The 115,343-nt window shown below is 73.0% G+C and carries 86 protein-coding genes and 2 pseudogenes (2 of these 88 running past the window's edge); 32 read left to right on the top strand and 56 right to left on the bottom strand.

The genetic code is table 11. The features are described 5' to 3' along the window. The 4 genes from ctaD to E6P78_RS05985 all read right to left on the bottom strand — a co-directional run. Positions 1-998: the 5' portion of a cytochrome c oxidase subunit I gene (ctaD, locus tag E6P78_RS06000; RefSeq protein WP_136202443.1), read on the bottom strand. Its footprint begins 733 nt before the window's first position; 998 of the gene's 1,731 nt are visible here — the first part of the coding sequence; the start codon lies at positions 996-998; the stop codon falls past the left edge of the window. A 228-nt stretch (positions 999-1,226) separates the two neighbouring features. After that, on the bottom strand, positions 1,227-3,446 hold the full coding sequence (locus E6P78_RS05995; protein WP_136202442.1) for an NADP-dependent isocitrate dehydrogenase: 2,220 nt from the start codon (positions 3,444-3,446) through the stop codon (positions 1,227-1,229). A 101-nt stretch (positions 3,447-3,547) separates the two neighbouring features. Next, positions 3,548-4,579: a glutathione S-transferase C-terminal domain-containing protein gene (locus E6P78_RS05990; RefSeq protein ID WP_136202441.1), complete on the bottom strand. Its 1,032-nt coding sequence runs from the start codon at positions 4,577-4,579 to the stop codon at positions 3,548-3,550. 20 nt (positions 4,580-4,599) lie between these two features. Continuing rightward, positions 4,600-6,105 carry an MFS transporter gene (locus E6P78_RS05985; protein ID WP_136202440.1) on the bottom strand — a complete coding sequence of 502 codons (1,506 nt, stop codon included), beginning with the start codon at positions 6,103-6,105 and terminating at the stop codon, positions 4,600-4,602. Positions 6,106-6,203: 98 nt separating this feature from the next. Here E6P78_RS05985 and E6P78_RS05980 point away from each other — a divergent pair, with 98 nt between their 5' ends. Continuing rightward, positions 6,204-6,599, top strand: coding sequence for a helix-turn-helix transcriptional regulator (locus E6P78_RS05980; protein ID WP_136202439.1), 396 nt, complete (start codon positions 6,204-6,206; stop codon positions 6,597-6,599). A gap of 54 nt (positions 6,600-6,653) precedes the next feature. Here E6P78_RS05980 and E6P78_RS05975 read toward each other — a convergent pair whose 3' ends face one another. Then, entirely contained in the window at positions 6,654-7,217 is a 564-nt protein-coding gene (locus E6P78_RS05975; protein WP_136202438.1) for a DUF1697 domain-containing protein, read from the bottom strand. 152 nt (positions 7,218-7,369) lie between these two features. On the opposite strand from E6P78_RS05975, the gene dhaK reads away from it, so the two are divergent. From dhaK to E6P78_RS05955, 4 genes are read left to right on the top strand one after another with little or no spacing between them, the layout of a single operon-like run. Then, complete coding sequence (gene dhaK / locus E6P78_RS05970; protein WP_136202579.1) at positions 7,370-8,362, top strand: dihydroxyacetone kinase subunit DhaK; 993 nt, start codon at positions 7,370-7,372, stop codon at positions 8,360-8,362. 30 nt (positions 8,363-8,392) lie between these two features. Continuing rightward, positions 8,393-9,007, top strand: coding sequence for a dihydroxyacetone kinase subunit DhaL (gene dhaL / locus E6P78_RS05965; protein ID WP_136202437.1), 615 nt, complete (start codon positions 8,393-8,395; stop codon positions 9,005-9,007). Next, on the top strand, positions 9,004-9,414 hold the full coding sequence (locus E6P78_RS05960; protein WP_136202436.1) for a PTS fructose transporter subunit IIA: 411 nt from the start codon (positions 9,004-9,006) through the stop codon (positions 9,412-9,414). The genes dhaL and E6P78_RS05960 overlap by 4 nt, the downstream gene beginning before the upstream one ends. A gap of 47 nt (positions 9,415-9,461) precedes the next feature. Beyond that, complete coding sequence (locus E6P78_RS05955) at positions 9,462-9,953, top strand: NUDIX domain-containing protein (protein WP_136202435.1); 492 nt, start codon at positions 9,462-9,464, stop codon at positions 9,951-9,953. A gap of 85 nt (positions 9,954-10,038) precedes the next feature. On the opposite strand, the gene E6P78_RS05950 is transcribed toward E6P78_RS05955, so the two are convergent. The 8 genes from E6P78_RS05950 to E6P78_RS05915 all read right to left on the bottom strand — a co-directional run bounded on the left by E6P78_RS05950 (position 10,039) and on the right by E6P78_RS05915 (position 17,702). Next, positions 10,039-11,088, bottom strand: a complete 1,050-nt coding sequence (locus E6P78_RS05950; RefSeq protein ID WP_136202434.1) for an NAD(P)-dependent alcohol dehydrogenase — start codon at positions 11,086-11,088, stop codon at positions 10,039-10,041. Between the two features lie 107 nt (positions 11,089-11,195). Next, positions 11,196-11,972, bottom strand: coding sequence for an SDR family NAD(P)-dependent oxidoreductase (locus E6P78_RS05945; protein ID WP_136202433.1), 777 nt, complete (start codon positions 11,970-11,972; stop codon positions 11,196-11,198). Beyond that, positions 11,969-12,637: a TetR family transcriptional regulator gene (locus tag E6P78_RS05940; RefSeq protein ID WP_136202432.1), complete on the bottom strand. Its 669-nt coding sequence runs from the start codon at positions 12,635-12,637 to the stop codon at positions 11,969-11,971. Before E6P78_RS05940 ends, E6P78_RS05945 begins: the two co-directional genes overlap by 4 nt. A 97-nt stretch (positions 12,638-12,734) precedes the next feature. Then, complete coding sequence (locus E6P78_RS05935; RefSeq protein ID WP_136202431.1) at positions 12,735-13,949, bottom strand: PP2C family protein-serine/threonine phosphatase; 1,215 nt, start codon at positions 13,947-13,949, stop codon at positions 12,735-12,737. Between the two features lie 169 nt (positions 13,950-14,118). Next, on the bottom strand, positions 14,119-14,874 hold the full coding sequence (locus E6P78_RS05930; protein ID WP_136202430.1) for a GNAT family N-acetyltransferase: 756 nt from the start codon (positions 14,872-14,874) through the stop codon (positions 14,119-14,121). Next, positions 14,871-15,788 (bottom strand): NADP-dependent oxidoreductase, encoded by a 918-nt coding sequence (locus tag E6P78_RS05925; RefSeq protein WP_136202429.1) that lies wholly within the window; start codon positions 15,786-15,788, stop codon positions 14,871-14,873. The genes E6P78_RS05930 and E6P78_RS05925 overlap by 4 nt, the downstream gene beginning before the upstream one ends. A gap of 240 nt (positions 15,789-16,028) precedes the next feature. Beyond that, positions 16,029-16,934 carry an NAD(P)-dependent oxidoreductase gene (locus E6P78_RS05920; RefSeq protein WP_136202428.1) on the bottom strand — a complete coding sequence of 302 codons (906 nt, stop codon included), beginning with the start codon at positions 16,932-16,934 and terminating at the stop codon, positions 16,029-16,031. Between the two features lie 54 nt (positions 16,935-16,988). After that, on the bottom strand, positions 16,989-17,702 hold the full coding sequence (locus E6P78_RS05915; protein ID WP_240799080.1) for an adenosylcobinamide amidohydrolase: 714 nt from the start codon (positions 17,700-17,702) through the stop codon (positions 16,989-16,991). Between the two features lie 284 nt (positions 17,703-17,986). On the opposite strand from E6P78_RS05915, the gene E6P78_RS05910 reads away from it, so the two are divergent. Then, positions 17,987-19,000 (top strand): PRC and DUF2382 domain-containing protein, encoded by a 1,014-nt coding sequence (locus E6P78_RS05910; protein WP_136202427.1) that lies wholly within the window; start codon positions 17,987-17,989, stop codon positions 18,998-19,000. Between the two features lie 106 nt (positions 19,001-19,106). On the opposite strand, the pseudogene E6P78_RS33260 reads toward E6P78_RS05910, so the two are convergent. The 16 genes and pseudogenes from E6P78_RS33260 to E6P78_RS05835 form a co-directional block, all read right to left on the bottom strand. Continuing rightward, a pseudogene (locus E6P78_RS33260) lies at positions 19,107-19,260 on the bottom strand (ABC transporter ATP-binding protein); the annotation flags it as partial. 178 nt (positions 19,261-19,438) lie between these two features. Continuing rightward, on the bottom strand, positions 19,439-20,662 hold the full coding sequence (locus E6P78_RS05900; RefSeq protein ID WP_136202426.1) for a beta-ketoacyl-[acyl-carrier-protein] synthase family protein: 1,224 nt from the start codon (positions 20,660-20,662) through the stop codon (positions 19,439-19,441). Further along, positions 20,659-20,919 (bottom strand): acyl carrier protein, encoded by a 261-nt coding sequence (locus tag E6P78_RS05895; protein ID WP_136202425.1) that lies wholly within the window; start codon positions 20,917-20,919, stop codon positions 20,659-20,661. Before E6P78_RS05895 ends, E6P78_RS05900 begins: the two co-directional genes overlap by 4 nt. Positions 20,920-21,010: 91 nt before the next feature. Beyond that, entirely contained in the window at positions 21,011-21,166 is a 156-nt protein-coding gene (locus tag E6P78_RS32685) for a hypothetical protein (RefSeq protein ID WP_168712569.1), read from the bottom strand. Further along, entirely contained in the window at positions 21,163-23,064 is a 1,902-nt protein-coding gene (locus E6P78_RS05890) for an acyl-CoA dehydrogenase (protein WP_136202424.1), read from the bottom strand. The genes E6P78_RS32685 and E6P78_RS05890 overlap by 4 nt, the downstream gene beginning before the upstream one ends. Before the next feature lie 51 nt (positions 23,065-23,115). Continuing rightward, positions 23,116-24,360 carry a beta-ketoacyl-[acyl-carrier-protein] synthase family protein gene (locus E6P78_RS05885; protein ID WP_136202423.1) on the bottom strand — a complete coding sequence of 415 codons (1,245 nt, stop codon included), beginning with the start codon at positions 24,358-24,360 and terminating at the stop codon, positions 23,116-23,118. Between the two features lie 127 nt (positions 24,361-24,487). Continuing rightward, a complete protein-coding gene (locus tag E6P78_RS05880) occupies positions 24,488-25,420 on the bottom strand; it encodes a carbohydrate kinase (RefSeq protein WP_136202422.1) in 933 nt (310 codons plus the stop codon). 140 nt (positions 25,421-25,560) lie between these two features. Then, entirely contained in the window at positions 25,561-26,433 is an 873-nt protein-coding gene (locus E6P78_RS05875; RefSeq protein ID WP_136202421.1) for an ABC transporter substrate-binding protein, read from the bottom strand. A 99-nt stretch (positions 26,434-26,532) separates the two neighbouring features. After that, positions 26,533-27,159 carry a GNAT family N-acetyltransferase gene (locus E6P78_RS05870; protein WP_136202420.1) on the bottom strand — a complete coding sequence of 209 codons (627 nt, stop codon included), beginning with the start codon at positions 27,157-27,159 and terminating at the stop codon, positions 26,533-26,535. A 117-nt stretch (positions 27,160-27,276) separates the two neighbouring features. Beyond that, positions 27,277-27,603 carry a cupin gene (locus E6P78_RS05865; RefSeq protein WP_136202419.1) on the bottom strand — a complete coding sequence of 109 codons (327 nt, stop codon included), beginning with the start codon at positions 27,601-27,603 and terminating at the stop codon, positions 27,277-27,279. Positions 27,604-27,708: 105 nt separating this feature from the next. Continuing rightward, positions 27,709-29,334, bottom strand: a complete 1,626-nt coding sequence (locus E6P78_RS05860; protein ID WP_136202418.1) for a glycoside hydrolase family 13 protein — start codon at positions 29,332-29,334, stop codon at positions 27,709-27,711. Positions 29,335-29,455: 121 nt separating this feature from the next. Beyond that, the gene (locus E6P78_RS05855; protein WP_206307733.1) at positions 29,456-30,415 is read right to left on the bottom strand and encodes a carbohydrate ABC transporter permease; all 960 of its coding nucleotides are present in this window, start codon (positions 30,413-30,415) and stop codon (positions 29,456-29,458) included. A 15-nt stretch (positions 30,416-30,430) separates the two neighbouring features. Further along, the gene (locus E6P78_RS05850; protein WP_136202417.1) at positions 30,431-31,390 is read right to left on the bottom strand and encodes a sugar ABC transporter permease; all 960 of its coding nucleotides are present in this window, start codon (positions 31,388-31,390) and stop codon (positions 30,431-30,433) included. A 93-nt stretch (positions 31,391-31,483) separates the two neighbouring features. Further along, entirely contained in the window at positions 31,484-32,908 is a 1,425-nt protein-coding gene (locus E6P78_RS05845; RefSeq protein ID WP_136202416.1) for an extracellular solute-binding protein, read from the bottom strand. A gap of 214 nt (positions 32,909-33,122) precedes the next feature. Beyond that, complete coding sequence (locus tag E6P78_RS05840) at positions 33,123-37,403, bottom strand: discoidin domain-containing protein (RefSeq protein ID WP_206307732.1); 4,281 nt, start codon at positions 37,401-37,403, stop codon at positions 33,123-33,125. Positions 37,404-37,830: 427 nt separating this feature from the next. Further along, on the bottom strand, positions 37,831-38,313 hold the full coding sequence (locus E6P78_RS05835) for a GNAT family N-acetyltransferase (protein ID WP_136202415.1): 483 nt from the start codon (positions 38,311-38,313) through the stop codon (positions 37,831-37,833). A 161-nt stretch (positions 38,314-38,474) separates the two neighbouring features. Here E6P78_RS05835 and E6P78_RS05830 point away from each other — a divergent pair, with 161 nt between their 5' ends. The 3 genes from E6P78_RS05830 (at position 38,475) to E6P78_RS05820 (ending at position 43,384) form a co-directional block, all read left to right on the top strand. Further along, entirely contained in the window at positions 38,475-39,209 is a 735-nt protein-coding gene (locus tag E6P78_RS05830; RefSeq protein ID WP_136202414.1) for a 4'-phosphopantetheinyl transferase superfamily protein, read from the top strand. A 46-nt stretch (positions 39,210-39,255) separates the two neighbouring features. Next, positions 39,256-40,896 carry a phosphoglucomutase (alpha-D-glucose-1,6-bisphosphate-dependent) gene (gene pgm / locus E6P78_RS05825; RefSeq protein WP_136202413.1) on the top strand — a complete coding sequence of 547 codons (1,641 nt, stop codon included), beginning with the start codon at positions 39,256-39,258 and terminating at the stop codon, positions 40,894-40,896. A gap of 412 nt (positions 40,897-41,308) precedes the next feature. Beyond that, complete coding sequence (locus E6P78_RS05820; protein ID WP_136202412.1) at positions 41,309-43,384, top strand: SpoIIE family protein phosphatase; 2,076 nt, start codon at positions 41,309-41,311, stop codon at positions 43,382-43,384. Positions 43,385-43,578: 194 nt separating this feature from the next. On the opposite strand, the pseudogene E6P78_RS05815 reads toward E6P78_RS05820, so the two are convergent. From E6P78_RS05815 to E6P78_RS05805, 3 genes and pseudogenes are all read right to left on the bottom strand, one after another. Further along, a pseudogene (locus tag E6P78_RS05815) lies at positions 43,579-44,044 on the bottom strand (lamin tail domain-containing protein). 399 nt (positions 44,045-44,443) lie between these two features. Beyond that, complete coding sequence (locus E6P78_RS05810; RefSeq protein ID WP_136202411.1) at positions 44,444-45,079, bottom strand: DUF6629 family protein; 636 nt, start codon at positions 45,077-45,079, stop codon at positions 44,444-44,446. 96 nt (positions 45,080-45,175) lie between these two features. After that, positions 45,176-45,475, bottom strand: a complete 300-nt coding sequence (locus E6P78_RS05805) for a DUF1876 domain-containing protein (protein ID WP_136202410.1) — start codon at positions 45,473-45,475, stop codon at positions 45,176-45,178. A 268-nt stretch (positions 45,476-45,743) separates the two neighbouring features. On the opposite strand from E6P78_RS05805, the gene E6P78_RS05800 reads away from it, so the two are divergent. After that, the gene (locus tag E6P78_RS05800; protein ID WP_136202409.1) at positions 45,744-46,574 is read left to right on the top strand and encodes a PP2C family protein-serine/threonine phosphatase; all 831 of its coding nucleotides are present in this window, start codon (positions 45,744-45,746) and stop codon (positions 46,572-46,574) included. Positions 46,575-46,641: 67 nt separating this feature from the next. Beyond that, positions 46,642-47,637, top strand: a complete 996-nt coding sequence (locus tag E6P78_RS05795) for an MASE1 domain-containing protein (RefSeq protein ID WP_136202408.1) — start codon at positions 46,642-46,644, stop codon at positions 47,635-47,637. 9 nt (positions 47,638-47,646) lie between these two features. Here the strand turns inward: E6P78_RS05795 and E6P78_RS05790 are convergent, their stop codons facing one another. Further along, the gene (locus tag E6P78_RS05790) at positions 47,647-48,906 is read right to left on the bottom strand and encodes a D-arabinono-1,4-lactone oxidase (RefSeq protein WP_136202407.1); all 1,260 of its coding nucleotides are present in this window, start codon (positions 48,904-48,906) and stop codon (positions 47,647-47,649) included. 425 nt (positions 48,907-49,331) lie between these two features. Here E6P78_RS05790 and E6P78_RS05785 point away from each other — a divergent pair, with 425 nt between their 5' ends. After that, positions 49,332-50,828, top strand: coding sequence for an exopolysaccharide biosynthesis polyprenyl glycosylphosphotransferase (locus E6P78_RS05785; protein WP_136202406.1), 1,497 nt, complete (start codon positions 49,332-49,334; stop codon positions 50,826-50,828). Positions 50,829-50,916: 88 nt separating this feature from the next. Here E6P78_RS05785 and E6P78_RS05780 read toward each other — a convergent pair whose 3' ends face one another. Then, entirely contained in the window at positions 50,917-51,894 is a 978-nt protein-coding gene (locus E6P78_RS05780; protein WP_136202405.1) for a GDP-L-fucose synthase, read from the bottom strand. A 112-nt stretch (positions 51,895-52,006) separates the two neighbouring features. Between E6P78_RS05780 and gmd the strand changes: the two genes are divergently transcribed. The 4 genes from gmd to E6P78_RS05760 all read left to right on the top strand — a co-directional run bounded on the left by gmd (position 52,007) and on the right by E6P78_RS05760 (position 57,078). Next, the gene (gmd, locus tag E6P78_RS05775; protein ID WP_136202404.1) at positions 52,007-53,020 is read left to right on the top strand and encodes a GDP-mannose 4,6-dehydratase; all 1,014 of its coding nucleotides are present in this window, start codon (positions 52,007-52,009) and stop codon (positions 53,018-53,020) included. Positions 53,021-53,288: 268 nt separating this feature from the next. Continuing rightward, complete coding sequence (locus E6P78_RS05770; protein ID WP_136202403.1) at positions 53,289-55,538, top strand: LamG domain-containing protein; 2,250 nt, start codon at positions 53,289-53,291, stop codon at positions 55,536-55,538. Continuing rightward, positions 55,535-56,254 (top strand): hypothetical protein, encoded by a 720-nt coding sequence (locus E6P78_RS05765; RefSeq protein ID WP_136202402.1) that lies wholly within the window; start codon positions 55,535-55,537, stop codon positions 56,252-56,254. The genes E6P78_RS05770 and E6P78_RS05765 overlap by 4 nt, the downstream gene beginning before the upstream one ends. Next, complete coding sequence (locus tag E6P78_RS05760) at positions 56,251-57,078, top strand: glycosyltransferase family 2 protein (RefSeq protein WP_136202401.1); 828 nt, start codon at positions 56,251-56,253, stop codon at positions 57,076-57,078. Before E6P78_RS05765 ends, E6P78_RS05760 begins: the two co-directional genes overlap by 4 nt. Here E6P78_RS05760 and E6P78_RS05755 read toward each other — a convergent pair. After that, on the bottom strand, positions 57,050-58,243 hold the full coding sequence (locus tag E6P78_RS05755; RefSeq protein ID WP_136202400.1) for a glycosyltransferase: 1,194 nt from the start codon (positions 58,241-58,243) through the stop codon (positions 57,050-57,052). The two genes, E6P78_RS05760 and E6P78_RS05755, sit on opposite strands and share 29 nt — an antisense overlap. A 110-nt stretch (positions 58,244-58,353) precedes the next feature. Here E6P78_RS05755 and E6P78_RS05750 point away from each other — a divergent pair, with 110 nt between their 5' ends. Next, positions 58,354-59,865 carry a hypothetical protein gene (locus tag E6P78_RS05750; protein ID WP_136202399.1) on the top strand — a complete coding sequence of 504 codons (1,512 nt, stop codon included), beginning with the start codon at positions 58,354-58,356 and terminating at the stop codon, positions 59,863-59,865. Here E6P78_RS05750 and E6P78_RS05745 read toward each other — a convergent pair. From E6P78_RS05745 to E6P78_RS05735, 3 genes are read right to left on the bottom strand one after another with little or no spacing between them, the layout of a single operon-like run. Continuing rightward, complete coding sequence (locus E6P78_RS05745; RefSeq protein ID WP_136202398.1) at positions 59,840-61,078, bottom strand: hypothetical protein; 1,239 nt, start codon at positions 61,076-61,078, stop codon at positions 59,840-59,842. The two genes, E6P78_RS05750 and E6P78_RS05745, sit on opposite strands and share 26 nt — an antisense overlap. Then, positions 61,075-62,808: a CpsD/CapB family tyrosine-protein kinase gene (locus E6P78_RS05740; protein WP_136202397.1), complete on the bottom strand. Its 1,734-nt coding sequence runs from the start codon at positions 62,806-62,808 to the stop codon at positions 61,075-61,077. The genes E6P78_RS05745 and E6P78_RS05740 overlap by 4 nt, the downstream gene beginning before the upstream one ends. Then, complete coding sequence (locus E6P78_RS05735; RefSeq protein WP_136202396.1) at positions 62,805-64,067, bottom strand: glycosyltransferase; 1,263 nt, start codon at positions 64,065-64,067, stop codon at positions 62,805-62,807. The genes E6P78_RS05740 and E6P78_RS05735 overlap by 4 nt, the downstream gene beginning before the upstream one ends. Positions 64,068-64,280: 213 nt before the next feature. Here E6P78_RS05735 and E6P78_RS05730 point away from each other — a divergent pair, with 213 nt between their 5' ends. Beyond that, positions 64,281-64,727: an adenylyltransferase/cytidyltransferase family protein gene (locus tag E6P78_RS05730; protein ID WP_136202395.1), complete on the top strand. Its 447-nt coding sequence runs from the start codon at positions 64,281-64,283 to the stop codon at positions 64,725-64,727. Here E6P78_RS05730 and E6P78_RS05725 read toward each other — a convergent pair. Next, complete coding sequence (locus tag E6P78_RS05725) at positions 64,696-65,430, bottom strand: CDP-alcohol phosphatidyltransferase family protein (protein ID WP_136202394.1); 735 nt, start codon at positions 65,428-65,430, stop codon at positions 64,696-64,698. The genes E6P78_RS05730 and E6P78_RS05725 overlap by 32 nt on opposite strands. A 183-nt stretch (positions 65,431-65,613) precedes the next feature. Next, positions 65,614-66,318, bottom strand: coding sequence for a ribonuclease H (locus tag E6P78_RS05720; RefSeq protein WP_136202393.1), 705 nt, complete (start codon positions 66,316-66,318; stop codon positions 65,614-65,616). 149 nt (positions 66,319-66,467) lie between these two features. On the opposite strand from E6P78_RS05720, the gene E6P78_RS05715 reads away from it, so the two are divergent. From E6P78_RS05715 to E6P78_RS05705, 3 genes are all read left to right on the top strand, one after another. Beyond that, complete coding sequence (locus tag E6P78_RS05715; protein ID WP_168712568.1) at positions 66,468-66,650, top strand: DUF6381 family protein; 183 nt, start codon at positions 66,468-66,470, stop codon at positions 66,648-66,650. A gap of 188 nt (positions 66,651-66,838) precedes the next feature. Beyond that, a complete protein-coding gene (locus E6P78_RS05710; protein ID WP_136202392.1) occupies positions 66,839-67,573 on the top strand; it encodes an SDR family oxidoreductase in 735 nt (244 codons plus the stop codon). Between the two features lie 29 nt (positions 67,574-67,602). Then, on the top strand, positions 67,603-68,121 hold the full coding sequence (locus E6P78_RS05705) for an HAD domain-containing protein (protein WP_136202391.1): 519 nt from the start codon (positions 67,603-67,605) through the stop codon (positions 68,119-68,121). An 8-nt stretch (positions 68,122-68,129) separates the two neighbouring features. Here E6P78_RS05705 and E6P78_RS05700 read toward each other — a convergent pair whose 3' ends face one another. After that, complete coding sequence (locus E6P78_RS05700) at positions 68,130-68,999, bottom strand: UbiA family prenyltransferase (protein ID WP_136202390.1); 870 nt, start codon at positions 68,997-68,999, stop codon at positions 68,130-68,132. Between the two features lie 118 nt (positions 69,000-69,117). On the opposite strand from E6P78_RS05700, the gene E6P78_RS05695 reads away from it, so the two are divergent. The 6 genes from E6P78_RS05695 (at position 69,118) to ligD (ending at position 73,869) form a co-directional block, all read left to right on the top strand. Then, positions 69,118-70,173 carry a 3-oxoacyl-[acyl-carrier-protein] synthase III C-terminal domain-containing protein gene (locus E6P78_RS05695; protein WP_136202389.1) on the top strand — a complete coding sequence of 352 codons (1,056 nt, stop codon included), beginning with the start codon at positions 69,118-69,120 and terminating at the stop codon, positions 70,171-70,173. 12 nt (positions 70,174-70,185) lie between these two features. After that, positions 70,186-70,713 carry an isoprenylcysteine carboxyl methyltransferase family protein gene (locus tag E6P78_RS05690; RefSeq protein ID WP_136202388.1) on the top strand — a complete coding sequence of 176 codons (528 nt, stop codon included), beginning with the start codon at positions 70,186-70,188 and terminating at the stop codon, positions 70,711-70,713. After that, entirely contained in the window at positions 70,710-71,723 is a 1,014-nt protein-coding gene (locus E6P78_RS05685; RefSeq protein ID WP_136202387.1) for an NAD(P)/FAD-dependent oxidoreductase, read from the top strand. The genes E6P78_RS05690 and E6P78_RS05685 overlap by 4 nt, the downstream gene beginning before the upstream one ends. Before the next feature lie 46 nt (positions 71,724-71,769). After that, a complete protein-coding gene (locus E6P78_RS05680; RefSeq protein ID WP_206307731.1) occupies positions 71,770-72,405 on the top strand; it encodes a class I SAM-dependent methyltransferase in 636 nt (211 codons plus the stop codon). Between the two features lie 164 nt (positions 72,406-72,569). Then, positions 72,570-72,827, top strand: a complete 258-nt coding sequence (locus E6P78_RS05675; RefSeq protein WP_168712567.1) for a hypothetical protein — start codon at positions 72,570-72,572, stop codon at positions 72,825-72,827. Between the two features lie 73 nt (positions 72,828-72,900). Continuing rightward, on the top strand, positions 72,901-73,869 hold the full coding sequence (gene ligD, locus E6P78_RS05670) for a non-homologous end-joining DNA ligase (RefSeq protein ID WP_136202386.1): 969 nt from the start codon (positions 72,901-72,903) through the stop codon (positions 73,867-73,869). An 11-nt stretch (positions 73,870-73,880) separates the two neighbouring features. Here the strand turns inward: ligD and E6P78_RS05665 are convergent, their stop codons facing one another. Then, complete coding sequence (locus tag E6P78_RS05665) at positions 73,881-74,636, bottom strand: IclR family transcriptional regulator C-terminal domain-containing protein (RefSeq protein ID WP_206307730.1); 756 nt, start codon at positions 74,634-74,636, stop codon at positions 73,881-73,883. Between the two features lie 251 nt (positions 74,637-74,887). On the opposite strand from E6P78_RS05665, the gene E6P78_RS05660 reads away from it, so the two are divergent. Both E6P78_RS05660 and argB read left to right on the top strand, forming a co-directional pair. Then, the gene (locus tag E6P78_RS05660) at positions 74,888-78,262 is read left to right on the top strand and encodes a pyruvate carboxylase (protein WP_136202384.1); all 3,375 of its coding nucleotides are present in this window, start codon (positions 74,888-74,890) and stop codon (positions 78,260-78,262) included. Between the two features lie 107 nt (positions 78,263-78,369). Further along, the gene (argB, locus tag E6P78_RS05655; protein WP_136202383.1) at positions 78,370-79,218 is read left to right on the top strand and encodes an acetylglutamate kinase; all 849 of its coding nucleotides are present in this window, start codon (positions 78,370-78,372) and stop codon (positions 79,216-79,218) included. Positions 79,219-79,272: 54 nt separating this feature from the next. Here the strand turns inward: argB and E6P78_RS05650 are convergent, their stop codons facing one another. Together E6P78_RS05650 and E6P78_RS05645 are read right to left on the bottom strand one after the other, a co-directional pair. Then, a complete protein-coding gene (locus E6P78_RS05650; RefSeq protein WP_136202382.1) occupies positions 79,273-79,800 on the bottom strand; it encodes a GNAT family N-acetyltransferase in 528 nt (175 codons plus the stop codon). A 75-nt stretch (positions 79,801-79,875) separates the two neighbouring features. Continuing rightward, positions 79,876-80,088, bottom strand: coding sequence for an MbtH family protein (locus tag E6P78_RS05645; RefSeq protein WP_136202381.1), 213 nt, complete (start codon positions 80,086-80,088; stop codon positions 79,876-79,878). Positions 80,089-80,266: 178 nt separating this feature from the next. On the opposite strand from E6P78_RS05645, the gene E6P78_RS05640 reads away from it, so the two are divergent. Beyond that, positions 80,267-81,379 carry an alpha/beta hydrolase-fold protein gene (locus E6P78_RS05640; protein WP_136202380.1) on the top strand — a complete coding sequence of 371 codons (1,113 nt, stop codon included), beginning with the start codon at positions 80,267-80,269 and terminating at the stop codon, positions 81,377-81,379. A 41-nt stretch (positions 81,380-81,420) separates the two neighbouring features. Here E6P78_RS05640 and E6P78_RS05635 read toward each other — a convergent pair whose 3' ends face one another. The 8 genes from E6P78_RS05635 to E6P78_RS05600 form a co-directional block, all read right to left on the bottom strand. Next, positions 81,421-83,121, bottom strand: a complete 1,701-nt coding sequence (locus E6P78_RS05635) for an ABC transporter ATP-binding protein (protein ID WP_136202379.1) — start codon at positions 83,119-83,121, stop codon at positions 81,421-81,423. Beyond that, complete coding sequence (locus tag E6P78_RS05630; protein WP_136202378.1) at positions 83,108-94,018, bottom strand: non-ribosomal peptide synthetase; 10,911 nt, start codon at positions 94,016-94,018, stop codon at positions 83,108-83,110. The genes E6P78_RS05635 and E6P78_RS05630 overlap by 14 nt, the downstream gene beginning before the upstream one ends. 58 nt (positions 94,019-94,076) lie before the next feature. After that, a complete protein-coding gene (locus tag E6P78_RS05625) occupies positions 94,077-95,867 on the bottom strand; it encodes an ABC transporter ATP-binding protein (RefSeq protein ID WP_136202377.1) in 1,791 nt (596 codons plus the stop codon). Between the two features lie 43 nt (positions 95,868-95,910). Further along, positions 95,911-96,969 carry an iron-siderophore ABC transporter substrate-binding protein gene (locus E6P78_RS05620; protein ID WP_136202376.1) on the bottom strand — a complete coding sequence of 353 codons (1,059 nt, stop codon included), beginning with the start codon at positions 96,967-96,969 and terminating at the stop codon, positions 95,911-95,913. Between the two features lie 114 nt (positions 96,970-97,083). After that, on the bottom strand, positions 97,084-97,926 hold the full coding sequence (locus tag E6P78_RS05615) for an ABC transporter ATP-binding protein (RefSeq protein WP_136202375.1): 843 nt from the start codon (positions 97,924-97,926) through the stop codon (positions 97,084-97,086). A gap of 39 nt (positions 97,927-97,965) precedes the next feature. Beyond that, positions 97,966-99,027, bottom strand: coding sequence for an iron ABC transporter permease (locus E6P78_RS05610; RefSeq protein WP_136202374.1), 1,062 nt, complete (start codon positions 99,025-99,027; stop codon positions 97,966-97,968). Beyond that, positions 99,024-100,082, bottom strand: a complete 1,059-nt coding sequence (locus tag E6P78_RS05605) for an iron ABC transporter permease (RefSeq protein WP_206307729.1) — start codon at positions 100,080-100,082, stop codon at positions 99,024-99,026. Before E6P78_RS05605 ends, E6P78_RS05610 begins: the two co-directional genes overlap by 4 nt. 83 nt (positions 100,083-100,165) lie before the next feature. Beyond that, a complete protein-coding gene (locus E6P78_RS05600; protein WP_136202373.1) occupies positions 100,166-101,515 on the bottom strand; it encodes a lysine N(6)-hydroxylase/L-ornithine N(5)-oxygenase family protein in 1,350 nt (449 codons plus the stop codon). Between the two features lie 249 nt (positions 101,516-101,764). Between E6P78_RS05600 and E6P78_RS05595 the strand changes: the two genes are divergently transcribed. Further along, the gene (locus tag E6P78_RS05595) at positions 101,765-102,712 is read left to right on the top strand and encodes a methionyl-tRNA formyltransferase (protein ID WP_136202372.1); all 948 of its coding nucleotides are present in this window, start codon (positions 101,765-101,767) and stop codon (positions 102,710-102,712) included. A gap of 37 nt (positions 102,713-102,749) precedes the next feature. Then, the gene (locus E6P78_RS05590; RefSeq protein WP_206307728.1) at positions 102,750-102,917 is read left to right on the top strand and encodes a hypothetical protein; all 168 of its coding nucleotides are present in this window, start codon (positions 102,750-102,752) and stop codon (positions 102,915-102,917) included. A gap of 52 nt (positions 102,918-102,969) precedes the next feature. Here E6P78_RS05590 and E6P78_RS05585 read toward each other — a convergent pair whose 3' ends face one another. The 4 genes in view from E6P78_RS05585 to E6P78_RS05570 are tightly spaced (at most 1 nt apart) and all read right to left on the bottom strand, a layout consistent with a single transcriptional unit that may run on beyond the window. Then, positions 102,970-104,370 carry an MDR family MFS transporter gene (locus E6P78_RS05585; protein WP_136202371.1) on the bottom strand — a complete coding sequence of 467 codons (1,401 nt, stop codon included), beginning with the start codon at positions 104,368-104,370 and terminating at the stop codon, positions 102,970-102,972. Next, entirely contained in the window at positions 104,367-114,335 is a 9,969-nt protein-coding gene (locus tag E6P78_RS05580) for a non-ribosomal peptide synthetase (protein WP_136202370.1), read from the bottom strand. Before E6P78_RS05580 ends, E6P78_RS05585 begins: the two co-directional genes overlap by 4 nt. Before the next feature lies 1 nt (position 114,336). Further along, positions 114,337-115,122, bottom strand: coding sequence for an ABC transporter ATP-binding protein (locus E6P78_RS05575; protein WP_136202369.1), 786 nt, complete (start codon positions 115,120-115,122; stop codon positions 114,337-114,339). Continuing rightward, positions 115,119-115,343 carry the 3' end of an iron chelate uptake ABC transporter family permease subunit gene (locus tag E6P78_RS05570; protein WP_136202368.1) on the bottom strand. Its footprint extends 771 nt past the window's final position, so 225 of the gene's 996 nt are visible here — the last part of the coding sequence; the start codon falls outside the window, past its right edge; the stop codon is at positions 115,119-115,121. Before E6P78_RS05570 ends, E6P78_RS05575 begins: the two co-directional genes overlap by 4 nt.

Here is a 115,343-nt window from a genome sequence, read left to right as displayed (position 1 = left end):
GTCATGAACGAGAAGAACGGCAGCAGCACCCCGCCGGTGACGTACATGTGGTGCGCCCACACCGTGATCGAGAGGCCGGCGATGGCGATCGTCGCGCCGATCAGGCCGATGTAGCCGAAGATCGGTTTGCGGCTGAAGACCGGGATGATCTCGGAGACGATACCGAAGAACGGCAGGGCGATGATGTACACCTCGGGATGGCCGAAGAACCAGAAGAGGTGTTGCCACAGCAGCGCTCCGCCATTGGTGGCGTCGAAGACGTGCGCGCCGAACTTGCGGTCCGCCTCCAGCGCCAGGAGCGCGGCGGCGAGCACCGGGAAGGCCAGCAGGACCAGCACACCGGTCAGCAGGACGTTCCAGACGAAGATCGGCATGCGGAACATCGTCATGCCGGGAGCGCGCATGCAGATGATCGTGGTGATGAAGTTGACCGAACCGAGGATCGTGCCGAAGCCGGAGAAGGCCAGACCCATGATCCACATGTCGGCGCCGACACCCGGCGAACGGACCGCGTCCGAGAGCGGGGAGTAGGCGAACCACCCGAAGTCGGCCGCACCCTGCGGGGTGAGGAAGCCGGCCACCGCGATGATCGAGCCGAAGAGGTACAGCCAGTACGCGAACATGTTCAGCCGCGGGAACGCCACGTCGGGCGCGCCGATCTGCAGCGGCATGATCCAGTTCGCGAATCCGGCGAACAGCGGCGTCGCGAACATCAGCAGCATGATCGTGCCGTGCATCGTGAACGCCTGGTTGAACTGCTCGCTCGACATGATCTGCATGCCGGGACGGGCCAGTTCCGCCCGCATGAAGAGCGCGAGCAGCCCGCCGCCGAGGAAGAACGCGAACGAGGTGACCAGGTACATCGTGCCGATCGTCTTGTGGTCAGTGGTGGTCAGCCACTTGATGACGACGTTGCCGGGCGTCCTGCCGTGCACCGGTAGCTCATTGGCGTACGATTCCTCGTCCTCCGCCGTACCTGCTGTGCCCGTCGTCGCCACAGGGCCACTCCTTCGGTCTGGTCATCCGCGCGTTACCGGATGCAGCAAACCAGTGAAGCGGCCCCCGCGCGCGGCCCGGCACCCGCCGGGGCGCGACTTTCACCCGTCAGGGTGGTCGCACGGGAACGACACTGCCCCGGCTCGGCGGAGGCCCGGCCGGGGCAGCGCGGTGCGCGGGCGCTCGGGGCGGGACCGGGTCACGGCCCCGCCGCAGGCACCTGCGTCAGGTCAGGCGAGGCTCGCGATCGCCTGGTTGAACGTCGCCGAGGGGCGCATGACGGCCGCGGCCTTGGCCGGGTCGGGCTGGTAGTAGCCGCCGATGTCGACCGGCTTGCCCTGGACCGCGATCAGCTCGTCGACGATCGTCCGCTCCTGCTCGGCCAGGGACTTGGCGAGCGGGGCGAACGCGGCGGCGAGGTCGGCGTCGGCGGTCTGCTGCGCCAGCTCCTGGGCCCAGTACAGGGACAGGTAGAAGTGGCTGCCGCGGTTGTCGATGCCGCCGAGGCGGCGGCTGGGCGACTTGTCCTCGTTGAGGAACGTGGCCGTGGCGCGGTCCAGCGTGTCGGCGAGGACCTGGGCGCGGGCGTTGCCCGTGGTCTGCGCGAGGTGCTCGAAGCTGACGGCGAGGGCGAGGAACTCGCCCAGGCTGTCCCAGCGCAGGTAGTCCTCCTTGACGAGCTGCTGCACGTGCTTGGGCGCGGAGCCGCCGGCGCCCGTCTCGAAGAGGCCGCCGCCGTTCATCAGCGGGACGACGGAGAGCATCTTCGCGCTGGTGCCGAGCTCCAGGATCGGGAAGAGGTCCGTCAGGTAGTCACGGAGCACGTTGCCGGTGACGGAGATGGTGTCCTCGCCGCGGCGGATGCGCTCCAGGGAGAAGGCGGTGGCCTCCTGCGGGGTCATGATCTCGATCTGCAGACCCTCGGTGTCGTGCTCGGCGAGGTAGGTCCTGACCTTCTCGATGAGCTTCGCGTCGTGCGCGCGGTCCTTGTCGAGCCAGAAGACGGCCGGGCTGCCGGTCGCGCGGGCGCGGGTGACGGCGAGCTTGACCCAGTCCTGGATCGGCAGGTCCTTGGTCTGGCACATCCGGAAGATGTCACCGGCGCCGACGGCCTGCTCCAGCACGGCGTCGCCGGCGGCGTCGACGACGCGGACCGTGCCGGTGGCGGGGATCTCGAAGGTCTTGTCGTGGCTGCCGTACTCCTCGGCCTTCTGCGCCATGAGGCCGACGTTGGGCACCGAGCCCATCGTGGACGGGTCGAAGGCGCCGTTGGCGCGGCAGTCGTCGATCACGACCTGGTAGACACCGGCGTAGCTGCTGTCCGGCAGGACGGCGACGGTGTCGGCCTCCTGGCCGTCCGGGCCCCACATGTGGCCGGAGGTGCGGATCATGGCCGGCATGGAGGCGTCCACGATGACGTCGCTGGGGACGTGCAGGTTGGTGATGCCCTTGTCGGAGTCGACCATCGCGAGGGCGGGGCCCTCGGCGAGCTCGGCCTCGAAGGACTCCTTGATCTTCGCGCCCTCGGGCAGCGCGTCCAGGCCCTTGAGGATGCCGCCGAGGCCGTCGTTCGGGGTCAGTCCCGCCGCGGCGAGCGCGTCACCGTGCTCGGCGAAGGTCTTCGGGAAGAAGGCGCGCACGACGTGACCGAAGATGATCGGGTCGGAGACCTTCATCATCGTGGCCTTGAGGTGCACGGAGAAGAGCACGCCCTCGGCCTTGGCGCGGGCGATCTGGGCGGTGATGAACTCGCGCAGCGCGGCGACCCGCATGACGGAGGCGTCCACGACCTCGCCCGCCAGGACGGGTACGGACTCGCGCAGGACGGTGGTGGTGCCGTCGTCGCCGGCGAGCTCGATGCGCAGGCTGCCCGGCTCGGCGATGACGGCGGACTTCTCGGTGGACCGGAAGTCGTCGACGCCCATGGTGGCGACGTTCGTCTTGGAGTCGGCGGTCCAGGCGCCCATGCGGTGCGGGTGGGTCTTGGCGTAGTTCTTGACCGACGCGGGGGCGCGGCGGTCGGAGTTGCCCTCGCGCAGGACCGGGTTGACGGCGCTGCCCTTGACCTTGTCGTAGCGGGCGCGGACGTCCTTGTCCTCGTCGGTCTTCGGGTCGTCCGGGTAGTCCGGGAGTGCGTAGCCCTGGCCCTGGAGCTCGGCGATCGCGGCCTTCAGCTGCGGGATCGAGGCCGAGATGTTGGGCAGCTTGATGATGTTGGCCCCGGGGGTGGTGGCCAGCTCGCCGAGCTCGGCGAGAGCGTCGTCGATGCGCTGGTTCTCCGGGAGGCGGTCGGGGAAGCTGGCGATGATCCGGCCCGCCAGGGAGATGTCACGGCTCTCCACGGTGATCCCGGCCTTGGCGGCGTAGGCCTCGATCACGGGCAGGAACGAATACGTCGCCAGGGCCGGGGCCTCGTCGGTGTGTGTATAGATGATGGTCGAGTCAGTCACCCTGTGCTCCGCTCCACGTCTGCAACATTGCTTGACATCAAGATATCTCGTGAGCGGCGGCGACTCGACAGGGCCCTGCCCCGCACCGGCCGGAAGACGTCCTACGGACGGCCGCCGGGGGGAACCGCCTCACCGTCCGGCACCGGGCCGGGCGGGGTTCCGTCGCCGAAGGGGCGGCCGCCGAGCTGTTCGCGGTGGTGCGGGATCAGCCAGCCGGACAGGTCCGGGCCGGCGGGGACGATGCCGGTGGGGTTGATGCCGCTGTGGACGCGGTAGTAGTGCTGCTTGATGTGGTGGAAGTCGACCGTGTCCCCGAACCCGGGGGTCTGGTAGAGGTCCCTGACGTACGCCCACAGCACCGGGTCCTCGGTCAGCTTCCGGCGGTTGCACTTGAAGTGGCCGTGGTAGACGGCGTCGAAGCGGACCAGGGTGGTGAAGAACCGGATGTCGGCCTCGGTGATGGTGTCTCCGACGAGGTAGCGCCGGTCCGCGAGCCGCTGCGACATCTGCTCCAGTCGGCGGAACAGGGCCTCGTACGCGGCCTCGTAGGTGCTCTGGCCGTCCGCGAATCCGGCCCGGTACACGCCGTTGTTGATGTCCTGGTAGATGCCTTCCATGACCTCGTCGATCTCCGCGCGCAGCGGCTCGGGGTAGAGGTCGGGCGCGCCGGGCCGGTGCAGGGCGGTCCACTCGGTGGCGAGGTCCAGGGTGATCTGCTGGTAGTCGTTGGTGACCAGCTTGCCGCTGGGTACGTCGACGATCGCCGGGACGCTGACGCCGCCCGGGTAGCCGCGTTCCCTGGCGTCGTAGGCCTCGCTCAGGTAGCGGATGCCGAGGACCGGGTCGCGGCCGCCGGCGTCCAGCGTGAAGCGCCAGCTGCGGTCGTCCTGCAGCGGGTCGGCCACGGCGAGCGAGAGGGCGCTCTCCAGGCCCAGGAGCCTGCGGGAGACCAGGGCGCGGCTCGCCCAGGGGCAGGCGCGGCTGACGACGAGCCGGTAGCGGCCCGCCTCGACGGGCCAGCCGTCGCGGCCGTCGGCGGTGACGCGGTCGGCGAAGTGGCTGCGGGAGCGTTTGAAGGGTTTGTGCCCGTACGCGCTGTTGCCGTCGGAACCGGTGCCGGCGGAGTCGTTCATCGCGTTCTCCTTCACGAGGCTTATGAGGCGGCTGCGGGAGGTCCGGAGTGCCGTCTACGGCTTCTGCCCCGCCGGGCGCCGCCCACGTCGGCCAGTGCGACGAGCAGTCCGGCGACGACGAAGGCGACCGAGACGACGAGGCCGTGGTCGTACGCGGTGGGCCAGCCGTCGGAACCGACCCGGGCGAAGAACACCGAGCCGACGGCGGCGATCCCGATCGCGGAGCCGACGCGCTGGCCGGTCTGCAGGGTGCCGCCGGCGCTGCCCGCGGTGGCCACCGGCACTTCGGAGAGGGTCAGGGTCTGGTTGGGTGCGATGACCAGGCCGCTGCCGAGTCCGGCGAACAGCAACGGGCCGGCCATCGCCCAGCCGGCGCCCCGGCCGGGCACCAGGTGCACGGCGAGGACGGTGGCCGCGAGCCCCACGGCCACGGCGGCCAGTCCGACGACGACGAGGGGGCGGCCGAACCTCCCGACGAGTCTGCCGCCGGGGCTCGCCGCGACGGCGGAGCCCAGGGCGAACGGGGTGATGGCCAGACCGGCCTGGAGGGCGGTGTAGTGCAGACCGCTCTGCAGATAGAGGGTCGTGATGAAGAAGATCGAGGTGAATCCCGCGAAGTACAGCAGGATCAGCAGGCAGCCCAGCCAGTAGGAGCGCACCCGGAAGAGTCTGAGGTCGACGACCGGTTGGGTGCCGCGGCGGCCGCACCGGGACTCCCAGGCGACGAAGGCGGCGAGCAGCGCCACGGCGAGGATCAGGATCAGCCATTTGCCGTCGCCGGGCCACTGGCGGGCCTGGACGAACGGCAGCAGCAGCGCCAGCACCCCCGCGCCCAGCAGCAGGACCCCCACCGGGTCGAGGTCCCGCAGCCGGACGGGGCCGGCCGATGGGGTGTCGGGCAGCAGACGGCGGGCCAGCAGGAGGCAGACCAGGCCGAGCGGCAGGTTGACGTAGAACACCCACCGCCAGCCCTCGTCGGCCCCGGCCGCCTGGATGAGCAGACCGCCCAGGAGCGGGCCGACGGCGGTGGAGATGCCGACCACCGTGCCGAACATGCCGAAGGCCCGGCCGCGTTCCCGTCCCTGGAACATCTGCTGGATGAGGGCGGAGATCTGCGGCGAGACCATGCCCCCCGCCAGCCCCTGGACCAGTCGGGCGATCACCAGCCAGAGGCTGGACTGGGCGGCGCCGCAGGCCGCGGACGCCACGGTGAAGAGCGTCAGCCCGGCCATGAACACCGCGCGCCGGCCGCGCGCGTCGCCGAGCCGCCCGGCCGGGATCAGGAAGAGGCCGAAGGCCAGGGCGTATCCGGACAGGACCCATTGCAGGTCGGACTCCGGGGTGTGCAGCCCTTCCTTGATGGACGGCAGCGCGACGTTGACGATCGACACGTCCAGGAGGGTCATGAAACCCGCGACCAGGCAGACGGCGAGCGCCTGCCATCGCCGGGGGTCGGGCGTGTCATGGTGGGAGGCGGAGTCCGCCCCCTGCCCCGCAGAACCCCGGTCCGCCGCGCTCTCTGCCATGGTTCGCACCCTAGGGCGCTTGCCGCGATTCCTCATCCCGGCAGGCCCACCCGGCCGTGCCGGGATGGCCCGGGCGCGGGCCGGTTAAGGTACGGCGCATGCAGTCCTACACGATCGGGCAGGCGGCCCGTCTCCTCGGAGTCAGCCCCGACACCGCACGGCGCTGGGCCGACGCCGGGCGCGTCGCGACCCACCGGGAGGAAGGCGGCCGGCGTCTCATCGACGGCCGCGACCTGGCGGCGTTCTCCGTGGAGGTCGCACAGAGCGGCGCGGGCGAGGGGGAGGTCTCGTACACCTCCGCCCGCAACGCCTTCCCGGGCATCGTCACCGCCGTCAAGCTCGGCGATGTGGCCGCGCAGGTCGAGATCCAGGCCGGCCCGCACCGGCTGGTGTCCCTGCTGACCCGGGAAGCCGTCGAGGAACTGGGCCTGGAGGTCGGCGTGCAGGCCACCGCCCGGGTGAAGTCGACCAGCGTGCACATCGACCGCGCCTGACACGGGAGGGCGCGCCTGACACGGGAGGGCGCGCCTGACACGGGAGGGCGCGCCTCAGGCCGCGCCCTTCTCGGCCGCGGCGAGGATCTTCACCACGGTGTGGAAGAAGCGGGTCGTGGCGTCCCGCCCCAGGACCGCTTCCTGGAAGCCCTTCGCGGCCGGCGCCTTGCCGTTGATGAGGTACCAGACGACGAAGGCGTCGTGTTCCGTGCTACCGATGATCTCCATGTCCTTCTTCGGGGAGAGCAGCGGCAGCGCCAGGTCCGGATCGATCCGCTCGGTCGTGAACACCACGCAGCAGCGCATGTCGGCGGTGACGGTGACGTCCTTGAACGGGTCGAGCGCGATCAGCGCCTCCAGCTCCGGGACCGTACGCAGGCACACCGCGACGTGGTAGCCGAGGGCGTCGGCGAGGTGGTCACCGATGCGGGTGGCGAGCGCGGCCCTGCCGGTCTCGTCGGTCTCGTCGGTCTCGTCGGTCTCGAAGAAGACGTTGCCGCTCTGGATGTAGCTGCGCACCGACGCGAGGCCCATCTCCGTGAACAGTCCGCGCAGGCGCTCCATCTTCACGGAACGGCCCGGTACGTTCACTCCTCGCAGGAACGCGATGTACAGCAAGTCCGATCACCTCTTCGTAGGAGGACGGGGCAGGGAGAGAGGGTGCGGCAGACGCCCGACAGCGTAGCCCGGCAACTCTTCGCACAGGACCGATGACGGCCTACGGTGGTGTCCACGCCGTCCGGGTCCGACAGCCCTCCTGGGAGATTCCGTTGCGCATGCTGATCAACGTCCCCGAAACCGTGGTCGCCGACGCGCTGCGCGGCATCGCGGCCGCCCATCCCGATCTGACCGTGGACGTGGACAACCGTGTCGTCGTACGCCGCGACGCACCCGTGGCGGGCAAGGTGGCCCTGGTCTCCGGCGGCGGGTCCGGGCACGAACCGCTGCACGCCGGGTTCGTCGGCCCCGGGATGCTGTCGGCGGCGTGTCCCGGTGAGGTGTTCACGTCGCCGGTGCCGGACCAGATGGTGCGGGCCGCGGCGGCCGTCGACAGCGGTGAGGGCGTGCTGTTCGTCGTCAAGAACTACACCGGTGACGTCCTCAACTTCGAGATGGCCGCCGAACTCGCCGACGAGGAGGGGGTGCGGGTCGCCCAGGTGCTCGTGGACGACGACATCGCGGTGACCGACAGCCTCTACACCGCCGGACGGCGGGGCACGGGGGCGACCCTGTTCGTGGAGAAGATCGCCGGTGCGGCGGCCGACGAGGGCGCCCCGCTCGACCGGGTGGCCGCGATCGCCCGCCGGGTGAACGAGTCCTCGCGCAGCTTCGGGGTGGCCCTGAGTTCCGTCACCACCCCCGCGAAGGGCTCCCCCACCTTCGACCTGCCCGCCGGCGAACTCGAACTGGGCGTGGGCATCCACGGCGAGCCCGGCCGGGAGCGGCGGGCGATGATGACCTCGCGGGAGATCGCCGACTTCGCGGTGAACGCCGTACTGGACGATCTGCGGCCGCGGGGTCCGGTGCTCGCCCTCGTCAACGGCATGGGGTCGACGCCCCTGCTGGAGCTGTACGGCTTCAACGCCGAGGTGCAGCGGGTGCTGCGTGAGCGGGGTGTGGTGGCGGCTCGTACGCTCGTGGGCAACTATGTGACCTCGCTCGACATGGCGGGCTGCTCGGTGACGCTCTGCCAGGTGGACGAGGAGCTGGTACGGCTGTGGGACGCGCCGGTCCAGACGCCGGCGCTGCGCTGGGGCCGCTGATCCGCACGTTCCACGGACCAAGGAGATGATGTGCTCGACGCCTATTTCTTCCACCGCTGGATGACCACGGCCGCCGCTCTCGTGGACCGCGAGGCGGAGCGTCTGACCGAGCTGGACTCCGCGATCGGGGACGCCGACCACGGCAGCAACCTCCGGCGCGGGTTCGCCGCGGTCTCGGCGGCCCTGGAGAAGGAACCGCAGCAGACCCCGGGAGCCGTGCTGACACTGGCCGGACGGCAGTTGATCTCGACCGTCGGCGGTGCCTCGGGACCGCTGTACGGGACACTGCTGCGGCGTACGGGCAAAGCGCTCGGCGATGCCCCCGCCGTGTCGGCCGACGACTTGGCGCGGGCCCTCGGGACGGGCGTCGCCGCGGTGGCCCAGCTGGGCGGGGCGCAGGCCGGTGACAAGACGATGCTCGACGCGCTGCTGCCGGCCGTCGACGCACTCGGGACCTCGTTCGCCGCGGGGCGGGAGGCGGCCCGGGCGGGCGCGGAGGCGACCGTTCCACTCCAGGCGCGCAAGGGCCGGGCCAGCTATCTGGGCGAGCGGAGCATCGGGCACCAGGACCCGGGGGCGACCTCCGCCGCGCTCCTGATCGCCGCGCTCGCGGACACCGGGGAAACGGCCGGGGGCGAGGCATGAGTACGGACGCGCAGGTGGGCATCGTGCTGGTCTCGCACAGCGGGCCGGTGGCCGAGGCCGTCGCGGAGCTGGCCAGGGGGCTCGCGGCAGGCGGTGCGACCGCGCCGGTGGCCGCGGCCGGAGGTACGCAGGCGGGCGGACTCGGGACGAGCGCGGAGCTCATCGCCGAGGCCGCCCGGTCGGTGGACGCCGGGGCGGGGGTCGCCGTGCTCGTGGACCTCGGGAGCGCGGTGCTGACGGTGAAGGCGATGCTCGCCGAGGGAGACGAACTCCCGGACGGGGCAAGGCTGGTGGACGCCCCGTTCGTCGAGGGCGCGGTGGCGGCCGTGGTCACGGCCTCGGTGGGCGCGGACCTCGACGCCGTCGCGGCCGCCGCGTCGGAGGCGTACGACTACCGCAAGGGGTAGGCCCTGTCACCGGCCCCCGGGGGCGGCCGGCGCGCACACTCGGCGGTATGACGGCCAAGAAGAACACCCGCCGCAGCGCCGGCCTGCTCCTGTTCCGTACCGGCGCCGAGCACGGCCTGGAAGTCCTCATCGGGCACATGGGCGGTCCGTTCTGGGAGGGCCGCGAGCAGGCCGCGTGGTCGGTGCCCAAGGGCGAGTACGCCCCCGATGAGGAGCCCCGGGCGGCGGCCCGGCGGGAGTTCGAGGAAGAGTTCGGCCACCCAGCTCCGGACGGTGAGTGGCTGCCCTTGGGCGAGGCCCGGCAGCCCAGCGGGAAGACGGTGACGGTGTGGGCGCTTCGGGCCGACATCGATCCGGCGTCCGCCGTGCCCGGCACGTTCACCATGGAGTGGCCGCGCGGGTCCGGGGTGGTGCGGGAGTTCCCGGAGATGGACCGGTTCGCCTGGTGCACCCCGCAGGTCGCGGCCGATCGGCTGGTGAAGGGGCAACGGGTCTTCGTTGAACGGCTGCGCGCGCGTCTGACGGGTGGCGGGGGCTGAACCGGGCGCACGGCGGCAAGAGGCGGGCCGTCGTCCTGTGCGGCGGCCCGCCTCTGTACTGCTGTGCCGGGCTTTCCTCGCGGGGTCAGCCCTGCGGGAGGATGACGGCCCGGCCGTTGACCTTGCCGGCGTGCAGCCGCTCGTAGGCGAGCGGCGCCTCGTCCAGTGTGTACGTCTCGACGTGCACGTCGACCGCACCGGCGTGGGCCAGGTCGAGCACCTCGGCCAGTTCGGAGCGCGATCCCCAGTACGGGGCGGTGACCGTCGTGTTGAACGGCAGTACGCCGAAGCCGACCGGCAGCACTCCGCCGCCGATGCCGACGATGGTGACGTCGGAGTCGATGGCGGCCGCCGCGCCGGCCGTGGCGACGGTGGGCGGGGCGCCGACGAAGTCCAGGACGACCTGGGCGCCGACGCCGCCCGTCAGCTCACGGATGCGGTCCGCCGCGTGCTCGTCCGACAGCACGGTCTCGTGCGCCCCGACCGTACGGGCGAGGGCGAGCTTGTCCTCGGTGACGTCGAGGGCGATGACCCGGGCGGCCGTCAGGGCGCGCAGCAGCTGGATGGCCACGTGGCCGAGTCCGCCGGTGCCGATGACGACGGCGGTGGCGCCGGGCACCAGCTTCGGCAGGGAACGCTTGATGGCGTGGTACGGGGTGAGGCCGGCGTCGGTGAGCGGCACCGTCCGTACCGGGTCGAGGTCGCCGATGGGGACGAGGTGGCGCGGGTCGTCGACGATCATGTACTCGGCCATGGCGCCGGGCGAACCCAGTCCGGGAGGGTTGATGCCCAGTTCCTGGGCGCGCAGGCAGTAGTTCTCCTTACCCTCGGCGCACTTGACGCATGTGCCGCAGCCCCAGGGGCCGTAGACGGCGACGGACTGGCCGGTCGACAGACCGCTGACGCCGCTGACGCCGTCACCGAGCGCGGCGATCGTGCCGACGCCCTCGTGGCCGAGGGTGAGCGGCAGCGGGTAGGGGAACTGGTCGGCGGGCCAGCTCATCACGGCGATGTCGGAGTGGCAGACGCCTGCCGCGGTCACCTTCAGCAGCACCTGTCCGGGGCCCGGTTCCGGGTCGGGCACGGTGACGACCTCGGGTGCGGCGCCGATTTCGCGGTACTGGACGGCTTTCATGGGGTCCTCCTTGACCTCTGTCGACCTCTGTCGACCTCTGTCGCTCTTTCGCTGGCCCCCGAGCCCCCGTTTTCCCCTGTTGTCCCCCGCTGTCCCCCGTCCGCCGCTCAGGAGGCGGAGTAGCCGCCGTCCACCAGGTGGTAGCTGCCGTGGATGAACGAGGCGCGGTCGGAGAGCAGGAAGGCGGCGAGTTCCGCCACTTCCTCCGACGTGCCGAGGCGTCCGGCCGGGTGCAGCGAGATCAGGTGGTCGCGGGCCGGTCCCTCGGTGTCGCGCAGCAGCGGGGTGTCGATGAAGCCGGGGCCCACCGCGTTGATCCGGACGTTCTGCGCGGCGTATTCGAGGGCGGCGGACTTGGTGAGGCCGACGACGCCGTGCTTGGCCGCGACGTAGGCCGGCGAGCCGGCGAAGCCGTTGGTGCCGAGGATCGAGGACATGTTGACGATCGCGCCGCCGCCCGCGGCGAGGATGGCGGGCAGTTCGTAGCGCATCGAGTAGAAGACGCCGCTGAGGTTGGTGGCGACGACCCGGTCCCAGTCCTCGACGGCGTACTCGCCGGTCGGGTTGCTCGGGCCGCCGATGCCGGCGTTGTTCACCGCGAGGTGCAGCGCGCCGAAGGTGTCGACGGCGAACCGCACGCCCGCCTCGACGGACGCGGGGTCGGTGACGTCCATGGTCACGGCGGCGGCCCGGCCGCCGGCGCTCTCCAGTTCGGCGACCGCCTCGCGGGCGCTCTCCTCGTTGTAGTCGGCCACGACGACCGAGGCGCCCGCGCCGGCGAGCCGGCGGGAGAGGGCCAGGCCGATGCCGGAGGCCCCTCCGGTGACGAGGGCGGTGCGGCCGGCGAATTCCTGGTCGGCGGGGGTGGGGGTGGTGGTGCTCATGAGGTCCCGTTTCCTTCCGTGGTGCTGGTGGTGCTCTGTGACGCGGGCGAGGCGAGCAGTTCTCCTGCCAGGGCGTCGAAGGCCCGCTCGACGAGCCGGGGCAGCTCGTCGGGGCGGTTCCCGCGCACCCAGGCGGCCTGGGCGGCGAGGAGTGCGCCGGCTCCCGCGGCGACCGTGACGGCGGGCCGCAGGTCGCTGCGGGGGTCGACCCCGAGCCGGTCGGCGACGATGGTGACCGAGTCCTCCTGGGCGTCCACCCGGATGTGGTGGAACGCGGCGTAGAGGGTCGGCTCCCGCTCGGCGAGGACCAGCAGTTCGAAGATCCTGGGGCGGCGGTGCCAGGCCGGCACGGCGGGGTCCGCCAGCCAGTCCAGAACGGCCCGGCGGTAGGCGGTGAGCGCGGGCTCCTCGGCCGGGCGGGCCCGCAGGGCGTCGTTGATCCGGTCGCCGTCGCCCCGGACCGAGTCCAGGACGGCGGCCTCCTTGCTCGCGAAGTACCGGCTGAAGGTGCGGCGGTCGACGTCCGCGCGTTCCGCGATCTCCTCGACCGTCACGTCCCTGAGGCCCCGGTCGAGCACGAGCTCGAACGCGGCCCGGGCCAGTGCGTCCCGGGTCCGGCGGGCCTTGCGGCTCCGCCTTTCCGGAACCTTCTGTTCCGCTTGCATGTCCTTCACCGTACACCCGGAAATGTCCCGACGCGACATGAGTCTCGCCGGGACATGAAAAGCCTTCTTCGCCTGTTCCAAGGCCTGTTCGCCTGCTCTACAGCGTGCTGAACGCCTCGGCGGCCCGCGTCGCATCGGGGCCCGACGGCTCGGCCGGGCGGGGGGCGGTGGCGGGGGCCCGGCGCAGTGCCAGTACGGCGACGTCGTCGCGCCGCACCCCGTCGGAGAACTCCTCCAGGTCGTGTTCCAGCGCGTCGAGCAGTTCCCGGGGCTCCAGGCGCGCCCAGCGGCCCAGCCGGGTGTCCAGCGGGTAGAAGTGGCCGTCGGCGTCACGGGCCTCGGTCACCCCGTCGGTGAACATCAGGAGCGTCGCGCCGGGCGGGAGGTCCAGCCGTTCCGCCGTACGGTCCTCGTTACTGAGCTCCGCCATGCCCAGGGGAACCGACGTGCGGCGCAGCGGGACGGCGACGGCCACGCCGTCGTGCACCAGGCGGGGCGGCAGGTGGCCGCAGTTCACGGCCTGGACCCGGCCGTCGCTGTCGAAGTCGAGCACCAGGGCGGTCACGAAGCGTTCGGTCTCTCCGGTCTGGGCGGAGAAGGCGTTGTGCCGTACGACCGCGTCCTCCAGGGCGTCCACGACGCCGGTCAGGGAAGGCTCGCGGATGGCCGCCTCTCGGAACGCGCCGAGGACGGCGAAGCCGGCCCCGATGGCGGGGACGCCCTTGCCCTGGACGTCTCCGATGATCACGCGGGTGCCGTAGGCCGACTGGACGACCTCGTAGATGTCACCGCCGACCAGGCGGTCCTCCTCGATCGGCGTGTAGGTGCCGTGGGCGGTGATCTGGTCGGTGGGGATGGGCAGGGGACGCAGGATCTGGCGCTGGAGCGCGACGGCGGCGGACCGGAGTCTGGCGATCTCGGTGGCGTGCCGGATGCGCAGGGCGCAGGCGCCGATCCCGAGGAGGCACGCCAGGACGGTGAAGACGATGCTGCTGACGACGTCCCAGAAGGTCCCGCCGGCCACCAGCCGCGAGACGACGGCCACCACCATGACCCAGGAGGCGACGCCCACGGTCTGCGCGATCGTCCCGAAGACGGAGACGAGGGCGGGCACGACCACCAGCAGCGGCACCAGGCGCAGGTCGTCCCCGGAGAGGATGTCGAGGCCGCCGATCACGGCGGTCAGCAGGGCCAGGCCACCGAACAGGGCCCCGTTCCCGACACGCGGGGCGCGCACGGCAGCCTCCACCGCGTCGGTGCCGGGGAGCGACACTCGCCGTGTCGCAGGCCGGCGCAGGAGTCCGATCGTCAAGGCCCTCTCCTTCCGGGATCTGCCGGCCGGGCGCCGGCGTTCCCTTCCATTCGACCTGGCGGACGGGTGCGGCACACGAGGCTTACGGCCTCACGGCCCCCGCCGAAGGTCCCGGAAAGCGCCGCAGCCGTGCCTTCGGGCCCGGATCTCCGGGCCCGAAGGCTCCGGTTCAGCGGCCGACCGCCGCCGTGTCGGCCGGGTGGCCGGGCGCCGGCACCGCCGGGTGGCCGGGGACGAGTGCGGCGAGGAACGCGGTCCGGCGGCGGAGCACGAACCCGAGCGATTCGTAGAGCCGGACAGCTCCGGTGTTGGATGCGGCGGCGTGGAGGAACGGTGTGTCGCCGCGCTGTTTGATCTCGTGGGCGACGGCGCGCACGAGTCCGCCGCCGAGCCCCTGGCCGCGCACCGCCTCGTCCGTACAGACCCCGCTGATCTCGCTCCAGCCCGGTGGCCGCATGCGTTCGCCGGCCATGGCGACGAGCGCTCCGCCCCGCCGGACGCCGAGGTAGGTCCCGAGTTCCACGGTACGGGGTTCGAACGGTCCCGGCCTGGTGCGGGCGACCAGGTCGAGCATCTCCGGCACGTCGGCGGGGCCGAGCCGTACGGCCTCCGGGTGCGGGGCCGCCGCCACGCCCGCGTCCACGAGCTGGACGCCCTCGGCGTGGAAGACGACCTCCCAGTCGGCGGGCGGGGGCTCCTGGAAGGCGGTGAGGGTGACGGCTCCGCCGGGACCGGCGAGGGCCGCCGCGGCGGCCCAGTCGGCGGGCTGCGGGTCCGGCGGAAGCGCGACCCAGGAGGTGACGTCCGGCGGGTAGCGCAGGACGCGGCCGCGGCGCTCGGCGAAGTGGGCGTGCGGGCCCGTCAGCGCGGCGCCCACCGGGTCGTCCAGCGGGTGGCCGCCGGCGGGGATCAGGGGCTCGCTCACGCGGTCACCTCGATCACGGTCTTGCCGAGCGCGTGGCCGTCCTCGACCGCGCGCAGCGCCTCCCCCGCCCGGTCGAGGGGGAAGGTCCGGCTGACATGGGTCCGCAGGGCGCCCTCCACGACGAGACGCGCCACCTCGTCCAGGACTTCCGAGGTGCGGGCCCGCCGGACGGCCGCCCCGCCCAGCTCCTCCACGAGCGGCTTCCCGCCGGCGCTGATCAGTGCGGAGGGGGCGACGAGCGTGGCCGCCTCGCGCAGCGTGTCACCGCCGACGAGGTCGAAGACGGCGTCGACCCCGTCGGGCGCGGCGGCCCGTACCCGGTCGGCGAATCCCGGACCGGAGGGGATGTGCACCGCGCCGAGCGACTCCACGAAGTCCTTCTTGGCCTCGCTCGCGGCGCCGAGGACCCGGATGCCGGCGTGGCGCGCGAGCTGGACGGCCGCGCTGCCCACCCCACCGCCCGCCCCGGTGACCAGGAGCGTGGCTCCCGGGCCGAGCCCGAGCTGGCTCACCCCGTCGTAGGCGGTGGCGGCGGCGACGGGCAGGACCGCCGCGTCGGCGAACGAGAGACCGGCCGGCTTGTGGGCGGTCACCGCGACGGGCATCAGCGTGTACTCGGCGTAGCCGCCGGTCGCCGGATTGCCGAACACCTCGTCGCCGGGCTCGAACCCCGCGACGCCCGGGCCGGCCGCGCGGACCACTCCGGCGGCCTCGCTGCCGAAGACGGTGGGGAAGGGCAGCGGCTCGCTGCCGGGCCTGGCGTATCCCGTGCGCAGTTTCCAGTCCACCGGGTTGACGCCGGCCGCGCGGACCGCGACGAGCAGTTCGCCGGGGCCCGGGACCGGTGTCTCCACATCGATGAGGGCCTCCACCTCCGGTCCGCCGCTGCGGGTGAACACGTACGCCTTCGGCATGAGTTCCTTCTCCCCTATTCCGTGCTCCGGCGCCCTGGTGAGACGCCACAGCTGCGGCAAGGAAGCGTGGCGCGCGGCTATTCCCGGACCGTCGATTTCGACTCAACTACAGCCGGATATGAGCCGGACGGCTCCTGCGGCGCCCCGGCCTGTGGCAGTCTGGTGGCGGCCGTCCCACCGGGCTCCCCCGTACCGGTGGGGCGGTCCTCGTCTCCTGCGACCGGGCGGCGCGAGGCCGTGTCAGCCGCCGTCCCGCTCCGGGGCCCGGCCCGCGTAGTAGGTGGCGACCATGTCCTCGCCGCCGTGTCCGTCCGCCTCGGCGCGCTCGAAGCGGGCGGCCGACGCTGCGGTCAGGTCCAGCCGGACACCGGCCTGTCCGGCCGCTTCGAGAATGAGCCGGGTGTCCTTGAGGGCCGTGGACAGGGCGAAGCTCGGCGTCAGATCACCGTCCAGAACGGCGGCGGACTTGCTCCGCAGGTAACCGGAGTCGAGCGGCCCGCCCTTGACGACGTCGAGGAACGTACGCGGATCGACGCCCAGCCCCTCGGCGAGGTTCAGGCACTCCGCGACGCCGCCCACCATGTTGATCACCCAGGTGTTGATCACGAGCTTGAGCCGGGAGGCCGCTCCCGGTTCCTCCGCGACCCAGACCGTGCGCTGACCGATCGCCTCCAGCACGGGTTCGGCCACCGCGCGGGCGGCGGAGGGTCCGGAGACGAGGACGGTCAGCGCGCCCTGCTCGGCGGGCTGCCGGGTTCCTGAGACCGGGGCGTCGAGGTGGATGAGCCCGAGGTCGGCGGCGCGCTGGGCCAGTTCGACGGCGCCGTCCGGCCCGACCGTGGAGGTCTGCAGCAGCACCTGGCCCCGGTGCAGCCCCTCCGATGCGGCGGTGAGCGCGGCGGCGACGGCCGTCGTGTCGCTGAGCGCGGTGAGCACGAGGTGAGCGCCGCGCACGGCCTCGGCGGCGGTCTCGGTGACGGTGGCGCCGTCGGAGGCGAGCGGTGCGGCCTTGGCCTGCGTACGGTTCCAGGCCCGGACCTCCAGACCGGCGCGGAGCAGGCTGCGGGCCATGGCCGCGCCCATGATCCCGGTGCCGAGTACGGCGACGACCGGCTGCTGCGGTGCTGCGGGGACTGCTGAGGTCATGGGGTTCCCTTCGTCGGCCGCGCGCCGGGCCCGGTGCGCGGCGGCTTCGGCTTCTCAGGGTTGCCGGGACGCGCCCTCCAGCACGGCAACGTGCACGGCCCTGGCGAGTCGCGCGCCCCAGCGGGAACGCGGACCCGCGAATGGTTCGCCCGCGCCGGTGGCCGGGGTGGGGGCGGGCGCGGCGATGCAGACGGCGTCGGTGGGGGTGCCGGAGCAGTCGAGCCCGGCGTCCAGGAGCGCCTGCACCTTGGCTTCCGTGGCGGTGGCGACCGCGTTGACGAGGGCCGCGTCGGACAGCGGCACGGGGAGCGTGACGACGATGTTGACGGTGCCTGGGGGCGGCGGACCGTCGATGCCTTCGGCGGGGACGGCGGCCCAGCCGCGTACGCCGAGGCCGCAGGTGGCGGTCGCGCTCACGCCCTCGTCGGCGGCGACCGTGTACGCGGTGACGTCGGCGGCGGTCATCAGTCCAGCGCCGGGGCCGGTGAGGTGCGCGGCGGCGGCGATCTCGGCCAGGTGGCGGTCGGGGTCCACGCGCGGGTAACCGCCGGGCACCTGGGCGTTGAGAATCCAGTCGCGCGGGCCGATGCCTCCGCCCAGCACCGCGCTGCTGCACACCCGCCACCCCGGCCCCAGCCGCCACACGAGGTGGTGCAGGTCCAAGCCGTTCTCGCGCCGGGCCAGCAGCTCTCCGCGCTGTTCGGGGAGCCGGATGCGTACGGAACGGATGGGGCACCCCCGGTGGCGCGGCAGGACGTCGGTCGGCATGGTCCCGCCGATCATATGTGCCGGGCAGGGGGTCCACGGGTGCCGCCCCGCTCCCCGTTTCCCGGCGCTCCCCGACCCGGCCCGTTCACTCGTTTGGCGTAGTGGGCGCGGAAGGCCCGCAACCGCGTGATGCGGGGCCTGCGCCCGTCCGAGGCGGATGTGGCGCGCCGACTCCGGTGGCCGGGCGGTTGCAGCGCCCATCCGGGTGAGGCGCGATGGAATCCGGACGCGCCTTCTCTGCTGGACCCACCCACAGGACGCGCCCGGGCGAGGAGGAATCGGACATGGGAGCCGCTGACGGTTTCACGGATTCCGGAGAGCTCGACGGCCTGACGGTGTACGACACCGAGGGCGAGAAGATCGGCAATGTGGGCCGGGTGTATGTCGACGACAACACCGGCCGCCCGGACTGGATCACGGTGAAGACCGGCCTGTTCGGCATGAAGGAGAGTTTCGTGCCTCTCGCCGGAGCCCGTCGAGTGGGCTCCGACCTGCACATCTCCCACCCGAAGGACCAGGTCAAGGAAGCTCCCCGGGTCGACGCGGACGCGCATCTGTCCGTGTCGGAGGAGGAGGAGCTGTACCGGCACTACGGCTTGACCCGGAACACCAAGGGCAACCTCGGTGACCGCGCCGGGACCGGCACCGGAGCCGGCGCACCGACCACCACGGGCACCGGCACCATGGGCGCGGCGGGCACCGGCGCGGCTGCGGGAGCCGGGGCCGGGGCCATGGGTGCGGCCGGCAGGTCCGGCAACGACCGGACGCAGGCGGCCGGCACCGGGAAGCACCGGGACACCGACCCGGCGGGCACGTCCCGTCCGCTGGCCGGAGCCGGTGCGGGCACCGCACGGTCCGCCGCCGACCCGGGTGGCAAGGAGGAACTGGTCCGCTCCGAGGAACAGCTGCACATCGGCACCGAGGAGTACGAGAGCGGCAAGGCCCGTCTGCACAAGTACGTCGTCACCGAGAACGTCACGCGCAGCGTGCCCGTCTCGCACGAAGAGGTGCGGGTGGTCCGTGAGCCTCTGCAGCCGGGCGACAGGACGACCGGCCGCGAGGACCTCGCGGAGCAGGACGTGGAGGTCACACTGCACGCCGAGCGCGCCACCATGCGCAAGGAGGCCGTCCCGGTCGAACGCGTGCGGATGGAGACCGAGAAGGTGACGGAGCAGAAGGAGGTCTCCGCCGAACTGCGCAAGGAGCAGATCGACTACGCGGACGGCACCACCAAGGGCGGAAAGGACATGGGCGGAAAGGACACGGGCGGCGAGTTCGGCCGGGGACGCCACCGCTGACCCCCGCCGCCGTACCGGCCGTACCGCGTGAATGAAGAGCGAGGGGCGGACCCGCAGCCGGGTCCGCCCTCTCGTGTGTCCCCCCGGGCCGGGTCCGGCTCAGGGGCGGGATGCGGCCCAGGCGTACGACGTCCCGACGCTCAGCTCGTCCTGTGTGACTGCGCGATGGCCGACGACCGCGCCCCGGGGGCAACCGCGCGCCGACCGACGGCGGCCAGTGGGTCGCCGTCGGGGGTGACCACGCCCGTGTGCGGGATCAGTGGCCGTGGCCCGCCCGTCCTCCTCAGCGCTGTGCGTCAGTTCCGGTTTCGCACCGGATTCCCTGACCCATACGTGGAGTGCGACTGGCTGCGGGCACGCCACCACGAGCGTCGGCGCAGCTCAGCCCCGGTACGGCCGGTGGCGGACGGCCCCGTCCGCCACCGGCCGGCGGGCCGGTCACGGGCGCCGGAGCGCCACCACGGCGTTGTGCCCGCCGAAGCCGAAGGAGTGGCTGACGGCCCGGCCGACGGGGCGCACCAGCGGCTGCTTGGTGACGCAGTCGATGTCGAACCCGGGCGCGGGGGCGTCCAGGTTCGCGACGGGCGGGATCACCCCGCGCTGGAGCGTGAGGATCGTCAGCCCGGCCTCGATCGCCCCGGCCGCTCCCATGCAGTGGCCCAGCACGCCCTTGGGTGCGGTGACGGGGGGCCGGTGCGGGTACATACGGCTGATGAGCGCGGCTTCGGCGGCGTCGTTGCGCTGGGTCGCGGTGCCGTGCGCGTTGATGTGCTCGACCTCCTCGGCCCGCCAGCCCGCGTCGCGCAGCGCGGCCTCGACGGCGGCCCGGGCGATCCGGCCGTCGGGGTGCGGACTGGTGGGGTGGTGGGCGTCCGTGGTGGCGCCGGTGCCGGCGATGAGGGCGCGGGGTTCGGCGCCCCGGGCCTCGGCGTCGTCCGCGCGTTCCAGCACCATGACGGCGGCGCCCTCGCCCATGACGAGCCCGGCCCGGTCGGCGGCGAAGGGCCGGCTGAGCCGGGAGAGGTCGCCGTCCGCGCGGGCGGCCGCCCCGGACCTGGCGAATCCGGTCATGGCGATCGGGAAGACCGTCGATTCGGTGGCTCCGGCGATGGCCAGGTCGCACTGCCCGGTGGCGAGCAGGTCCCGGGCGACGGACAGCGCGGTGACGCCGGACGAACAGGCCGTGCAGGGGGCCATGCTGGGGCCGGTGGCCCGCATCTCGATGGCGATCTCGGCGGCGGGCATGTTGGGGATGGTCAGCAGGACTCCGGCCGGCGAGGTCGCGTCCGGCCCCCGCCGTTCCAGCACCAGCGCCTGGTCGGTGAGGTGCGCGGAGCCCCCGCTGCTGGTGCCGACGACGACGGCGACCCGGCTGCCGTCCCAGCCGGCCGGGTCGAGCCCCGCGTCGGCGACCGCCTCGCGTGCGGCGAGTACGGCGAACTTGACGTATCTGCCCATGCGGAAGGCCGTACGGCGGCCGACCGCCGCGTCCAGGTCGATGCCGTCGACCATGCAGGCGAAGTCGATCTCGCACCCTTCGAGGGCGGCGACGGTGCGGGCGGGGCTGACCGCGGCGCACACGCCGTCCCAGGTGGACTCGGTGTCGTTGCCGACCGGGGTGATCATGCCCAGCCCCGTGACGGCGATGGCCGGTGTCTTCATCGGGTGGTGCTCACCGGGGCCCCGCCGTCGGCCGACGCGTGGAGGAACTCCGTGAGACCGGCGAGGGTGGTCTGCCGGTGCAGGGTGGCGGTGTCCAGCTCGACCCCGGTGGTCTCCCTGAGGACGACGGCGAACTCGGCGACCGCGAGGGAGTCCATGTCCAGGCTGTCCATGGTGGATTCCGGGAGGATCTCGGCCACGGGCACCTTGAAGGTACGGCTGAGTACGTCGGTGATCCGGGGGTGAATCGTGCTCATGGTCTTCCTTTCCTCATGCCCATCCGGTGGGGGTGTGCGGGCGGCGGCGCGCACCGCCCGACGCCGGAGTAACTGGGCGGCGCCGCTCCGGTTACGCCTTGCGGCGAACCGATTCGCCACCGCCCCCTCGCGGCGCCCCGCACCAGCGCGCGAACAGGGCGACGGTGGTCCAGTAGGCGAGGAGTACGGCGCCTGCCGCGAGGGCCTGGACGGCGTCCGCCACGCGGCTCGGCCGTGCGCCCCTCATCGCCCCTCCCCCGCTTCCCGCCGGGCGGCGTCCGTGTGCCAGTGGGCGTCCGGGTCGTCGTACGCGTCGGCGTAACGGGCCCCCGTGATCGGCCAGTCGGCGAGCACCTCCTCGGGGAAGGCGAAGGACTCGGCGAGTTCCGGCAGCCGGGGCGCCACCGCGGCGACGAGCTGTTCGGTGCACTCGGTGAGGCCATCGACCTGGCCGGCGCTCAGGTGGCCGGCCGCGAGCAGGTCCCCGCTGTTGCGCGCGACCCAGCCCAGGGCGAACAGCCGGGCCAGTTCGTCCAGCCGGTCGCGCTCCGCCCCGGCGGGCAGGGCGTCGACCGCGTCCGCGTACGCCTCGGCCGCCTGCCGGTAGGCGTGCGCCTCGACCCCGCGCAGCGCGGGCCCGGACGCCGCGTTCCACCGCTCCAGCGGGTCGCCGTGCGCCACCGGCGCCATCCGCGCCGCGGCGCGCGCGAACCGGATCTCCTCCACCCGCTCCAGGAGCCGGACCAGGAACCGGAGGTCGGTGAGGTCGCCGGTCGACGGATTCGCGGCCGGCTCGCCGGGGGGCCCGGCCGTGGCGGCGAAGACCATGGCGGCGGCGGCCCTGGCGTGGACGGCGAGGTTGTCGCCCTCGGCGGTGATGGCGCCCTCCACCCCGGTGACGAGTGCGGTCATCCCGTTGTTCTCCAGCAGCCCCTGGGCGCCGCAGCGCTCCCGGCTCTCGACGATCACTTCACGGGCCCGCCAGGTGATCCACCCCTTGGCGATGTCGACCAGACGTTCGACCGCCTCGCGTTCGGCCGCGGGCCCCGTCGCGGCCTTCTCCCAGCGGTCCAGGACCCTTCGGTGCAGCAGGCTCATGGCGAAGACGGTGGCCATGGCCTCGGCGAGCGGGCCGTGGTGGCTGCGGTGGGCGATCACCGGCAGCCGCGGGGAGCGGCGGCCCGCGGAGACGTACCGGTGGCCGCCGTAGCGCACGGCGACGGCCAGCGTGGCGCGGGCGGAGCCGACGGCGCTGGCGCTCATGCAGATGCGGCCCGTGACGACCCGTGCGATCGAGGCGAGGAAGCGGCGTCTGCGGCCCTCGGTGGCGCTGCGGAACACCCCGTCGTCGTCGATCCGCCCCTGCGGGCCGGTGAGCAGGGCCTCGCGCCCGACGAAGACCCGGTCGAAGGAGGTCAGGCAGTGGTCCACGGGGCTGCCCATCCGTGCCGGAAGCCTGCGGACGCGGACGCCGGGCAGCGGACCGGTGGCGTCGGTGAGCGGCACCAGCAGGAGGAAGACCCCGTGGTCGGTGCCACCGGCGATGAGGCGGGCGGCGACGAGCCCGGACTTGGGACCGCCGGCCGGGCCGGTGTTGGGCATGAACTTCTGGGCGCCGCAGTGCGGGGTGTGCACGACGAACCCGTCGCGTACGGGGTCGTAGGCGGCGGTCGTCTCGACGGCGGCGGCATCGTTGCCGTGGGCGACCTCCGTACACAGGAAGGTCCCGGTGCGCCGCAGCAGGAGGTAGTCCGACAGGTCGCGGGGGCGGCCGGTGTCGTGGTCCAGGAGGCTGCCGAGGAAGAGATTGTAGTGGATTCCGGCGATGGTGGCGAGCGCCGGGTCGACGGGCGCGAGCCATTCGTGCAGCGCGGCCAGGGCCCGGGGGTCGGAAGCCGGCCGGGCGGCGCTGTCCAGGGCGTCGTTGAGCGTGTGCAGACGGGCGTACGCGCGTGCGAGGCGTTCCTCGGGGGTGCCGCCCGCCGCCGGGCCGGCGGGCAGGCGGAACGGTTCGGTGGCGATGAGCCGGCGCCAGAAGCCGTGCTCGCGGCGGGCGTCCGGGCCGAGGAGTACGGAGGTGAGCGGACGGGCGAGGGGTTCGGCGCCGGCCCCTGGGGCGTCGGCGCTGTCGAGTGTGGTGGTCATACACGGGGGAACGACCGGCACACCGTCAGGACACCGTGATCGCGCAGTTGTTCACCTGTCGGCGTGCCGGACCTGTTCGAAGGCGAGCGCGACATTGTGTCCGCCGAAGCCGAAGGAGTGGCTGACCGCCCGCTCGACGTGCTGGCGTCGCGGCTGCTCGGTCACGCAGTCGATGTCCCACTCGGCGGGCGGGGCGTCCAGGTTGGCGATGGGCGGCACGACGCCGTGCTCCAGGGTCAGTACGGTGGCGGCGGCCTCGATCGCGCCGCCGGCGGCGAGGGTGTGCCCGATGACACCCTTGGGGGCGGTCACGGAGGGGCGGTGGGGGAAGAGTCGGGCGATCAGCCCGGCCTCCATCGCGTCGTTCAGCGGGGTCGAGGTGCCGTGGGCGTTGATGTGGTCGACCTCGTGGGCCGCCCAGCCCGCACTGTCCAGGGCCTCTTCCACGGCGCGCCGGGCGCCGTGGCCGCCGGGGTCGGGCGCGGTGGGGTGGTGGGCGTCCGTGGCGGCTCCGGCCCCGGCGAGGACGGCCCGGGCCCTGCCTCCCCGGGCCGCCGCGTGCCCGGCCCGCTCCAGGACGAGTACGGCGGCGCCCTCGCCCAGGACGAAGCCGTCGCGGTCGGCGGCGAAGGGCCGGGACGCGGCGGCCGGGTCGCCGGTGCGCAGGGACAGCGCGCCCATCTGCGCGAAGGCCGTCACCACCAGGGGGGTCAGTACGGATTCGGCGCCGCCCGCGACCACGATGTCGCACCGGCCGGCGGCCAGGAGGTCGTGTGCGGTGGCGAGGGCGGTGGCGCCCGAGGCGCAGGCCGTGGACGGGGCGAGGCTCGGGCCGTGCGCCCGCAGGTCGATGGCGATCTCGCCGGCGGCCGCGTTGGGCATCATCATCGGCGCGAGGAGCGGGGAGACGGCCTGCGGCCCGCCGTGGTCGAGCCTGCGGACGTTGTCCACGAGGACGGAGACCCCGCCCACGCCGACCCCGAGCACGACGCCCACCCGGTCACCGTCCCAGCGCTCCGGACGCAGTCCGGCGTCGGCGACGGCCCGGCGCGCGGCGACCAGGGCCATCTTCACGAACCGCGCCATCCGCCACCCGGCCCGCCCGCCGACGGCCTCGTCCAGGTCGGTCCCGTCGGCCCGGCAGGCGAAGTCGGCGGGCAGCCCGGCCAGTTCCCCGCAGCGCCGGGCCACCGACTCACCCGCGCACAGGCCGGCCCAGAAGGTGTGCTCGTCGGCGCCCGCCGGCGTCACCAGGCCGAGGCCCGTCACCACGGTCGTGTTCTCGTCCCGCGTCATGCCGCGGACCTCCCCTGCCCCTCGTCCGACTCCACTGACGGGGAAACGCCGCAGGCACCCCCGAGGGTGCGGGCAGGTGGCCCGAACGTGTCCTTCCGGATGGCGGGGGCGCCGGGTGGCGGGCCGTTCAGCCCCGGCCGAGCGCGTCCCGGAGTTCCGCCTCGTCGGGCGGGTTGGCGCCGGCCCTGGCCACGGTCACGGCCGCCGACGCCGCCGCGTGACGCAGGACGTCGCCCACGGCGTCCCGGGCCGGGGAGCGCAGCCGCCGCCGGCCGGCCGCGCCGAGCATCCCGAGGGCGGCCAGGGCGTGCAGGGCGCCGGACATGAAGGCGTCGCCCGCCCCCACCGTGTCGACCACCTCGGCGGGCAGCGCGCCGACCTCCACCCGTCCGTCGGGCAGGACCGCCGTGGCCCCCTCGCCGCCCCGGGTGACGAGGACGACGGCCGGTCCGGTGGTGAGCCACCGCTCGGCGGCCCCGACCGGGTCCTGGCCCGGGTACAGCCAGTCCAGGTCCTCGTCGCTGGCCTTGACCACGTCGCTGAGGGCCACGCAGCGCTCGACCCTGTGCACGGCGGCGGCGTGGTCCCCCATCAGGGCGGGCCGCACGTTGGGGTCGTAGCTGATGGTGGCGGCCGTGCGCAGCGAGTCGACGGCGGCCAGGACCGTGGCCGCCCCGGGTTCGGTCACCGCCGCGATCGACCCGGTGTGGACGTGCCGGGGCTGCCGGTCCAGGGCGACTGGGCCGAGCGTCCAGGTGACCTCGAAGGCGTACGTGGCCCGCCCCTCGCCGTCCAGGGTCACGACGGCGGACGGGGTGGGGTCCGGGGCCCCGTCCGTACGCACCTCGACGCCGCCGTCGGCCAGGTGGGCGCGGATCAGCCGCCCGTTGTCGTCCGGGCCGAGCTGGGTGAGCAGGGTCGCCTCGTGTCCCAGCCTGGCCAGGCCGTGGGCGACGTTGGCCGGGCTGCCCCCGGGGTGGACCCGGTCGGGGGCGCCGGGAAGCCGGACGATGTCGGCGACGCATTCACCGATGACCAGGAAGTCGGTTCGCTCGGGCATGAGGGCGGGGTCTCCCGGGGTGCGGTGGCGGGCTGATCGGGGCGTCCGGGCGCCGCGCGGCGTTCCGGACACCCGAGCACCCTCGCACGCTCCACGGTCCTGCCGCACCGGCGGGCGCGCGCCGCGTCGCCCCCGTGTCGTCAGGTGTCCAGGGCGTCGGCCACGAGCTCCAGGAACCGGGCGTGGGCGTGCGCGCTGCACACCGGTTCCGGGTTCCACGGCACCACCCTGGCCTCGCCCGCGACGGCCGCCCAGCCGACGTTGTCCCGGAGCTCGTCCAGCGGTGTGGCGTTGGACCGGATGTCGGCGAGGACCACGGCGGGGCGCAGAGCGGCGGCCTGCGCGTAGGCGGTCGTGGACCAGTTCGCCCCGGGTCCGTCGGCGGGTTCCAGCAGGTTGACGCCCAGTTCGCCCAGCACCCGAAGCTCGGGCCACATGCGGGGGCGGGCCAGGTGCGCCTGATCCTGGCCGGCCGGTGACAGGGCGAGGACCGCCGCCCGGTCCGGGCCCGTGGTGAGCGCGCGCAGCCGGTTCCTCGCGGCGTCCAGCTCCCGGGTCGCCGCCGCGGGCTCCTCGGCGCCGAGCGAGCGGGCCAGCTGGGCGAACCTGTCACCGATCTCGGCGAGGGTGCGCGCCTGGCCCACGTCGATGACGACGACCGGGACGTGGCCCTCCAGGTGCTTGGCGGTCTCCGGGTCGAGGCCGTAGACCTGGCCGCCGCCGTAGCTGACGGCGACGACGAGGTCCGGTGCGCCGCTCAGTAACGCGTCCGCGTCCAGGGTGGGGCCCGCACCGGCGTACGCGATCTCGTCCAGGGGCAGCGAGCCGGTCTTCGCCGCGTCCGGCGCTGCGGGGTCGTCGTGGCCGGAGCCGAACAGCCCGGCCGGCCGTATCCCGTGGTCCCACAGGGTCGCGCCGGCCTGGATATAGGCGAGCACCCGCTGCGGGCGCTCCTCGCGGGCCGACAACTGCCCGCGGTCGTCGGTGAACTGCCACACGGTCCGCTCCCTCACGTCACACGCCTCCCACCCGGAACGCGCCGCCCGGCGGCGGCGGTCACCGAGTACCTGCCCAGCAAATCCCGGCGGCACCCTCCGGTGTGGCGAAAGGTCCTACAAATCCGCCGCCGTACCGCGTACCAGGTAGGTGACGGGCCCCGGGTCCGGAACGTCGATCTCGGTGAAGCCGAGCCGGTCGTAGAAGGCCCTGGCCGGGGTGTTGGCGGTGAGCATGGACAGGTGGACGCCCGCGACCCCCTTGGCGTTCAGGGCCGCGAGGAAGGTGCGCATCAGGTCCCTGCCGTACCCCTTGCGCTGCCAGTCGGGCAGCAGGTCGATGTGCAGGTGGGCGGGGTGGCGGGCGAGTTCGGGCAGGACCATCCGCTCGGGGCTGTACAGGAGGGCGGTCATCTCGTCGCTGGGGCTCCGCGGCGGGCCGTCGGGGCGTGGGTAGCGGTCCTCGACCTGGGGCAGCCACACCTCGCGGAACTGCTGCGCGAAGCGCGGTGTGTCGGCGGTGCCGAGGATGTATCCGACCGCGCGGCCGGTGCCGTCGTCGAGGACGAAGGTGAGGTCGGGTTCCAGGAGGGCGTAGGGCGTGGCGAAGATCGACGGCACCAGTTCGCGGTCGGGGTACAGGTGCCGGGCGTCGCTGCCGCCCGCGGCCGTGCGTATGCAGATGTCCGAGAGGGCCGCGCGGTCGTCGGGGTGGTAGGGCCGTGGGCCGGGAAGCAGGGTCACGGGCTCATCCTGCCGATTCTGAGAGCGCTCCCACAAGGGCCGGGGGGATCTTCGGAAGGAGGCTTCACCGCGAGTGGCCGCACCCGGTCACGGGCGCGGCCACGGGCCGGACGGTTCTCAGAGGTTGACGGCCGTCAGGAGGACGACGGCGTCCTCCAGGGCGAGCAGCCCGTGCCGCTCCTGCGGGATCGGGTGCAGGCGGCCGGGTGTCAGTTCCACGTCCCCGGACGCGGCGGTGAGCCGGACCGAGCCGCGCAGCACCTGGAGCGAGGCGGCCGGCGGGGCGTTGTGCTCGTCGAGCGCGGACCCCGAGGTCAGGGCGATCACGGTCTGGCGCAGCGGGTCCTGGTGGAGCAGGAGGTGGGCGCTGCGGCCGTGCGGGGAGGTGCGGGCGGCGGCCAGGTGCTCGGCGGCGAGGGCATTCAGATCGTTCGGAGCGTCCATGTCCCCACTGTGCCGCAGCCCCCGGTCGGCCGCGAACCTGCCACGCGGCCCCGGTCGCGCTCCCACGCGGCCGGGACCGTGCGCCGGTGTGCGGCGGTGGCGCCGTCAGGCGCGCAGCCACACCGCCGTGTCCTGCGGGAGGCGTCCCGTGTCGTCCAGCGGGCCGCTGGCGAGCAGCACCGCGGTGTGCGGGGGCAGACTCGCGGCCTCGGCGGCCAGGTTGACGACGCACAGGAGTCCGCCGGTCCGGGCGAAGGCGAGCACCCCGGGCGCGGCGTCCAGCCAGGTCAGGCGCTGGATGCCGGGCTCCCCCGCGGTCTCGAAGCCGGGCTCGGTGCGCCGCAGCCGCAGGGCCTCGCGGTAGAGGCTGAGCATCGAGTCCGGGTCCTGGCTCTGGAGGTCAGCGGCGTACGCGGACCAGCCGTCCGGCTGCGGGAGCCAGGGGTCCGTGGTGGCCCCGAATCCGGCGTACGGTTCGTTCGCCGCCCAGGGCAGCGGGACGCGGCAGCCGTCGCGGCCCGGGTCGGTGCCGTTCTTGCGGAAGTGCATCGGGTCCTGGATGCGGTCCAGCGGGATGTCGGCCTCCGGCAGCCCGAGTTCCTCGCCCTGGTAGAGGTAGGCCGCGCCGGGCAGGGCGAGCGAGAGCAGGGCGGCGGCGCGGGCCCTGCGGGTGCCGAGGACCAGGTCGGTGGGGGTGCCGAAGGTCTTGGCGGCGAAGTCGAACCCGGTCTCCGCGCGGCCGTAGCGGGTGACGGTCCGGGTCACGTCGTGGTTGCACAGCACCCAGGTGGCGGGAGCGCCGACCGAGGCGTGCTCGGTGAGGGTGTCGTCGATGGCGGTCCGCAGCAGCCCGGCCTCCCAGGGGCAGGCCAGGAAGTTGAAGTTGAAGGCGGTGTGCAGTTCGTCGGGGCGCAGGTAGCGGGCGAACCGCTCGGTGTCGGGGAGCCAGACCTCGCCGACGAAGACCCCGCCGTACTCGTCGGCTATGGCGCGCCAGGAGCGGTAGATGTCGTGGAGTTCGTCGCGGTCCACGAAGGGGTGCGGGTCGGTGCCGATGACGAAGTCGGGCAGTGCGGGGTCCTTGGCGAGCAGGGCGGCGGAGTCGATGCGTACGCCGGCGACGCCCCGTTCGAACCAGAACCGCAGCACGTCCTCGTGCTCCTGGCGGACCGCGGGGTGGGCCCAGTTGAGGTCGGGCTGCTGGGTGGCGAAGAGGTGGAGGTACCACTCACCGTCCTCCAGCCTGGTCCAGGGGGTGCCGCCGAATTCGGAGACCCAGTCGTTGGGGGGGATCTCGCCGTTCGCGCCGCGTCCCTTGCGGAAGTGGAAGAGGTCGCGCTCGGGGCTGCCGGAGCCGGCTTCGAGGGCGGCGCGGAACCAGGCGTGCTGGTCGGAGACGTGGTTGGGCACGATGTCGATGATGGTGCGGATGCCCAGTTCGCGGGCCTCGGCGATCAGCTTCTCGGCTTCGGCGAGGGTGCCGAAGGCGGGGTCGATCGTGCGGTAGTCGGCCACGTCGTAGCCGCCGTCGGCCAGCGGCGAGAGGTACCAGGGGGTGAACCAGAGGGCGTCCACGCCCAGTTCCACGAGGTAGGGCAGCTTGGCCCGTACCCCAGCCAGGTCGCCGGTGCCGTCGCCGTCGCCGTCGGCGAAGCTGCGTGGGTAGATCTGGTAGATGGCGGCGTCGCGCCACCAGTGTGCGGTGGCCTCGGACGGACGGTTGGCTGCCACGTGGCGTTCCTTTCGGGCAGGTGGTACTCCGCCGCCGGCCCGGCAAGCGGGGCAGGATGGGAGGGCCGGCGGCGGAGTGCTGAGGGGAAGGCGGCTTGGGGGCGTGCCCCCGGGGCGGATGTCAGCCCTTGAGGCCGCCCGCGGTCAGACCGCTCATGATGTTGCGCTGGAAGAGCAGGAAGATGAGCAGCGTCGGGATCGACGCGATGGTGAGGGCGGCGATGAGCACGTTCTCGGGTACGCCGCTGGCCAGTGAGTAGATGCCCACGTTGAGGGTCTGCTTGCTCGGGTCGGGCAGGGTGAGCATCGGCCAGAGGAAGTCCTTCCACACGCCGACGACGGCGAAGATGGAGACGACTCCGAGGATCGGGCGGGAGATGGGCAGGACGATCGAGCGCAGGGTGCGCAGGGGTGAGGCGCCGTCCATGGCGGCGGCGTCGAGGAGTTCGCCCGGGATGGAGTCGAAGAACCGCTTCAGCAGGAAGATGTTGAAGGCGTTGGTGACCGACGGCAGCCAGATCGCCCAGGGCGAGTTGACGAGGTTCCGCTGGAAGACGGGCACGTCCAGGATCGTGAGGTACTGCGGGACGACGAGCACGGTGGCGGGGATCATCAGGGTGGCCAGCATCATGCCGAGGATGACCTTGCCGAACACCGGCCGCAGCTTGGACAGCGAGTAGGCCGCGGCGACGTCGAAGATCAGCTGGAAGGCGAGCGCTCCGAAGGCGTAGTACAGGGTGTTGAAGAGCAGCTTGGACAGGTCCATCACGGTCCAGGCCTGTTTGTAGTTCTCGGTGTGGATGGAGCTGGGGAAGGCGGTGGGCGGGCTCTGCACCACTTCCTGGGTGGTCTTGAGGCCACCGGTGACCATCCAGTACAGGGGGCCGAGGAAGACCACCGTGAACAGGATCACCACCAGGGCGAAGACGATCCAGTAGAGGGCTTTGCCGCGGGATCTGCCGAGCTGCGCCGGCGAGATCAGGGTGCGCTGGCGGCCGCGCTCGGCGGTGATCTCGGTCCTGCGCCGTGCGGACTTGCGTGCGGTGCTCCCGCGCCGGGAGACAAGCGTGTTCGATGCCATGGTCGTGCTCCCGTCCTAGTCTTCGCTGCTGCGGCTCAGTCGTACGTACACCGCGGAGAAGCCCGCGAGGACGACGAGCAGGACGAGGCCGAGTGCCGCCGCGCTGCCGTAGTTGTTGAAGTTGAAGGCGTACTGGTAGATGAGGTAGACGACGGTGGTGGTGGAGCCCTCGGGGCCGGCGCCGTTGGTGAGCAGGAACGGTTCGGTGAAGACCTGCATCGTCGCGATGATCTGCATGAGCAGCAGGAGCGAGAGGATGAGCCGGGTCTGCGGGATGGTGACGTGCCAGATCTTGCGCAGCAGCCCCGCTCCGTCGAGTTCGGCCGCCTCGTACAGCTCGCCCGGGATGCCCTGGAGGGCGGCGAGGTAGATGAGGGTGGCGCCGCCCATGTTCATCCAGGTCGCCGCGATGACGACGGAGAGCATCGAGGTGCTGGTGTCCTGGAGCCACTGCTGTTCGGGCAGGTGGAAGATGGCCAGGATGCGGTTGAACAGGCCGTAGCCGGGGTCGTAGAAGTACTTGAAGAGCAGCACCGAGGCGACCGGCGGCAGCATCACGGGGAGGTAGACCAGGAGCCGCAGGTAGCCCTGTCCGTGCCGGAACTCGTTGAGCACGACGGCGACGACGAAGGGCACGACGAAGCCGAGCAGCAGCGCGAGGACGGTGAACAGAAGGGTGTTGCGCCAGGCCTGCCAGAAGGCCGGGTCGTTGAAGACGTACGTCAGGTTGGACCAGCCGGCCCAGGTGGTGGTGCCGTCCTCGTTCTTCTGGAAGGCCAGGATGAATTCCCGGACCATCGGATACCAGGAGAAGAGCGTGAAGCAGAGGACCGCTCCGATGAGGAAGCCGTGGGCTGAGATGTTGCGGCGCACGGCGCGCAGGAACTCCTCGCGGGCGGAGTCCCGGCGTGCGGGGCCTGGGTGTCCTGGGCGAGGCCCGGTCGCCTTGCGGGAGGACAGGGTAGGGGCCGACATGGTGTCTCCTCGGTGCCGGTGAACGTCGAGCGCAGTACGCGGACGGGGTGCGGATGCGGGGCCGGGTCCGCGTGACCCGGCCCCGCGCGTCCGTTACTGGTTCGCCAGAACCTGGTTGACCTGCTGCTCGGCGTTGGAGAGCAGCTTGTCGACGTCCGCGTTCTTGTTGGTCAGGACGCCGGACATGGCGTTGTCGAGGATCTTGTAGATCTCCTGGGCCTTCGGCGGCTCGGCCTTGCCGGGGACGGGGTTGTCCATGAAGGCCTTGAAGTTCTCGACGGGCATCGTCGCGTTCTCGGTGCGGGACGCGTCGTCCTTGGTCTTGCTCTCACCGAGGAAGAAGTTCGGCTGCGGGAGGCCGACGGGGAGCTTGTCGGCCTTGGTGCGGGCCCAGTCGAACTGGCCCTTGCCGGGGGTGAGGTTCTTGAAGTTGAGCCAGGCGATGGCGGCCTTGATCTGGTCGGGCGAGCTGCCCTTCTTGATCAGGTAGTTGTTGCCGCCGAAGAGGGTGCCCTTGGCGCCGGGGATCGGGCCCAGGCCGAAGGTCTCGTACGTGGCGCCGAGCTGCTGCACCATGTAGGCGATGTCGTCGGGGGCGGCGAGGAACATGCCCAGCTTGTCGCTGGCTATCTGCTTCTGGAGGTCGCCCCACTTGAGCAGCTGGGTCTTGCCCATGCTGTCGTCCTCCCAGCGCATGTCGTGCAGCTGCTGGAGGACCTGCTTGCCGGTGGCGTTGTTGAAGGCCGCCTTCTTGCCGGAGGCGTCGACGATGTCACCGCCGAGGCCGAACTGGGTGGCGGCGAAGTGCCAGCCGCCGTTGTTGCCGGCGCTGTACTCGCCGTAGCCGGAGATGCCCTTGCCCAGGCCTGCGATCTTCTTGGCGGCGGCCCGGACCTCGTCCCAGGTGGCCGGGGGCTTGTTCGGGTCGAGACCGGCCTGGGTGAACAGCTTCCGGTTGATCATCAGGCCCATGGTGTAGTTGCTGGTCGGCAGGCCGTAGAGCTTGCCGTCCTTGCGGGCCACGTCGACGACCTGGGGCTGGATGTCCTTCAGCGCGGGCACCGTCTTGTCGGTGACGTACGCGGAGATGTCCTCGGCCCCGTCGTTGTCCAGGACCTGCTGGAGGTCGCTGAAGTACGCGTAGAAGACGTCGGGCTGCGACTTCCCCTTGAGCATGGCGGTGAAGCGGGGGGGCTCGTTGCACTGGCCCGGGGTCGACTTCCCGTTGATCTTGACGTTCGGGTACTTCTCGTTGAACGTCTTGATGTCCTCGTTCCACTCGCGCAGCTCCGCGGCCTTGGCCGCCGGCGGCATGCAGTCGATCGAGATCGTCACCTTCGTCTTCGGGTCCAGCGGAGCCGCAGGGTCGGACGACCCCTTGGAGGAACTGCTCGAGTCGTCGTCCTTGCTGCTGCTCGTGCCGCAGGACGCGAGCGAGGTCAGGGCAAGTGCGGTGACAAGGGCAGCCGCGGAAACACGGCTGATACGGCGTGTGCGGCGCAACCCAGCACTTCTCATCGATGGTCCCCTTTGGGCATGAGCGTGGATGGCCCTCGGCCGACTGACTGCCGGGGCGAGGCACACTCAACCAGCGTCGACATGTGAACGCAATATCTCGCGCAGTTTTCGTAAAAGTTTGACAGTCCTCCGCACGCGGCATGCGGGATTCCGCGTGCGCGCAGCACGGAGCGCCGCCCGGCGGACCGGACGGCGCCCCTGTATGCGGTGCTTGTTACGGGTTGATGTTGATCTTCATGGTGGACGTCGTGTTCTTCACGTCCTGGGCGTTGCCGCTGAGCTTGAGGCCGTTGAAGGTGACCTCGCCGACGGCGGGCCCCTGGCCGGACTCGGGCATCTCGTTGGCCCACAGTCCGAAGCCGGACTTGGCGTCGAAGGCGTCACCGCTCTTGCGGGCGCCGGAGATGGAGATGTCGGTCAGGACCGTGTCCTTGATCGGGAACTGCGGCTGGCCTCCCACGTAGTTGGTCTGGAACATGATGCCGCTGTACGTCGGGTCGACGATGTCGACGTGGTTGATCCGGATGCCCTGGAAGACCTTGGAGGCGGAGAACAGCCAGATCCCGGGGAAAGTCTGCGTCCCCCAGAAATGACCGCCGGAGCGGACCACGGAGACGTTCTCGATCGTCGTCGGAGTGGTCCCGAAGCCGTTCATCGGGTAGCCGAAGTCCAGCGAGCTGACGGTGATCCCGGAGTAGACCAGGGTGTCCGCGATGCGGATGTTGCGGAAGGTGTTGTCGTAGCCGCCGTAGACGGCGACACCGGCCGCGCGCCAGGTCAGCAGCGAGGTGAGGTTCTCGTAGACGTTGTTCTTCATGTCCGAGCCACCGGAGTCGATCGCCGAGAACAGCGCGAAGCTGTCGTCTCCGGTGGACCGCGACTCGTTGTTGACGACGTGGTTGTCGGTCGAGCCGTTGGTCATGTTGATGCCGTCGGCGAACGTGTCACGGATGCGGGAGTTCTTGATGGTGATGCTGTCGGTGTTGGCACCCCAGTAGAGGCACACCGTGTGCTCGTTCCAGATGTTGTCGATGACCATGTCGGAGACGTTGGAGAAGTCGAACACCTTGCCCGGTCCGTCGATGCGCGAGGTGTAGTTCCCGAAGTACGCGAAGTTCGCGAACGTCGAGCCCTTGGCACTGGCCTCGGCCCGGAAGCCGATGTCGGTGTTCTCCTGCGTCGAGGGCGCGTGGAACCTGGTGTACCAGGGCCCCGCCCCGATGACCTTGACGGCCTTGCCGTAGACCTGGAACTTGCTCGCGGTCTCGTAGTCGCCGGCCGGCAGGTAGACGCCCACCAGCTTGCCCGTGGTGTCCATCCGCACCCTGTCCAGGGCGTTCTGGACGTCCTGGTGGGTGAAGCCGGTGGGGACGGTGTAGGCGGCCGGGTCCGGGTTGGCGATCTGTGTGGCCTGCTCCAGGCCGACGAAGTCGATCGCGTAGGTGCTGGTGTTGGCCGCGTCCTTCTGGAGCCGGATCTTGCTGCCCGCCGGGACGGTCCGGCCCAGCATCACGTTCGCCTCGTCGTAGATGTGCCGCGGCGAGCCCGCGCCCGGGGAGTTTCCGGGGCCGGTCTCGGCGCCGTACAGCCACGCGTACTTCGAGGTGAGGTCGATGGCCTTGAGGAAGGTGCCGTCGACATAGATGTTCAGCTTGGAGTCGATGCCGCCGCCGCCCGCGGAGTCCGGGATGGAGTAGCGGGTCACCAGGGTGTTGGTGCTGGCCCTCGTGGTGAACTCGACGTAGTTGCCGGTGTCGTTGAGCGTGACCGCCTTGCGGCCCGAGGCCTCGCCCGCGATGTCGCCGACGGTCCGGTTCGGCCCGACGACCTTCGCTCCGCCGCCGGTGACCGCGTCCTCCGCCTCGTAGGTGTCGTACGGCATGTTGGCACCGCGCCCGACGAAGAACGAGCTGCTGGCTGTGTTGTTCTCGCGCTTGACCGGGAGTTCGTTGGCGTCGTCCGCGATCACCGTCTTCACGGTGTACGAGCCGTTGGCCGCCGTCCACGAGCCCAGGTTCACCGGGGCGCTCGTGGCACCCGCGGCTATCGCGCCGTTGTAGCTGCCGGTGAGGGTCTTCACCGTGGCGCCCTTGGAGTCGAGCAGGGTCAGGGTGACGGCGTGGCCGCCCGAGGCGGACGCGACCGTGCCCTGGTTCTTGATGGCGACGGAGAAGGTGACGTTGTCGCCCTCGGCCGGGGCGGACGGTGAGGTGGTGACCGCCGAGAGCACCAGGTCGGAGCTGGCGACCGGCTTGACGACGAGCGCGGTCGAGCTGGTGTAGGTGTTGTCGGTCTCGTTCTGCTCGATGATCTCGTTGTCCGGGTCGGCCACGGCACTGAGGGTGTACGTGCCCGCGTCGAGCGCCCCGATGTCGGCGCTGACCTGGGTGGAGGCCCCGGCGGCGAGCGTGCCCACGGAGGCGGTGGCGACCTTGGAGCCGCCGAGCCGGAATTCGAGCTTGCCGGCCGGAGCGGCGAGGGCGCCGGTGTTGCGCACTGTCGCGGTGAGCGTGACCCGGTCCGACTCGACCGGTGCGGCCGGGTTCGCCGTCAGGGCGCTGACCTGGAGGTTCGGGTTGGGGGCGGGGGCGCCCAGCACCTGGAACTCCGCGACCTGGCCGGCGGGCGCGCCGGTGTTGGAGGTGAACTTCAGCTGGACGTCGGCGACCCTGGCGTCGACCGGGATGGTCACCGCGTTGCCGCTGCCGGGGCTGAACATGTAGTCCTTGGCCGCGGCCAGGCTGGTGAAGGACGAGGCGCTCTGCTCACGGCCGAGGACCTGGATGTTCTGGGTCCTGGCCCCCCAGCTGCTGTCCGGGTTGAGCTTGACGACGACGCTCTGGGTGTCGGCGTTGGCGCCCAGCTTCACCGTGAGGGTGTTGGGGTAGCTGCCGCCGGCACCCTCCCAGTAGGTGGAGAGCTGGTTGTCGTTGGCGTTCTCCGCGACGAACGTGTGGACCACGGAGGAGGCGGCGATGGGCTTGCCGACGGCGAGGTTGGAGGCCGCGCCGGTGCTGCCGTTGCGGGTGACGGTGTTGCTGTTGCCCGAGACGTTGCCCGCCGCGTCCTTGGCCCGGACGTAGTACGACACGGTGGTGCCGGCGGGCTGGGTGTCGGTGTAGGTGGTGACATCGCCCGCGACGCTCTTGCGCAGCACGTTGTTGGCGTAGATGTCGTAGCCGGTGACGGCCTTGTTGTCGGTGGATGCCTGCCAGGCCAGCTTGATCTGCCCGGAGGCCGGCTCGGTGAAGGTCAGGTTCGCCGGTGCGGTGGGCGCCTGGGTGTCGCCGGTGCTTCCGCTGCGGGTCACGGTGTTGCTGTTGCCCGAGACGTTGCCCGCCGCGTCCTTGGCCCGGACGTAGTACGACACGGTGGTGCCGGCGGGCTGGGTGTCGGTGTAGCTGGTGACGTCACCGGCCACGCTGGTCAGCAGGGTGTTGTCGGCGTAGATGTCGTAGCCGGTGACGGCGGTGTCGTCCCTCGACGGCTTCCAGGTCAGCCGGATCTGTCCGGTGGCCGGTTCGGTGTACGCCAGCTGCGTCGGCGCGCTCGGCGCCTGGGTGTCACCGGACGCGGGGCCGTAGATCTCCAGCTCGGAGAGCTGGGCGCCGGGCTGGACGGTGTTGGCGCTGATCAGGACGCGCACGTAGCGGGTGGTCGTGGCGTCGAAGGTGATCGTCGCCGTCTCGCCGGCCGTGGGGCTGAAGGTGTACGCCTTGGACTGCGTCAGGTCGGTGAAGTCCGAGCCGTTGGTGCTGCCCTGGATCTTCAGCGTCTGGCTGCGGGTCTCCCAGCCGTCCGGCAGGCGCAGCACCAGGCGGTCGACCCGTACGGACGAGCCGAGGTCGGCCTGGATCCACTGCGGCAGTTCGTTGTTGCGGCTCTCCCAGTAGCTGGCCGGGTTGCCGTCGTTGGCGTTGGCGGCGATGTAGGTCTGGGTGTAGCTGCTGGCCGTGAGCGTGCGCCCGGCGGCGAGGTTCACCGAGGACTCCGCCGCCGCCCGGACCTCCAGCTCGGCCAGCTGTCCGTTCTTGGACGCGGTGTTCGCGGTGATGTCGGCCCGTACGAACCGGGCCTGGGTGGCCGGGAAGCTGATGGTGACCTTGTTTGAGTCGCCCGGCGCGAAGGTGTAGGCGGCGGAGGTCTTCAGCGTGGAGAAGCTGGTGCCGTCGATGCTGCCCTGGAGGGAGAGCGTCTGGCGGCGGGTCGCCCAGTCGGCGGGCAGCTTCAGCGTGACCTGGTCGATGCGGGTGACCTTGCCCAGGTCGCTCTGCACCCACTGGGGCAGGGAGGTGCCGGACCCCTCCCAGTAGGTCGACTGCTGTCCGTCGGCGATGTTCCCGGCGGACTTCCCACTGCTCGCGGCCGCCCGGTGGCCTGCGGCGATGTTCGGGCCGGCGGCGGCCGAGGCGTTCAGCGCCGGCCAGGCGACCATCATCAGGCTGGTGGAGACGGTCGCGGAAAGGACCCGCCATCTCCATCGTCGCGTTCTCATGTGTCCCCGATCTGCGGCCTCGGCGCAGGGGCGGCCGAGGCGCGGCTCAATCTGCGAACCTGCCAGTACATGAATTCCTGCACCGACAGGATGACCTTTTGCGTTTTGCGGTCAGAGAGTTGCAGAGAATTGACGGGGAGTCCACCGTTCCGGCAGAAGAAGGCAACCGGACGCGCCCACATCGCCCGGGTCAACCCGCCTGACAACAGGGGCATTTGGTGACACGTCGCCCACGCAAGCGGCAACGTCCGGTTCCCGCAAGGAATTTGCGCAGCTACGCAAGCCGCTGAAAGGTGCCAGTTGAGAGGGGTGGTCGCAAGGGGCGGGGAGCGGACGGTGCGGGCACGACGAAGGGCGGGGCCCACGACTGCGGACCCCGCCCTTCGTCCTTCCGTTCCGTGGCGCGCTTCGGCTCAGCCGGAAGGGCTCACCCGGAGCGACGCCACCGGTAGCGCACGTCCGGTTCCTTCTCCTCGTTGCGGCTGCCGTCGTCGAACGCCACCGCGGTGAACCCGTGGCGCTCGTAGAAGGCCCGGGCGCCCGTGTTGCGCCGGAAGGTGTACAGGGTGAGCTCCTCGGGGCCGCTCCGCTTGGCCGCGTCCAGCAGGAGCGAGCCGATGCCACGGCGTCGCAGACCGGGGGCGATGTAGAGGTGCTCCAGCTCCGTGCCGTCGAGCGAGACGAAACCGGCCACCTGCGCCCCACCCCCGTCCTCGGGGATCTCGGCCACCCGGACATCGGTGCCGGGCAGCACCACATGGGTCATCCAGGCGAGGGTCGCCTCGTCGCTGTGCACCCGCGCCAGATACGGCATGGCGGCGGCGCGGGAGGCGAGGAAGAGGCGGGTGAGGGGGACGGCGTCCTCCGCGCGGGCCTCCCGCAGCAGGACGGGGCGGCTGACCGACGACATGCGTTGTCTCCTGTCCGAAGGGCCACGACCTGGGGGGAGGTCGGCCACACGGTGATCGAACATACGTCGGGCGCGGTCCGGACCTCCATAGGATAAGAGCGCCCCGCCGCCGTCGCTGTCCGCTCACGGCGCCCGCCCCCTGCCGAGGAAACGACGTAACGGTGTACCAGCCCCACGAGTTCGCACTGACCGAGGACGGCTACCGGGGGCCCGCCCCGTCCTGGCGGCCCGGCGTCCCCTCCCTGTGGCTCGTGGACACGGACCGGTCCGTCGGGGCGGCCCGGCGGCTGGCTCCCGGTGTCCTCGACGACTCGGAGCTCGCCCGGGCGGAGAGGCTGGTCTTCCAGCCCGACCGCGACTGCTACACGGCCGCGCATGTGGCGCTGCGCGTGCTCCTCGGCGTGCTGCAAGGGGTCGCCCCGGCGGCGGTGCGGCTGACGCGGGAGCCCTGCCCGACCTGCGGCGGCCCGCACGGCCGGCCCGCGACCGGCGGCGGGGTGCACTTCTCGCTCTCGCACACCCGGGGCGTCGCCCTGCTGGCCTTCGCGGACGCACCGGTCGGGGTGGACGTCGAACACGTCCCCGAGGCCAGGATCGTGGCCGAGATCACCGGGCAGCTGCATCCGGCCGAGGCCGAGGAGCTGGCCGCACTGCCGGAGGCGGAACGGCCCGCCGCCTTCGCCCGGGTGTGGACCCGCAAGGAGGCGTACCTCAAGGGTGAGGGCGTCGGCCTGGCGGGCGGCCTGTACCGCGAGCACGTGGGCACCGGCCCGCGCCCCCTGGGCCCGCCGGGCTGGGACGTCACGGATGTCGCCGTCCCCGCCGGGTACGCGGCGGCGGTCGCCGTCGGCACGGCGGGGCGGGCACCCGTCCACGGCCACGACCGGCGAAAATGACCGCACGGGCAGATCGCACCGACCGACCGATACGGAGGAGTGGCAGATGCCGCACGCACGAGCCGGACAGCAGGCGCGCCCCGAGGACCTGACCGATGTGGCACGGCTGGTGACGGCGTATTACGCGCTGCACCCCGACCCGGCCGAGCCCGGCCAGCGGGTGGCGTTCGGCACCTCCGGACATCGCGGTTCGTCGACGGCCACCGCCTTCAACGAGGACCACATCGCGGCCACGAGCCAGGCCATCAGCGAGTACCGGGCACAGCAGGGCACCGACGGGCCGCTGTTCCTCGGGGCCGACACCCACGCCCTGTCGGAGCCCGCCCGGGTCACCGCGTTGGAGGTGTTCGCCGCCAACGACGTGAGCGTGCTCATCGACTCCGAGGACGGCTACACCCCCACGCCCGCCGTCTCGCACGCCATCCTCACCTACAACCGGGGCCGCACCTCGCGACTGGCGGACGGGGTGGTGGTCACCCCGTCCCACAACCCGCCGGGCGACGGCGGGTTCAAGTACAACCCGCCGAGCGGCGGCCCGGCCGGGTCGGAGGCGACCGGCTGGATTCAGGACCGGGCGAACGAGATCATCACCGGCGGCCTCAAGGACGTGCGCCGCATCCCGTACACCCGGGCGCTGGCGGCCCCCACGACCGGCCGGTACGACTTCCTGGGCAGCTACGTGTCGGACCTGCCCTCCGTGCTCGACCTGGACGCGGTCCGCGAGGCCGGTGTGCGGATCGGCGCCGACCCGCTCGGCGGGGCGTCGGTCGCCTACTGGGGCCGGATCGCCGAGCAGCACCGGCTCGACCTGACGGTGGTCAATCCGCTGACCGACCCCACCTGGCGGTTCATGACGCTGGACTGGGACGGCAAGATCCGGATGGACTGCTCGTCGCCGTACGCGATGGCCTCGCTCATCGGGCAGAGCGACCGCTTCCAGATCGCCACCGGCAACGACGCCGACGCGGACCGGCACGGCATCGTCACCCCGGACGCCGGGCTGATGAACCCGAACCACTATCTCGCCGTCGCCATCAACTACCTGTACGCGCACCGGGACCGCTGGCCGTCCGGGGCGGGCGTCGGCAAGACCCTGGTGTCGTCCGGCATGATCGACCGGGTCGCCGCGGATCTCGGCCGGGAACTGGTCGAGGTGCCGGTCGGCTTCAAGTGGTTCGTGGACGGGCTGGCCGACGGATCGCTGGGCTTCGGCGGCGAGGAGTCGGCCGGGGCCTCGTTCCTGCGCCGCGACGGCTCGGTGTGGACGACCGACAAGGACGGCATCCTGCTCGCCCTGCTCGCCTCCGAGATCCTCGCGGTCACGGGCCGGTCGCCGTCCCAGCACTACGCCGCGCTGACCGCCCGGTTCGGCGAACCGGCCTACGCGCGGATCGACGCGCCGGCGGACCGCGAGCAGAAGGCGGTGCTGGCGCGTCTCTCCCCCGAGCAGGTCAGCGCGGACACCCTCGCCGGCGAGCCGGTCACCGCCGTGCTGACCTCGGCGCCGGGCAACGGGGCCGCGATCGGCGGGATCAAGGTGACGACGCAGAACGCCTGGTTCGCCGCCCGCCCCTCGGGCACCGAGGACGTCTACAAGATCTACGCGGAGTCCTTCCGGGGCGCCGAGCACCTCGGCCAGGTCCAGGAGGAGGCCAAGGCGGTGGTCTCGGCGGCGCTGGAGGCCTGATCCGGCGGGCCCGCCCCTCCCGGCACCGGTGCGCCGGGAGGGGCGGGCGCCCGGTCAGGGCGTCGACACCGTGGGACTCGGAGCGGTCGCCGGAGATCACCGGACTGCCCGCTGGTGGTTGCCCCGGCCGTCGTAGCCGCGGCCGGTGTTGGTCGAGCTGCTGGCGCCGAAGGTCCGGCGCCGGGTGAGGGCCCCGCCGCGCCAGTCCCAGCGGCGACGACCGTACGCGTGTAGTGGCCGCGGCCATGACCAGTGACGGCCGGTCCCGGAAGGGCTGCCGCCGCCCGCCGTCCCGTACGGCCACCGTCTCACCCGTTCGCCGCAGCGCGGTGGCGGGCCGGACCCGGAGTCCCGCAGGCTGTCCGCAGAGCTGCCGATCGTCAGGGGTGGCGGAGCCTGTTGGGGGTGCGACGTGTCGGACACCGGTACAACGGCCCCCGGTGCGGTCGCGGACGACGGCATGGCGGGGGCGCTCCTGGACACCCTCTTCAGCCAGTCCGCGGTCGGTCTGCACGTCCTGGACACGGATCTGCGGGTGGTGCGCGTCAACACCCTGACCGAGGCGGCGAATGCCGAGCGGATCGTGGGCCTGCACTTCACCGAGGCGTACCACCTGGACGATCCCGAGGCGGCCGACCGGATGCTTCGCCAGGTGCTGAAGACCGGCGCGCCCGTGCTCGACCACGTCATCCGGGGCCGCCTCGCGCAGTCCTCGGGCCCCTCCCGCAGCCTGACGGTCACCCTGCACCGCCTGGACGCCTCCGACGGGCGGCCGCTCGGCGTGCTGGCGGCCGTGGTCGACGTCAACGAACGGGAGAAGGCGCACGTCCGGGTGGACGTGCTCGCGGCCGTACGCAGAGGGGTGGGCCACTCCCTCGATGTGGCGGCGACCTGCGAGGGGCTCGTCTCGGCGCTGGTGCCCGAGTTCGCCGACCTGGCCGTGGTCGAGGTGGTGGACGAGGTGCTGCGCGGCGCCGATCCGCCGCTCAGCCCGCTGCGTCGGGATGTCCCGCTGCGCCGGGCCGCCGTGCGCGGGACGGGGACGAACGCGGACAACCTGGTCGGTGAGTTGCGCCGGCTGCCCGAGGCCACCCCGTTCGCCCTCGCCGTCACCGATCTGCGGTCCCGGATCGTCGAGCTGGGCCCGGACACCCCGTGGCTGGACGCGGACCCGGCCACCCGGCGGACGGTCGAGGAGACCGGCGCGCGTTCCCTGATCGTGGCCCCGCTGAAGCTGCACGGCGCCGTGCTCGGCCTGCTGAGCCTGTACCGGCGCCGGGGCGACCCGTACAACGAGCACGACCTCACCCTCGCGCTGACCGCGGCCGCCCACGCGGCCCTGAGCATCGAGAACGCGCTGCGCTACGCCCGCGAGCACGTGATCGCCTCGACCGTCCAGCGCCGGCTCCTGCCCCAGCGCGACGGCGCCCGGGTCGCCATCGAGACCGCGCACGTCCTGCTGCCGGGACGCAACAGCGGCTGCTGGTTCGACACCATCGGGCTCTCCGGCGCGCGCACCGCGCTGATCATCGGCAACGTGGCCGGGCACGGGCTGCAGACCGCCATCACCATGGGCCAGTTGCGCACCGTCATCCACGCGCTGGCGGGTCTCGACCTGGAACCCGACGAAGTGCTGGCCCGGCTCAACGACACGGCCGACCGGCTGGTGGAGGAGCGCCGGTCGCTGCCGCCCGGCGACTCGCTGCACCGCCAGCCGCTGACCGCGACGTGCCTGTACGCGGTCTACGACCCGTTCACCCGGGTCTGCACGCTGGCGCGGGCCGGACATCCCGCACCGGTCGTCGTCGCCCCCGACGGCAGCCCGCTCGCCCTGGACGTCCCGGAGGGGCCCGCGCTCTTCTCCGAGGACAGCGCGCCCTTCGCGACCGGCTCGGTCCAGCTGGACGAGGGCAGCGTGCTGGCGTTCCTCACGGGGTCGCTGCTGTGCGACGAGCCGTCGGTGGAGCGGGCTCAGGACGCCCTGGCCTTCCCCGACCGCCCGCTGCGGGAGCTGTGCGACGCCATCGTGTACAACCTGCCGGCCGAGGCCGACCCGGACGGGGCCGCGCTGCTGCTCGCCCGGACCGGTGTGGTGCCGCCGGAGCGGGTGGCGACCTGGGAACTGGCCCACGACCGGACCACGCCGGCCGTCGCCCGCACCCTGGTCCGGGACCGGCTGGAGGGCTGGAACCTGGACGAGGACACCATCGAGGCGACCGAACTGATCGTGAGCGAGCTGATCACCAACGCCGTCCGCTACGGCACACCGCCGCTGCAACTGCGGGTCATGCTGGAGCGCACTCTCACCTGCGAGGTCCACGACACCAGCCCGGTGGCCCCGCACCTGCGCCACGCACGCACGATCGACGAGGGCGGGCGCGGCCTGTTCATCGTCTCGCAGCTCGCCAACCACTGGGGCACCCGCTACAGCACCGACGGCAAGGCGCTGTGGACCGAGCAGGAGATCCCGGCGGGCGAAGGGGCCTGACGGCCCGGCACCACCAGGGGCCGGCTCCGCCCGCACGGCGCGGGCGGACGGAGTATGGGCGCAGGCGCACGGACACCTCCCGCGGCCGGCCGCACCCGACACGGGTGCGGCGCACCGCGGCCTGGTGGGCCGGGGTGCGCCGCGGGTCGGGTCACCGGTGGCGGCCCCTGGTTCGGGCGGCCGGCACTGTCAGGTCAGCGACGGGGGCCGTGGTGGTGGCCCCAGGACTTGGAGTCGACCTTGTGGCCGTGCGCGTCCCGCAGGGTCGCCGTGTCGCTGTTGTCCCAGACGTAGCGGCGCAGGTCCTGGTAGACGTCGTGGCGGGTGTCGCGGCCGACGCCGGTGTGCACCCGCACCGAGGAGCGGCCGGCCAGCCGCAGGTCGAAGCGGTAGGTGCGGTGGCTCTCGTCGCTGAGCGTCCAGCCGCGCAGGTTCACGGCCTGCCGGCCGGTGTTCGTGACGGTGACCCACTCGGCGTTCAGGCTCCGGTTCGAGCCGTTGTCACGACCGGGGCTGTCGTACTGGATCTTGCCCAGGACGACGGTGGGGCGCGGGGCGTGACCGCGGCCGTGGCCGTCGGCGGCCGCCGGGAGCGCGGCGGCGGCCCAGTGCGCCGGAAGCGAGAGCGGCGGCGGTGATCCGCCGTGCGAAACGGGACATGAAGACCCCTCAGGTGCAGGCCCGGGCCGGTGGGGTCCGGGCGGTTGTTCGGTCCCGGCGTGATGCCGGGAGCCATACCTTGGACCTGTCACGGTCCGCGTGGGGACCGCGGCGGAGCGTGTTACGAAGTGCGGACATTTCCGTCACACGCGACCGTAGTCGGCATGTAGGGAAACCTGCGGGTACCTGTCGGTTCCCGTCCGCCGCAACCAGCCGTACGCCGCCGGGCCGAGAGGGGCGTCCGCACGGGTGGCCCCGTCCCCTCCTCGTACGCGGGGGCCGCGGGCGGGCCCCCGCGTACGTAACAAACGGCCCGCCCCCGCACCTGAACGCCCGTTCCGCTACCGCCGGAAGAGGGCACGGGTGTTCCCTCGAACAGCCGGCGAGCGGGCCTCTCCCCTACCGGGCCGGTTTCCGCGGCGCGGACGCGTCGGGCCGGCCGGACCAGCCGAGGAGGACCACCGAGCACACAGCGGCGAACGCGCACCAGGTGGAGATGAACTCCAGCCGCCACAGTGCCGCGCACACCGCCGCCCCGCCCGCGACGAGCACGCCGAGCCAGGCGAGCCGCCGGTCGCCGGACAGGAGCAGGGCGCCGACGGTGGCCAGCAGGTAGCCCGCGACCAGCAGGCGCGGATGCGGCAGGTCCAGCGCATAGCCGAGGGTGTGGCCGCGCACCTGCGCGGTCACCGGCCGGGTCGCCAGGCTGTACGCGAGGACGGCGCAGGTCGCCGCCCCGACCGCCACGGGTGCGGCGAGGCGTCGCCGGGCGTGAGCAGGGGCGGCGGACAGTACGCCGAGCGGCACCCACAGCGGCAGCAGTGGCAGGGCGATGACCGCCCAGGCCACGGTAGCCGGGCCGCCCCCGCCGTCCGCGCGCCAGACCGCGGACTCGATGATCTGGTGCGCCCCGAGGACCACGGGCAGGGCCGCGAGCGGCAGATCCCGGACCCGTCGCGTACGCGCCACGCAGGCCACGCCGATCGCGGCCACCGCGGTACCGGCGACCAGGTCGGCGGTCGCGCTCCAGCACATGGGGCCACCCGGGGGTCGTCTCCGCCGGCCGGCGCCACGCCTGCCGCTGGTCCGCTCACGCTACGGGACTTCCGCGGCCGGCGGCGGGCCCGGCGCTCAGGCCGAGGCGTCCGACCAGGCGTAGGGCGGCTGCGCGGGGCCGTCCGCGCGGCCCGCGCCTGCCTGGCCCAGCGCGCGGTCGGCCACGCTCATCAGCTGACCGGCGACATCGTGCATCGCGCGGCTCGCCGCGACCTCGTCCCCGATGGTGGGCACGTCCGGGTCCTGCGGGCTGCAACGGGCGATGCCCTGGCCGGTGAGTTTCGCCGAGCCCGTGTCCAGCACCGCCTCGGCCCTGGTCGTCCCGTCCTGCTCGGACAGCTCGACACGCACCGTCCATTCCAGCGTGCGGTTCATCGCATACCTCCCGGCCCGCACCGGCCGGCGGGCGCGGGCCGCCGCACGGGTCCGCCTCCAGCATCCCCCCAACCGGCCGCCGCTGCCCGCCCGCCGCCCCGGCCTGCGCGCGGCCCCCCGCCGAAATAGGATGCGGACAGAGCGATGCGGACCCAGCGACGACCGCGGCAGCCCGGCGGCATCGGCCCCCGCGCCTCGACCCGGCTCGTGCGCCCCGACCGACGACTTCGGGGTGCGGCTCACCACCCCCAGCCCTGCGGAGCGGCCCATGAACCGGCGTACTCCCCGGTCGGCCAGCGCCGAAGAGCTGCTCATCACCCTCCAGGACCTGACCTCCCGGGCCCGCCGCGAGGTGGAGCTGCACCAGGCGCGGGTGGAGCTGGCCGAGGCGCTGCAACGGGAGATGCTGCCGCCAGGTCTGCCCTCGCTGCCCGGCCTGCGCACCGCCGCCCGGTACACACCCGCGCGCAACGGTCTGGACATCGGCGGCGACTGGTACGACGGGTTCGTGCTCCCCGACGGTTCGCTCGCCTTCGCGATCGGCGACGTACAGGGCCATGACGTCGAGGCGGCCGCCTTCATGGGCCAGATCCGCATCGCGATGCGCGCCCTCGCGGTGGCCGCGGCCGATCCGGGCGAGGTCGTGCGCCGCACCAACGACCTGCTGCTCGCCGCGGATTCCAGCCTGCTCGCCACCTGCACGTTCGTCCGTCTCGACCCGGACACCCGGGAACTGCAGAGCGCCCGGGCCGGTCATGTGGCCGCGGTGTGGGCCACCGCCGACGGCCGGGCAGGCACCACGAGCGACGAGGGCGGGCTGCCGCTGGGGGTCCAGGCCGGTGTGGAGTATCCGGTCACCACCCGCCGGCTCACCTCCGACGGCGCGTTCGTGCTCCTGACCGACGGAGTGGTGGAGGGCCCGTCCTACCCCCTGGACGAAGGGCTGGACGAGGTGGTGCGGCTGGTGCGCTCCCGGGTGGGTGACGACGCGGACGCGCTGGCCGACGCGATCCTGGGCTCCGCCGGGCGCACCGGGCACGAGGACGACGCCGCGGTGCTCGTCCTGCGGCACGAGGACGTCGCGGCCGCCCCGGGGTGAGGCGGCCACCGGCCGCGCATGCGTGTCACGCCGCCGTCCGCCACGGGGCCGGTGTCTGATGAGGACCGTGATCCGCAGTGAGAAGACCCGCCGGCACGTCATGGCGGCCCTGCGCCTCCTGGTCGTCGCCGCCGTCTACTACGGGGCGGCCCGCGTGGGGCTGCTGCGGCAGGTGACCGTGCACGGTGCGACGGTCACGCCGCTGTGGCCGCCGACCGGGATCGCCCTGAGCTGCCTGCTCTGCCTGGGGCCGCGCAGCTGGCCGGGGATCGCGCTCGGCGCACTGCTCGCCGTCGCCGGGCTCGGCGGGGCGGTGACACCGTCCACCGTGGCCGTCGTGGCGGGCAACACACTCGCCCCGCTGTGCGCGTACCTGCTGCTGCGCAGGGCCGGTTTCCGCAAGGAGCTGGACCGGCTGCGCGACGGTGTCGTCCTGGTGTTCCTCGGGGCGATGGCCGGCATGGTGGTCAGCGCGACCGCGGGGACCTTGATGCTCGTGGTGGACGGGAAGCTGCCCCTCAGCGCCTTCTGGTCGGTCTGGGCCGCCTGGTGGGCCGGCGACGCCATGGGGGTGCTCGTGGTCACCCCCGTCCTGCTGGTGCTGCGCCGGGTGCGGATGCCCCGGCTCTCGGACCGGTGGGCGGAGGCCGGGGCGCTGCTGGTCGTCGCGGTCGTGGGGACGGTGGTGGCCACCCACAGCTCGCTGTCGATGCTCTACCTGGTCTTCCCCGTCCTCGTCTGGGCCGCCCTGCGCTTCCAGCTGGCGGGCAGTGCGCCCTGTGCCCTGCTGGTGTCCGTCCTGGCGATCGTGGCGGGAACGGACGGGGTCGGTCCGTTCGCGGGCCACACCATCGTGGAGGTCATGATCAACCTCACCGTCCTGAACGGGGCGGTGGCCCTCACCGCGCTCCTGCTGGCCGCGATCGTCGCCGAGCAGCAGAACGTCCGGCGCCGGATCGAGCGCGCCTGCGAGGAGCTGGCCGACGTGGTGGATCGCCTCGCGCCCGGCAGAGCGGCGGCCGCGTGGCCGTCCCGGGCGAAGGACGAGCGCGACAGCCGCTGAGCGTGCGCGTCAGCCCGGGAAGTGCCGGTCCAGGAAGGCGTTGCGGAAGGTGCCGGACGGGTCGTAGCGGGCCATCAGCCGCTCGAAGTCCTCGTACCGCGCGTACAGCGTGCGCAGGACCTCGGGGGCCGTGCTGAAGACCTTGCCCCAGTGCGGGCGGGCGCCGAACGGCGCGAGGGCCTCCTCGACCTCCGCGACGACCGGCGCGACGGCCTCCGCGTCGGGCACCCAGGTGAAGTGGAACGCCACCGAGTCCCGGCCGTACGCCGGGCTCAGCCACAGGTCGTCGCCGGCGACGCTGCGGATTTCGGAGACCTGGAGCACCGGGGAGATCCGCTCCCTCAGCCGGGCCAGGGCCTCGTACGCGGCGGCCGCGTCCTGGCGGGCCACGAAGTACTCCGACTGGAGCTCGTCGCCGTTGCTCGGGGTGAACTCCAGCCGGAAGTGCGGCAGCCGCCGGTGCCAGGGGCCGGGTACGCCCTGCTGGCGGGTGCAGTTCCCGGCCGGGACGCCGGGGATCGGGTGCCGGGGCCCGTCGGCGAGCCGGGCGCCGCGCCACTCGGCCGGCATCCACCGCGCTCCCTCGTCCCCCACCCGCTGCTTCAGCCACACCTGGCCGACCGGTCCGGGGCTCCAGTCGGTGAAGACGCTGACGCTGTAGGCGGCCGACATCACCTCGTCGAAGCCCGCGGTCAGGGTCTCCTCGGGCAGGTCCTCGTACACCCACTGCCGTACGTCGAAGGCGGGCACGATGTCCAGCGTCAGAGCGGTCGCCACGCCCAGCGCGCCCAGGGACACCACCGCGCCGGCGTAGTCCGCGTCCCCGCGCCGCAGGGTCCGCGTCCCACCGTCGGCCGTCACCAGGTCCAGGGCACGGACGGCGCCCGCGAGCGAGCGGTTGCCCACGCCCGAGCCGTGTGTCCCGGTGGCGCATGCTCCGGCGGCCGAGATGTGCGGGAGCGAGCCCAGGTTGTGCAGGGCGAAGCCGCGCTCGTGCAGTTCGGCGGCGAACTCGCCGAAGCGCAGCCCCGCGCTCACGGTGACCGTTCGCCCCACCGGGTCGATGTCGACGACGCGCGGGAGCCCAGCGACCGAGACGAGGTCTCCCGGAGTGTCGGCGACCGTGTTGAAGGAGTGCCGGGTGCCCAGGGCGCGCACCGCGTCCGAGGCGGCCACCGTCTCGCGCAGCTCGCGGACCGACCGCGGTACGCACAGCCGCCTCGCGCCGAAAGTGATGTTGCCGGCCCAGTTGATCTCCGCGGGGGTCACCGTGCGTCCCTCTTCCACTCGTGGCCGGGCACGTTCTCCCGACGCCGCATTCTCCCAGACGGCACGACACGTCCCCGAGGCGAGAGGGCCATACACCGTGCCCGCAACCGCGTAACCACGTACCGTAGTTGGTGAGGCGGAGGTACATATCCGCACACCAACCGATTGGGGGAGGTCGCACATACCAACAGGTGCGCACAGAACCTGAGATCCGGTACGGAACGGGACACGTCCGGGATCACCGCGACTGTCTGAACTTCACCGGAACTCCAGCGAAATGCCACGTGTGTGGATATCGTGCACCGGGCGAGGGCGCATCCGTCAGTCCACGGGATCGGCGGATGCGCCCCGTTTGTGGCGGTGCAACTGTGACTGGGGGGTTCATGGGGCATGTCGAGCTACCCGAATCCGGCATATCGAGGTCCGTGGGACTGGCGGGGGCGCCACGTCCGCGGACCGCTTCCGACCTGCCGCGCGGCCAGGGCTTCGACCGGCCGCAGCAGGTCCCGACCGTTCAGCGCGAACGCGGCGCCCGGGCGCTCGCCGGTCCCGGCCGGCTGCTGCCCCTGGTCGTCTGCGTCGAGTTACTGGGCCTGGGGTTACCCGCCTGGCTCGTCCTGCGTGCCGACGCGCAGCCGAAGGCCCTGGCCGGCGCGGTCGCGGCCACCGCGGTGTGGTGCGGGGTCCGGGCCGGGCGGGGGCGGTACGCGTTACGGGCCCCGGGCCGTCCGCCGGGGGCGCTGACCACACCCGGCGACTGGTTACTGCTCATCGGCGTGCTGGCGGTGCTGTGGACCGTCGTCGATCCGTCCATCGACCCGGCGGCGGCCGTGGTGGCGCTGATTCCCGGCCTCCTGGCGGCGGCGGCCGCCTCCTGGGCGCGCCGGCTCATCCGGTCGGGGCGCCGCAGGATGGTGCGCCGGGTGCTGGTGGTCGGTGAGGCCGCGGGGGTGGACCGGGCGGTGGGGGTGCTCACCTCCCGGGAGGACCACGGCTATCGCGTCGTGGCGGCCCTGCCGGTGGGCACGGCGGCGCTGAGCTGCGGGGCCCCGGTGCCGGGGCGGCTCGCGCCGGCACCCGCCGACGACGACGCCTCCACGGTGCTGGGCGCGGCCTTCGCCCACGAGGCGGACCTCGCGCTGGTGGTGCCGGGCCCGCAGTTCGCCGAGGAGCGATTACGCAGGCTGTCCTGGGGGCTGCACGACGGCGGGCTGGAGCTGTCCGTGCTCTCGCACCTCTCGGAGACGGCGGCGGACCGGGTCCGCCCCTCCTCGGCGGCCGGGCTGACCCTGCTGCACATCGTGCCGCCGCTGCGCCGGGGGCTTCAGCCGGCCCTGAAGGCGGCGGTGGACCGGGCCGGCGCGGTGTGCGGTCTGGTCGCGCTGGCCCCGCTGCTGCTGCTCGTCGCGGCGGCGGTCCGGCTCACCTCGAAGGGGCCGGTCTTCCACCGGCAGGTCCGCCAGGGGCAGCACAACCGCCCGTTCACCATGTGGAAGTTCCGCACGATGGTGGCCGACGCCGAGCAGCGCAGGGCTCGGCTGGCCGCTGCGAACGAGAACGACGGCCCGATGTTCAAGATGCGCCGCGACCCCCGGGTCACCCGCATCGGCCGGCTGCTGCGCCGCTCGTCCGTCGACGAGCTGCCCCAGCTCATCAACGTCCTCAAGGGTGACATGTCCCTGGTCGGCCCGCGTCCGCCGCTTCCGGACGAGGTCTCCCGTTACGACGAGCGCGAGCTGCGACGGCTCGCGGTGAAGCCCGGGCTGACCGGCCTGTGGCAGGTCAGCGGGCGGTCCGACCTCTCCTGGCAGGAGACCGTCTCGCTCGACCTCTGGTACGTCGACAACTGGTCGGTGGCCACGGACATGGGGCTCATGGCCCGTACGCTGCGCGCCGTCACCGACGGCCGCGGGGCGTACTGAGAGCGGGGGCCGGATGCGTACCAGGAATAGGGGCCGGGTGGTCCGCCCGTCGTTGGTGGGGGCGGGCCACCCGGCCGGGGGGCCGGAGCTACGCTCCCCGCTGCCGGAGCCACCAGGAATAGGTCCCCGCGATGCCCTCGCGCAGCGGGATCTGCGGCTTGAAGCCGAGGGCGGCCAGCCGGGAGACGTCCAGGAGCTTGCGCGGGGTGCCGTCCGGCTTGGCCGTGTCCCAGACGACCTCGCCCTGATACGACGTCACGTCGGCGACGACGGAGGCGAGTTCGCGAATCGTCAGGTCCTCGCCGGAGCCGACGTTGACGGGTGCGTCCTCGTCGTAGTGCTCCAGCAGCAGGACGCAGGCCGCGGCCAGATCGTCGACGTGCAGGAATTCGCGCCGGGGGGTTCCCGAACCCCAGAGCGTGACAGTCGGGGCGGCGCTGTGCCGGGCCTCGTGGAAGCGGCGTATCAGGGCGGGCAGGACGTGCGAGGTCTCCAGGTCGAAGTTGTCGCCGGGGCCGTAGAGATTGGTCGGCATGGCGCTGATGTAGGAGGCGCCGTACTGGCGGCGGTAGGACTGGGTCTGCACGATGCCGGCGATCTTCGCGAGGGCGTAAGCCTCGTTGGTCGGCTCCAGCGGGCCGGTGAGCAGGGCGCTCTCGGGGATCGGCTGCGGGGCCCGCTTCGGGTAGATGCAGGACGAGCCGAGGAAGAGCAGCCGCTCGGTGCCCGCCGCGTGCGCGCCGGCGATCACGCTCAGCTGGATGCGCAGGTTGTCCTCGATGAACTGCACCGGGTACGCGCTGTTGGCCATGATCCCGCCGACCCGGGCGGCGGCCAGCACGACGGCGTCCGGGTGTGTCCGGCGCAGAAAGGCACCGGTCCGCTCGGCGTCGCGCAGATCGAGACGGTCACGGCCGCATGTGATCACGTCGTGGCCTTCGGCGGTGAGGCGGCGGGCCACCGCCGACCCGACCAGGCCCCGGTGGCCGGCGACGAATACGCGGGCGCCCGGGCGTAACAGGGGCGGGACGGGTTCCTGAGGAGGGCCGAGGAGATCAGTCGTCATGTTTTCGGATTGTGCCAGCAGCCGAGTGACGCGGTGCCGTTTTGCCGCAGATCGCTCAGGCCTTGAAATTTCATGACCAACTGCCCCTGGGGCGAACAGAGAAGGGGGAAACGTGGCGAAGACCGCGCTCATCACCGGCGTGACCGGACAGGACGGTTCGTACCTGTCGGAGCTGCTGCTCCAGAAGGGATACACGGTCCACGGCCTGGTGCGCCGTTCGTCGAGCTTCAACACCGAGCGGATCGACCACATCTACCAGGGCCCTGAGCAGGAGGACCGGTCCTTCGTGTTACACCACGCCGATCTCGCCGACGGGGTCGCGCTGGTGAACCTGCTGCGGGACATCCGGCCCGACGAGGTCTACAACCTGGGCGCCCAGTCCCATGTGCGGGTCTCCTTCGACGCCCCGCTGTACACGGGGGACGTCACCGGGCTCGGCACGATCCGGCTCCTGGAGGCGGTACGGGCCAGCGGGATCGACACCCGCGTCTACCAGGCCTCCTCGTCGGAGATGTTCGGCGCGAACCCGCCGCCGCAGAACGAGCTGACCCCGTTCCACCCGCGCAGCCCGTACAGCGTCGCCAAGGTCTACTCGTACTGGGCGACGGTCAACTACCGCGAGGCGTACGGGATGTTCGCGGTGAACGGGATTCTGTTCAACCACGAGTCGCCGCGCCGCGGGGAGACCTTCGTGACCCGGAAGATCACCCGCGGGGTGGCCCGGATCAAGGCGGGCCTGCAGAGCCGGCTGCACCTGGGGAACCTGGACGCGGTGCGCGACTGGGGTTACGCCCCCGAGTACGTGGACGCGATGTGGCGGATGCTCCAGTGCGACACCCCGGACGACTACGTGGTGGCCACCGGTGAGGGGGTCAGCGTCCGGCAGTTCCTGGAGTACGCCTTCGAGCACGCGGGGCTCGACTGGCGCGAGCACGTGCGCTACGACGCGAAGTACGAGCGCCCCAGCGAGGTCGACGCGCTGATCGGGGACGCCTCCAAGGCCGGGCAGCTGCTGGGCTGGAAGCCGGCCGTGCGGGCACGGGAGCTGGCCCGGATCATGGTCGACGCCGATGTCCGCCAGCTGGCCGACCAGCTCGCCGGGGCCGCCGTGCGGGTGGACCGGTGAGGCGTCCCGGGCGTCCCGGACGCGCCCACGGCAGGCCGCCGGGCACCCTGCCGTCGCCCCCTGCGACGGGCCCGGCAACGAACTCCGGCGCGACCCCCCTCCCCACCGGATACCCGGTGGGGACGGACGCGCCGGTACCGGGCGGGGCTCCGGGCCCCGCCCCCTCACCCGCCCTCACCGGAAGCGGGACGGCAAGTCCGCGCAGCCGGCCGGGCGGGGCAGCAACCGCGGCCCACCGGCCGCAGCTCGTTCTCACCTTCGGAGCTGAATGATGAACGAAACCACGGGGCGCCGACGCGGCCGGGTGCGGGCCGCGGCCGCGGCGCTCTGCCTGCTCGCCGGGGCCCTGAGCGCCGCCGCGGCGGGCGGTTCCCCCGCCGCCGCCCTCGCACCACCCATCACGATCACCGCGGACGACCTGTCCACCTGGCAGACCAACGGCATCGTCTGGTCGATGGCCGCGTCCGAGGACGGTGTGGTCTACACGGGCGGCACCTTCTCCACCGTACGGCCGCCGGGTGCCGCGTCCGGCACGTCCGAGCAGCCCGCGGTGAACTTCGCCGCGTTCGACGCCGCGACCGGTGCGCCCACCGACTGCTCCCTGTCGTTCACGCTCTCCTCCGGGACCGCGACCGTACGCTCCCTCGTCCTGTCGCCGGACGGCAAGACCCTGTACGCGGGCGGCCGGTTCGGGTCGGTGAACGGCGTCGGCGTCAGCAACATCGCGGCCATCGACACCGCCACCTGCACCCCGCGCCAGAACTTCAAGGTCGCCGTGTCCGCCACCGTGCGGGCGCTCGCGGTCACCGACGACACGGTGTACCTCGGGGGTGACTTCAACACCGTCGCGGGGCAGACCCGCAAGAAGTTCGCCGCCGTCACCACCGGCGCCGCGCTGAAGCCGTGGAAGGCCGACACCGACGAGGTGGGCCGGGCCGTCGAGGTCACACCGGACGGGCGGCACGTGGTGATCGGCGGGGACTTCTTCACCGTGAACAACACCACCACGCACGCGCTCGCCGTGGTGGACGCGACCACCGGCGCGCTCGCCAAGAGCTACCCGGGCTTCATCCCGAACGCCTCCACGGTGCAGGACCTCACCAGCGACGCCAAGCAGTTCTACACCGCCAACGAGGGCACGGGCGGTGGGGTGTTCGACGGCCGGATCGCACTCGACCTCACCACCTTCGACCAGGTGTGGCGCGACACCTGCCTGGGCGCGACGCAGGCCCTGCTCGTGCACAACGGGGTGCTGTACAGCGGCAGTCACGCGCACGACTGCGCGTCCATGGGCGAATTCCCCGACCAGCCGCGCAAGCACCTGCTGGCGCAGTCGGTCAACGACCCGAAGCTGCTGCCGTGGTTCCCCGACACCAACGACGGGATCGGGGAGCCGGTCGGTCCGCGCGTGATGGCGCAGACGGACAAGGGCGGCCACCACTACCTGTGGGTGGGCGGCGAGTTCACCACCGTCAACAGCAAGGCGCAGCAGGGGCTGACCCGGTTCGCCGACGGCCCCGACACGGGGGCCCCGTGGGTGCCGAACGTCAGCCTGTCCACGGTGGTCCCGGGCCGGGTGGACGTCGACTGGCAGACGAGCTTCGACACGGACGACGGCGTACTCACCTACCGCATCTACAAGGACGGGGCGAGCACCCCGGTCCACACCACGACGGGCTACTCCGTCTTCTGGGACCGTCCGCAGCTGCGGTGGACGGACACCGATGTCGCGCCCGGTGAGACGCACACGTACCGGATCAGCGCGAGCGACGGCATCAACACCAGCGCCAAGTCGCCCGCCGCGACGGCCGTCGTGACCTCGGCGGCCGAGGCGTACCCGGCGAGGGTCATCGCCGACGGGGCGTCGCTGTACTGGCGGTACGACGAGGGCACCTCGACGTTCGCCGCCGACACCACGGGCAACCTGGACAATGGTTTCCTGCGCAACGCCCCCTCCTACCGGCAGACGCCGGCGGCGGTCTCCGGGCCGTCGACCGCCATCGGTTTCAACGGCACCGACGAGTACGCGTACAGCAACAAGCGGCACGCGAAACCGGCGTCGTTCTCGGTGGAGACCTGGATCAAGACGACGACCACCCGGGGCGGGAAGATCATCGGGTTCGGCAACATGACCATGGAGAACAGCGCCCAGTACGACAAGCACGTCTACATGCTCAACAACGGACGGCTGACCTTCGGTGTCTACAGCGGCGGCACCCGGACCGTCTCCACGCCCGCGGCCTACAACGACGGCGCCTGGCACCACGTCGTGGCCACTCAGGGCTCCGGCGGGATCGCCCTGTACGTGGACGGGCAGCTGCGTGCCTCGAACCCGCTCTACACCAGCAACGAGGACTATCCGGGCTACTGGCGGGTCGGCGGGGACAGCCTCGCCAGCTGGCCGAACCGCCCCACGAGCAACTTCTTCGCCGGGCAGATCGACGAGACGGCGGTCTACCCGACCGCGCTGAGCAGCTCGAAGATCGCCGCCCACTACGCGCTGAGGACGGGTGGATGAGGTATCCGTTCCTGGCCGGTGCCGCCGTCGTCCTCGCGACGGCGGCGCTGGCCGCCTGCGGCTCGTCCGACGGCGGGGGCGGGACCGAGGAGGCGGCCGTCGCCGGTCCGGCCGCCGCCTCCGGGCCCGCGGCCACCTCGGAGCCCGGGGCCGGGCCGGAGGCGGGGCCGCAGGGCTCCGCGTCCGCCGGGCCGCGGGCCTCCCGCAGCAGTGAGCCGCCCAAGATCCCCAGCGACCGGCTGACGCCGGCCACCGGCACGTTCACGAGGAAACAGAAGGAGTACCTGGCCGACCGGGTGCCCGTGGGCATGGACCCGGCGGCGGTGCTGCAGACCGGGCAGGAGACCTGCGACCGGCTGACCTACCTGGTCAAGGTGGACCGGGACACGGCGGTCGGTGCCGTCGTGACGGGTGAGATCGCCGACGCGGAGCCCGCCGTCGCACACCTGTGCACCCAGCACGAGGGCCTGGTGGAACGCGCCTCGCACGGGTACGCCGACGGCATCCACCGAAGCGAGGGGCTGCGGCCCGGCCGCTACCGGAACGTCTCCCCCACCGCGAAGTGCACCTGGGAGGTCACCGGGACCGGCGGCAAGGTCCTGGTCTCCGGCTCCTCCGCCGACGGGAAGCGGACCACGATCACCATCCCGAAGGCGGCCCTCGCCTTCACCTCCACAGGCTGCTACGCCTGGCTGCCCGAAGGGGACAACGGATGAACAAGCTGCCGATAGCCGTGGCCATCCCCACGAAGAACGAGGGGCTCAACATCGCGGAGGCGGTGCGGTCGGTCATCGACCACTTCGAGGCGGTCGTCGTCGTCGACTCGCACAGCAGCGACGACACGGCGAAGATCGCCGCGGAGTGCGGCGCCGAGGTCGTCCTGTACACCTGGGACGGCGGCCACCCCCGGAAGAAGCAGTGGTGCCTGGACCATGTCCGCACCGACCTGGACTGGATTCTGCTGCTCGACGGGGACGAGCGGCTCAGCCCGGGGCTGCTGGCCGAGCTGCGGGAGGTCTTCGCCGATCCGGACACGCCGAAGCCCGCGGCGTACGACATACCGCTCGGGTACTGGTTCTCGGGGAAGCGGCTGCGGCACGGCTACACCATCCGCAAACGCTCGCTGACCGACCGCACCCGCAGCCACTACCCGGAGGTCGGCGATCTGGACGCTCCCGGGATCGGCGAGGTGGAGGGCCACTACCAGCCGGTCGCGCAGAGCACGGCGGCCCTGCGCCATCCGATCGAGCACCAGGACCTGGACCCGGTGACCGCCTGGTTCGAGCGGCACAACCGGTACTCGGACTGGGAGGCGTGGCTGGAGCACCATCCGCAGGTCAAGGAGCAGGTGCGCCGGGCCAAGTCCCGGCAGGGCCAGCTGTTCCACAAGGCGCCGTTCAAGCCGCTGGTGTCCTTCGTGTACATGTACGTGTACCGGCGGGGCTTCCTCGACGGGCGGGCGGGCTTCGACTTCGCCCTGGCGATGAGCTTCTACCGGTGGCAGATCGCGCTCAAGTCGCGGGAGGAACCATCTGCTTGAGGCGGCGCCCGGCTCTCCGGCGGACCACGTCCTCGTAGGTCCGCCGGAGGGTGTCCGTCACGACCTCGATGGTGAAGTGCTCGTTGACCAGGTCCCAGGCGGCCTGTCCGGCCTTCGCGTTGGCACCGGGCTCCAGCAGTTCCAGGACCGCCCGGGCGACCTTCCGGGCGTTGGCCCCGTCCTCGCCGACCCGGCTGTCGATCACCCGGCCCGCCCCGGCCCGCGCCACATCGGGGCCCAGGCCGCAGGTGCGGGTGATGACCGCCGGGGTGCCGACGGACATCGCTTCGAGGACGGAGACACCGAGAGGTTCCTCGATCGACGGCAGCACGTACACATCGGCCTGCCGCCCCGCCGCCAGCACCTCCTCGTGGCCGAGCGGCCCGACGTGGTCCAGCGAGCCCAGGACACCGAGCCTGCCGGCCAGTTCGAGCGTGCCGGGCAGGGCGCCGGTGTCGGGGCCGGCCAGGACGAAGCGAGCGTCCGGGTGCTCGGCGAGGACGGTGGGCATCGCCGCGACGAAGTCCTGCGGGCGCTTGCGCTCCTGGATGCGGGCGAGGAAGAGCACGGTCGGCGGGCGCCCGGGCTCACGGGCGGGCTTGAACTCCTGCGGGCGCACCCCGTTGACCAGGCGCACGGTCCGGGTGAGCGCCACGGGGGCGGCGACGGCGTTGACGTCGATCCGCTCGGCCTCGGTGAGGTGGAGCACCGCGTCGGCGCCGCGCAGGACCTTGCGCACGCCCAGCAGATCGGTCAGCTGGGCGGCCCGCTTCTCGGTGGGGTCCACCATGCCGTGGGTCTGCACGACCAGCGGTGTGCCGGAGGCCAGGGCGAGCAGGGCGGCGGGCAGGGTCACCAGGTCGCGCATCAGGTGGACGTGGACGAGGTCGGCGCCGCGCATCATGCGGCGCGCGGCCCTCAGCAGGGCCCCGGAGGTGATGCCGCTGACCTCGAACACCGGGAGCAGGTGGCGGGCGCGGAAGAGGTGGACGGGTACGCCCTCCACCTCGTCGGGCAGCGGGCCGTCGAAGCCGTCGCCCAAGGCCATGATCCTGGCGTCGTCGCCCCCGGCGCGCTGGACCTTGGAGAGGTTCAGGGCCACCCGGGTCGGACCGCCGAAGGCGTGGTCCGGGGTGTGCAGCGTGACGATGTGCAGGATCTTCACCAGGGTCCCCCTCGTCCGGCCCTGCACAGACTAGTCGTCAGATCTCCTCAAGTGTGGTGATTCGTTAAGGTGTTGACCGGCGGCACACTCGCTCGACGAACGGGGAACCGATGACGTCCGTGCACGAGGGGTCGCCGTCCGCGTCCGTACGGGAGAGCGGTCCGCGTCCTCCCGTCGAGCCGCCCGCCGCGCCGCTGTCCTGGGCGATGCTCTCGCGGGCGCTGGCCGTGCCGCTGATCCTGGGTCTGGTGTGCTTCCTTCCCGCACTGATCGCCGCCCAGCCCGGCACCGGGGTCCGGGACACCGCGTACTGGCTGCAACTCGTCCTGACGTGTTATGCCGGGGCCCGGCTCGCGACGATGATCCTGTCCACCCGCCGTCGGCTGCTCCAGGGCGTCTTCTGGATGTTCGTGTACATCGCGATGGGGGTGGCGCCGTTCGCCCAGGCGGTGATCGGTCAGACGCCGACGCCGGTGGTCGGCCCGCGCGCCGACCTGGTGACGGCGGTCGCGCTGGTACTGGTGGGGTGTGCCGCCTTCGACCTGGGGGCGCTGCTGGCGTCCCGGCGCCCGCTGCGGCGGCGGACCGCGCCGCGCGGTGGGGGTGGCGGTGGTGCCACCGCGCATCCGGTGCGGCTGCGGCTGCTGGTACTGGTCGCGTTCGCGGCGAGCGGGTACTACGTGCTGAAGCTCGGCGGGCCCGCCGTCTTCTTCTCCAGCAGACAGGAGATCAGCGCCTCGGTCGCCGAGAGCGGGGTGGCGTCGGGCGAGTCCAATGTGGGCTCGGCGTTCCTGAAGGGTTTCGGGACGGTGCCGGCCCTGCTGGCGCTGCTGTTCTACACCCGCCGTCTGGTGACCTCGCGCCGGGCGCGGCGCTCGCCGTCCACCGTGCTGGTCTGGTGCGCGCTCGCGCTCGTCAACCTGGTCGTGAACAACCCGGTCTCCAACGCCCGTTACTGGTTCCTGACGGTACTCGTCTCGCTGCTGTTCACGGCGTTCCCGAGCAGTGCGGCGATGTACCGGTCGGTGCTGGCGCTGGGGGTGATCGGCGCGCTGGTGCTGTTCCCGTACGCGGACCGGTTCCGTTACGACGACGACGGGTACCGGCCGGTCCAGTCGTCGTCCGTGTTCGAGCCGCTGGCCACCAAGGACTACGACCAGACGGTCATGTTCGCCAACACCATCACCTGGGTCGGCACCCGTGGGCACACCTACGGCCGGCAACTCGCCGGCTCCGCCTTCTTCTTCGTGCCCCGGGCGGTGTGGAGCGGCAAGCCGGAGGACACCGGGGTGCGCGTCGGGCAGTGGATGGGAATGAACATGACCAACCTCTCCGCGCCGCTGTGGACGGAGCTCTGGGTGGACTTCGGGGCGGCCGGTGTGATCGGCGGCCTGGCGCTGACGGGGTACGGGGCGGCGCGCACCGACCGGCGTTACGCGCGAGCGGTCTCCCGGGACGGTCCCGGGCCGGGCAGTGTGCTGGCGATCGCGGCGCCGCTGATCGCCGGGTACACCTTCATCCTGCTGCGCGGCCCGTTGTTGCAGGCGGCCGGGAAGCCGGCCGTCGCGGCCCTGTGCCTGGCGCTGGTCACGAGTTTCAGGTCCGGGCGGCGCCCGCACTGACGGCGGCCCGGGTCCCCGCACCGTCGCGGGCCAGCCGGGCGACCCGGGCCCAGGTGGCGACCGCCTTGCAGACGGACCCCAGGCACAGGCCCCAGGCGGCGCCCATCACCCCGCCGAGCAGGTAGCCCCCGGTGAGGAAGGCGACCGCGGCGAGCGAGAAGACCACCTGGATGGCGAGCGTGGTGCGCGGGTCGAGGAGCCGGAGGGCGAGCAGCCCGCAGGTGCCGACGGCCATCGCCGCGTACTGGCTGCCGGTGGCCGGGAGCAGCGCCGCCGCGGTGGGCCAGGTGGCGCCGAGCAGGTGGCGGCCGACGGAGCCGGGCAGCAGGGCCAGGACGGTGGCCCAGCCGGCCGCGGTCAGGGCCAGGACGGCGGCCAGCGCCGCGGAGGCGCGCACCCTGAGCCGGTCGGTGGCGAGCCGTCCGAGGAGCGGGGGCCCGAAGCCGGTGGCGGAGGTGAACAGCACGTTGAGCGGACCGAAGAGGGTGGTGGCGCCGCGCAGGGCACCGACGACGAGCGGGTTGCCGACGGCTCCGAGGCCGAGCACGGAGAGCTGGGAGGTGGCATTGCCGACGCCGAACTCGACGACGAACCGCCGGCCGAGGTGCCCCTTCCGCAGCAGCGGCCGCAGCGCCACCGGGCAGCCGGCGGTCCTGCGGTGCAGTGCGGCCGCCGACAGCAGGAACGCGGGCAGGGCGGAGAGCCCCCAGACGGCGATCAGCCGGGCGGCCGGCGCCCCGTGCGGCTGTACGGCCAGCGCGCCGATGACGCAGATCAGCCGGAGGGTGTCGGCGGCCAGGGCCAGGTGCTGGGCGTGCAGGGTGGCGAAGGCGTAGCGGGCGGTGTCCTGCCCGAGGACGACGGGCAGGACGAGCCCCAGCGCCATCAGCGCCTGTGCGGTGCCGCCGGGCAGCAGCGCGCAGACGGCGGCGAGCAGCCCGCCGAGGACGGTGGCGGCGAGCAGGGTGAACCCGGCGGCGGACCGGCAGGCGCCGCGGGTGTCCTCGCCGTCCCCCCGGCGCAGGACGAGCGGCTGGCCGGTGTAGGCGCCGGACACACCGAGCAGCACGGTGAAGAGGAGGTAGACGGCGGAGAAGCGGGCGAATCCGGCGACGGTGGAGAGCCGGGCGGCGACCACGAGGACCAGGATGTTGGTGAGGGCCGCCACCCCCTGGTCCGCGACCGAGCAGGCGATCGCGGTACGGGCCCTCATCTGCGGCCCGCGGCGCTGTTGCGGCCGGTGCCGCCGCGTCCGGGGCCGCCGTCCATGGTGCGCAGGCCCAGTGTCTCGGCGGGGTCGCCGGTGAGGCCCGGTCCGTCGGCCTCGCCGTACCGGCCCCGGTCGGCGTGGTCCGGCCCGGCCGGCCGCCGGACCCGGCGTGCGGCGGCATTGCGCCGGGCGCGCCGCTCCAGCCGGCCGTACCCGGGGTGGAGCAGGGTGCCGAGGACCGTGCCGCCCGCCGCGCCGATGATCTCGCGGATGCGTTCCAGGTCGCTGCGGTGCACCTCGCGCGGCTGGCAGACGACCACGACGCCTTCGACGCGGTCGATGAGCGCGACGGCGTCGGCGTACGAGAGGACGGGCGGGGCGAGCACGATGACGACCGCCCCGGGTCTGCCGCCCTCGGCGAGGATGCGGGTGACGGGCGCGGAGGTCAGTGCGCGCGGCACGTTGTCGGTGGGGCGGCCGGCGACCAGGGTGAAGGCGCCCGAGCCGGGCACGTCCACGTTGCCGCGGCTGTCGGCGGGCCAGTTCCGGTCCTCGTTGCCCGTCGCCCAGCGGGGGCCCCGGCCGGGGGCGGCGGCGCCGAGTTCGCCGGCCAGGGACGGGGTCCGCAGATCGGCCTCGACCAGCAGGACGTCCCGGCCCGTCTCGGCGAAGGCGGCGGCCAGGTTGACGGCGGCCGCCTTCGCCGTGTCGTTGTCGCCCCGGGGGGCGGTGACCAGGAGGCGGCGGCGTTCGGCGAAGGAGGGGTCGTACGCGAGTCGGAAGGCGACCGCCCGGTACTCCTCGGCGAGCCTGCTGCCGGGGCGCCCGATCGCGAGCAGGGTGCGGGCAGCCGCGCGCTCCCGGGGCAGGGTGCCGAGCAGCGGGGCCCCGAGCGAGCGGACGAGTTCCCTGGTGGAGCGGACGGCCGGGTCGAAGACGAGGCGCACCCACGACATCAGCAGGCCGAGGGCGAGTCCGACGACACCGCCGAGTCCGAGGAGCAGGGGCAGCCCCGCCCCGGTGGGGTGCAGCGGGGCGACGGGCTTCTTGTTGAGGTAGCCGGGTGTGGTGTCCAGGGCGCGCAGTTCGGAGATCTTCTGGTTGAGCGCGGAGATGGCGACGATCAGGTTGGCACGGGCGCTGGTGACGTCGTCGCCCCCGGTGCCGGTCTCCTGCGCGGCGAGCCGGTCGCGCTGTTCGGTGAGCGGCCCCAGCTGGGCGCGGTAGCCGTCGACCATGTTGTCGATGCTGTCCTCGGTGCGCTCCCTGCGGATCTCCAGGTAGGCCTCGGCGAGCGCCTGGGCCCTGGCCCTGGCCTGTTCGGGGGTGCGGCCGGTGTAGGAGAACTTGAGGACGAGGGTGTTGGGCGGGTTGGTGACCTGGAGCCCGGAGAGCAGTTTCCCGACCTCCACGGTGTCGCCCTGCTTGGTGAGGGTGCCGGCCGCCACGGTGCCCACGGCGTCGCTGACGGCGGTCTGGCGTTCGGAGCCGATGTTGATGCCCTTGTCGGCGGAGGCGCCGGCGGCGAAGGGGTCGGAGGTGGCGGAGCGCACGGACACCTCGCCGGTCGCGGCGTACGTGTCCTCACCGCTCAGGGCGAGCCAGGCACTGCCGAGCAGCCCCACGAGCACACCGATGACGAGGAGCGTCCGGTAGCGCAGGAGCTGGCGGAACTGGTCCCTGAGCAGCGCGGGTTCGTCCTGGTCGTCCAGCGCGCGGATCGGATGGGTCACGGGCGTGGTCTCCCTCGGTCGTCCTGAAGGGCCTCGGCGAGCAGGGCGTCGAAGCGGGCGAGCGCGGCCTCCCGGCCGAGGTGGCGTGCCACGTACCGCGGTCCGCGGGCGCCGAGTTCGTCGGCCTCGGCGGGTGACTCGACGAGCTTGCGGACCGCGCCGAGCACCGCCGCCGGGTCCTCGGGGGCGACGAGGAGCCCTGCCTTGGAGCGGCGCACCTCCTGGGCGGTGCCGCCCTCGTCGGCCACGGAGGCGACGACGGGGCGTCCCGAGACGAAGTACGAGGTCAGCTTGGAGGGCACACTCATGTCGAGCACCGAGGCGCGCTGGGTGACGGCGAGGACGTCGGCGGCGGCCAGGATGTCGGTGAACTCCTCGGCGTCGGCCGGCGGCAGGAAGTCGAGGTTGGGCAGCCCGGCCGCGCGGGCCCACAGGGTGGCGCGCTGGTTGCCGTCGCCCATCAGGACGACGCGGATCTCGGGGGCGAGCCGTGCCGCGTCGACCAGGACCTCCAGGCCCTGTTTGAGGCCCATGTTGCCGGAGTGCAGGACCACGGGCGTGCCCTCGCGCCAGCCGAGCCGGGCCCTGGTCGCGGCCCGGTCGGCCGAAGGCGCCCGCACGTGGCTCCAGTTGGGGACGAGGCGGATGCGCCCGGGGTCGACCCCGTAGGCGGTGACGCGGGGGACGAAGCTCTCGTGGATGACGCCGACGAGGGTGGCGGCGCCGAGTGCGTACCGCTCGGCACGGGAGGCGAGGGCCGCCGCCCGGCCGCCGCCCCGGATGCCGCTCTGGGCGGCGGCCGCGCCCATCAGGTCCTGGACGACGGGGACGTACGGCACCCGGTGGCGGCGGGCGAGGCGGGCACCGATGACACCGCCGGCGAGGCTCGGCATCTGGGAGACCACCGCGTTCGGCCGGACCCCGGGCGGTGCGAGGAGGCCGTGTGCGAGGACGCTCGCCTCGAACGCGGCCCTGCGTAACGCGCTCTGTCGCGGCGGCACGTAGTGGCGCCGCCGGTGGACCGTGACGCCGGCGCGGTGCTCCTCGGTCCGCCACACCCCCCGGTAGGGCTCCTCGGTCCGCCAGGACGGGTAGTGCGGCATGCCCGTCAGCACATGGGTCTCGGCAGCCGACGCGGCCCAGTGCTCGGCGAGCTGGGCGGCGTACGGGCCGATGCCGGTCAGCTCCGGCGCGTAGTTGGTGGAGACCACCAGCAGGCGGCGGTGCTCGAACGACCTGTGGTGCTCTTCGTCTGCCATCGGACGATCGCCCTTCCCCCCGGAGCCACCTGTGTTCCACCGAGGAACAGCCCCAAAAGTGAGCTTATCCGTTCACGAGATGAGCAAGTGGTCTTCACAGTAAGGTCGTTGCACCATCAACACCGATACCGATATCCCACCGGACCGGATGCCATGTCCGGAAACCTTCCGGTGGGCAGCGGACATCACGTTCGCCGTGGGGGGAGAGAACGGATGGTGCACAGGGTCGGCTACGCGCCGGGGGTCTACGACCTGTTCCACGTGGGTCACCTCAACATCCTTCGGCATGCCCGCAGCCAGTGCGACTACCTGGTGGCGGGGGTCGTCTCGGACGAGATGGCCGCGCTCGCCAAGGGACACCGGCCGGTGATCCCGCTGCCGGAGCGGCTGGAGATCGTGCGGAGCGTGCGATACGTGGACGCCGCGTTCGTCGAGACCGTCCCGGACAAGGTCGAGACGTGGCAGCAGGTCAGGTTCGACGTGATCTTCAAGGGGGACGACTGGCGGGACACGGACAAGGGCAGGCGGCTCGAACGGGACTTCGCCGAGGTGGGCGTGGAGGTCGTCTACTTCCCGTACACCGTGCACACGTCCAGCACCCAGCTGCGCCGGGCGCTGGACACACTGGTCAGTCCGCCCGGAGCGCTCTCAGCTCCCTGAACCACTTGCCGAGGAACAGCGCGAGGAACACCGCGTGCACGGCGGCGAGCACGGCGTATCCGATCCGGAAGGCCGTCTCGTCGCCGAGCAGCAGGAACACCAGGCAGAACACCCCGTAGTCGGCGGGCAGCAGCGCCACCGCCCGCAGCCGGGAGGCCGGCACGGAGCCGCCCTGGCCCTTCGGCGCGCCGCGGGCCGCCGCCGCCTTGCCGAGCTGTTCGCGCAGCAGTCCGGCGCAGAAGGTCAGCACGGCGACGAACAGGAAGCCGAGCGGCAGGAGCAGCCAGCCGTCGGACGGCAGCGCGAAGTACCGGTGGAACGAGATCAGCACGGTGGTGTGGACGAGGATCATCTTGGCGCAGTCGACGACGTGGTCCAGCCATTCGCCGTCGGGGCCGCCGCGTCCGGTCAGCCGGGCGAGCTGCCCGTCGGCCGAGTCGAGGGCGAAGCCCACGGCGAGCCCCAGGTAGACCAGCACGGCCGGCCAGGGGCCGGGGCGGACCAGCGCCACGCCCGCCAGCGCGGCGAAGGTGAACGCCGCACTGACGAGGGTGACTTGATTGGGCGTCATCCGGAGCCGGAACGCGGCGGCGGCGAAGAACCGCCCGGCAGGCCGGTTCACGTACCGCGAGTAGAGCGACACCCCCTTGGCCGGCTTCTGCGCCCCGCGCAGCTCGCGCAGTACCGTCGACGTGCTTTCCATACGCCCCCCAGCGTGTCGGCGTTCCCCACCGCTCCGGCGCTGGGCCCCGCCCACCACCGGAGCCGCATCATGGCACGGGCCGGGCCCTCGCGCGGGCGGGATCGCCCCACCGGCCGGGCGTACGGGGGCAGTTGGCCGGAAGACGCCGCACGCCGGGCCTCCCCCGGCGCGCGAGGGGGGCGGTCAGGCGGAGGCGGTCCGGCACTCCGGGTGGCCCCAGCCGTGGTCGTTCTTCGCGATCATTTCCTTGGCGGCGTACGGCTTTCCGCAGTGGCACCGGCCGGCGAACCTGGCTCGGATGGTGGCACCCGAGCGCCCCGCACCCCCGGCCTTCTTCGCCGTGCTCCCGCTCTTCGTCACCGCCGCGCCGGCCCGCCGGCCCTCGGTGGCGCGGGAGGGCGCGGGGACGGGCGTGGCCGAGCCGTGCGAGGTACCGGCGGCGCGCTGGGTGACGGCGGCCTCGCTGGCAGCCTGGTCGGCGAGGGCGTTCAGCGGGTCGCCGTCCACCTGGTGGGCCGGCACATGGACGAACCGCACGGTCCGTTCGCCGAGGAGTTCGTCGATGCGGGTCACCAGTTCGCGGTTGGCGACGGGTTTTCCGGCCGAGGTCTTCCAGCCGTTGCGCTTCCAGCCGGGCAGCCACTTGGTGACCGCGTTCATCGCGTACTGCGAGTCCATCCGTACTTCGAGCGACACGGCGGTGCCGACCGACTCCAGCAGTTCCCGCAGGGCGGTGAGCTCGGCGACGTTGTTCGTGGCGGTGCCGAGCGGCCCCGCCTCCCACCGCTGTGGTCCGCCCTCGGCGTCGGCCACCACATAGCCCCAGGCGGCGGGCCCCGGATTACCCTTCGACGCCCCGTCACACGCGGCGATCATGCGCTCGTTCATACCCTCGATCATGCCAGCGCCCGGGCCCGGCTCCCCCACCCTCCCCCACCTGCAGCCATCACGGTGCGTGATGCTTCGGCGTGCGTTGGTCACGGGGCGCTGCTTCTCTGAAGGAGCCCGCTCTTCCCTACCGTCCCCAAGGAGTGACGATGAGCGTTGCACGAGAGAACGACCGAGCCCAGCAGATGCGCGAGAAGGCCCGGCACATGGCCGAGGCCGCGGAGCGCACCAGCGACCCGGAGCAGCGTCGCCGGCTCCAGGAGAAGGCCCGGAAACTGCGGGAGCAGAGCGAGCAGCAGGACGGCCGGGAGAACAGCGGCCTCCCCGTGTAGCGGTACCGCACACAGACCGGTGGACTGTCACTCTTCCATGAGTGGGTGGCGGTCCACCGACGCGTTTCCCGAGGCGGCCCGGCCCCTCACCGGATGGTTGGTCATCCCGCCTACGATGGCTGCGCGCGCGAGCGCCCCGTCGGCACGCAGGCCGCACGGGAGCACGGCGGAGAAGTGAGGGGCCTGTCATGAACAGCCAACGTGTCACCGTGGTCGCGGGCGGCAGCCGCGGCATCGGTGCGGCGGTCTGCGTACGGCTGGCGGACGAGGGCCATGACATCGCGCTGGCCTACCACTCGGACTCGGCGGCCGCGGAGTCCGTCGCCGAGGCGGTACGCGCGACCGGCCGGCGTTGCGTGACGGTCCGGGCGGACACGGCCGACGAGGCGGATGTCGACCGCCTCTTCGACACCGCCGCCGCCGAGCTGGGCCCGGTCACCGGCCTGGTCAACAACGCGGGCATGAGCGGCCCGGTGGGCCCGCTGGCCGACGCCGACGCGGCCGGGATGCGGCGCGCCCTGGAGGTCAACGTCCTCGGGTACCTGCTCTGCGCGCGGCGCGCGGTGCGCGACATGACACGTACGGGCGGCGGGGCGGTCGTGAACGTGTCCTCGGCTGCCGCCACGTTGGGCAGCCCCGGCGAGTACGTGCACTACGCCGCCGCCAAGGGGGCCGTCGACACGATGACCGTCGGCCTGTCCAAGGAGGTCGGGCCGGCCGGCATCCGCGTCAACGCCGTGGCCCCCGGCGTGATCCGCACCGAATTCCACGCGGACCCCGAGCGCCCCGACAAGCTCGGCCCCGGCATCCCCCTGGGCCGCCCGGGCCGACCCGAGGAGATCGCGGGCGCCGTCGCCTGGCTGCTCTCGGACGACGCGTCGTACGCCACCGGAACGGTACTGCGGGTGGCGGGCGGACGCTGAGCCACGGCCGGCGCCGGTACGGTGCTCCGGTGACCGCCCCGGATGCGCTCCCCCTCCTCTTCCTCGACGTCGACGGCCCCCTCATCCCGTTCGGTCCGCGCACCGGCGGCCACCGGACGTACCCGCAGGCCCCGCTCCCGCCCGGGGCGGGCACACACCCCCTGCTGGCCCGGATCGATCCGGCCCTCGGGCCACGGCTCGCCGCGCTGCCCTGCGAGCTGGTCTGGGCGACGACGTGGGCGGGCGAGGCCAACACGGTCGTCGCGCCCCGGCTCGGACTCCGGGACCTCGATGTGATCGCCTGGCCCGAGTCACCCGAGCAGGAGGAACGGGATGCTCGGGCGGGGCTGCACTGGAAGACGCGCACGCTGGTGGACCGGGCGGCCGGGCGGGCCTTCGTCTGGGTCGACGACGAGATCAGCGCGACGGACCGGCGCTGGGTGGGCGCCCGTCACACGGGACCGGCCCTGTTGCACCGCGTCGATCCCGCCGTCGGCCTGACCGGCGCGGACCTCCAGCTGATCGACGCTTGGCTGCGGACGGCGTAAGGCCTCCGTCAGGTCGGGGTCGTGGCGCGCGCCAGCAGGAGTGTGACGTCGGCCAGTGCGACAAGGGCGGCGGCGGCCAGGGGGGCCTTGCGCCACCGGCGGGCGAGGAGGAGGCCCGCTGGCGCCGCCGGGAGCGCGATGGCGAGTGTCAGCGTTCCCCAGGGGCCGGGCGGTCCCGGCGGACCGAGGGCGAGGGTCGCCGAGGCGGCCACGAGGGGTACGGGGAGCAGCAGCCGGGTGGCGGTGGGGCCGAGGCGTTGCGGCAGGCCGTGCACGCCGTTGCGCAGGTCGTCCTCGATGTCGGGGAGGACGTCGGCCAGGTGGGCGGCCAGGCCGAGCAGCGCGCCGGCGGTCACCAGCCACCAGGCGGGGCCCGGGCCATCGGGGACGGTCAGTGCGGCCAGGGCGGGAAGGGCGGCGAAGCCGATCGCGTACGGCAGCCAGGACAGGACCGTGGCCTTGACCTTCAGGTTGTACGACCAGGCGGCGGCCACCGCCGCCAGGTGCACGGTTCCGGCGAGCGGGCCGCAGGCCAGGGAGAGGGGGACGCACAGCAGGGCCGCGGTGAACGCCGCCGCCCACACCGTCCGCCGGCTCACCGACCCGTCGGCCACCGGCTTGCCGCTCCGGCCGGCCGCGGCGTCCCGCCGGGCGTCGAACGCGTCGTTGGACCAGCCCACCGACAGCTGGCCGCTCAGCACCGCCGCGACGAGGAGGGCGCGGCGCGCGCCGACCAGTCCCGCCCCCGTGGCGAGGACAGCCGCGATCACGGTCACCGCGGCCGCCGGGCCCGGGTGGCACGAGCGGGCCAGCGCGACCGTGCGCGGGAACGGCCACGCGGACGCGGCACAGGTGCGCGGGGGGTCCGGGGTACCCATGCCGTGATCGTAGGCATCCGGAGCGGCCGGGATTGACACCCGCACGGGTTGTTTGCGGTGAATCATCCCCCTCGTGGGGCAGGGATGAGCGCATGACGCCTCCTCAGCGGGACCTTGGATGACCCGCATCGCAGCCGTTCACGGCACTCCGGCCCCGTACCGCCACACCCAGCGGGAGGTCACCGACATGGTGGCCCGCACCTGTCTGCCGCCGGGTGCCGACCGGCGTGTCCTGGACCGGCTGCACGCGAACGCACGGGTGCGCACCCGGAACATGGTGCTGCCCCTGGAGCGGTACGGGGAGCTGGACGGCTTCGGGGATGCCAACGACGTGTTCATCGGCGCGGCGGTGGAGCTGGGCGCCGAAGCGCTGCGCGGGGCGCTGCGGACGGCGGGGCTGCGCCCCGAGGACGTGGACCTGCTGATGTTCACGTCCGTCACGGGCGTGGCGGCGCCCTCGGTGGACGCCCGGCTCGTCGGGCGGCTGGGGCTGCGCCCCGATGTGAAGCGGCTGCCGGTGTTCGGGCTCGGCTGTGTGGCCGGGGCGGCCGGGGTGGCCCGGCTGCACGACTACCTCCTCGGCCGGCCCGACGACGTGGCGGTGCTGCTCTCGGTCGAACTGTGCTCGCTCACCTTCCAGCGGCAGGACGCGACGCCCGCGAATCTGGTGGCGACCGCGCTGTTCGGTGACGGGGCGGCGGCCGTCGTCGCGCTCGGCGCGGGCCGGGGACCCGGCGAGGGGCCCGAGGTGGTGGCCACGCGCAGCCGCATGTATCCGGACACCGGGCACGTGATGGGCTGGGACATCCGCGATACGGGCTTCAAGGTGCTGCTCGACCCGGGTGTGCCGGACGTGGTGCGCCGCTATCTGGCGGACGATGTGCACGGCTTCCTGGAGGAGCACGGGCTCAAGCCGAAGGACGTGGCGCACTGGGTGTGCCACCCGGGCGGGCCGAAGGTCCTGGAGGCCGTGTCCGATGTCCTCTCGCTCCCCGAGGGCGCGCTCGACGTCACCTGGCGGTCGCTGGCCGAGGTGGGCAACCTGTCCTCGTCCTCGGTGCTGCACGTGCTGCGCGACACCCTGGAGCAGCGCCGCCCGGAGCGCGGCTCGCCGGGTCTGCTGATGGCGATGGGCCCGGGATTCTGCTGCGAACTGGTGCTGCTGCGCTGGTAGGTCGGAGGACACATGATCTGGTACGCCGCGCTGGTGCTGGCCGTGGCCGGTGAGCGCGTCGCGGAACTCGCCGTCGCCGTGCGCCACACCCGCTGGGCGCGGGCCGGGGGCGGCGTCGAGTCCGGCCGGGGCCACTATCCGGCGATGGTCGCGCTGCACACGGCGCTGCTCGCCGGCTGTCTGGTGGAGGCGGGGGCGGCGGGCCGGCCGTTCGTGCCGCTGCTCGGCTGGGCGATGGTGGCGGTGGTCCTGGCCGCGCAGGCGTTGCGCTGGTGGTGCATCCGTACGCTCGGGCCCCGCTGGAACACCCGCGTCATCGTCGTCCCGGGGTTGCCACTGGTGACGGGCGGCCCGTACCGCCTGCTGCGCCACCCGAACTACGTGGCCGTCGCGGCGGAGGGGATCGCGCTGCCCCTGGTCCACGGCGCGTGGGTGACGGCCGTGGGGTTCACGGTGCTCAACACCGTCCTGATGGCCGTGCGGGTGCGGTGCGAGGAGGCGGCGCTCGCCTCCGCGTCCCCGGCGGGCGCGCCGGCATGATCGACCTGCTGGTCGCGGGTGGCGGCCCGGCGGGGCTGACGGCGGCGATCCGGGCCGCCGGGCTCGGCATGGAGACGGTGGTCGTTGAGCCGAGGACCGCTCCCATCGACAAGGCGTGCGGTGAGGGCATCATGCCCAGTGGTGTGGCGGCGCTGAAGGCCCTGGGGGTCTCGGTGGCGGGGCATCGGCTGCACGGCATCCGGTATGTGGAGGGGCCCCGCAGCGCGGTGGCCCCGTTCCGGGGCGGGGCGGGGCTCGGGGTCAGGCGCACCGCACTGCACAGCGCGCTGCACCAACGGGCCCTGGAGCTCGGCGTCCGGATCGTCCCCGGCAAGGTCTCCGGTGTGCGGCAGGGCCGGGACCGGGTGGACGCGGGCGGGCTGACGGCCCGCTGGCTGATCGCCGCCGACGGACTGCACTCGCCGCTGCGCCGGGAGCTGGGGCTCGACGGGCCCGCCACGCAGGTGCGCCGGTACGGGCTGCGGCGCCACTACCGTGTCGCCCCGTGGACCGGGTTCGTGGAGGTCCATTGGTCCCGGCACGGCGAGGCGTACGTGACACCGCTCGGGGACGGTTCGGTGGGGGTGGCCGTGCTCAGCCGCGAGCGCCTGCCGTACGCGGGCCACCTGGCCGCTTTCCCCCGCCTGGCCGCCTCCCTGCTCGGCCGGGAAGCCGGTCCCGTACGCGGTGCCGGGCCGCTGCGCCAGCGGGCGCGGGCGCGGCGGGCCGGGCGGGTGCTGCTGGTCGGGGACGCGGCGGGGTATCTGGACGCACTGACCGGTGAGGGGGTCGCGCTGGCCGTGGCGACGGCCGCCGCGGCGGTGGACGCGCTGGCCGCCGGCCGGCCGCAGGCGTACCCCGCCCACTGGCAGCGGCTGACCCTGCGCCACCGGTTGCTGACGGCGGGGCTGCTGGCGGCGGCCCGGCGCCCCGCCACGGCCCGGCTGATCGTGCCGGCCGCCCAGCGGGTACCGCGCGTTTTCGGTGCGGCGGTGCACGCGTTGCAGTAGAAGTAGGGGAGCGCCGGAGCCGTACCGGAGCAGGAAGGGATGGGCCATGTCAGCGCGACAGCAACCACGCACCGCGGCGGCGGTGTTCGACGCCCTCGGCACCGACTACGAGGAGGCGTTCGCCGGTTCGGCCGCGCACCGCGCCTCGCTGGAGCAGCTGCTGGAGGTCCTGCCCCCGCACGGCCGGGTGCTGGACATCGGCAGCGGCACGGGCCGGCCGACGGCCCTGACCCTCTCCGGTGCCGGCCACGCGGTGCTGGGTGTGGACGTTTCGCCGGTGATGGTGGACATCGCGTCCCGCCAGGTGCCGGGCGCCGAATTCCGCTGCGCCGACATCCGGGAACTCCCTCTGGAGGAGGGTGGTTTCGACGCCGTGTGCATGTACTTCGCCCTGCTGCAGATGTCGCGCGAGGAGCAGGCGGAGGTTTTGCACCTGGCCGCACGTGTACTGCGGTCCGGGGGTCATCTGGCCGTGGCGACGGTGCCGCTGGACGTGGAGGGCGTCAGTGGGACGTTCATGGGCCAGCCGGTGGAGGTGACCAGCTTCGGTGAGAACGAGTTCACGGCGCTGGTGGAGAAGGCCGGATTCACCGTCCAGTCGCGGGAGAGCAGCATGTTCGTCCCGGCCCTCCCGGCGGCCGTCCCCGAGCCCCAGATGTTCCTGCTCGCCCGGCGGCGCTGACAGCCGGAGAATCCCGTCGGCACCCCGGACCGCGCGGAACGGCGGGGGTGCCGTCCGGCGCCGACCGGCCCACAATGAGTTGTCCGGCGTGCCGTGGGTACCCGTTTGCGCGAGGCGGCCGATGCCCCGCCGCCTGCCCGCGGGGACGACGACGGAGGATCTTCATGACCGATCGCAGACCAGAGGGACCTGTCCACAGCGGCGCGTCCCCGAGCCCCCCGCCGGTGCCCGCCGACATGCCCGACCAGCAGGTGCAGGACGGCGAGGACCCCATGGACGTGCCGCCGCCGCCGTCCTCCGGCCCCGACGAGGACGACGCCCACGGGGCGCCCGACCCCGACGAGTCCGGGTCGGGGCGGGGCGCACCGCGCAATGCGGGGGTGCATCCCGAGCATCCGGTGCCGGACGAGTCCCCGGGCTGAGCCGTCCCGGTGAGCGGCGGGGCGGGCGCGTCCCGGACTGCGAAGATCCGCCGGCCGTTCGATCATGGTGGCTATGGCTCCCCACCCCCCGGACGCCGCCGCCGCGCCCCCGTCGATCGAACCGATGCTGGCCGTTCCAGGTCCCCTGCCCGTGCCCGACACGGGGTGGGCGTTCGAGGCCAAGTGGGACGGCGCCCGCTGCGTCGTCTCCACACCGGGCGACGGCACGTTGCGGCTGACCTCCCGTGCGCGCAACGACGTCACCCCCACCTATCCGGAGCTGCACGCCCTGGCCGACGTGCTGCGGGGGCACAGCGCCGTCCTGGACGGCGAGGTCGTGGCCCTGGACGCGTCGGGGCGGTCCGACTTCGGGCTGCTCCAGCGCCGGATGGGCGTCATGAACGCGCGGCGCGCCGCACGTCTGGCGCTGGACCTCCCCGCGCATCTGGTGGTGTTCGACGTGATGTTCCTCGACGGCCGCCCGCTGTCGGCCCTGACCTACGAGGAGCGCCGCGCGGCCCTGTCCGCTCTGCTGTCCGCCGGTCCGCACTGGTCGGTTCCGTCCTATGTGCACGGGCACGGTGCGAAGGCGTGGGAGACCGTCGTGCGCGGGGGCCTGGAGGGCGTGGTCGCCAAGCGGCTCTCCTCGCCGTACATGCCGGGTGTCCGTTCACCCGACTGGCGCAAGACGAAGCGGGTCGAGACGCTCGATGTGGTCATCGGCGGCTGGACCCAGCGCAAGGGGGCGCCCGCGGGTGTGCCGGGGGCGGTGCTGGTCGGTGTGGACGACCCGGCCGGTCTGCGGTACGCGGGGTCCGTCGGGTCGGGGATGTCCGACCGGGAGCTCGGTGAGCTCAGGTCGTATCTGCGGGTGATCGGCCGCCCGGAGTCGCCGTTCGCCGGCCCGGTCGATGTGGCCGCCGCGCACTGGGTGGAGCCGCGGCTGGTCGCGGAGGTCAGCGCGTCGCAGTGGACCGCCGCGGGGCGCCTGCGTCATCCGGTATGGCAGCGGCTGCGGCCGGATCTGACCCGGCTGGGCTGAGCGCGGCCCGCTCAGTGGGGCAGCGAGAGCCCCCGGGAGACACGCAGGGCGGCCGACAGCAGGCGCTCCCGGACGTGGGTGGTCCGGTACATCCGGTCCGACCGGAACGAGATGCCGAGGGAGCCGACCTGCTCGCCGTGGTAGACCGGCACCGCCACGCAGGTGGTGCCGCGGACGTACTCCTCGCGGTCCATGACGACGGGGGCGGGCAAGCCGTCGAGCTGCCCGATCAGCTCGTCCCGGTCCGTGATGGTCCGGGGAGTGAGCCCGGCCAGGGGGTGTCGGGAGAAGTAGTCGGCGCGTGCCTCCCCGTCCAGTTCGCGCAGGACGCTCTTGCCGAGGGCGGTGGCGTGCCCGGCCTCCTCGACGCCCACCCGGAAGTCCACCCGGGGGGTCTGCGCGCTGTCCACGATCTCCATGACCCGGATCTCGCCGTCCTCGTACAGCGTCAGGTAGGAGGCGGCCGACAGTTCGTCGCGCAGGGCGGTGAGGACGGGCCGGACGCGCGCCGGCAGCTCCTGGCCGCCGGCCCCGGTGATCTGGCCGGAGGCGGTGCCGGCGAGGACGAAGGTGTGGTCGGCCGGTTCCGTGAGATAGCCGTCCCGCACCAGCATGGGCAGCAGCGCGTCGGCCTCGGCCCGGGGGAGCCCCGCCTGCCGGGCCAGCTGCTCCGCGGTGGCCTCGCCCTCGTGCTCCCCGGCGGCCTCCAGCAGGCGGAGGGCGCGCCGGACCGCGGCGACGGGCTCGGAGCCGGCATGGTCGGCCATGACCCCAAGCATGGCCCCGGTCCCGGAAAGCCGCACCCGGGCAAGGTTTCCGGGACGTGACACAGGCCATCTTCTGTGCCCGCGATCTCCGGGGCAGTCTCCGGTACGGTGACGAACACTTCGGTCCCGGAGGGTAACGGAGCACCTCGCCACCGCCGTGCGGCCCTGCGGCGCGGCTCCGCGTGTCCCTGCCGTACCGCCCGTTCTTCCGTCCTTGACGCCACTCGCTCATGACACGACTGGGGAGTTTGATGTTCGACAAGGTATTGGTCGCCAACCGCGGGGAGATCGCGATCCGCGCGTTCCGCGCGGCGTTCGAGCTCGGCATCTCCACCGTGGCCGTGTACCCGCACGAGGACCGCAACTCCCTCCACCGGGCCAAGGCCGACGAGGCCTACCGGATCGGGGAGCCCGGGCACCCCGTACGGGCGTATCTGTCGGTGGAAGAGGTGATCGAGGCCGCCCGCAAGGCGGGGGCGGACGCGATCTACCCGGGTTACGGCTTCCTGTCGGAGAACCCGGAGCTGGCGGCGGCGTGCTCGCGGGCCGGCATCACCTTCGTCGGGCCGTCGGCGTCGGTGCTGAACCTGACGGGCAACAAGTCCCGTGCGGTGGCGGCGGCCCGGGAGGCCGGGGTACCGGTGTTGAAGTCGTCCGAGCCGTCCGAGGACGTGGACGTCCTCGTCGCGGCCTCCGAGGACATCGGCTTCCCCGTCTTCGTCAAGGCGGTCGCCGGTGGCGGCGGGCGCGGGATGCGCCGGGTGGCCGAGCCGGGGGAACTGCGCGAGGCGATCGACGCGGCGATGCGCGAGGCGCGGTCCGCGTTCGGTGACGCGACGGTCTTCCTCGAACAGGCGGTGATCAACCCCCGCCACATCGAGGTGCAGATCCTCGCCGACGCCGAGGGCAACGTCGTACACCTCTACGAGCGGGACTGTTCGCTCCAGCGCCGCCACCAGAAGGTGGTCGAGATCGCGCCGGCCCCGAATCTGGACCCGGCCCTGCGCGAGCGGATCTGTGCCGACGCGGTCGCCTTCGCCCGGCACATCGGGTACGTCAACGCGGGCACCGTCGAATTCCTCGTCGACGAGCGCGGCAACCACGTCTTCATCGAGATGAACCCGCGCATCCAGGTCGAGCACACGGTGACGGAGCAGGTCACCGGGCGCGACCTGGTCATCGCGCAGCTGCGCATCGCCGCCGGCATGACGCTGGCCCAGCTGCACCTCTCCCAGGACGACATCACCCTCAACGGCACCGCGATGCAGTGCCGCATCACGACGGAGGACCCGGCGAACGGGTTCCGCCCGGACACCGGCACGATCTCCGCCTACCGCTCCCCCGGCGGCCCCGGTGTCCGGCTGGACGGCGGCACCGTCCACACGGGTGCGGAGGTGTCCGCCCACTTCGACTCGATGCTGGTCAAGCTCACCTGCCACGGCCACGACTTCGCCAACGCGGCCCGCCGGGCGCGCCGGGCGATCGCCGAGTTCCGCATCCGCGGGGTGGCGACCAACCTGCCGTTCCTGGGGGCCGTGCTCGACCACCCGGACTTCCGGGCGGGGCGCATCACGACCAGCTTCATCGACGCCCATCCCGAGCTGATCCGGGCCCGCCCCTCAGCGGACCGCGGCAGCAGGATGCTCAGCTACCTGGCGCAGACCACGGTCAACCGGCCCTACGGCCCGCGCCCCTCGGTCATCGACCCGGCCGACAAGCTGCCCGCCCTGCCGCCGGGCACGCCGCCGCCCGGTTCGCGCCAGCGCCTCGCGGAGCTGGGGCCGGAGGCGTTCGCCGCGGAACTGCGGGCCCAGTCGGCCGTCGCCGTCACCGACACCACGTTCCGCGACGCCCATCAGTCCCTGCTCGCCACCCGGGTCCGCACCCGCGACCTGCTGACCGTCGCGCCGCACGTCGCGCACACCGTCCCGCAGCTGCTGAGCCTGGAGTGCTGGGGCGGCGCCACCTACGACGTGGCGCTGCGCTTCCTCGCCGAGGACCCGTGGGAGCGGCTGGTCAAGATCCGCGAGGCGGTGCCCAACATCTGTACGCAGATGCTGCTGCGCGGCCGCAACACGGTCGGCTACACGCCCTACCCGACCGAGGTCACCGAGACGTTCGTCTCCGAGGCGGCCTCGGCCGGGATGGACATCTTCCGGATCTTCGACGCCCTCAACGACGTGTCGCAGATGCGTCCGGCGATCGACGCGGTACGCGCCACCGGCACCTCGCTCGCCGAGGTGGCCCTGTGCTACACGGCCGACCTGTCGGACCCCGGCGAGACGCTGTACACGCTGGACTACTACCTGCGGCTCGCCGAGCAGATCGTGGAGGCGGGTGCCCATGTGCTCGCCATCAAGGACATGGCCGGGCTGCTGCGTCCGCCCGCCGCGCGCACCCTGGTGACCGCGCTGCGCGAGCGGTTCGACCTGCCGGTCCACCTGCACACCCATGACACGGCCGGTGGCCAGCTGGGCACGCTGATCGCGGCCATCGACGCCGGGGTGGACGCGGTGGACGCGGCCGTCGCGTCGATGGCCGGCACCACCAGCCAGCCCCCGCTGTCCGCGCTGGTGGCCGCCACCGACCACACGGAGCGCGCGACGGGCCTCTCGCTCCAGGCGGTCGCCGACCTGGAGCCGTACTGGGAGGCGACCCGCAAGGTGTACGCCCCCTTCGAGTCGGGGCTCGCCTCACCGACCGGCCGGATCTACCACCACGAGATCCCGGGCGGCCAGCTGTCCAACCTGCGGCAGCAGGCCATCGCCCTCGGCCTGGGCGACCGCTTCGAGCTCATCGAGGACTGCTACGCGGCGGCCGACCGCATGCTGGGCCGGCTGGTGAAGGTGACGCCGTCCTCGAAGGTGGTGGGCGACCTGGCGCTGCACCTGGTCGGTGCGGGCGTCGGGGCGGCGGACTTCGAGTCCGACCCGGGCAAGTTCGACGTACCGGACTCGGTGATCGGGTTCCTCCGCGGTGAGCTGGGCGACCCGCCCGGCGGCTGGCCCGAGCCGTTCCGCACCCGGGCTCTGCGGGGCCGTCCGGAGAAGGCGCGGACGCCGCACCTGTCGGAGGAGGACCGCGAGGCGCTGCGCGAGTCGCCGCGCGCGACCCTGAACCGGCTGCTGTTCCCCGGCCCGACCAAGGAGTTCGACGCCCACCGGGAGGCGTACGGCGACACCTCGGTCCTGCCGACGCCGGACTTCCTGTACGGGCTGGAGACGGAGACCGAGCACACCGTCACGCTGGATCGCGGGGTCACGCTGCTGATCGAGCTGGAGGCCGTCTCCGAGCCGGACGAGCGCGGGTTCCGCAGCGTACTGGCCACGCTCAACGGGCAGTTGAGGCCGGTGTCGGTCCGCGACAAGTCGGTGGCGACCGAGGTGAAGGCGGCGGAGAAGGCGGACCGCGGCAACGCGGGTCATGTCGCCGCTCCGTTCGCCGGGGTGGTCACGCTCCAGGTGGAGGAGGGCGTCTCGGTGTCGGCGGGTCAGACCGTCGCCACGATCGAGGCGATGAAGATGGAGGCGTCGATCACCGCCCAGTCCGCCGGTGCGGTGCGCCGCCTCGCCATCGGACGGGTCCAGCAGGTCGAGGCGGGCGACCTGCTCATCGAGATCGGCTGAACACCCTGCCGGGTTCCGCCCGGCCCGGCCCGCCGGCGCGAGCGACAGCTCCACCGGCGGGCCTTTTCGCCACCAACGCCGAGCCAATTAAGGTTAGGCTAAGCTAAATGGAAGAGGATCTGAGACCGGCCGTCGTCATCAAGTTCGGCGGCCACGCCATGGTCGACGCGAGTCTGCAACAGGCTTTCGCCCAGGACGTCGTGGAGTTGTGGCGCGAGGGTCTGCGCCCGGTCGTCGTGCACGGGGGCGGCCCGCAGATCAGTGCGATGCTCGACCGCCTCGGCCTGGAGAGCCGCTTCGAGGCGGGCATGCGGGTGACCACCGCGGAGACCATGGAGGTCGTCCGCATGGTGCTGTCCGGCCGGGTCCAGCGCGAGCTGGTGGGCCATATCAACAACCATGGGCCGTACGCCGTGGGCATGACCGGCGAGGACGCCCACACGATGACGGCCGTACGGCGGCCGGCCTGGGTGGACGGTGTGCCGGTGGACATCGGTCAGGTCGGGGACATCGTGGAGGTGAACCCGGGCATGGTCCGCACCCTGCTGGCACGGGGTCACATACCGGTGGTCTCCCCCGTGGCCCGGGGTGCGGACGGGCAGGTCTACAACGTCAACGCCGATCTGGCCGCGTCCGCCCTGGCCGTGGCGCTCGGGGCGGAGCGGCTGGTGATCCTCACGGACGTGGCGGGGCTGTACGCCGACTGGCCACGCAGCACCGAGGTGATCGGGCGGCTGACGGCGGACGCGCTGGACGGGCTGCTTCCCGGTCTCGCGAGCGGCATGCTGCCCAAGATGGAGGGCTGCCTGCGGGCCGTGCGGGGCGGGGTGGGCCAGGCGGACGTCCTCGACGGCCGGGTGCCGCACGCGGTGCTGAGGGGCCTCCTCGGCGAGAACGGTGCCGGCACCACCGTGGTCCCCGACGCCTGTGCGGACCACGCCACGAGCACGATCTGACACACAAGGCGCCGGGGCCGGACGCGGATGAGCGTCCGGCCCCGGCGTCCCGGCTCACACGGTCCGGGCGAGGATCAGCGCGTTGCGCCGGGGGTCCAGGGACTCCACCCAGGGGCGCGGGGCCCGACGGGCCGTCGCGGGCGCGAAGCCGTACCTCCGAAACAGCCGGCCGCCGCCCGTGGTCGCGGTGAACAGGGCGCCGAGCGACTGGGTGTGCGCCAGGGCCAGCGCGGTCCGCAGGAGCGCCCCTCCAACGCCGCGCCCCTGCCGGTGCCCGGCCACGCAGAAGTTGTACAGGACGCCCGCGGAACCCCGCTCCCCCGCCGCGTACACCCGCAGGCCCACACAGCCCTCGATGCGGCCGCCGGGCTCGACCGCGACGAGGAATTCCGTCGCGCGGGCGGCGTAGAGGGCGTCCGGCCGCTCGCGGAGCTCTCCCGACCGCACGAAGGGCCGGGAGAGTTCCGCGAGCCCGGCGGCGTCGTCGGCCCCGGCGGTACGGACACGGGGCGCCGGTTCGCGGGGCGCCGGCGGGAGGGGCGGGTTCGGCGCTGGGGCGGGGCGCGGCGTGGCCGTGGTCAAGACGTTCCTTCCTCGGTTCCACGAGACAGGAGCGCTCCGGCGGGTCGTCCCGCCGGAGCGCGTCGGAGACGGAGGTCAGGCGTCCATCGATGCCGCGAGGGACCGGGGCCGCAGATCGGTCCAGTTGGCCTCGACGTAGGCGAGGCACGCCTCGCGCGTGTTCTCCTCGAAGGCGATCGTCCAGCCTCCGGGCACCTCGGCGAAGGACGGCCACAGGGAGTGCTGGCCCTCGTCGTTCACCAGGACCAGGAAACGGCCTTCGGGGTCATCGAACGGGTTGGTGCTCATGCGGGCAGTACCTCCTCGGGCCAACGGGCCGGTGACGGCCGCGTCGAGAGTGCGCGTCAGTTCGTCAGGAAAGAACAAGCTTAGGTTAGGCTCGCCTAATAATCAGCGAGCTTAGCCTTTCTCTTTCCCTCTGCACAAGGAGAGCCTTCATGGTCCCGGTGATCGAACGGCCCCGTTCATGACCGGCCTCGCCGCCGGCCGCGCGGCCGGAACCGAGAACCCCTTCGCCGGATTCGGGCTGCCCGACGCACCCGGCACCGACGCGTTCTGGGCGGCGGCCCAGAGCCCCGTATCGCGCCCGGGCGAGGACGGCGGCTGGGTGACACTGTTCCTCCGGCGCGGCTCCCCGGCCGACATAGCCTTCGAGAGCTGGTCGCAGCCGGTGCCCCTGCGCCGGTGGGGCACCACGGACTGCTGGTACGCCGAGGTGCCCATGCCCGCGCGCCTGCGGGTGACCTACCGGTTCATCACGGACGAGGGGGCCCACGCGGACCCGCTCAACCCGTCCGCCGCCGGTGGCGACCGCTCGATCGCCGCCACCCCGGACGCCCCGGCGCAGCCGTACTGGCCCCTCGTCGGCGCGGACGACGTCCTGCCCGTCCCGAGTACGCGGCTGCGCTGGGCGTCCGCGCGGCTCGGCGGGCGCCGCACCGTGCGCGTCCACCCGGTGGGCGGTGGCGGTCCTGTGGTGCTGCTGCTCGACGGGGACGACTGGCTGTATCTGCACCCCGCCATGACCGCGTTCGAGGCGGCCGTCGCCGGTGGGGCGATGCCGCCGGTCACGCTCGTCTTCCTGCCGGCCAAGGACCGGGCGGGCGAGTTCACGTGCAGGCCGGAGCTGTGGGAGGCGGTCCGGGACGAACTCCTGCCGCTGGTCGCGGGGTCCGGTGTGCCCGCGGACCTCGACCGGCTGGTGGTCGCCGGACAGAGCCTCGGCGGGCTGAGCGCGCTGTACGCCGCGCTGGCGTTCGGGGACCTGGTGTCGCGGGTCGCCTGCCAGTCGGGCTCGTTCTGGTGGGCCCCCGACCGCGTCAACCGTACGGACCTGCTGGACGGCCCGGCGGGCGGTGCCACGGCCGCCCGGCTGCGGGAGCGCCCCGACCTCTCCGGCCTGCGGATCGCCTTCGACGTGGGGGAGCACGAGACACGGATGCTCCCCCACTGCGAGGCGGTCGAGTCCCTGACCGAGCAGGCAGGTGCGACCGTCCGGGTGTCACGGTCCGCCTCGGACCACGACCGTGCGGGCTGGCGGCACGCCCTGCTCCGGGACGTCGCCTGGGCGCTCGCCTAGGCGGATCTTCCTGGGCCCGCCGGACAGACCCTGGTCACGTCTCACCTGGCCACCGCGAGGCAGTACGCCTCGTCGGTGGCCAGGAGGTTGCGGTGGGTGTCCTCGGCCGTGATGACGCCGTCGTCCAGGACGAGGACCCGGTCGGCGGCGTCCAGGACGGCCGGGCTGCTGGTGATCACCACGGTGGTACGGCCCCGGCGCAGCTTCGCGATGTTGCGCGCGATGAGCTGTTCGGTCACCGCGTCGACGGCGGTGGTCGGGTTGTGCAGCACCAGGACGTCCGTGTCGGCCGCGAGGGCGCGGGCCAGGGACAGGCGCTGGCGCTGGCCCCCGGAGAGGTTCGCGCCCCGGTCGCGGATGGCGTAGTCGAGCCCCTCGCGGTGGAGGGCGACGACATCGGTCAGCATGGACGCCTCGACGGCCTCGGGCACCGAACGGCTGGTGCCCGGCGGGTCGATGTTGGTCCGCAGGGTGCCGGCGAAGATCTCCCCGTCGTACGGGTTCACCAGCAGGTGCTCCCGGACCGCCTCGACCGACAGGTCCGCGAACGCCTGCCCGCTGACCCGTACCACCCCCTCGTACGCCTCGGGCGGGACGCGTGCGGCGAGGACCGACGCGAAGTCGGCGGCGGCGCGCGGCTGGTAGGCGGCGATCGCCACGAACTCCCCGGCGGCCACCTCCAGTTTCAGCCCGCGCAGAGACCCGTACCGCAGGCCGTCGATCTCCAGCGGCCCGCCCGCCGCCGGGCGCCCGGGCCCGGGGGTGGTGACCGGCGGCGCGGAGAGCACCAGCGCCATCCGCTCGGCGGAGGCGCGCGCCATCATCACGTACTTGGGCATCTCCGAGAACATCTTGAGCGGTTCCATGATGAACTGCGCGAGGCCGACCGCCATGACGAGTTCCCCGATGGTGATCCGGCCGGCGAAGGCCAGGTAGCCGGCGGTCAGGGTGACGGCGGTGGCCAGGCCCGCGTTGAGGGCGAGCGCGGTGCCCGCGTACGCCCCGTTGACCCGGGCGACGGTGATCGACTGCTGTTTCGCCTCGGCGCTGACCCGGCGGTAGGAGCGGAACGCGGCGTGGTTGCCGCCGAAGCCGTGCAGCGGGCGCAGGCCGGTGATCAGGTCGGCGACCTTGGCCCCGGCCCGTGCGACCCGGGCCTGCTGTTCCTGGGTGCTGGCACCGATCCGCCGGGACATCACGCTCAGCACCGACAGGATCGCGACGGTGCCGACGATCACCAGCAGTCCGAGCCGTATGTCGGCCAGGCCGAGCGCGACGGCGGCGACCAGGACCGCGACCGTGGAGCTGATCAGCAGCGGCACCACCTCGATGATGTCGGCGGTCTGGTCGGCGTCCTCGGTGGCGATGGTCAGCACCTCGCCGGACTTCAGGTCCACGTCCCGGGCCACCGGCTGGAGGCCGCAGGCCGCGACCCGCACCCGCCAGCGGTGCGCCTCGGTCGTGTTGGCCTTCTGCAGGGCGCGCATCCCGAACCGCCAGGACAGCGAGACCGTCGTGATGATCACGGCCAGCGCGCCGACCGACAGGCCCAGTGAACCGAGGCTGCGGTGTTGCAGGGTGTGCTCGACGATCAGGCCGAGCGCGATCGGGAAGGCGGTCTCACCGGCCTGGTACAGGCCCATCAGGGCGGTGCCCCGGGCCATGGCGCCGACGTTGCGCCGCAGGGCGGTGCGCAGGATGTCGGCGCCCTGGCGGGGCCGCTGGGTGTCAGGAGTGTTCATCGAGGTGGCCGGCAATCGCTTCGGGGGTTCGCAGGGTGAGCAGGTCTCGGATGGTGATCACTGGACCGTACTCCCGTCGCAGCAGCCCGATCAGCCGGACCGCCAGCATGGAGTGCCCGCCGAGGGACACGAAGTCGCTGACCGCGCTCACCTCGTCGTCGTCCAGGTCCAGTGCCTCGGCGAAGAACTCGCACACCGTGATCTCGGTCCCGGTCTCCGGTGCGCGCTCCTCCGCCCCGGTCAGTACGCCGAGCGGCCTGGGTTCCGGCAGCGCCTTGGTGTCGGCCTTGCCGTTCACGGTGAGCGGGATGCCGTCCACCTCGGCGTAGTGCGACGGGCGCAGGAAGTCGGGGAGCACGGCGCCCACTTCGGCGGCGACTGCGGCCAGGTCGGCGCCGTCGAGCACGAGGTAGGCGGCCAGCCGGTACGCCCCGTCGACCTGGGGGTCCGGCTGGGCGACCGCGGCGGCGAAACGGACGGCCGGGTGCGCGGCGAACGCGGCCTCGACCTCCCCGGGTTCGACCCGGTGGCCGCGGATCTTGACCTGCTGGTCGGTGCGGCCGAGGTACGACAGGTTCCCGTCCGGCCGCCGGGCCACCAGGTCGCCGGTCCGGTACATGCGCTCGCCGGGCGCACCGAACGGGCAGGCGACGAACCGGTGGGACGTCTGGGCGGGCTGTCCGAGGTAGCCGCGTGCGATGCCGATGCCCGATACGTACAGCTCGCCGGGGACGTTGTCGGGCAGCGGTCGCAGCCACGGGTCCAGGACGTACACCTCGGTGTTGTCGATCGCCACGCCCACCACCGGGTCCTGGCACTCGAAGGTGCCGACGCCGAGCGTGTTGATGGTGTACTCGGTGGGCCCGTAGAGGTTGTAGCCGGCCGTCCCCTCCGTCTCCGCGAGCCGCTGCCACAGCCCAGGGGTGACGGCCTCGCCGCCCAGCAGCACCAGCGCGGGCCGCCGCTCCGGGTCGTCGAGCAGCCCTTCGGCGACCAGTTGCTGCGCGTAGGTCGGGGTCACGTTGATGACGTCGATGCCGTGGTCGAGGCAGTACGCGACCAGCCGGGGCGCGTCGCGGCGCAGTTCCTCGTCGCAGATGTGCACCTCGTGGCCGTCGGCGAGCCACAGCAGTTCCTCCCACGACATGTCGAAGGCGAACGACACGGTGTGGGCGATGCGGAAGGTGCGGTGGCCGTGCTCCGCCAGCACCGGTTCGAAGATCCGGCGCTGATGGTTGATCAGCATGTTGGTGAGCCCGGCGTACTCGGTCACCACGCCCTTGGGCCGCCCGGTCGAGCCGGAGGTGTAGATCGTGTACGCGGGGTGCCGCAGGCGGTCGGGGTCCCCGGGCGCGAAGGTGGTGTACGGCTCGGCGGCGGGCAGCGGGCGGTCCAGCTCGATCAGTTCGCCGGTCAGCCGGGGCGCGACGGTGCTGATGGTGAGGATCACCTCGGGCCGGGCGTCCGCGACGATCGCCGCGATCCGCTCGTCGGGGTGGTCCAGCTCCAGCGGAACGTACGCGGCGCCGGTGCGCAGCACGGCGAACAGCGCCACGATCGAGTCGAGGGAACGCGGGACGGCGAGCCCGACGGCCGTCTCCGGTCCGATGCCGCGCCCGGCGAGCACCCCCGCCACCGCACGGCTGCGGTCGCGCAGCTCGCCGAAGGTCAGGGTCGAGCCGCCGGCGACGAGCGCGACGCGTTCGGGGTGGCGGTCCGCCGCCCGGTCGAAGCGGTCGACGACGGTGTCCGTGCCGACGTCCGTGCGCGCGGCGGGTTCGGGTGCCGGTGCCTGCCCCGGCAGGGTGCCGAGCGGTCCCGTGGACCGGGCCAGGTCCTCCAGCACCCGCAGGTAGCCGTCGAGGAGGTGGCGGGCGGCGGCGGGGTCGTCGTCGCGGTGCTCCAGCTTGACGGTGAGCCGGTCGCCGGGGGTGACGACCCAGGTGAACGGGTAGTGCGTCGAGTCGTCGGCCTTCACCGATGTGATGCCGTGTCTGGCGTTCATCTCGGCGAGGGCGTCCAGGTCCAGGAAGTTCTGGAGCACGAAGAGGTTGTCGAACAGGGTGTCGTGGCCGGCGGCCCGCTGGATCTCGCCGAGCCCCAGGTGTTCGTGGTCCATCGCCTCGACCCGGGCCGCCTGGACGGTCGCGAGGTATTCCCCGACCGTGTCGTGCGGCCGGGCGCGGGTCCACAGGGGCACGGTGTTGAGGAGCACACCGACGATGTCGGACAGGCCCTCGCCCTCTCGCCCGGAGACGGTCACGCCGAACACCGCGTCGCTGCGGCCGGTGTGCGCACCCAGCAGGAGGCCGAACGCCCCGGTCAGCACCGTGTTCAGCGTGACCCCGTGCACCCGGGCGGCGTCCCGCAGCAGCTCGGACCGCTCGGCTGACAGGGTGTGCACGAGGGCGTGCGGCAGTGCGTCCGTCCGGGACGGCCGGGGCCCGGCGAGCAGGGTGGGGCCGGTGAGCCCGGCCAGGTGCTCCGCCCAGAAGCGTTCCGATTCGGCGGGGTCCTTGGCGGCGAGCGTCCGGGCGTACTCCTCGAAGCCTGGCGTGCGCGGCGTCGCGTCGTCCAGGGGCTCCCCGGCGACGAGGGCCCGGTAGGCGTCGAACAGGTCCCGCAGCAGGATCTCCCGGGACCAGCCGTCCCACAGCAGCAGGTGGTAGCTGAGCAGCAGGCCGTCGCGATCGCCGGGCAGGCGCACGACGGTGAGCCGGATCAGCGGCGGCTCGCCGGGGTCGAAGCCGGTGTCGCGGTCCCGGGCGCGCAGCGCGTCGGCCTCGGCGTCCGTCTCCAGGTGGACCGTGCGGACTCCGACCCGGGTGCCGGCCCTGAGGATCTGGACCGGGTTGCCGTCGTCGTCGGTGGTGAAGCCGGCCCCGACGACGGGGTGCCGGGCGATGACGTACGCCATGGCCTCGGCCAGTGCGTCGGTGTCGAGGCGCCGGTCGAAGGTGAAGTAGCTCTGCGCGACGTAGTGCCCGTCCGCGCCTGCCAGTTGGGCCTGGAAGTACAGGCCGCGCTGGAGCGGGGTGACCGGTGCGGTGCGCTCGGCGGTGGCGGCGGTGTCCGCGATGCGTTCGAGTGCGGCCCGCCAGTGCCCGGTGAGGTCGTCGGGTATGCCGTCGGCGAGGGTGAAGGCCGCGTGCAGGCTGCCGGTGGACGCGTCGGTCCATGCGTTGACCTCGACGGCGTACGGGCTGCCCCGGTCGCCGCCGGTGAGCTGCGGGACGTCGGACTCGCCGCCGCGGCCGAGGTAGTTGAACAGGACCTGCGGGCGGGCGGTCAGCAAGGGGGCCGTCTGCGGGTTGAGGTACCTGAGCCGGCCGTAGACGACGTGCCCGCTCTCGTCGGGCTGGCGTTCCACGACCTCCCTGGCCGCCGCGACGGGGTCGGTGTGCGCGGTGAGCCGTACGGGCGCGATGGAGGTGAACCAGCCGACCGTACGGGTGTAGTCGTGGTGTTCCAGGGCCGGGACGCGGCCGTGCCGCTCCAGGTCGATCGCGAGATCGGCGGGCTCGGGCTGGATGCGCGTCAGGGCGGTGCGCAGCGCGCCGCACAGCAGCTCGGTGAGGCCGATGCCCAGCGCGGCGGGTGCGGTACGCGTCACCCGGTCGCTCACCTCGGGGGCGAGGACGACGGTCCTCCCGCGCAGTTTCCCGGCCTCGCGGGGTTCCCCGGCCTCGGGCAGCAGCGCGGGGGCTTCGAGCACCGTGATCCAGTCGCCCAGGCTCTCGGTCACGTGGGCGGCCCCGGCGGTGAGCGCGTCGGCGTACTCGGCGTAGGAGGTGGTCGCGGGTGCGAGGGGTTCCCCGCGCAGGGCGGTGGCCAGGTCGTCGAGGACGATCAGCCAGGACACGGCGTCGATCGCGAGGTGGTGCGCGGTGACCACGAGGGTCCGGGTGGCCGGCAGCCAGGTGAACGCGACGACGTCCCCGGACTCGGGGTCCAGGCGCCCGGCGGCCTCGTCGGCGGCGGCCGTGGCGTCGTCGCCGGCCGACGGCGTGACGGTGACCTCGCGGAAGGGCTCGATGCGCGGGGTCCACACCCCGTGGGTGGTGTCCAGCCGCATCCGCAGGGCCGGGTGGGCGGCCACGACGGCGTTCGCGGCGCGTCCGACGTCGGCGAGCCCGGTGCCCTCGGCCGTCACCAGCGTCCTGGCCTGGGCGAACCGGGCCAGTGAGCCGCCCAGTTCGCGCGCGCGCAGGATGATCGGCGTCGGTGCGAGGGGTCCGTCCTCGCGGCGTTCCCGCTCGGGCGCGGCGGTCTGCGGCGCGCGCGAGCGCACCTCCTCCGCGATCGCGCGCGGGGTCTTGAACAGGAACACGTCCCGTGGCGCGATGGCCAGGCCGAGCGCCCTGGCCCGGTTGATCACGGTGATCGCGACGATGCTGTCGCCGCCGGCCATGAAGAAGTCGGTGTCCTCGTCCACGGCGGCGCCCGGCAGCGCGTCGGCGAAGATCGCGGTCAGCTCGGCGAGCGCGGGGGCGCCGGCCACGACGGGGGTGTCCTCCGGTGCGGCGGCGCGCTCGGCCAGTGCCTTGCGGTCCAGCTTGCCGTTGACCGTGAGCGGCAGCGCGTCGACCGTCCGGACCCGGGCCGGCACCATGTGGACGGGCAGCTTCGCGCAGAGCAGTACGGCGAGGTCGCCGGGGGCCCGGCCCACGACGTGTGCGACGAGGTGGTCACCGCCGGGCGCCGGTGTGACGGCCACGTCGACCACACCGTCGAGCTCCCTGACCGCCGCCTCGACCTCTGCGAGCTCGATGCGGAAGCCCTTGAGCTGCACCTGGTCGTCGGCGCGGCCGGCGAACTCCAGCTCTCCGTCGAGCGTGCGGCGGGCGAGGTCGCCCGTGTGGTACATCCGGGAGCCGTCGTCCGCGAAGGGGTTGGCGACGAACCGTCCCGCGGTGAGGCCGGGCCGGCCCAGGTAGCCGAGCGACACCTGGTCGCCGGCCACGTAGATGGCGCCGACCCGGCCGGGCGGCACCGGCCGGAGCCGGTCGTCGAGCAGGTAGGTGGTCAGGCCGGGGACCGGGCCGCCGATCGGGCTGGCCTCGGCGCCGAAGTCCTCGTCGGTGAGCACCCGGTGGGTGACGTGGACGGTGGTCTCGGTGATGCCGTACATGTTGACCAGCTCGGGCGACGCGGTGCCGTACCGCTCCGCCCAGTCGCGCAGCCGTGCGGGGTCCAGCGCCTCGCCGCCGAAGATGATCCGGCGCAGCGTGGTGGCCCGCTCACCGGCGTGCCGGTCGGCCTCGATGAACTGGTAGAAGGCCGACGGGGTCTGGTTGAGCACGGTCACCCCGCGCTCGCGCACCAGCCGGTGGAAGTCCACCGGGGAGCGGGTCAGCCCGTAGTCCGGCACCAGCAGCTCACCGCCGTGCGCCAGCGCGCCCCACAGCTCCCAGACGGCGAAGTCGAAGGAGTACGAGTGGAACTGCACCCACACGTCGTCGGGTCCGAACCCCATGGCGGACCGGGTGTTCGCGAGCAGCGCCACCACACTGGAGTGGGGGACGACGACGCCCTTGGGCCGGCCCGTCGACCCGGAGGTGTAGATGACGTAGGCGGGGTCGTGCGGGCCGGGCCCCGTCGGGTCGGCCGGCGGCTCGTCCGTCCGCGACGGTTCGCCGCCGAGCACGAGCACCCGGGCCGGGACGCCGGCCCGGTCCAGCAGTGCGGTGAAGCGTTCTTGCTGCTCGGGCGTGACCAGGACGGCCTGCGGGGTGGCGTCGGCGAGGATGTACTCCAGCCGTTCGTCCGGGTGGGCGAGGTCCAGCGGTACGTAGGCCCCGCCGGCGGAGACGATGGCGATGAGGGCGGTGACCTGCTCCAGCGAACGCGGAACGGCGACGGCGACGCGGCGGCCGGGGCCGACACCGGCCGCCCGCAGGGTCGCGGCCAGTTCGTCCTTCGCCGTGGCCAGTTCGCCGTAGGTCATCGAGGCGGTGGCGCCGTCCAGCGCGCAGCGGGTGACGGCGACGGCGGCCGGGTCGCGGTGGGCGGCGGCGTCGAACAGGGCGCCCAGGGTCGTCTGGGTGAGTGGCGCGGGACGCGCGGTGTCCTCGGCGGCCAGCTCCGCCACCGGGGTGTCGGGCCGGGTGAGCAGGCCGGTGAGGGTGCGGGTGAACGTGTCCAGGATCTGCCGGGCGCTCGTCTCCCGCAGGAGTGCGCCGTCGTGGATCAGGTTGAAGCGGGGGCGGCCGTCGGGTGCGCGCTCCACGACCAGCGTCAGCGGGTAGTGCGGGGCTCCCTCGTTGACGATGCCGGTGATGACCAGCTCGTCGCCGGGGCCGCGCAGGGCGGCCACGTCGGTCGCGACGTCGAACACCACCAGGGTGTCGAAGCGGGCGCCGGGGCCTGCCCGGCGGACGATCCTCGCCAGTGAGACGTGCTGGTGCGCGAGCACCGCGCTCTGGTGCTCCCGCACGGCGGCGAGCAGGTCACCTGCCGTGGTGGCGGCGGTCCAACGGGCGCGTACCGGGATGGTGTTGATGAAGAGGCCCACCATGTCCGCGATGCCGGGCACGTCGGCGTCGCGGCCGGAGACGGTGGAGCCGAACACGACGTCCCTGCCGTGCAGCAGCCCGCCCAACGTCAGGGCCCAGGCGCTGTGCACGGCCACACTCAGCGGCACACCGGCCTCACGGACGGCCGTGTCGATGTCGTAGGCGGGCTCCGCGACGGTGTCGGCGAACCGGTCGGACGGGGTGTGCCCCTCGGCGACCAGCGAGGGGCCGGGCAGTCCGGCGAGTTGTTCGCCCCAGACCCGGTCGCTCTCCGCCTCGTCGCGTGCGGCGAGCAGGCGTACGTAGTCGGGGAAGCCGCCCGTCCGGTACGCGGCCCCGGGCCGGTGGTACTCGGCCAGCAGCGCGCGGAGCATCGGGGGCACCGACCAGCCGTCGGCGACGAGGTGGTGCACGGTCTGCACCAGCACGGTGCGGCCGGTGCCGCCGCGCACGAGCGTGTACCTCATGAGCGGGCCGGCGGCGAGGTCGAATCCGGCGCGCCGGTCCCGTTCGGCGAGGTCGCGCAGCTCGTCGTCGGTGATGCCGGGCCGGTCCAGGACGGTGAAGGGGGCCTCGGTGCCGCTCTCCAGCACGGAGACGACCCGGCCGTCGGCGAGGGCCACGAAGCGGGCGGCCAGGTTGGGGTACAGGGTGAGCAGCCGGGTGGCGGCCGCCGCCAGCCGTCCGGGGTCCACCTCGCCGTCAAGGGTGAGGAGTTGCTGCTCGACGTAGCTGCCCGCCGAGTCGTCGTCGAAGACGGAGTGGAAGTACAGGCCCTCCTGCAACGGGGTCAACGGCAGGATGTCCCGCAGCGCGGGCCCGTCCAGGGCGTCGACGTCGGCCTGGGTGAGCGGGACGGGGGCGAAGTCGCTGGGCGAGTGCCCGCCCCCGTCGAGCGCGGCCAGGGCGGTCAGGGCCGTACGGAAGTGGCCGCCGAGGGTGTCGATGTCCTCGTCGGTGAACATGCCCTCGGGCCAGGAGACGGTGGTGACGAGGCGGTAGGCGCCGTCGGCGTCGGGTTCGGCGATCGCGTTGAACTCCAGGGCGCGCGGCAGCCGCATCCTCGGGTCGCGCTTCTCGCCCAGTTGGCCGGTGGTGCCGGCGAGCTGCCAGTCCCCGCCGGTGCCCGCGTCGAACCGGCCCAGGTAGTTGAACAGCACCTGGGGTGCGGGCGCGGTGGGCGCGGTCCCGTGCAGGTGGCGCAGGGCGCCGTAGGACAGGCCGTTGCCCGGGACTTGTGCCAGGCCCTCCTTCACCGCCTTGAGGGCGGCGGCCAGGTGGTCGGGGACGGCGGGGTCCGCTGCCGGGCCGGGGTCCACGGTCACCGGGAAGAGGGTGGTGAACCAGCCCACGGTCCGCGACAGGTCCGGCTCGAATCCGGCGGTGTCCGCGACCGCCTGCCCCTCGCGGCCGTGTCCTTCCAGCTCGATGTGCGCGTACGTCTGGTCCTGGCCGAGGTCGCGCCGCCACCGGGCGAGCGTGACCGCGAGGGCGGTGAGCAGGACGTCGTTGACGCCCGCGTGGAACCTCGCGGGGATCTCGCCCAGCAGTGCGGAGGTGGCGTCGGGGCCGACCGTGAAGGTCCGCGCGCGTTCCCGGGCGACGGTGTCGTCCTTCGACAGGGGGCGGCGGCCCAGCGGCAGGTCCGGTCCCGGCAGGGGGCGCAGACAGTGGTCCCGGTCGGCGTCGAAGGCGGTGCGGCCGAGCAGTTCGGCCCACCGGCGGAACGAGGTGCCCTCCCGGGGCAGTTGGACGGGTGTGCCCGAGTTCAGCTGCCGCCAGGCGGTGGCCAGGTCGTCCATCAGGACCCGCCAGGAGACGCCGTCGACGACCACGTGGTGGGCGACCAGGACCAGCTGGTGTGCCTCTCGGCGCCAGACGGCGCGCAGCATCACGCCGTTGTCCGGGTCGAGCCCGGCGGTGGCGAGGGCGACACAGGCGTCGATCGGTTCCCCGCTCTCCTGCCAGGCGGCGACGGCCCCGTCCGCCTCGGGTACGTGGAAGCTCCAGCGCTCGCCCCGCACCAGTCGCGCGCGCAGCATGTCGTGCCGGCGGATCACGGCGGTGAGGATGTCGTCCAGTGCGCCGGCGGTCAGCTCCACGGGGGTGTTCACCACCACGGACTGTACGAATCCGTCGATGGCGTCCGTGGTCTCGCCGAGCCACCGCACGATGGGCGTCCCCACGACGGGCCCGGTCGGCTCGTCTTCGTCCGAGGCCGTGGAGACGTCCTCGCGGCTCGCCACCGCCGCCAGTTCACCGATGACGCTGTGGGTGAAGATCTGGCGTGCCGTGACATGGAGGCCGGCCCTGCGCAGGGCGCTCAGCAGGGATATGGCCAGAATGCTGTCGCCGCCGAGGCGGAAGAAGTCCTGGTCGACGCCGACCGTGTCCAGCCGCAGCACCGCCGCCACCGCCTCGCACACGGCGCGCTCGTCGTCGGTGGCGGGCGCGGTGACCGGTCCGGTGGTGACCACCGGCTCGGGCAGCGCGGCCCGGTCGATCTTGCCGTTCGCGGTGAGCGGGAACGCGTCCAGGACGACGGTGTGGGCGGGCACCATGTACTCCACCATGTGCGCCTCGGCCCACGCCCTGACGTCGTCCGGCGTCAGCTCCCCGGACCCGGCGGCCGGGATCACGTACGCCACCAGGTACGTGCCGCCCGCCGTGTTCTTCCGGGCGACGACACATGTGTGGCGTACGCGCGGGTGCTCGGCGAGAGAGGCCTCCACGTCCTCGATCTCCAGGCGCATGCCCCGGATCTTGACCTGGTTGTCGGCGCGGCCGAGGAAGTCCAGCGAGCCGTCCGGGGTGAACCGGGCGAGGTCACCGGTCCGGTAGAGCCGGGAGCCGTCCGTGGCGAAGGGGTTGGCCACGAACCGGGACGCGGTCAGCCCGGGGGCGTTGACGTAGCCGCGGCCCAGGAGCAGGCCGCCCGCGTAGAGTTCGCCCCCGGCCCCGACGGGCACCGGGCGCAGTTCGTCGTCCAGCACATAGAGCTGGGTGTTGGGGTTGGCCTTGCCGATCGAGGTCGACAGGCGCTCCGCCTCGCCCCGGTAGACGACGTGGGAGACCCCGATCGTCGTCTCGGCGGGGCCGTAGCCGTGGTAGAGGGGGATGTCGAGGCGGGTGCGGAACCGCTCGTACAGCTCGGGGGTCAGCACCTCGCCGCCGCACCAGACGTGCCGCAGGCTGTCGAGCCGTCCCGATTCCCCGGTCATCTCCAGCAGTACGTCGAGCATGGAGGAGACCAGGTAGGTGAAGGTGACCCGGTGTTCGGCGATCACGCTGAGCAGGTGGTGCGGGTCGCGTTCGCCGCCCGGCCGCAGGATGACCAGCCGGGCGCCGGTGACCAGTGGCAGGAAGATCTCGTTGACGGAGATGTCGAAGGACAGCGGCGCCTTGAAGAGTGACGCGTCGTCGTGGCCGAAGCCGAGGATCTCGTGGGCCTGCCACAACAGGCGTTCGCTGATGGACTCGTGACGGATCATCGCGCCCTTGGGCCGCCCGGTCGAGCCGGAGGTGAAGATCACGTAGGCGAGGGCGGCTCCGGGGACGGTGACGTCCGGCGCCTCGGTGGGGTGGGCGGCGAAGGCCCAGGCATCGAGGTCGACGGCCACGGCCTCCGGCTCGCCCGGGGCGTGCTCGCCCGAGCTGTTGAGCTGGAGGACGATCCGGGCGTCCTCGGCGACGACGGACCGCCTCTCCGCGGGCCACAGCGGGTCGAACGGCACGAACGCGCACCCCGCCCGGAGCACGCCGAGCAGGGCGATGACCATGTCGGCGGAGCGGCCGAGGGAGATCCCGACGACCTGCTCGGCGGTCAGCCCGCGCTCGATGAGGTGGTGGGCCAACTGACTGGAGAGATCGTCTGCTTGACGGTAGGTCAGGGTCCGGTGTTCGTCCACGATCGCGACGGCGTCCGGCCGGGTCCGCGCCTGCTCGCAGAACAGCTCCACGACGGTGGGGCGGGCGCGGTCCGCCGCGGTGTCGTTCCAGCGGGCCAGGTCCGCGATGCGGGCGGCGGGGCCGGCCGGGGCGATGGAGCCCAGCGGCCGGTCGGGGAAGTCGGCGAGGTCGTCCAGGGCGAGCTGCGCGTCGGCCCGCACCACACCCTCGGGGAGGGTGATGCTCCGGCCGTCGGCACCGACCTCCCAGCCGGCGGGCGCGGCACCGCCGTTGTCGGCCCAGGCCAGCACGTCGGCGAAGAGGGTGGCGGAGGTCAGCTCGATCCCCTCCGGGCTCCGGCCGGTCGCCCAGTACGCCAGCCCGATGGCGCAGGCTTCGGTGAGGGCCCGGTCGTCCCGGTCACCGGTCCGCCGCCGCAGGGCGGCCAGGCCCTGGAGAGAGAGCCGCACGAGGCGATCGCTCGGTTGCAACATCGAGGACTCCGCTTCTCTTCCGAGTTATTTAGCTGAGCCTAACCTAACCGAGAGGGGCCTAACTGCCTTCTCGCCAGGCCCGCCACAGGCGTGCGTAACGGCCGCCCAGAGCGACCAACTCCTGGTGGGAGCCCTGCTCCACGACACGCCCCGCGTCCAGGACGGCGATCCGGTCCGCCGCCATGGCCTGGGTCAGCCGGTGCGCCACGAACAGCGTGGTACGTCCCGCGCAGGCGGCCAGCACGGCGCGTTCCAGCTCCGCGGCGCCCTCGCTGCCGGCCTCGGCGGTGGACTCGTCGAGCACCACCACCGGCGAACGGGCCAGCACCAGGCGGGCCAGCGCGATCTGGGCCACCTTGGTGACGTCCAGCCGCTCACCGCCCTCGCCGACCGCGGTGTGCAGCCCCTCGGGCAGCGCCTCCACCCATCCGCCGGCGCCGACCGTCCGCAGGGCGTCCAGCAGTTCGGCGTCGCTCGCCTCCGGCGCGGCCAGCCGCAGGTCGTCGGCGAGCGGACCGGAGAACACATGGGTCTCCTGCGTCAGGATGCTCACCAGGGCCCGCGCGCCCGCCTCGTCCAGGTCCGCGAGGTCCGTCGGCCCGATGCGCACCGATCCCGACTGCGGCGTGCCGATACCGGCGATCAGCGCCGCCAGCGTCGACTTGCCGGCGCCCGTCGCCCCCACCAGCGCGAGGGAGCCGCCCGCCGGGATCGACAGGCTCACGTCGTACAGAACCGGCTCCTCGGCGTCGGGGTAGCGGAACGTCAGCCCCTCCACACTCACCGGGTACGGCACCTCCTGGGCCGCTGTCACGGAGGGGTCGCCCACCAGCCGGTCCTCCGCGTCCTCCCCCACCACCCCGACCAGGCGGGTCAGGCTCGCGCCCGACTTCTGCGCCTCGTCGAAGGTGAACATGATCGCGCCGAGCGGGGTGAACAGCCGGTGGAACATCAGCGGGGCGGCCGACACCTCTCCGAGCGTGGCCGCGTCGCCCTCCAGCAGGGCGTAGCCGACCAGCAGGATCAGGACCAGGCCGATGAACTCGGCACGGTTCTCCCGGCCGACGAACCGGCCGAAGAACCGGAACACCTCGATGCCCAGTTCGCGCACCCGCCACGACTCGGCGGTGACCTTCTCGCGGAACGCGTCCTCCAGGCGGTAAGCCCGGACCGTGTCGATCCCGTTCAGGCCGCTGATCAGCGCCTGGGCGCGATCGGCCTGCGCCGTGCGCTGCTTTCGGTAGAGCGGGGCGGAGCGGGGCAGGTACCAGCGCAGCGCCAGCGCGTACGCCGGCAGCGCACCGGCGCCCGCCAGGCCGAGCCGCCAGTCCAGGCCGAACATGCCGACGGTGGCGATGGCGACGAGCACACCCGCCGAGAACACGGTGGGGATCGCGCTCCGGATGCCCCGGGAGAGCACGGCGACGTCGTCGCCCACCCGGGAGAGCACATCACCGCGGCCGACCTGCTCCAGCCGTGCGCTCGGCATGCCCAGCACCGCCCGGACGGCACCTTCCCGCAGGGTGGCCAGCAGGTCGGCGCCCAGCCGTCCGATCAGATACGTCGAAGCCGCGGTGGCCGCCGCGCCGAACAGCGCGGCGGCCACCATCAGCACACCGACCCTGACCAGCACCGCATGCGACTCGCCGTCCACGACCCCGTCGACCACCTGGCCGAGCAGCAGCACCGGGAGCACCTGGAGCGCCGCCCCGGCCACGGTGGTGAGGAGGGTCGCGGCCGTCAGCCACGGCACCGCGCGGCAGTGCGCCGCGAGCCAGCGGCCGGCCTCACCGCCCGTCGCCGTACGCAGGGCCGACGGGGAGTCGGCGCGGGTGCCGGTGGTGCTCACCCGGACGCCGGGGCGGGCCGGGGGCGGGACGGGGCGGGCGCAGTCACTGGGCGGCCGCCGACTTCACGAGCTCGTCGATCGCGTACGGCATGGACAGCAGCGTGCCCTGGGAGATGGCGGCGCCGACCGCCGGGCCCTCGCTGTCGAGGAGGTAGGACACGCGCCCCTCCTTGAACGCCTTGAGGTTGCTGAAGAGCTTGGACTTCTTCAGGGCCTCCTGGTCGGCCTTGTCGTTGATGACGAATACGCGGTCGACGTCGACGAGGTCCATGCGCTCGGGGGACAGCTTGGTGTAGAACTTGCCGCCGGCGATCTTGTCGATCTCCGTGTCGCCCTTGTAGCCGATGCCCGTCAGCAGGCGTCCGCGTACGTCGGTGGTGGTGAACGGCGCCACCGAGTTGTCGTACCAGGACAGCGGGACGGCGGTCTGCCCGGCGAACTCGGGGTGCGCCTTCGCGGCGGCGTCCAGCTTCTCCTGGATGCCGGCCACCATCTCCTTGCCCTCCTTCTCCTTGCCGAGCGCCTTGGCGATGTGCACCGCGTTGTCCTGCCACGGCGCGCTGAAGGGCTCCTTCTCGGCCTTGGTGCGGCCCACCGTCGGGGCGATCTTCGACAGCTTGTCGTAGGCGGCCCGGTCGATCTCGGAGTAGACGGCGATGATCAGATCCGGGCGCAGGGCCGCGATCTTCTCGTAGTTGGGGCCGGCGTCACCGTTCTTCATGATGACCTCGGGGCGGGCGTCCCCCCACTTGTCCTTCACCCAGGGCCACTGGGTGTTGATGTCGGGGGTCTTGCCGTCGGGGTTCGGGTACTGGTCGACCATGCCGACCGGCTTGATGCCGAACGCCAGGATGTCCTGGTCGTCCGTGTAGCCGACGGAGACGACCCGCTCAGGGGCCTTGGTGATCTTCGTGGCTCCGAACGCGTGCTCCACGGTGACGGGGAAGGCGCCGCCGGCGGAGGACGCCGGGGCCTTGTCGCCCGCCTTGTCGTCCGAGTCGGAGCCGCAGCCCGCGAGAAGGCCGACGCCGAGGGTCGCCGCGGTCAGTACCGCCGCGAGCCGCCGCCAAGACCTGGTGGGCGCCGTTCTGTCGAGGAGCATCCGAATCCCTTGCTTTCACACTGTCCGTCGAGGCCCTTCACAAGGGCAGGCAAACCTTACCCCGACCAAGTGAGGCCAGCCTAGCCTTACTCTCCTACTTCCTTGATCCGGACCCTAGTTGACCTGGACGTGGGTACGTCCGATGGGCACGATGAGCGGCCGGTCGCCCACCGGGTCGTCGATCACCATGGCGCGCAGCCCGAACGCCTCGTCCAGCAGCTCGGCCGTGATCACGTCACGCGGGTGCCCCTGCGCCAGGATCGAACCCTCGCGCATGACCACGAGGTTGTCGCTGTAGCGCGTGGCGAGATTGAGGTCGTGCAGCACCATCACCACGGTGCGCCCCGACTCGTGGAGGTCGTCCACCAGGTCGAGCACGTCGATCGCGTGCGCCAGGTCCAGATAGGTGGTGGGCTCGTCCAGCAGCAGGAGGTCGGTGCCCTGAGCCAGGGTCATCGATATCCACACGCGCTGACGTTGCCCGCCGGACAGCGAGTCGACGGGCCGGTCGGCGAGGCCGGACACGCCGGTCATGGCGAGCGCACGCCGCACGACGTCGGCGTCGTCCGACGACCACTGCCGCAGCCAGCCCTGGTGCGGATGGCGCCCTCTGGCGACCAGGTCCGACACCGTAAGCCCCTCCGGCGCGACGGGCGCCTGGGGCAGCAGGCCGAGCTTCTTCGCCACGTCCCGGGTCCGGAGCCCGGCGATGTCCTCGCCGTCCAGCACGACGGCGCCGCCGGCCGGCTTCAGCAGCCGGGTCAGGGTGCGCAACAGCGTCGACTTGCCGCAGCCGTTGGGGCCGATGATGGTGGTGATCACCCCGGAGGGGATCTCGACGTCGAGGCCGTCGATGACGGTCCGGCCGCCGTAGCCGACCGTGATGCCTCTGGCCGCCAGCCGTGGGACGTCGCCGCCCACCGCCTCGGTCCGGGTGATGGTGCTGTGCGCGGCCACAGGCCCCCCTCTGCTCGGGTTGTCCGACTCGTCTGTCATTTACCTGAGGTTCGCCCGGACCAGCAGGTACACCAGGAAGGGCCCGCCGATCGCGGCGGTGACCACACCGACCGGCAGGCCGATGGGCAGGGCCGTACGGGCGATCAGGTCGGCCCCGGTCAGCAGCACCCCGCCCAGCAGGCCGGAGGCCGCCATCGGCGGCGTCGGGTGTCTCGCCAGGCGCATCGCCACCTGGGGTGCCACGAGCGCGACGAAGGGGACGGGGCCCGCCGCGCTCACCGCGGCGGCGGCCAGCAGGACCGCGCACAGCAGCATGACGGCCCGCACCCTGGTGAACCGGACCCCGAGCCCCGCGGCGACCTCGTCACCGAGGTGGAGCGGCTTGAACTGGAACGCGAGGCAGGTCACCACGGCCAGGAGGACGAGAGTGCACCAGAGCGCCACCCGGACCTCGCCCCACGACCGGTTGTCCAGGGAGCCGACCAGCCACGCCTGGGCCCGCGCCACATCGCGTATGTCGGCCGACACCAGCAGCCAGGTGGTGATCGCCTCCATCGCGGCGCTCACCGAGATGCCGATGAGGATGAGCCGGAAGCCGTCGATCCCGCGCCGCCAGGCCAGGAAGTACACCAGCAGCCCCGTACCGAGACCGCCCAGGAGCGCCGCCGCCGACAGGCCGACGGAGTCGACGACCGCCGCGGCGGCCCCGCCCGAGACGGTGACCAGGAACACGGCGACCGCGCTCGCGCCTCCGGTGATGCCTAGGATGTCGGGGCTGGCCAGCGGGTTGCGCGCGACGGACTGCGTGATCGCGCCGGAGACCCCCAGCGCGACGCCGACGACGAGCCCGGCCAGGGCGCGCGGCATCCGCAGGTCCATGATGACGAACTCGTCGACCTGCTCGCCCCGGCCGAAGATCGTGGCGATCACCCGGGACAGGCCGATGGGGAAGTCGCCTACGCCGATGGACAGGCAGAACACCAGGAAGGCCGCCGCAGCCAGCAGCAGGGTGACCAGGACGAGCCAGGGCCGCCAGACGAACGAGACCCGGCCGACGCGGACGCCCGCCGCCATGGATGGCTTCATTTCCGTGCCGTTCATGCGCTCCTGAACTTTCCGCGCCAGACCAGGGCCGCGAAGAACGGGGCGCCGAGCAGGGAGACGACGACGCCCGCGTCCAGTTCGCCGGGCCGCACCACCAGGCGCCCGACGATGTCGCACACCAGCAGGACGACGGCTCCGAGCAGACCCGCGTACGGCACCAGCCAGCGGTAGTCGGGCCCGGTCAGATACCGGGCCACGTGGGCGACCATGAGCCCGAGGAACGCGATGGGGCCGCAGGCCGCCGTGGCCGCGCCCGCCAGCAGGGTGATGGCGACGATGCCGACCGTCCGGCTCAGCGCGATGTTGACGCCGAGTCCGCGCGCCACGTCGTCACCGAGGTTGAGCAGGTTCAGGGAGGGCAGCATGACGAGGGCCGGCACCAGCCCGGCCGCGACGAACGCGGTGACCGGCCAGATGACGTCGAAGCCGACACCGGCCACTGAGCCCGCGTTCCAGAACCGCAGCGCGTTCAGGGACTTCGTGTCGGACAGCGCCACGGCCGTGGTCATCGCCGCGAGGAAGACCGTGACCCCCTGCCCGGCCAGAGCGAGCGTCAGCGGGTTGCCGGCGCCCCTGCCGATGCTCGAGAGACCGAACACGACGACGCCGGCGACCGCCGCCCCGAGAAAGCCGAACCAGACGTACTGGAGCGGGTCGGTGAACCCGAACACGGCGATCACCGACACCACGGCGAACGAGGCGCCGGCGTTGACGCCCACCAGCCCGGTGTCGGCGATCGGGTTGCGCGTGTACCCCTGGATCAGCGCACCGCCGACGCCGAGCGCGATGCCGGCCACGATCCCGAGCACCGTGCGGGGCACCCGTACGGTCTGCACGATGAGCCGGATGTCGGAGAGCCGCTGATCGGATTCCGGGGCCGCGAACAGCCCGTGCCACACCTCGGCGGGGGTGAGCGAACGCGCCCCGACGACCAGGGACAGCGCCGCCACGACCAGGAGGGTCACCGCGAGCGCGCCCAGACCCACGACCCGTCGGTGACGGGCCCGGGCCATGCCGCTGGGCGCGGGGAGCTCCACTGCAGTCGTGCTCATGTCGACGTACGTTATCCCTCTGATCCATCGGGCCGGCGCCCGGGCACCGCAACCCCGCGGGGCCGTACCCGTAGCCGGTTCGCCTAGGTTCTGCTGGTCCCGTCGGTGAGCGGACGGGCCTCGTCGGGTGCGGACTTGACGCTCCGGTCCAGCAGCGAGTCCAGGATCTCGCCGACCCTGATCGCGGTGTTGGACAGCAGGGCGGAGGTGATCCCGTGGGTGTGCTCCGTACCGCCCTGGAGGTAGATGCCGCAGTCCAGCGCGTCGTCGGTGGCGATGCGGTAGTCGCGCTCGACGCGGACCCGGCCCTCGTCGTCGCGCAGGCAGTGCTCCGCGACCTCGCCCAGGAGGCCGAGGGGGTCGGCGGGGCTGTAGCCGGTGGCGAAGACCACGACATCGGCGTCCAGGAAGGTCTCCTCGCCCGTGACGAGGGACTTCACCGTGGCGCGGACCTTGTCCGGGGTCTCCTTGACCTCGGCGAGCCGGGACACGTTGAGGAAGCGCAGCCGCTCGGTGCCGAGCACCTTCTCCTGGTACATCTGCCGGTACAGGTCGTCGATCAGGTCGATGTCGACGACGGAGTAGTTGGTGTTGCCGTGATAGCCCATCAGCTTGCGCTTGACGGGCTCCGGCGCCGCGTAGAACTCGTCCACCGCGTCCGGGTCGAAGATCTTGTTGGCGAAACTGCTGTCGTCGGCGGGGCTGTAGCCGTAGCGGGAGAAGACGGCGCATATCTCGGCGCCGGGGAAGCGGCGGTGCAGATAGGCGACGTTCTCGGCGGCGCTCTGCCCGGCGCCCACGACGACGAAGCGGGAGGGCGAGGTGCCTTCCAGTTCGCCGACCCGCGCCAGCAGTTCGGAGTTGTGCCAGACGCGGTCGCCGCGCTCCACGCCTTCCGGTACGAGGGGGCGCAGCCCGGTGCCGATGACGAGGTTGCGGGCGCGGTGGACGGTGAGCCCCTCCCCCGAGCGGACCGTGACGTCCAGGAACTCCACGGCGCCGTCCCGGACGACCTGGGTGACGCCGACGACCTCGTGGTCGTAGGAGACCATGCCGGCGACCTGGGCGGCGGCCCACTCGAAGTACTCGTGGAACTCGACCCGCAGCGGGAAGAGGTTCTTGTGATTGATGAAGTCGATCAGGCGCCCCTTGCTCTTCAGGTAGCAGAGGAAGCTGAACTCACTGGACGGGTTGCGGAGCGTCACCAGGTCCTTGAGGAAGGAGACCTGCATGGTGGCGTCGTCGATGAGCATCCCGCGGTGCCAGCCGAAGCGAGGCTGCTGCTCGAAGAATTGAGCGGTCACCGCTCTCTGCGTCCCGGAGCGCGCGTTGTGCTCACTGATCGCGATCGCCATGGCCACGTTGGACGGGCCGAAGCCGATACCAATGAGGTCGTGGACCGCTGGTGCGTCGCCAGGACGAGCCTGTGACATGTCACTCCCATTCGTGCGGGGAAGCCGCCTGTCGGATGTGGGGAACGGGCGAAGATACGGGCACGCCGACGGAGCGACCCGATGAACTTAGGTGAGCCTAAGCTAATCCGTCAATGCTGTCGACAGGCCGGATTCGGACACCCCGGCCACCGAACCACCCCAACTGGGGCACCTTATGCGTCTGTTGCCAGATAAGGTAAGCCTTGCTTTACTGAGCCCGCTCTGTTTCTACCTTGAGGAGGAACCCCCATGCGGGTCGTCATGTTCGGTTACCAGACCTGGGGGCACCGCACCCTGCAAGCCCTCCTGGACTCCGAACACGACGTGGCGCTGGTCGTGACCCATCCCAGGAGCGAGCACGCCTACGAGAAGATCTGGAGCGACTCCGTCGCCGACCTCGCCGAGGAGCACGGCGTTCCGGTGCTCATCCGCAACCGGCCCGACGACGACGAGCTGTACGAGCGGCTCAAGGAGGCCGACCCCGACGTCATCGTGGCCAACAACTGGCGTACGTGGATTCCGCCGCGGATCTTCGCGCTTCCGCGCCGGGGCACCCTGAACGTCCACGATTCGCTGCTGCCGAAGTACGCGGGCTTCTCGCCGCTGATCTGGGCGCTCATCAACGGCGAGAGCGAAGTGGGCGTCACCGCGCACATGATGAACGACGAGCTCGACGCCGGCGACATCGTCCGCCAGGAGTCCGTCCCGGTCGGCCCGAAGGACACCGCCACCGATCTCTTCCACAAGACCGTCGACCTCATCGCCCCGGTCACCACCAAGGCGCTCGCCAGGATCGCCGACGGGCAGACGGAGTTCACGCCGCAGGACCGCTCGCAGGCGACCTTCTTCCACAAGCGGTCCGAGGAGGACATCCGGATCGACTGGAACTGGCCCGCCGAGGACCTGGAACGCCTGGTGCGCGCCCAGTCGGCGCCCTACCCCAGCGCCTTCGCCTTCCACCGGGGCCGGCGGATCGAGGTCGTCACCGCCGTGGTGTCCGAGGGCCGTTACGGCGGGACACCCGGCCGGATCTTCTACCGCGAGGGGGACGGTGTGGTGATCGTCGCCGGAGCCGATGCCCGCACCGGCCGCAACCACGGCCTGGCCATCACGCGCGTACGGACCGAGGACGGCCGGGAACTGCCGGCGACGGAGTACTTCACGTCCATGGGCGGCTACCTGACCAGCCGTCCCTGACCCGGGAGCGGTCACGACGCCTGCCGGGGCGGGGCGCGTGGTCTTCCGGGATGCCTTCGACGCCGCCCGGGTCCCCCATCTGGCGGCCATCGGCGGCCGCTGGGCGCAGCTGGCCGCGCGGGACGTCTACCCCGAGGCGCTGCGCATCCCCGTCGACGGGCTGCTCGCCCGGACCGTTCCGGCGGCGGGAGGCAGAACCGGTTGAGCGGGGACGGCCGCATGGCCGCCCCCGCTCAACTCCCCCACCGCGCAAGGCGCTACGCCCTCCTCGGCTGGGTACGGGGCAGTCTCGTCGCCGCGGCGGCGGCGAACAGGCAGAAGCCGAGCACCCACCAGAAGGTGTCGCCGAAGGCCGAGGAGACATCCGTGCCGTGGGCGGCGAGCCGGTTCTGCAGGATCACGGCCAGGGCCGCGGTGCCGACGGAACCGCCCACGGTGTTCAGCAGGTTGAGCGCTCCGGCCGCCCGTGGGAGGTGTTCGGGCTCGATCCGGCTGTAGACGATGTTCATCACGGGCGCGCCCACCATCGACATCCCGAAGCCCCGGACCACCAGCGCCGAGGCGATCACCGCGTCCGCGACCCCGTGGCCGAGCCAGGTGAACGGAGCCGTCCCGAGAAGGATCAGCACGATGCCGGACACCACCAGGGTCCTCGGCGCGACCTTGCTGATCGTCCGGTTGACGAGCACCGACCCGGCCGCCGCGCCCAGCCCCTGGGGGGCGAGCAGCAGCCCGGCCTCCCACGCCGACATGGACCGGCCGGACTGGAAGTACAGCGGCAGCAGGAACATCGTGCCGAACACCGAGGCACCGAGCACCAGCAGCGCGAGGGCTGCGGCGCCGAAGGGGGGCCGGGCGAACAGCCGGGGGTCGACCAGCGGGGTGCCCCGGGTCCGCAGCCCGTGCACGGTGAAGGCGGCCAGCATCACCAGGCCGGCCGACACCCCGGCCGTGGCCGGGAGCGGGCGGCTGTGGGCGACCTCGGTCAGCCCGAACACCAGCACCGCGAGACCCGGTGACAGCAGCAGGGCGCCGCGCAGGTCGAACGCCGTCCGGCGCTTCGCCGGCTCCACCGCCGGCACATGGCGGCGCGCGAGCAACGCCGCCGCGGCACCGATCGGCAGGTTGATCAGGAACAGCCAGGGCCACGGCGCCACGGCGAGGACGGAGCCCCCGGCCAGCGGCCCGAACACCGGTGAGAGCAGCGGGACGACGGCGACGACGCTGATCACCCGCCCGGTGCGCCCCGGCCCCGCGACACGGGCCAGCAGCGCCTGCCCGGTCGCGGGCAGGAGTCCCCCGCCCAGGCCCTGGACCACGCGGAACACGATGAGGCTGGTCACCGACCAGGCCGAGGCGCAAAGCACCGAGCCGAGCAGGAACACGCCCACCGCGGCGAGCCAGGTCCGCCGGCCGCCGAACCGGTCGGCCAGCCAGCCGGACGCGGGTACGGCGGCGACGATCGCCAGCAGATAGGCGGTGGAGACCCATTGGATCTCGGCGACGGACGCGTCGAACTCCTCGGTCAGGCGGTCGAGTCCGACGCTGACGATGGTGGCGTCGAGCGAGGCCATGAACGTGCCGAGGACCAGGATGAACGCGATCCGCAGCAGGTTCTTGTCGACCCGGTCGGCGGGCGGAGCGCTCGGCCCGCTCATCGGTTCTCCAGGAGGCCGCGCACGTCCTCGTCGAGGTGCTCGTCCAGGGTGCGGAGCAGGTCGAGCAGTTGCCCGGCGAGTCCGTCGACGTCCGTGCCGGCCCGGTGGGCGAGCACGCCGGTCCAGCCGTCGCCGTCCGGCATGACGGTCAGGGTGGCGGGGTGGTGCGTGGACTCGCGGAAGCGGGTGGCGAGCACGGTCAGGCCGGGGGCCGGTTCGCGGAGGCGGTCCGGGTCGACCGGGTAGTTCTCGAACACCACCATGCTGTCGAACAGCCTGCGCCGCCCGGTGATCCGCTCCAGGTCGGACAGGGCCACGTGGTGGTGCTCGACCAGTCCCCGCTGGCGGGTCTGGAGGTCGGCGAGCACGTCGGCGAGCGTGCCCTCCAGCCTCGCCCGCACCGGCACGGTGTTGGCCAGCAGCCCGATGATCTCCTCCACGCCCTCCAGCTCCGGGGGGCGGCTGGAGACCATGGCCCCGAAGCACACGTCCCGGTGGCCCGACCGCCGGGCGAGCAGCACCGCCCACGCGCCCTGCACCAGGGTGTTCGGGGTCAGGCCGCGCCGGGCGGCGAGCCGGGTGAGACCGTCCACGAGGGCCGCGTCGAACTCGATGACCTCGGGCTCCTGCCAGGCGGGGCCGCTCTCGCCGTCGCCCAGGTAGTCGCCTTCGGGCAGTCCGTCGAGTTCGGCCGCCCAGGCGTCGAGGTCGGGCTCGTGGCCGGCGGACCAGCTCAGGTAGTCGGCGAACGGGACGGGGGCCGGCAGCTCCGGTGGCGTGTTCCGCGTCCTCGCCGTGTACAGGGCGAAGAGTTCACCGAGGATGCGCGGGGCCGACCAGCCGTCGGAGAGCGCGTGATGGCTGGTCAGGACGAGGTCGGCGCACTCGGGGCCCAGCCGGATCACGGTGATCCTGTAGAGCGGGCCCTGCGCCAGGTCGAAGGGTTCGGCGAGGTCGGCGGCCAGAACCTCATCGGCCGGTGCGTCGGTGACACGGAACTCCGGGCGGGGCGATTGCGGGATCACCGCCAGGGAGGCGGGGAACACCGCGCCCAGGTTCGGGTGGCGGGCCAGCAGGTCGTCGCCCGCGGCCCGCAGCGCTTCGGTGTCGAGCCGGCCCGCGAGCGAGAACACCGACTGCACGGTGTACGGGTCGGGGCGCTCGGTGCGCGAGTGCCGCAGCATCACCTCCTGCAAGGGGGTGAGCGGCTGGACGGCGGCGCCCGGCCGGTCCCCGAGCGCACTGATCTCGGGTGCGGCGGCGACCCGCAGCAGCGCGGTCCGCAGGTGCTCCGCCAGGTCCTCGATCTCCGCGCCGGTGAACAGCGCGGCCGGCCAGGTGATCCGCACCCCGAGCGCGTCGTCGCGCACCAGGGCGTTGACCATGAGGCTGTACGGCAGGGGCATCGCACCGGAGCCGTCGGAGCCGAGCGGGTCGGCGTCCGGGGCCGGCTGCCAGGGCGTCTCACCGTCCGGGGCGCCGGGGTACTGACCGAGGTAGTTCCAGGCGATCTCCGGCCGCACCGGGTCGAGCAGGCCCGCCGTGGTGAGGATGCCGTGTCCGAGGCCGTCGCCCTGGGCGCGCAGCCGCTCCCGGACCGCCCGCACGTCGTCGTCCGCGTCGAGCCGCACGGGGTGGATCGCGGTGAACCAGCCGACGGTCTGGGACAGGTCGACCTCGCGCGGCCGGCCGTGGCTCTCCAGGGCGACCAGGAGCCGCGGTGTGCCGCGCCAGTCCCGTACCGCCTGGGCGAGCGCCGTCAGGAGCACGGCGTCCGGGGTGGTGCGGTGGGCGGCCGGCAGGGTCGTGATCAGGGCGCGGGTGGTGTCGGCGTCGAGCCGGATCTCGTGGTGCGCGGCGGTGTCCACGGTGTCCCGGGCGGGGTCGAGCGGGCGGGTGAGCGGCTCGGTGGCCGCCGTCCGCCGCCAGTGCGCGAGTTCGCCGCGCCGGTCGGCGTCGCGCAGGGTCCGGGCCCAGCCGAGGAACGACTGGCCGTGCCGGGTCAGCTCTCCCCCGCCGTGGGCGTGTTCCAGGTCGTCCAGGAGGATGCGCCAGGACACCCCGTCGACGGCCAGGTGGTGGGCGACCAGGACGAGCCGGCCCGGCCGGCTCGGGCCCGCGTCCACCCACACGGCGCGCAGCAGCGGTCCGGTGCGCGGGTCCATCGCCCGGCGTGCCGCGTCGATGGCGGCGTCGGCGGCGGCGCGCGGGTCGCCGCCGGCCGGTACCCGGGTCAGGACCTCGCCGCCGGTCACCTCGCCGGCCGGCGGGATGTGCAGCACGTCGTCGCCCAGGCGGGCCCGCAGCACGTCGTGCCGGGCCAGCAGGGCATCGAGGACGGCCTGCCAGGCCGTCTCGTCGCCGCCCGGCGGTACGCAGACCTCCACCCACTGGCAGAACCCGTCGGCGGCCTTCCCGGAGCGGCGCAGCAGGTCCCGCATGACCGGGGTCAGCGGGGCGTCCCCGACGGCCGGGGCTGCTTCGCCGTCCAGGGCGCGGGTGCGGGCGGCGATGCCCGCGACCGTCTCGCCGTCGAACACGTCCTTCGGGGTCAGTCCGAGCCCCTGGCGGCGCACGCGTGAGACCAGTTGGAGGGAGACGATGCTGTCGCCGCCGATGTCGAAGAAGTTGTCGTCGGGGCCGATGTCGTCGCGTCCCAGGACGTCCCGGAACACGGCGAGCAGCATCGCCTCCGCCTCGGTGGCCGGTTCGCGGCGGGCGGCGGCAGCGGTGGCGGGGGCGGGCAGGGCCGAGGCGTCGAGCTTGCCGCTGGGGCTCAGCGGCAGCCGGTCGAGCGGGACGAACGCCGTCGGCACCATGTGGTCGGGCAGCCGTTCGGCCAGGTACGCGCGCACCTCGGCGGGGTCCGGATCGGCGTCGTCGGTCGGGATGACGTAGCCGACGAGCCGGCCCTCGCGCATGACGACGGCGCTTGCGCGGACGTCGGGGTGGCCGGTGAGGGCGGTCTCGATCTCGCCCAGCTCCACCCGGAAGCCGCGCACCTTGATCTGGTGGTCGGCGCGGCCGAGGAACACCAGCTGTCCGTCCTGCCGCCACCGCACCAGGTCGCCCGTGCGGTACATGCGCGTCCCGGGCGGGCCGTACGGGTCGGCGACGAAGGCGCCCGCGGTCAGGCCGGGGCGGCCGAGGTAGCCGCGGGCCAGGCTCGGCCCGCCGAGGTGCAGCTCGCCGGTGACGCCGACGCCGACGGGCTGGAGCCCGCCGTCGAGCACATAGGCGCGGACGTTCGGGTCGGGGCGGCCGATCGGCAGCGGCCCGGCGTCGTCCGGGTCGTAGTGCCAGGTCGTGGAGTTGATGGTGACCTCGGTGGGCCCGTAGGCATTGAACAGCGCCCTGCGGCCCCGGCCCCAGCGGTGGGCGAGTTCCGGATCGAGCCGTTCGGCGCCGACGACGAAGAACACGTCGGGGCCGACGGTGCGGTCGTCGGGCATCGCGGCCAGGAACGACGGGAGCAGGTTCACCCCGGTCACCCGGTGCTCCACGATGTAGTCCAGGAGTTCGTCGCCGGGTACGCGCACCTCCTCGGGCGCGATGACGGACGTGCCGCCGGACAGCAGCGGCACCATGGTCTGCCAGAACGCGACGTCGAAGCCGGTCGAGGCGAAGTGCAGGTAGCGGTCGTGCTCGGTGGCCCCGACGACCTCCTCCTGAAGGGCGATCAGGTCGGGCACACCCCGGTGGGTGACGCCGACGCCCTTGGGGCGGCCGGTGGTTCCCGAGGTGTAGATGACGTACGCGAGGGCGTCGTCGGTGAGCCGGGTCCGGGCGGTGGCCGGGTCGGTGTCGGGTACGGAGGCGAGGGTGGCCGGGTCGTCGAGGCGCAGGACGGGGATGTCGCGGTCGACGGGCAGTGCGGCGCCGGTCGTCACGGCCGCCGCCGGGGCGATGTCGTCGAACATGTACGCCAGCCGCTCGCGCGGGTAGCTCGCGTCCATCGGCACGTACACCGCGCCCGCCTTGGCCACGCCGAACAGGGCCACCGTCATCTCGACGTCCCGGCCGATGAGGACCGCGACCGGGTCCTGCGGCCGTACCCCGTGCGCGATCAGCGCGTGGGCGAGCCGGTTGGCCCGCCGGTCCAGTTCGGCGTAGGAGAGGCCGCGGTCGCGGCAGACCAGGGCTTCGGCGTCGGGCTTGCGCCGCACCCAGGCGGCGAACTCGTCCAGCCAGTGGCCGCGGTCCTTGGCGGGGACGGTCTCGGTGCCGGTACGCAGCATCCGGGCGCGCTCGCCGGCGTCGAGGGCGGGCAGCACGAGTGCGGGCCGGGCCGGGTCCTCGACGATCTCGCGGAGCAGGTTGTGCAGCCAGCGGCCGTAGTCGCGTACGGTCCCCCGGTCGAAGGCGCGCGGCTGGTAGCCGAGGCCGATGGTGATCTCGTCGCCCGGGATCACGATGACGGTGAGGGCGTAGTGCGTGGCGTCGGTGATGTCGACGCCGGTGAGGTCGAGCCCGGGGGCGAGGGGGGTGCGGGTCCGGCTGGAGAGCGGGAAGTTCTCCATGACGAGCATCGTGTCGAACAGTTCGCCGATGCCGGCCGCCCGCTGGATGCCGGGCAGCCCGACGTGGTGGTGTTCGGCCAGGGCGACGCTCTCGGCGTGCACCTGGGCCATGAGGTCGCGCACGGTGCGGTCCTGGGTGTACCTGACGCGGACCGGGACGGTGGTGCCGAACTGGCCGATCATGGACTCGACGCCGTCGACCTCGGCGGGCCGCCCGGAGACGGGGCAGCCGAACACCACGTCGCGGCGCCCGGTGAGCCTGCCCAGCAGCAGCCCCCACGCCGTCTGGAGGACCGTGGTCAGGGTGACGCCCTGTTCCCGGGCGAAGGCGCGCAGCCGGTCGCTGAACTCGCGGCCCAGCTCGACGGTCTCGCGGCCGGGCCGTTCGACACCGGTGCCGGAGCTGGCGGGTGCCAGCCGGGTCGCGTCGTCCACCCCGGCGAGCGCCTGGCGCCATGCGTTGAGCGACGCCTCCTCGTCCCGGCCGGCCAGCCAGCGGAAATACTCCGACAGCGGCGGGGAGACGGGTGCGGCGGGGCCGCCGCCGAGCTCGGCGTAGAGGGCGAGCAGGGTGCGGCCGACGATCGGCATCGACCAGCCGTCGAGGAGGGCGTGGTGGTTGGTGATCACGAGCTTGTGCTCGGCGGGCCCGACACGGGAGAGCAGGAAGCGGATGAGCGGTGGGCGGGCCGGGTCGAAGGGGCGCTCCAGATCGGCGCGGGCCGCTTCGGGGAACCTGTCGTCCTGCCGCCATTCCAGGGCGACTTCGGCGGGGATCACCTGGACCACCTCGTCGCCGGCCGTGCCCAGGTGGACGCGGAGGGCGGGGTGACGGCGCAGCAGTTCACGGGCGGCGCGGGCCATCCGGTCCGGTTCCAGCTCGCCGGAGAGGGTGGTCACGGCCTGGACGACGTAGACGTCGGCGTCCGCGTCGTCCCGGACCAGGGTGTGGAAGGACAGCCCGACCTGGAGCGGGGTGGCGGGCAGCACGTCGCTGACCCGGCCGGTGCGTTCCAGGGCGTCGATGGCGTCCTGGCCGAGGCCGACCAGCGGCAGGTCGGAGGGGGTGAGCCCGCCGGCGGTGTGCAGGGCGTGCGCGGCCAGCGCGTCGAGCGCGGCGGCCCAGGCGTCCTGGAGGGCGGCGACGGCGTCCGGGCCGATGACCTCGGTCGCGGCGGTCCACTCGACTGCGAGCCGGGGCTCGTCGCCCTCGTGGACGAAGCAGTTGAGGGCCAGCACCTGTTCCAGGGCCTTGGTGGCGGGCTCGGTCACCGAGAAGGCGTCGTGCTCGGGCAGCCGCCATCCCGTGGCGGGCAGCGGGGCGAACCGGCCCAGGTAGTTGAGCAGGACGTCCGGCGGCGGGGTCGCCGCGAGTTCGGCGCCGGCTTCCGGGTCGAGGTGGCGCAGCACGCCGTAGCCGACTCCGGCGTCGGGGACGGCGCGCCGGGCTTCCTTGGCCGCGCGCAGCGTTTCGCGTACGTCGTCGGAGGCGGGCACGCGTACCGGGTACTCGCTGGTGAACCAGCCGACCGTGCGCGACAGGTCGAGGTGTTCGCGGCCGTGGCCCTCCATGGACACGGTCAGTGCGTCGCCGCGCAGGCCCCAGCCGCGCAGGGCGAGCACGAGTGCGGCGAGCAGGACCTCGTCGACGCCGGCGCGGTAGGCGGTGGGCAGGGTGGTCAGCAGGGCCTCGGTGGCCTCGGGCGTGGCGGTCGTGACCGACCGGTGGGCGGTGGCCACGGTGTCGCGCGCGGGGTCGAGGGGGCGGGCGCCCAGCCGGGTCGCGGAGTCCAGCGCGGTGCGCCAGTGGCCGAGTTCGCCGCGCCGGGCGCCGGTCTCGCCCTGCTGGGCGAGGACCGTGGCGTGCCGCCGCCAGGACGTGCCGACGGGGTCGGGGGTGCCGCCCGCGCAGGCCGTGTACAGGTCGGGCAGGAGGATGCGCCAGGACACGCCGTCCATGGCGAGGTGGTGCACGACGACGACCAGCCGGTCCGCCGTGCCGTCCCCGGTACGCAGGATGGCGGCGCGCACGAGGTCGCCGGTGCGCGGGTCGAGCCGGCCGGCCAGCCGCTCGGCCAGGGCGGTCACCTCTTCGCCGCGGGTCTCCTCCACGGCGGCCCGGACCGTGCCCCGGGGCAGGACCTCAAGGCCGTCGGCCACGCGCAGCCGCAGGGCGTCGTGGTGGTCGAGGAGGGTCTGTACGCCCCTGGTCAGGTCGTCCCGGGTGAGCGCGTCGACGTGCAGGGCGGTCCACTGGGCGTATCCGGCGACCGTGTCGATGTCCGGGTGCGGGTCGAGCAGGCCGCGCACGATGGGCGGGGCGGGGACCGGGCCGACCGGCTCGTCCGCCGGTCCCGCGGCCTCGTCCAGCAGTTCGGCGGAGGCGGCGAGCGCGGCGAAGGTGCGGCGTGCCAGCAGGTCTCTCGGGCGCAGCCCGAGGCCGAGCGCGCGCAGTCTGCTGCTGACGGTGATCGCGGTGATGCTGTCGCCGCCGAGGGCGAAGAAGTCGTCGTCCACACCGACCCGTTCGACGTCGAGCGCTTCGGCGAGGACGGCGCACAGCAGCCGTTCGCGCTCGGTGCTCGGCTCCCGGCCGCCGCCGGGCAGGGCGGGTGCGGGCAGGGCGGCGCGGTCGAGCTTGCCGTTGGGGGTGACGGGCAGGCGGTCCAGCACCACCACGGCGGACGGCACCATGTGTTCGGGCAGCCGCTCGGCCAGGCGGGCGCGTGCCTCGTCCCCGGTGACGGACGCGGACACGAGGTAGCCGACGAGCCGGGACGAGAGGACCCTGGCGGCCGCGGCGGTGACGCCGGGCAGGGCGGCGAGCGCCTCCTCGACCTCGCCGGTCTCCACCCGGTGGCCGCGGATCTTGACCTGTCCGTCGCCCCGGCCGCCGTACTCCAGGCCGCGGCCCGGTACCCAGCGGGCCAGGTCGCCGGTGCGGTACATCCGTTCGCCGGGCGCGCCGAAGGGGTCGGCGACGAAGCGCTCGGCGCTCGCCCCGGGGCGGCCGAGGTAGCCGCGGGCCAGGTGGGGGCCGGCCAGGTACAGTTCGCCGGCCGTGCCGTACGGAACCGGCTGGAGCGCGTTGTCCAGGACGTGGACCCGGGTGCCGGCGAGGGGGTGGCCGATGGTCGGTTCGCCGTCGTCGATGCGGGCGGTGGTGCTGTCCACGGTCGCCTCGGTGGGCCCGTACATGTTGCGCGCGGTGATTCCTGATGCGGCGACGCGGCGCCACAGTGCGGGCGGGGTGGCCTCGCCGCCCAGGAGCAGCATCGCCGGTGGCAGGTCGAGCAGGCCGGCGTCGATGAGGGGGGTGGCCATCGAGGGGGTGGTGTCCACGATGTCGATGCCGTCGCGGGCGTACGCGGCGAGCAGGGCGTCGGCGTCGCGGGCGGTCTCGGTGTCGTAGACGTGCAGTTCGTGCCCGCACAGCAGCCATACGAGGTGTTCGAAGGCGGAGTCGAAGGCGAAGGAGTAGGTGTGGGCGGCGCGCAGCCGGCGGCCCGTGGCCCGTTCGGCCTCCGCGACGACCGTGGCCCGCTGGTGGTGCAGGAGCGCGGCGAGGCCGCCGGCGCGGCCGAGTACGCCCTTGGGGCGCCCGGTCGATCCGGAGGTGTGGATGACGTAGGCGAGGTGTTCGGGGTTGCGGGGCCGGGAGAGTTCGGCGGCCGTCAGGGGCGCGCCGGACAGGCCGGCGGCCTCGTCCAGGAGGGTCTTCCAGGGCAGCCCGTCGACCGTGCCGTCGGTGAGGACGAGGACGGGGCGGGTGTCGGCGATGAGTTCGCGGAGCCGCTCGGGCGGGTGGGCGGCGTCCAGTGGGAGGAACGCGGCGCCCGCGTCCAGCACCGCGAGCAGGGCGGCCACGGAGTCGGCCGAGCGCGGCAGGGCGAGCGCCACGACGTCCTCGGCGCCGACGCCCCTGGCGCGCAGGGCGCGGGCCAGCCGGTGCACCCGGTCGGCCAGTTCGCCGGCGGTCAGCCGTTCCTCACCGCAGACCAGCGCGGTGTGCCCGGGGCCGGCGGCGGCCATCGCGTCGAATGCGGCGGGCACGTCGGCCGGTGTGCCGGGCAGGGCGGGCGGGCTCCACTGGGCGAGGAGCCCGTCGACGTCGTCGGCGAGGGCGATCCGGCCGACGGGCAGGCCCCCGGTCAGCCCGGTGAGCAGGGCGCGCAGCCCGCTCATCAGGCTGTCGACGGCGGCCTGGTCCTTGGAGCGGGCGTCGACCTCGAAGCCGAGCAGCAGCCCGCCGTCGCGGGTCGGCAGGACGCTCAGGCCCATGTCCTCGGGCGGTCCGCCCGCGACGTTGCGCAGCACGCCGGCCGCCCCGGCGAAGTCGAGCGCCAGGTCGAACGCCTTGAGGTTGATGCCGCGCCCGTGCAGCAGCGCGCCGGCGCCGGGCACGCCGAGGTCGCGGGGCAGGTCCTCGCCCCGGTAGCGCTGGTGGTCGCGCATCTCGCGCATGGCGGTGGCGACCCGGCGGCTCAGTTCGCCGAGCCCGTCGCCGCCGTGCACGGTCACCCGCATCGGCAGCACGTTGACCGCCATGGAGGGGGTGCGCAGCGCGGCCGAGCCTGCCCGGCACATCAGCGGCAGCGCGAACACCACGTCGGTGCGGCCCAGCATGCGGTGCAGGAAGGCCGCGTAGCCGGCGATCAGCGCCTCGCCCCAGGTGACGCCCTCGCCGTCCGCGAAGGCGCGCAGCCGGGCGGTCTCCTCGGGGGTGAGGACGGCCCGGGCGGTGAGGGTGCGGCCGGGGGCGCCGGCGGTGTCGGGGCCGTCCTGGTCGCCGATGTCGGGCAGCGGGGTGAAGCGCTCGACCCAGTACGCCCGGTCCTCGGCGGCCCGGTCGCTGTCGCGGTAGGCCAGGTCGTCGGCGACGAGCCGCGCGAACGCGCCGAAGGTGGAACGCGGCGGCTCGGTGCCGCGTACCAGGGCGGTGTAGTGGGCGGCGGTGCGGCGGGCGAGCAGGGCGGCGGTGTAGCCGTCGAAGACGAGGTGGTGGCCGAGCTGTGTGTACCAGACCTCGCGGTCGGAGAGCTTGATGACGGTACGTGAGTACAGCGGGCGGTCCGTCATGCCCCGGCAGGCCTCGGACAGGCGGGCCCGTTCGGCGTCGACGAGTGCCTGGGCCGCCGCGGCGGGGTCGGCCTCGGCGCTGACGTCGGCCAGGGGCGGCAGCGGGACGGGTTCGTCGCTGACCGCCTGGCGTGGCCCGTCGGGGGTCTCGTGGACCCTGAGCCGCAGGCTCTCGGCCTCCTCGGTGGTGGCCCGGACCGCTTGCGCGAGGGCGTCCACGTCGACCGGTTCGCCGCCGGATATCTCCACCACGTCGCCGACCACGTAGTACGGCGAGTCGGGTTCGATGCGCTGGGCGTTCCAGATGCCCGACTGGGCACCGGTCAGGGGCAGGAGGCCGTCCGAGGACACGCTCGCGGTGCTCAACTTACTCTCCTTGAAGTGTGGGAACGACCATGGGGGTGCCGGTCACGGGGTCCGGGACGACGACGCTGGGCAGGTCGAAGACGTCCTTGATCAGCGTGGCGTCCACGATGTCCCCGGGGACGCCCTCGGCGACCACCGTTCCGGCCTTCATGGCGACCAGGTGGTCGGCGAACCGGCATGCCTGGTTGATGTCGTGCAGGACCGCGACGACGGTGCGGCCCTCGTTGCGCAGCCTGGCGAGCAGGCCGAGCAGTTGGTACTGGTGGGTGATGTCGAGGAACGAGGTGGGTTCGTCCAGGAGCAGGTAGGGCGTCTGCTGGGCGAGCACCATGGCCATCCAGACCCGCTGGCGCTGTCCGCCGGACAGTTCCTGCACGGGCCTGTCGGCCAGGTCGGCGACGCCGGCGGCGGCCATCGCCCCGTCGACGGCCTCCTGGTCGTCGGCCGACCACAGGGCCAGCATCGACTGGTGCGGGAAGCGGCCCCGGCCCACGAGCTGGCGGACCTTGATGTCCTCGGGGGCCGTCGGGTCCTGCGGCAGGAAGCCGAGTTGCTTGGCGAGCGCCTTGGTGGCGAAGCCGCCGACCTCGCGGCCGTCGAACTCCACCTGCCCGGAGTGCGGTCGCAGCAGCCGTACGAGCGCGCTCAGGAGGGTGGACTTCCCGCAGGCGTTCGGGCCGACGATGGCGGTGAACGCGCCGTCGGGGATGTCGAGGGTCAGCCGGGTGGACACGACCCGGTCTCCGTAGCGCAGGGTGATGTCCCGCGCTGTCAGGCGTGCGGTCACGCGCGCCTCACCTCCTTGGTCAGCAGCCAGATCAGGTAGCAACCGCCGATCGCGGTGCTCACGACGCCCACGGGCAGTGCGACGGGTGCCAGCAGCATCTGGGCCAGCAGGTCGGCGCCCTGGAGGAGCACCGCCCCGGTCAGTGCGGCCGGGAGCAGCGGTACTCCGGCGGCGCCCGCGAGCCGGCGGCCGATCTGCGGGGCGGCCAGTGCGATGAACGC

Source organism: Streptomyces sp. A0958, from assembly GCF_004795035.1.
Taxonomy (GTDB): Bacteria; Actinomycetota; Actinomycetes; order Streptomycetales; family Streptomycetaceae; genus Streptomyces.
The sequence above is the reverse complement of the archived record's forward strand: the minus strand, read 5'-3'. Positions and strand labels throughout refer to the sequence as shown.

Excerpts from the sequence above, each read along its gene's own strand:
- E6P78_RS05635 (WP_136202379.1), bottom strand. The coding sequence starts at position 83,121 with ATGAACACTCCTGACACCCAGCGGCCCCGCCAGGGCGCCGACATCCTG.
- E6P78_RS05770 (WP_136202403.1), top strand. The coding sequence starts at position 53,289 with ATGATGAACGAAACCACGGGGCGCCGACGCGGCCGGGTGCGGGCCGCG.
- E6P78_RS05960 (WP_136202436.1), top strand. The coding sequence starts at position 9,004 with ATGAGTACGGACGCGCAGGTGGGCATCGTGCTGGTCTCGCACAGCGGG.
- E6P78_RS32685 (WP_168712569.1), bottom strand. The coding sequence starts at position 21,166 with ATGAGGGGCGCACGGCCGAGCCGCGTGGCGGACGCCGTCCAGGCCCTC.
- E6P78_RS05925 (WP_136202429.1), bottom strand. The coding sequence starts at position 15,788 with ATGCCGAAGGCGTACGTGTTCACCCGCAGCGGCGGACCGGAGGTGGAG.
- E6P78_RS05685 (WP_136202387.1), top strand. The coding sequence starts at position 70,710 with ATGATCGACCTGCTGGTCGCGGGTGGCGGCCCGGCGGGGCTGACGGCG.
- E6P78_RS05665 (WP_206307730.1), bottom strand. The coding sequence starts at position 74,636 with ATGGCCGACCATGCCGGCTCCGAGCCCGTCGCCGCGGTCCGGCGCGCC.
- E6P78_RS05630 (WP_136202378.1), bottom strand. The coding sequence starts at position 94,018 with ATGTTGCAACCGAGCGATCGCCTCGTGCGGCTCTCTCTCCAGGGCCTG.
- E6P78_RS05690 (WP_136202388.1), top strand. The coding sequence starts at position 70,186 with ATGATCTGGTACGCCGCGCTGGTGCTGGCCGTGGCCGGTGAGCGCGTC.
- E6P78_RS05700 (WP_136202390.1), bottom strand. The coding sequence starts at position 68,999 with ATGGGTACCCCGGACCCCCCGCGCACCTGTGCCGCGTCCGCGTGGCCG.
- argB (WP_136202383.1), top strand. The coding sequence starts at position 78,370 with ATGGAAGAGGATCTGAGACCGGCCGTCGTCATCAAGTTCGGCGGCCAC.
- E6P78_RS05725 (WP_136202394.1), bottom strand. The coding sequence starts at position 65,430 with ATGGAAAGCACGTCGACGGTACTGCGCGAGCTGCGCGGGGCGCAGAAG.
- E6P78_RS05760 (WP_136202401.1), top strand. The coding sequence starts at position 56,251 with ATGAACAAGCTGCCGATAGCCGTGGCCATCCCCACGAAGAACGAGGGG.
- E6P78_RS05945 (WP_136202433.1), bottom strand. The coding sequence starts at position 11,972 with ATGAGCACCACCACCCCCACCCCCGCCGACCAGGAATTCGCCGGCCGC.
- E6P78_RS05840 (WP_206307732.1), bottom strand. The coding sequence starts at position 37,403 with ATGAGAACGCGACGATGGAGATGGCGGGTCCTTTCCGCGACCGTCTCC.
- E6P78_RS05835 (WP_136202415.1), bottom strand. The coding sequence starts at position 38,313 with ATGTCGTCGGTCAGCCGCCCCGTCCTGCTGCGGGAGGCCCGCGCGGAG.
- E6P78_RS05595 (WP_136202372.1), top strand. The coding sequence starts at position 101,765 with ATGCGGGTCGTCATGTTCGGTTACCAGACCTGGGGGCACCGCACCCTG.
- E6P78_RS05750 (WP_136202399.1), top strand. The coding sequence starts at position 58,354 with ATGACGTCCGTGCACGAGGGGTCGCCGTCCGCGTCCGTACGGGAGAGC.
- E6P78_RS05950 (WP_136202434.1), bottom strand. The coding sequence starts at position 11,088 with ATGAAAGCCGTCCAGTACCGCGAAATCGGCGCCGCACCCGAGGTCGTC.
- E6P78_RS05675 (WP_168712567.1), top strand. The coding sequence starts at position 72,570 with ATGACCGATCGCAGACCAGAGGGACCTGTCCACAGCGGCGCGTCCCCG.
- E6P78_RS05605 (WP_206307729.1), bottom strand. The coding sequence starts at position 100,082 with ATGAGCACGACTGCAGTGGAGCTCCCCGCGCCCAGCGGCATGGCCCGG.
- E6P78_RS05710 (WP_136202392.1), top strand. The coding sequence starts at position 66,839 with ATGAACAGCCAACGTGTCACCGTGGTCGCGGGCGGCAGCCGCGGCATC.
- E6P78_RS05640 (WP_136202380.1), top strand. The coding sequence starts at position 80,267 with ATGACCGGCCTCGCCGCCGGCCGCGCGGCCGGAACCGAGAACCCCTTC.
- E6P78_RS05720 (WP_136202393.1), bottom strand. The coding sequence starts at position 66,318 with ATGAACGAGCGCATGATCGCCGCGTGTGACGGGGCGTCGAAGGGTAAT.
- E6P78_RS05715 (WP_168712568.1), top strand. The coding sequence starts at position 66,468 with ATGAGCGTTGCACGAGAGAACGACCGAGCCCAGCAGATGCGCGAGAAG.
- E6P78_RS05865 (WP_136202419.1), bottom strand. The coding sequence starts at position 27,603 with ATGGACGCTCCGAACGATCTGAATGCCCTCGCCGCCGAGCACCTGGCC.
- E6P78_RS05660 (WP_136202384.1), top strand. The coding sequence starts at position 74,888 with ATGTTCGACAAGGTATTGGTCGCCAACCGCGGGGAGATCGCGATCCGC.
- E6P78_RS05855 (WP_206307733.1), bottom strand. The coding sequence starts at position 30,415 with ATGGCATCGAACACGCTTGTCTCCCGGCGCGGGAGCACCGCACGCAAG.
- E6P78_RS05610 (WP_136202374.1), bottom strand. The coding sequence starts at position 99,027 with ATGAACGGCACGGAAATGAAGCCATCCATGGCGGCGGGCGTCCGCGTC.
- E6P78_RS05915 (WP_240799080.1), bottom strand. The coding sequence starts at position 17,702 with ATGCCGACCGACGTCCTGCCGCGCCACCGGGGGTGCCCCATCCGTTCC.
- E6P78_RS05890 (WP_136202424.1), bottom strand. The coding sequence starts at position 23,064 with ATGACCACCACACTCGACAGCGCCGACGCCCCAGGGGCCGGCGCCGAA.
- E6P78_RS05900 (WP_136202426.1), bottom strand. The coding sequence starts at position 20,662 with ATGAAGACACCGGCCATCGCCGTCACGGGGCTGGGCATGATCACCCCG.
- E6P78_RS05990 (WP_136202441.1), bottom strand. The coding sequence starts at position 4,579 with ATGAACGACTCCGCCGGCACCGGTTCCGACGGCAACAGCGCGTACGGG.
- E6P78_RS05585 (WP_136202371.1), bottom strand. The coding sequence starts at position 104,370 with ATGAGCGGGCCGAGCGCTCCGCCCGCCGACCGGGTCGACAAGAACCTG.
- E6P78_RS05845 (WP_136202416.1), bottom strand. The coding sequence starts at position 32,908 with ATGAGAAGTGCTGGGTTGCGCCGCACACGCCGTATCAGCCGTGTTTCC.
- E6P78_RS05620 (WP_136202376.1), bottom strand. The coding sequence starts at position 96,969 with ATGCTCCTCGACAGAACGGCGCCCACCAGGTCTTGGCGGCGGCTCGCG.
- E6P78_RS05980 (WP_136202439.1), top strand. The coding sequence starts at position 6,204 with ATGCAGTCCTACACGATCGGGCAGGCGGCCCGTCTCCTCGGAGTCAGC.
- E6P78_RS05780 (WP_136202405.1), bottom strand. The coding sequence starts at position 51,894 with ATGACGACTGATCTCCTCGGCCCTCCTCAGGAACCCGTCCCGCCCCTG.
- E6P78_RS05730 (WP_136202395.1), top strand. The coding sequence starts at position 64,281 with ATGGTGCACAGGGTCGGCTACGCGCCGGGGGTCTACGACCTGTTCCAC.
- E6P78_RS05805 (WP_136202410.1), bottom strand. The coding sequence starts at position 45,475 with ATGAACCGCACGCTGGAATGGACGGTGCGTGTCGAGCTGTCCGAGCAG.
- pgm (WP_136202413.1), top strand. The coding sequence starts at position 39,256 with ATGCCGCACGCACGAGCCGGACAGCAGGCGCGCCCCGAGGACCTGACC.
- E6P78_RS05735 (WP_136202396.1), bottom strand. The coding sequence starts at position 64,067 with ATGGCAGACGAAGAGCACCACAGGTCGTTCGAGCACCGCCGCCTGCTG.
- E6P78_RS05680 (WP_206307731.1), top strand. The coding sequence starts at position 71,770 with ATGTCAGCGCGACAGCAACCACGCACCGCGGCGGCGGTGTTCGACGCC.
- E6P78_RS05910 (WP_136202427.1), top strand. The coding sequence starts at position 17,987 with ATGGGAGCCGCTGACGGTTTCACGGATTCCGGAGAGCTCGACGGCCTG.
- E6P78_RS05885 (WP_136202423.1), bottom strand. The coding sequence starts at position 24,360 with ATGACGCGGGACGAGAACACGACCGTGGTGACGGGCCTCGGCCTGGTG.
- E6P78_RS05810 (WP_136202411.1), bottom strand. The coding sequence starts at position 45,079 with ATGTGCTGGAGCGCGACCGCCGACCTGGTCGCCGGTACCGCGGTGGCC.
- E6P78_RS05600 (WP_136202373.1), bottom strand. The coding sequence starts at position 101,515 with ATGTCACAGGCTCGTCCTGGCGACGCACCAGCGGTCCACGACCTCATT.
- E6P78_RS05895 (WP_136202425.1), bottom strand. The coding sequence starts at position 20,919 with ATGAGCACGATTCACCCCCGGATCACCGACGTACTCAGCCGTACCTTC.
- E6P78_RS05955 (WP_136202435.1), top strand. The coding sequence starts at position 9,462 with ATGACGGCCAAGAAGAACACCCGCCGCAGCGCCGGCCTGCTCCTGTTC.
- E6P78_RS05920 (WP_136202428.1), bottom strand. The coding sequence starts at position 16,934 with ATGACCTCAGCAGTCCCCGCAGCACCGCAGCAGCCGGTCGTCGCCGTA.
- E6P78_RS05850 (WP_136202417.1), bottom strand. The coding sequence starts at position 31,390 with ATGTCGGCCCCTACCCTGTCCTCCCGCAAGGCGACCGGGCCTCGCCCA.
- E6P78_RS05940 (WP_136202432.1), bottom strand. The coding sequence starts at position 12,637 with ATGCAAGCGGAACAGAAGGTTCCGGAAAGGCGGAGCCGCAAGGCCCGC.
- E6P78_RS05880 (WP_136202422.1), bottom strand. The coding sequence starts at position 25,420 with ATGCCCGAGCGAACCGACTTCCTGGTCATCGGTGAATGCGTCGCCGAC.
- E6P78_RS05765 (WP_136202402.1), top strand. The coding sequence starts at position 55,535 with ATGAGGTATCCGTTCCTGGCCGGTGCCGCCGTCGTCCTCGCGACGGCG.
- E6P78_RS05645 (WP_136202381.1), bottom strand. The coding sequence starts at position 80,088 with ATGAGCACCAACCCGTTCGATGACCCCGAAGGCCGTTTCCTGGTCCTG.
- E6P78_RS05800 (WP_136202409.1), top strand. The coding sequence starts at position 45,744 with ATGAACCGGCGTACTCCCCGGTCGGCCAGCGCCGAAGAGCTGCTCATC.
- E6P78_RS05695 (WP_136202389.1), top strand. The coding sequence starts at position 69,118 with ATGACCCGCATCGCAGCCGTTCACGGCACTCCGGCCCCGTACCGCCAC.
- E6P78_RS05985 (WP_136202440.1), bottom strand. The coding sequence starts at position 6,105 with ATGGCAGAGAGCGCGGCGGACCGGGGTTCTGCGGGGCAGGGGGCGGAC.
- ligD (WP_136202386.1), top strand. The coding sequence starts at position 72,901 with ATGGCTCCCCACCCCCCGGACGCCGCCGCCGCGCCCCCGTCGATCGAA.
- E6P78_RS05745 (WP_136202398.1), bottom strand. The coding sequence starts at position 61,078 with ATGAGGGCCCGTACCGCGATCGCCTGCTCGGTCGCGGACCAGGGGGTG.